Source organism: Streptomyces sp. NPDC041122, assembly GCF_055592445.1.
Genome location: NZ_JBVIYQ010000001.1, coordinates 1,153,798 through 1,264,715, shown reverse-complemented (window position 1 = coordinate 1,264,715; position 110,918 = coordinate 1,153,798). Strand labels below are relative to the sequence as shown.

Below are 110,918 nucleotides of genomic sequence, written 5' to 3'. Positions count from 1 at the left end.
GCTGCGCGCCTCGGCGCGCCGCGAGCCGGGGGCGCCGTCCGCCGACCGGTCCCGCCACGGCAGCTCCGCCGTGATCCGGGTGGGCCCGCCCTCCGGGGAGTCGATCACGAAGAGCCCGTCGACCGCGCCGAGCCGGTCGGCCAGCCCCGCCATGCCGGTACCGCCGTCGAGCCGCGCGCCGCCGCGCCCGTCGTCCCACACCTCGATGAGCAGCCGCTCGTCCGACCGCCAGACGTCGACGCTCGCGGTCCTCGCGCCGCTGTGCTTGCTGATGTTCTGCAGGAGTTCGGAGACGGTGAAGTACGCGATGCCCTCGATGGCCGCCGCCGGGCGCGCGGGCAGATCGGCGGTGACCTTCACCGGGACCGTGCAGCGCGCGGCGACCGAGGAGAGCGCGGCGTTCAGGCCGCGGTCGGTGAGCACGGCCGGGTGGATGCCGCGGGCCAGGTCGCGCAGCTCCTGAAGGGCCAGCTTCACCTCGCCGTGCGCCTCGTCGACCATCGAGGCCGCGGCGTCGGGGTCCTCCAGGAGCTTCTCCTTGGCGAGGCCGAGCCCCATGGCGAGGGCGACGAGCCGGGCCTGCGCGCCGTCGTGCAGATCGCGCTCGATGCGGCGCAGGTCGGCGGCGGCGGTGTCCACGACCACCCCGCGGTCGGACTCCAGTTCGGTGATGCGCCGCTCCAACTCGTCGGAGGGCGAAAGGAGTCCCCGCACCATCGCCCGGTCGACATGGGTGAGACCGCGGGCGACGAACGGCAGCACCGGCCAGAGCACGAAGAGCCCGACGGCCATCACGGCGAACGACAACACCCCCCAGGGCAGCCGGATGAACGCGTACAGCATGGTGCGCCAGCCCACCGGATCCTTCAGGCTCCACCACACCCGGCCGAGGAACCCCTGCCCGCCGCCCGGCATCGGGCTCGGCTCGTCGACGTGCACGCCCAGCAGCCTGCGGGCCCGCGCCCGCTCGGACCGGGCGAGGAAACGCGCGCCGAGCAGCCCCACCGCGAGCACCGGCAGACCGATCACCGTGACCGTCAGAGCGGTGCCCACAGACAGCACGAACACGGCGTAGACGAACCCGACGATCCCCACCGGCAGGTTCACCAGAAGGTGGGCGATCTCCTTCCAGGTGTGCCGGTCGTACGCGAAGCGCGCGGGCGGCAGCCGGTCGTCGTGGGGCCGCGCGGGCGGCAGCCGGTCGTCGTGCGGGGGCGAGGTGCGTGCGGTCATACGCGCCAGGGTGCCCGGCCCGGCGCCGCGGCGCCATGAGGGCGACCTGCCTCGTGTCCGGGGGATAACCCCACCTCACCGGCGCGGGAGCGGCCGGCTCCGGCCCGGGTGGGACACGACGCCGTGCCCTGACCGATGCGTGACGCTCTGCTTACCGAACCTTTAGCAGGCCCTAGACTCCCGTGCGTACAGATCGTCGAACGGTCCGGTCCAGAACGGTCCGGCCGAGGCGGTCAGGTCGAGAACGGCCAGCTCAAGGACGGTCGGGGAGTGAGGGGCTGACGTGCACGTGACGAGCGTCGCGGCAAGCTACTACCAGTCGTACTCCGTCGTCGGACTGCTCGCCGTCGTGGGCGTGCTGTTCGTCGCCGTGGCCTTCGGCGCGGGGCGTCTGCTGCGCCCCGTGGTGCCGACCCCCGAGAAACTCCTGACGTACGAGTGCGGCGTCGACCCGGTCGGCGAGGGCTGGGCCCACACCCAGGTCCGCTACTACGTCTACGCGTTCCTGTACGTCATCTTCGCCGTCGACTCGATCTTCCTCTTCCCCTGGGCGACGGTCTTCGCCGCGCCCGGCTACGGCGCGACGACGCTCGTGGAGATGTTCATCTTCCTCGGCTTCCTCGCCGTGGGCCTGCTGTACGCATACAAGAAGGGCGTCCTGACGTGGACGTGACCCCGGACACCGCGCACTTTGAAGGACGGGCCGTGCCGCTCCCCGAGCCGAAGCGGCTCGGCGCGCTCGCCCGCCTCGCCCCCGAGCCGATGAAGGTGGTCCTCAACTGGGGCCGCCGGTACTCCCTCTGGGTCTTCAACTTCGGCCTGGCCTGCTGCGCCATCGAGTTCATCGCCGCGTCCATGGCGCGCCACGACTTCATCCGGCTCGGCGTCATCCCGTTCGCGCCCGGCCCGCGCCAGGCCGACCTGATGGTCGTCTCCGGCACGGTCACGGACAAGATGGCGCCCGCCGTGAAGCGGCTGTACGAGCAGATGCCCGAGCCGAAGTACGTCATCTCCTTCGGCGCCTGCTCCAACTGCGGCGGCCCGTACTGGGACTCGTACTCGGTGACCAAGGGCGTCGACCAGATCATCCCCGTCGACGTGTATGTCCCCGGCTGCCCGCCCCGTCCCGAGGCGCTGCTCCAGGGCATCCTCAAGCTCCAGGAGAAGATCGCCCGCGAGTCGCTGGGCGAGCGGTACGGGCACGGGGCGCGACCGTCGACGGCGGCGCTGCGGAGCGGGCTGGTGCAGCCGCCCGCCCCGGCGCCGGGGGCGACGGCCGAGAAGGAGGGGGACCGGTGACCGGCTGGCTGCCGAGCCCCGTCGAGGAGCTCTTCGGCGCGGAGGCGACGGCCGAGGAGGCGTACGACGTCCTCACCGTCGACGTCCCGCCCACCGCGTGGATCACAGCCCTGGAAACGGCCCGCACCACCCTCACCTGCACCTACTTCGACTGGTTGAGCGCGGTCGACGAGCCGGGCACGGGCTTTCGGATCTGCGCCCACGTCGTGGCGCTCTCTCCGGTACGCCGTCTCCTGCTCCGCACGACGGTCGCGCACGAGGCCCCTGTACTGGCCTCCGCCGTCGACGTCTACGCGGGCGCCGCCTGGCACGAGCGCGAGACGCACGAGATGTTCGGCGTGACGTTCGAGGGCCACCCCGGACTGACTCCGCTGCTCCTGCCCGAGAGCTTCGAGGGCCACCCGCTGCGCAAGGACTTCGTGCTGGCGGCCCGCGTCGCGAAGGCGTGGCCCGGCGCGAAGGAGCCGGGGGAGTCGGAGCACGGCGGCCCCAAGCGCCGCCAGATGCTGCCGCCGGGCGTGCCCGACCCCAACGAGTGGGGCCCGCTCAAGGGACAGCTCCCCGCGGCCCCGGCCCGCCCGGCCCGCGGCGCGGGCCGCGCGGCGGCGTCCGCGTCCACGTCCGCATCTGCTTCGGCGCCCGGCGAACGCCCGCCCCGCCGCACCCGTACGGCCGGCCAGGGCTCGGCGAGCCAGGCCGCGCCGAGTCCCGCCGCGGCCGGCTCGGCGGAGGCGGGGCGGGCGGAGGCGGGGCCGGCGACGGGACCGACGGAGGCCCCGGCGCGTCCTCCGAGGCGCTCGCGCAGCGTGAGCCAGGGCTCGGCGTCGCAACGGTCGACGCCGCCGGCGTCCCCTGAGGCGGGATCGGGATCGGGGACGGGGTCGGGATCGGGGACGGGACCGGGACCGGGATCGGGGACGGGGGCTGGATCGGGGCCGGTGCCCGTGCCGGAACCGAAGGGTCCGGCTGCCCCGGTGCCGACGCCGGAGGCCGAGCCGAAGTCGGCGGCCGAATCGGAGGCAGTGGAGGCGCCGAAGCCCGCGGACGAGCCGAAGGCCACGCCTCCGCCGGCGGCCCCGCGCAGTTCCGACGCCCCGTGGCACCACGCCCGCCCGGCGTTCGACGACGCCCCGGCGGCCACGGAGAAGCCGACGGACCCGCGACCGGCCACGGCCCCTCAGCCGGCGGCCACAGACCCCCAGCCGAAGCCCGCCCAACCCGGCAAGCCGACGGCCGCCCCCACCGCGACCCCCGAGAACGCCGAGGGCCCCCGGAACCCCGACACCCCCCAGGACCAGGACCCCGACACCCCCCAGAACCCCGAAACCCACACCCCCGAAACCCAGAACCCCGAAACCCAGAACCCCGAAACCCAGAACCCCGAAGACGGCGAACGCCCAGGAGGCACCGAGTGAACGACGCCCTCGACGTCGCCCTGCGCCTCGTCATCGTCTTCGCGGTGTTCCTGGTCCTGCCCCTGGTGATCGGCCAGACCGAGCACAAGGTGATGGCCCACATGCAGGGCCGCCTCGGCCCCATGCACGCGGGCGGCTTCCACGGCTGGGCCCAGCTCGTCGCCGACGGCGTCAAGTTCGCCCAGAAGGAAGACATCGTCCCGGCCGACGCCGACCGCCGCGTCTTCCAACTGGCCCCCGCCATCGCCCTCCTGCCCTACCTCCTCGTCCTGATCGCCATCCCGATCGGCCCCGGCGAGGGCGCGGTCGGCGAGGTCGTCGACGCGGGTGTCTTCTTCGCCCTCGCGGTCATGGGCATCGGCGTGCTCGGCTCGCTCATGGCGGGCTGGGCCAGCGCCAACAAGTTCTCCCTCCTCGGCGGCCTCCGCACCGCCGCCCAGCTCCTCGCGTACGAACTCCCGATGCTGCTCGCCGCCGCCTCCGTCGCGATGGCGGCCGGCACGGTCTCACTGCCCGGCATCCTCGACGCCTTCGAGTGGTGGTGGCTGCCCTGGCAGATCGTCGGCGCCGTGGTCTTCTTCGTCGCCGGGCTCGCCGAACTCCAGCGCCCGCCCTTCGACATGCCGGTCGCCGACTCCGAGATCATCTTCGGCGCGTACACCGAGTACACGGGCCTGCGCTTCGCCCTCTTCCTCCTCGCCGAGTACGCCGGAATCGTCGTCCTGTGCGGTCTGACCACCGTCCTCTTCCTGGGCGGCTGGCACGGACCGTGGGGCGCCGACGGTCTCGGCTGGGTCTGGACCCTGCTCAAGACCGCCGTCCTGGCCTTCGTCGTCATCTGGCTGCGCGTGTCCTACCCCCGTCTCCGCGAGGACCAGCTCCAGAAACTCGCCTGGACCCTCCTCGTCCCGCTCGCTCTCGCGCAGATCGCGCTCACCGGCATCGTGAAGGTGGCGATCAACTGATGCCCCCGATCCCTGGCAGCGGCCTGGCCAAGGGCCTCGCCGTCACCCTCCGCACGATGACGAAGAAGACCGTCACCGAGCAGTACCCGGAGCACCAGCCCGAACTCCCGCCCCGCACCCGCGGCGTCATCGGCCTCTTCGAGGAGAACTGCACGGTCTGCATGCTGTGCGCCCGCGAGTGCCCCGACTGGTGCATCTACATCGACTCCCACAAGGAGACGGTCCCGCCCGCCGCGCCCGGCGGCCGCGAGCGCAGCCGCAACGTCCTCGACCGCTTCGCCATCGACTTCGCCCTCTGCATGTACTGCGGCATCTGCATCGAGGTCTGCCCCTTCGACGCGCTGTTCTGGTCCCCGGAGTTCGAGTACGCCGAGACCGACATCCACGAACTCACCCACGAGCGCGACAAGCTCCGCGAGTGGATGTGGACCGTCCCCGCCCCGCCCGCCCTGGACCCCGGCGCGGAGGACCCCAAGGAACTCGCCGCCGCCCGCAAGTCGGCGGAGAAGCTGGCCGCGGCCGCCACCGAGGCGCCCGCCCCCGAGCCGCCGGCCACCCCGCCGCCTGCCACCGAGCCGCCGGCCGCCGGCCCCGGGAAGGAGGGCGGGGCGTCGTGACCATCGCTGCCGGAACGACCGGCTTTCTGTCCCCGACCGGCGTCGAGATCGCCTTCCTCCTCGTCGGACTCGTCACGCTCGGCGCGGCGGTCATCACGGTCACGACCAAGCAGCTCGTGCATGCCGCGCTGTGGCTGGTCGTGGCGCTCGGCGGACTCGCCGTCGAGTACCTGCTGCTGACCGCCGAGTTCATCGCCTGGGTCCAGGTCCTCATCTACGTCGGCTCCGTCGTCGTCCTCCTCCTCTTCGGACTGATGCTCACCAGGGCTCCCATCGGCCGCTCCCCGGACGCCGACTCGGGCAACCGGCCGGTCGCGTTCGCGGTGGCCCTCGTCGCCGCCGTCGCCCTGGTCTGGGTCGTCGTGGACGCGTTCCGCACCACGGTGATCGACCTGGACGGCGCCGCCCAGGGCTCCACCGACGTGACCGGATCGATTCTCTTCCGGCACTGGGTGCTCCCCTTCGAGGCACTCTCCGTCCTCCTCCTCGCCGCCCTCGTCGGCGCGATCGCCCTGTCCCGCAAGAACGCCGCCGCGCAGGACCCGGGCCAGAGCACCGCCGCCCACAACCGGGGCAAGAACGCCGCCGCCCAGGACCGGGAGGGGAACCGCTGATGCACCTCCATCTCGCCTATCCCGCCGTCCTCGCCGTCCTCCTCTTCTGCGTCGGCCTGTACGGCGTGCTCGCCCGGCGCAACGCGATCCTGGTCCTGATGTCCGTCGAGCTGATGCTCAACGCCGTCAACCTCAACCTCGTCGCCTTCGACGTCTGGCTCCGCGACTCCCTCCACGCCGGCCAGGCCCTGACCCTCTTCACCATCGCCATCGCCGCCGCCGAGATCGGCATCGGCCTCGCCATCGTCCTGGCCGTCTACCGCAACCGCGGCAGCTCCGGCGTCGACGACCTCCGCGACACCGCCGAGGGCCCGGACGACGACCCCGGCGACACCGAAGGCGCTCGCGACACCGACGACACCCGCGACACCGGCGGCACCGGTGACGAGGCCACTCCGGCGCAGAAGGCTGAGGCCACCCCGTGACCACGACCACCCTCGCCGTCCTCGTCCCCCTCCTGCCGTTCCTCGGCGCGGCCGCGGGCCTGCTCCTCGGCCGCCGCGTGCCCGGACTCGTCCGCCCCCTCGCGGTGCTGCCCACGCTCACGGCCCTGGTGCTCGTCGTGCTCGTGGCCGTCCGGCAGGGCGGCGGCACCGGTGGCGGACAGGCCTCCCTCGACGCCGCCACCGAACTCACCCCGACCGGCTCGGTCCCCATCGAACTCGCCCTGCACATCGACGGCTTCGCCGCCCTCGTCGCCGTCCTGGTCGGCCTCGTCGCCTCCTGCGTGCAGATCTACTCGACGGGCTACCTCCGCGAGGACCCGCGCTACCCCTCGTACGCCGCGCTCGTCTCCCTTTTCACCTCCGCGATGCTGCTCGTCGTCTACTCCGGCGACCTGATGGTGCTCCTGGTCGGCTGGGAGATCATGGGCATCTGCTCGTACTTCCTCGTCGGCCACTACTGGGAGACGCCCGAGGCACGCGCCGCCTCCCTGAAGGCCTTCCTGGTCACCAAGCTCGGCGACGTCCCCTTCCTGATCGGTCTGTTCGCGCTCGCCGGCGACACCGGCTCCTTCCGGATCACCACGATCCTCGCGAAGGTCGCGGACGGCGGCCTCGACCACCCGACGCTGATCGCCCTGCTGCTGCTCGCGGGGGTGGCGGGCAAGTCCGCGCAGTTCCCGCTGCACACCTGGCTGCCCGACGCGATGGCCGGCCCCACGCCCGTCTCCGCGCTGATCCACGCCGCGACGATGGTCGCCGCCGGTGTCTACTTCGTGGCCCGGCTCCTTCCCGTCTTCGCCGCCTCCGCCGCGGCCCTGGTCGTCCTCGCCGTCATGGCCGCCGTCACGATGACCGGCTCGGCCCTCGCCGCGCTCGCCCAGGACGACATCAAGCGCGTTCTCGCGTACTCGACGATCGGCCAGCTCGGCTATCTGACCGGCGCCCTCGCCGTCGGCGACCGCGGCGCCGCCATCTTCCACCTCCTCTCCCACGGCGCCTTCAAGGCGCTGCTGTTCCTCGCGGCGGGCGTGATCATCCACGCCGCCGGCACCAACTCACTCGCCGCCATGTCCCGTATGAAGGGCCTGCGCGACCGCGTCCCCGACGCCTACTGGACAATGACCGTGGCGCTCCTCGCGCTCGCCGCGATCCCGCCGTTCAGCGGGTTCTTCTCCAAGGAGGCGGTGCTCGGCGCCGCCGAGCACACGGCCACGGGGCATGCCGCGTCCGCGCCCACCGCCGCGGGCTGGATCGTCCTCGTCGCCGGTCTGCTCACCGCCCTCCTCACCGCCGCCTACGCGACGCGGCTGTGGCTGCTCGCCTTCAACGGCAGGGGCGCCGACGCCCCCGACCACGGCAGGCAGCCCGTCGCGATGACCGCCGTGCTGTGGGTGCTCGCCGTCCCCTCCCTCGCCTTCGGTCTCGCCGTCGGTGTCCTGCCGGACTGGTTCGACGGCCACGCCCTCACCCCGACCCTGACCACCTCCGTCCTGGGCACCGGCCTCGCGCTCGTCGGCGGCCTGGTCACCTACGGCGCCTGGCGGCACACCACCGCGCTCGCCGACCGGGTCCCGATGGGCGCGGTCGCCGCGGACACCGGAGCCGACGGAGGCCTGGTCGAGGCGGAGGCCATCGCCACCCACGCCCCCGCCTACGGAGACATCGCGTCGGCCCCCGACCCTGCGGACCCAGGCCGGCTGCTGCTCGGCCCGCTGCACCGGCACGCCGCCGTCGGCTTCCACCTCGACGCCGTCTACGCCGCCCTGTTCGTACGCCCCGTCCGAGCCGCCGCCACGCTCGTCCGCTTCCTCGACCGCGAGGTCGTCGACACGTACGTACGCGGCGCGGGCGCGGTTCCCCGCTGGCTCGGCGCGGCCGTCCGCCGCGCGCAGACCGGCAATGTCCAGACCTATCTGAGCGCGCTGCTCGCCGGCACGGTCGTCCTGGCCGTCGCCGCGGTCCTCGTCGCCACCGCCGGAGCGTGAGCAGCCGTGATCGGTATCAGTGAGTCCGTGATGCAGTTTCTTCTGGCGTTGATCGTCGTCGGGCCGCTCATCGGCGCCGTGGCCGCCCTGCTGCCGGCCCCGCCCGGACTGAAGGGGAAGTCACCCGACCAGGCCGTGCTGCGCCACGGCGTGGTCGTGACCGGCGCGATCCTGCTCGCCACACTCGTCCTCGCGCTCGGCTTCGACCACGACCATCCGTCGAAGATGCAGGCCACGACCGATATCAGCTGGATCCCCGCACTCGACGTGCGCATCCACCTCGGCATCGACGGCATCTCGCTCCCCCTTCTGGTCCTGACCGCGCTGCTGACCTTCCTCTGCGCGCTCCACAGCTACTTCAGAATGCCGTCGGGCCCGTCCCCCAAGGCATTCGTGGCACTGATCCTCGTGCTCGAGTCCGGCACCCTCGCGACCTTCGCCGTCCTCGATCTGCTGCTGTTCTTCCTGGCGTTCGAGATGGTGCTCATCCCGATGTACTTCCTCATCGCCCGCTGGGGCGGTGAGCAACGCACGCGGGCCGCCTGGAAGTTCATCCTCTACACGCTGCTCGGCTCCGTCGTCATGCTGCTGGGCCTCCTCGTCATCGGGCTCGATTCAGGCACATTCGACATGGTGGCACTCGCCACTGACAACGGCCGGGGCCTGACCACATCCGTGCAGGTCATCGCGGTTCTGGCGATCGGGATCGGGCTCGCGGTCAAGGCGCCGATGTGGCCGCTGCACAGCTGGCTGCCGGATGCCCACACCGCCGCGCCGACCGTCGGCTCGGTCCTGCTGGCCGGCGTGCTGCTGAAAATGGGTACGTACGGATTCGTCCGGATCGTCCTGCCCATCGCGCCCGACGGGATGCGGGAGTTCGCGCCCTACCTCGCCGCCTTCGCGGTCGTCGGCATCATCTACGGTTCCCTCGCCTGCCTCGCGCTCGCCAGGCGGGGCGCGAAGGGCGACCTCAAGCGCCTCATCGCGTACTCGTCCGTCGGCCACATGGGCTTCGTGCTCCTCGGCATCTCGACGATGAGCCCGACCGGCGTGAACGGCGCGCTGTTCGCCAACGTCGCCCACGGCCTCATCACCGGCCTGCTGTTCTTCCTGGTCGGCGCACTCAAGGACCGCACCGGCACGACCGACCTCGACACCCTCGCCCGGGAATCGGGCGCCGCGCTCTACGGCAGGGCCCCGCGCCTCGGCGGCCTCCTCGCCTTCGCCGCCGTCGCCTCGCTCGGGCTGCCGGGCCTCGCCGGGTTCTGGGGCGAAATGCTCGCGCTGTTCGGCGCGTTCGAGCCCGCCGACGACCTGAGCCGCCCCGCCTTCCTCACCTTCATGGCGATCGCCGCCTTCGGCACCCTGCTCACCGCCGCGTACATGCTCATCGTCGTACGCCGGATCTGCATGGGCCCGACGGCGCGTCCGGCGGCCGCCCCCGACGAACCGTCGCCCGCGGCGCCCGCCGACGAGCCGGCACCCGTGACGCTCTCCGACGCCCCAGCGCCCAGGGACGGCGCTCCGGCGCTCGCCGACGTCCACGGATACGAGTTCGCCGCCTGGACCCCGCTCGTCGCCCTCACCGTCCTCGCCGGACTCTGGCCCGCGGCTCTCCTCGGCCTGACCGACCCGGCCGTGCAGAAGCTCCTCACTGGAGGCAAGTCGTGACCGTGGCCGCCGAAAGCGCCGAAAGCGCGGCAAACCTGGTCCAGTCCGTCGACTGGCTCGCGATCGCGCCGCCGACCATCGCGGCGGTCGTCGCCCTCGTCGTGCTCGTCGCCGACCTCTTCGTGGGAGCAGGCAAGAAGGCGCTGCTCGGCTGGGTCTCCGTGGCGGGCCTGGCCGCGGCCGCGCTCAGCCTGCTGCCCCTCCTGGACGACGACCGCTCCACCTTCTGCCTGACCGGCGGCGGCACGCACGCGTGCAGCTACACCGCCGACCGCTTCACCCTCGTCATCCAGCTCCTCGTCCTCGGCGGCGCGCTCCTCGCCGCCCTGCTCTCGATGAGCACCCTCAAGGACTCCGGAGACGAACTGCCTGCGGGGGAGTACTGGTTCCTGCTGCTCTCCTCGGCGGCCGGCGCCGCCCTGCTGCCCGCGTCGCGCGACCTCGCGACGCTCATCGTCGCCCTGGAGGTCGCCTCCCTGCCGGCCTTCGCACTGGTCGGCCTCAAGCGGGGCGACAAGCGCTCCTCCGAAGCGGCCCTGAAGTTCTTCCTGTCCTCGGTCACCGCGACCGCCGTCAGCCTCATGGGCGTCAGCTTCGTGTACGCGGCGACCGGCACCCTGCACCTCACGGAGATCGCCACCAAGCTGCAGAGCTCCGAGGTCCTCGACGGACAGCTGCACACCCTCGCCCAGACCGGCGTCGCCCTCACCCTGGTCGGCTTCGCCTTCAAGGTGGCGGCCGTCCCCTTCCACTTCTGGGTGCCCGACACCTACGTGGGCGCACCGCTGCCCGTCGCCGCGTACCTCTCCGTCGTCGGCAAGGCCGTCGGCTTCTCCGGCCTCATCCTCGTCACCGTCGTCGCCTTCCCCTCGTACGCGGACGTCTGGGGCCCGGCGCTCGCCGTCCTCGCCGCGCTCACCATGACCGCGGGCAACGTCGCCGCGCTGCGCCAGGGCACCACGCGCGCGTACAGCGCGGTCCGCCTCCTCGCCTGGTCCTCCGTCGGACAGGCCGGCTACCTCCTGGTGCCGATCGCCGCCGCCGGATACGCCGACAACGAGGCCGCCGCTGAGGAGGCCGTCGGCTCCACCGTCGCGTACGCCCTGATGTACGCCGCCGTGAACCTGGGAGCGTTCGCCGTGGCAGCCCTCGTCGGCCGCACCCGGCGCCTGAACCGCGTCAGCGACTACCGCGGCCTCTACGCCCGCAGCCCGCTGGCCGCGCTGGTCCTCGGCTTCTTCCTGCTCTGCCTCGCGGGCCTGCCGCCCGGCATCGTCGGCCTTTTCGCGAAGGTCACGGTCTTCTCGGCGGCGGTCGACGCGGGCCTCGGCTGGCTCGCCGTGGTGATGGCCGCGAACGTCGTGATCGCGCTCTACTACTACCTCCAGTGGACCGCGCTCCTGTTCCGCGCCCCCGAGGGCGAGCCGGCCGAGCACCACGCGCCGGCGCCCCTGACCGCGGCCATCGCCCTGACGGCGGTCCTCGGCGTCGCGCTCTCCGGAGCACCCCAGCTGATCCTGCGCTTCTCGGACACCAGCCTGTTCTGACGCGCGGCAGGCGGCGCCCCCTCAGATCGCCGCTGGACCGCCGCCGCCCGCCATCACCCGCGCGGCCTACATCGCTCGTACGTGCACAAGGGAACTAGTGCTCCCCGCCTGGCGTTGACCAGTACGGGAGGGTCCACTGAACAGTGGAAGCACCAGTCAGCAGAGGGTTCCCCCACGCACCACCAGGAGGGCGTACCGTGCACCGCCGGCACAACGGGTTGAAGACCGCCGTACTCCTCGGGGGACTGTCCGCGCTCATCCTTGTCATCGGCAGTTTCTTCGGGCGTACGGGCCTGATCGTCGCGCTCTTCGTGGCGCTCGGCACCAATGCGTACGCGTACTGGAACAGCGACAAGCTCGCCCTGCGCGCCATGCGGGCCCGCCCGGTGAGCGAATTCGAGGCCCCCGAGTTGTACCGCATGGTCCGTGAGCTCTCCACCCAGGCCCGCCAGCCCATGCCGCGCCTGTACATCTCGCCCACCGAGGCGCCGAACGCCTTCGCGACCGGCCGCAACCCGCGCAACGCCGCGGTGTGCTGCACCGACGGCATCCTGCGCCTCCTCGACGAGCGCGAGCTGCGCGGCGTCATCGGCCACGAGCTGAGCCACGTCTACAACCGCGACATCCTGATCTCCTCGGTCGCGGGCGCCCTGGCCTCCGTGATCATGTTCCTGGTCAACTTCGCCTGGCTGATCCCGGTCGGCCGGTCGAACGACAACGACGGCCCCGGCATCTTCGGGATGCTCCTCATCATGCTGCTCGGCCCGCTCGCGGCCTCCATCATCCAGCTCGCCATCAGCCGCTCCAGGGAGTACGAGGCGGACGCGTCCGGCGCCCAACTCACCGGCGACCCCTTGGCCCTGGCGAGCGCGTTGCGCAAACTCGAAGCGGGTACGAAGCAGTTGCCGCTGCCCCCCGAGCCCCGGCTCGAGACGGCGAGCCACATGATGATCGCTAATCCGTTCCGTCCGGGGCAGGGGATATCCAAGATGTTCTCCACGCACCCGCCGATGGCGGAGCGCATTGCCCGACTCGAGCAGATGGCAGGTCGCCACCAGTGAAGACAATCCTCAACGTCATATGGCTCGTCCTCTGCGGCTTCTGGATGTTCCTGGCCTACCTCCTGGCGGGCGCGCTGCTGTGCATCACCATCATCGGCATCCCGTTCGGCCTGGCCAGCTTCCGCATCGGCCGCTATGCCCTGTGGCCCTTCGGCTACACGACGGTCGAGCGCCGCGACTCCGGCGCCCCCTCCTGCCTCGGCAACGTGCTGTGGCTGGTCCTCGCCGGCTGGTGGCTGGCGATCGGCCACATCGTCACGGGCTTCCTGCTCTGCGTCACGATCATCGGTATCCCCCTGGGCATCGCCAACTTCAAGCTGATCCCGGTCTCCTTGCTGCCGCTCGGCCGCGAGATCGTCCGCACGGACCAGCCGTTCGCCGCGCGCTACTAGGCGTTCGCCGCGCGCTGCCGAAGCAGGCGTGAGCGGGCCCTGACGCCCGCTCACCTCGCTCTCGCCCGGGCTCCCGGCCCGGGACTGTCACTGCCGTGGTCCACCATGAACTCATGACCGAGACCGAGCAGTTGCTGGACCGCGTCGCCGCGGCGGCGCGCGCCACCCGCCCCTGGGGCTGGGACTCCCTGCCCGCCCCTGTGGACGCGGGCACCCTGGCCCGGGCCGAGGTCTCCCTGGGCTTCCGTCTGCCACCCCTGCTCGCCGCGCTCTACACCCGCATAGGGGACGGCGGGTTTGGCCCGGAGTACGGCCTGTTGTCGCTCCTCGAAGGGAAGTCGTCCGGCGGCGAACCGGCCGTCGTCGAGGAGTACCACGCGATGCGCGGCTCGGCTCGGGGCTGGCCTGAGGGCGTGCTGCCGATATCCCACTGGGGCTGCGCGATGTACGCGTGCGTGGACTGCCGCACCGAGGAGGCCCAGGTCCTCCTCTTCGAGCCGAACGGCGGCGACCCGAGCCACGCCTGGTTCGTCGACTCCCCGGACCTCACGACGTGGCTCACGGCCTGGCTCGACGGCACGGGGTGGTACGCGGAGGACAACGACGACCTGGACCTGCCGGAGTGGCAGGACGCCCGCACGCGCGCGTAGCCCGTCCCTGCCGCCCCCGGGCCACCCTGGCGGCCCAGCGTCTCGTGTGGGATGCGCCGCACCTCGTGGATCACCGCAACCGCGCCCCCGCGAGGCGACGTCCTTCAGGGCGACAGCGCACCAGCTCACCGCGCGAGAAAGGCAGGTCACCGCATGGGCATCATCAGCTGGATCGTTCTGGGGCTCCTCGCCGGAGCCGCCGCCAAACTGCTGCTGCCCGGCCGCGACCCGGGCGGCTTCATCGGCACGACCGTCATCGGTATCGCGGGCGCCTTCCTCGGCGGCTGGATCTCCGCCCGCTACCTGGACCGCCCGATCCCGAACCACTTCTACGACGGCGCCACCTGGGCGGCGGCCATCGGCGGCTCACTCGTCCTCCTGGTGGCCTACCGCATCCTGTTCGGCCACTCGCGGCGCTGAGAGGCCGCGGCTCCGGCCCGCGGCCGACACCAAGGGCGGGCACCCTCTGTGGGGTGCCCGCCCTCCGTAGTCGTACGACGGTGAGGAACCGGCCGCCGGCGAACTACCGGACCACCGGACTACCGGTAGTTCACGAACTGCAGCGCGAAGTCGAAGTCCTGCCCCTTGAGCAGTGCCTGCACGGCCTGCAGGTCGTCACGGCTCTTCGAGCTGACCCGCAGCTCGTCACCCTGGACCTGCGCCTTGACGCCCTTGGGGCCCTCGTCGCGGATGATCTTGGCGACCTTCTTCGCGTTCTCCTGGGAGATGCCCTCCTCGATCGAGGCGAAGATCTTGTACTCCTTGCCGGACAGCTGCGGCTCGCCCGCGTCCAGCGACTTCAGCGAGATGCCGCGCTTGACCAGCTTGGACTGGAAGACGTCGAGGATCGCCTTGACCCGCTCCTCGCCGCTCGCCTCCATCAGGATCTTCTCGCCGGACCACGAGATCGAGGCACCCGTGCCCTTGAAGTCGTAGCGCTGGGAGATCTCCTTGGCGGCCTGGTTGAGGGCGTTGTCGACCTCCTGCCGCTCGACCTTCGAGACGATGTCGAAACTGGAGTCGGCCATGTCCTGTGGCTCCTTGTATCGGGGTATGCGTACTCAGCGGTTACACGGCCGACTGACGCTGGCCGCATCCGCAAAGCCTAGCCACCGCCCCCGCGCGGGGTGCCGATCAATCGGGTGGCGAAGCACCCCCTGGCATCAGGTATCGTTTACGTCGTTGCCACGGAGCGCCGCGCAAGCGGGGCCAGGCAGCAAACCCGGCGGTGTGCCCGAGCGGCCAAAGGGAGCAGACTGTAAATCTGCCGGCTCAGCCTTCCCAGGTTCGAATCCTGGCGCCGCCACATGAAGGTAAACCCCCTCCGATCTGCGGAAACGCGGATCGGAGGGGGTTTCTTCGTCTGGGCGGCCCCGGCACCCTCGGGTGCGGACGCGCTCGCGGACGGCGGGGAGGCGGGGGCGTGAGTGAGGGCGGCAAGGGGTGCTTCGGCCTCCAGCCGCTGGAGTGCCGGACGGGAACCGTGTGCCCGCGCCCTGTCGTTATTACTCTCGGTAATGGACCTGTGATCGATGCTGCCGATTTCGACGGCTCCGATTCCCGATTAAGGAATCCGATCTTCCGCTGTTCCTCGCCATGGATTCATGGGTTCACGGGATTCGTGAGGATCCGGCGGATTCGACGGGATGCAGTCGGCGGAGGGCGCTCTCCGGGGGTTCCGTCTCGCTGACAGGCCCTCAAGTGCGCGCCACCCGCCCCGCCGTCACCGTTTCCGATCAACCGCCGACGTACCAGCTGAACCCGCCGGACGCGACGAGGGCCAGCATCACGATGAACAGCACCACGTCGATGATGCCCAGGATCAGGCCCGCCTTCGCCATGCCCAGGCTGCCGGCCCTCTGGCGCAGGGCGACCGCGCCGAAGATGATCGCGAGCGGCCCGAGGACGAAGGACAGGAAGAACAGACCGAGGATGCCGCAGACGAGTCCGGCCACCGCGAGGCCGTTTGTCCGGGCGCCGGGAGAAGCTGCTGAACGGCCGCCGTAAACCGACATGGCCACACTCCTTGGAGATCGAATTCCAGTATTGCGTGACGCACGTTCAGGTGCCCCGGAATTCAGGCCGTAGTCCGCCTGATGTCTGCGTAGTTGAGTATTCACACGGCGGCGAGATCAGGTCGGCTCCGGAGGATCCGGCTCCGTTCTATGAGGTCGTGCGGCGAGGTCGTGCGGCGGTGGCGTGCAGCGGGGGCCACGCTGCGGGGCCGCGCCTCGCGGGAGTCGTCGAGCGCCGTCCGGGATCCCCTGCGCGCAAAATGGATGCATGACGTCCCGTCGCAGAAACTGCCCGGTGTGCCGCCGCGAGATCGCTGTCGTCGGCGGCCGCTTCGCCCGCCACGACCCACCGGGCCCGCGCGGCACCGGCGACCTCATCTCCTGCCCGGGCTCCCGCAGCCAGGCCCAACTGGGCGCGGCACAGCCCGCCCTGGACGGCTACGTCGTCCCGGACCTCCCCGGCCAGCTGCCGCTGTTCTGAGCCCAGCCACGTGCTCTGAGCGCGACCAAGTGTTCCGGGCGGAACCAAGGCTCCAACGCCCCTGAGCGCCCTGGCGCCCCTGACGGTGTCCGAGAGCGTGACGGCCCCTCAGGCCGCCCTGAGCGCCCCCACACACCCCTCAGACGCCCCTCAGGCGCCCCGCGTCGTCCTCAGTTGCCCGCGACCGACTTGACCGCCACCGACACCGGCACGGAGCCGCTGACCAGTTCCAGCGTCAGCCCGGCCGTCGCCGAGGTCTCCACGAGCTCCGCGAGCACCGCGGCGACGTCGTCCCGCGGGATCGGTCCGCGCCCGGTCGACGCCTCCAGGCGCACGAGGCCGGTGCCCGCGTCGTCCGTCAGCATCCCGGGGCGCAGGATCGTCCAGTCCAGGGCGGCACGCGCGCGTACGGACGCGTCGGCCTTACCCTTGGCCCGCAGATAGGCATCGAAGATCTCGTCGCCCTGGTGCCGCGGATCGGCGCCCATCGACGACACGACGATGTGGCGACGCACCCCGGCCCGCTCCGCCGCGTCCGCGAACAGCACGGCCGCGTCCCGGTCCACGGTGCTCTTGCGGTCGACGCCGCTGCCCGGCCCCGCACCCGCCGCGAAGACGGCCGCGTCGGCGCCGCGCAGGTGCCCGGCGACCTCGTCGACGGACGCCGACTCCAGGTCGCACAGCAGCGGTTCGGCACCCGCCTCGCGCAGATCGGCCTCCTGCCCGGAGTTGCGGATCAGTCCCGCGACCTCGTCACCACGCGCGGCGAGCAGACGCTCCAGCCGCAGCGCGATCTGACCATGACCACCAGCGATGACAATGCGCATACTCCCGACCGTACGACAGGCCGGACGGGAGCGCTCAACACGCGCGTGGGCACCAGGAAAACCACCGCGACGCACGCGCGCGTGAAGGGCCATCCGGACCCACCGGCCCCGCCGAAGCGAGCCCCCGGCCGAAACAAGCCCCGGGCCGTGCCCTCACCGGCACGCGGGGACGGCCGCCGGCGTCACGCCGACGGTTCCTCGCCCCTGCCCCGCCCGGGCGGGGTACCCGACGACCGCCCCTGCCGCGGCAGGTCCAGCGCCACCGCGGCGGCGGAGTCGCAGTACTCGCGCACCGCGCTGGTCCGCGCCACGACGCGCCCCCGATGCACCACGATCCGGCTGTACGCCAGCGACAGCGCGCCCGCGAGCCGGTCGCCGCGCACGGCGAGCAACTCGGCGGGGAAGCCCGCCTCCACCCGCACCTCCGGCAGCCCCATGGCCGCCCGCGCCGCCCCGCTCACCGAGCGGTACGCCTCCTCGGGCCGCAGTCTGCACCGCGAGGCCAGCAGATACGCGGCCTCCAGCGGATCCCCGCGCCCCACCGGATTCGACACGTCCCGCATCGCCCCGCTGCCGGCGGCGACCCGCACCCCCGCCGCCCGCAGCAGCCGCACCGGAGCCACCCCGTGCCGCTCCGCGCTCCCGCAGCCGCCCTGGGGCAGACAGACCACCGTCACCGCTGCCGCGGCCAACTGCTCCGCGGTGCGCGCCGCCACGTCCGAAGGGAGCCGCCCGAGGCCGGCGCACGGGCCGATCGTCACGCCCGCCCGCAGGCCGCCGGCCATCGCCGCGAGGCGCCCGAGGCGCGCCGGATCGTCACCGTCCGTGTGCAGATCCACGGGACACCCGTGCTCCGCCGCGATCTCCAGGACCGCCTCCGCGTACCCCGTCGGATCGGGGTCGAGATCGGGACAGCCGCCCACGACGGAGGCGCCCATCTTCACCGCGTCGCGCAGCATCGCGAGCCCGTCGGCCCCGGCGACGCCGGTCAGCAGCCGCGGCACCGCGACGGCCGTGAGGTCCACCAGGCCCCGCAGCGAGCGCCGCGCCTGAAGGACCGCCTCCATCGGGCCGAGCCCGTGCACGTCACCGATCCGCACGTGCGACCGCACCGCGGTGGCGCCGTGCCCGAGCTGCAGCAGTGCGGCCTCCGTGGCCCTGCGCTGCACGTCAGGGACGTCGTAGGAAACCGGACCCGGCGAGTCCGCCGACAGCGCCGTGTCGCCGTGTCCGTGCGGTTCCGCCGCCGCGGGCAGCAGCAGATAGCCGCCCAGGTCCACGCGCGCGGCGTGCGTGCTCAGGCTGCCGGCCGTGCCGACCGCCTCGATGCGCCCGCCGCCCAGGCGGACGTCCACGGTCCGTCCGTCGGTGAGCCGGGCGCCGCAGAGCAGCAGGGCCCCGGAGTCGTCCGCGGGGCCGGAATCCGAGGAGCCGGAGGCGCCTGAGGAGTGGGGCTGCTGCGGCTGGCTGTCGGGCATCGCGCTCCTGGGGTTCGGGGGCGGCTGCATCGGGGGGAGGCGTCAAGATCACGCAGCGTGTGCCGAGCCTAGGACGGCGAAAGGCCTGCTTCGAGGAGGAGCGGAATAGTCGTACCGGTGTGGTGCGGGTGTGGTGCGCGTGCACGGATGAGGCGCTGACAGACCCCTGGGACGAGCCCGCCGATGCCCTCGGAGGGCCCCGGCGAAACGGATTTGGGCGATCGGCGGGCAACCGTGTAATGTCTTCATCGCTCGCCCCAATAGCTCAGTCGGTAGAGCGTCTCCATGGTAAGGAGAAGGTCTGCGGTTCGATTCCGCATTGGGGCTCTGATGTTGAGTGATCCTCGCCTTCGGGCGGGGTGATCCGGCATCGCAGCGGTGTAGCTCAGTCGGTAGAGCAAGCGGCTCATAATCGCTGTGTCACCGGTTCAAGTCCGGTCACCGCTACTAACGGTAGCCGATTGTGGGGTCGGTCCTTCGATCGGCTACTCTTTTATGCGTTCATCCGTCCATCCGTCCGTCAAGGAGCACTCACGTGGCTGCCACCGACGTCCGCCCGAAGATCACGCTGGCCTGCGTGGAGTGCAAGGAGCGGAACTACATCACCAAGAAGAACCGGCGTAACGACCCGGACCGTCTTGAGATGAAGAAGCACTGCCCGCGCTGCAACGCGCACACTGCGCACCGCGAAACGCGCTAAACACAGGCTCGTACACGAGGCCGTCCCCGTTTTCTGGGGGCGGCCTCGTGTCGTTATGTCGTTACGAAACCAACCGCAGGAGGTTCCGGGCCCATGGCGCTCGACCAGTCCTTCGTGGGGCGGTCCTATCCCCCCACTGATCCTTATGAGGTCGGCCGGGAGAAGATCCGCGAGTTCGCCGAGGCGGTGGGGGACGCCCATCCCGCGTACACCGACCCGGCGGCCGCCAAGGCGCTCGGTCACCAGGACGTGATCGCGCCGCCGACTTTTGTGTTTGCCATCACGTTCAAGGCGGCCGGTCAGGTCATCGAGGACCCGCAGCTCGGCCTCGACTACAGCCGGGTGGTGCACGGCGACCAGAAGTTCGTCTACGTCCGCCCGGTGCGCGCCGGTGACCGGCTCACCGTCAGCTCGACGATCGAGTCCATCAAGTCGCTCGCGGGCAACGACGTCCTGGACATCCGCGGCGAGGTCCACGACGAGGCCGGCGAGCACGTCGTGACCGCCTGGACCAAGCTCGTCGCGCGTGCGGCGGAGCCCGCGGCGAAGGAGGCCTGAGGCGATGACGGCGAAGATTTCCTACGACGAGGTCGAGGTCGGCACCGAGCTGCCGGCCCAGTCCTTCCCTGTGACGCGCGACACGCTCGTGCGGTACGCGGGCGCTTCCGGTGACTTCAACCCGATCCACTGGAACGAGAAGTTCGCGGTCGAGGTCGGCCTGCCCGACGTCATCGCGCACGGCATGTTCACCATGGCCGAGGCGATCCGCGTCGTGACGGACTGGCTGGGCGACCCCGGAGCGGTCGTCGAGTACGGCGTGCGCTTCACCAGGCCCGTCGTCGTACCCAACGACGACAAGGGCGCCACGCTCGAGGTCAGCGCCAAGGTCGCGGCCAAGCTGGACGACGGCCGCGTCCGGGTCGACCTCCTCGCGAAGAGCGCGGAACAGAAGGTCCTCGGCATGTCGCGCGCGGTCGTGCAGCTCGCCTGAGTGCGTCCGGTCGCGCCTTAAGCGGTGCGCGTGGTCACGGCCGGGGCCTTGACTCATGGGTAAGGGGCGTCCGGCATTGCGGGCGCCCCTTACTGCGCGCGTACCGCACCCCTAGGCACACCTGTAGGGCACCCACGAGGAGCCGCGGATCCATCTCTTGACGACTTAGTGATTGACCACTAACTTACTTCCATGGTCAGGATGAGCGCAGAGGAGCGGCGCGAAAGCGTCATCCGCGCGGCGATGGTCGAGTTCGCCCGCGGCGGCTACAACGGCACGTCCACCGCGTCGATCGCCCAGCGCGTGGGGGTCTCGCAGCCGTACCTCTTCCGGCTCTTCCCGGACAAGCGGGCCATCTTCCTCGCCGCCGCCGAGCGGTGCTGCCAGGAGACCACGGAGGTCTTCCGCGCCGCGTCCGACGGGCTGGCGGGGGAGGAGGCCGAGCGTGCGATGGGGCGGGCCTACCAGGCGCTCATCGCCGAGGACCCGGACAAGCTGCTCATGCAGATGCAGATGTACGTCGCCGCGGCCGCCGCGGAGGCGTCCGGCGACGAGGAGCTCGGCGCGGCGCTGCGGGCCGCCTGGATGGAGATGTACGACACGGTGCATCTGGCGCTGGGGGTGGAGGTCGACGCGACGACCACGTTCCTGGCGTACGGGATGCTGATCAACGTCATGGTCTCGTTGGGCTTCCAGCCCGACCACCGGGTGTGGGCCGGCTTCTACGAGCCGCCCCAGCCCCGGCGGTGAGGCGGTGCGGCGCGGGCGCGCGCGGGCGGTGGGGTACGCGCGCGTGAGGCGGTGGGTCATGTGTGTCACGGGGTGCGTGTTTCTTTGCGCCCACGAAAGTTAGTCATCAATAACTAACCTCAGGGGAAGCGATGTCACAGCAGATGCCACAGCGGACAGCACCACGCGGGGGAATGGTCTGGGCCCTCGTCATCACCAGCGTCGCCGGATTCATGGCGGCGCTCGACAACCTCGTCGTCACCACGGCCCTGCCCTCCATCCGCGAGGACTTCGGCGGTGCGCTGCACGACCTCGAGTGGACGGTGAGCGCCTACACCCTCACCTTCGCCGTGCTGCTGATGTTCGGCGCGGCCCTGGGGGACCGGTTCGGCAGGCGACGGCTCTTCCTCGTCGGCCTCACGGTCTTCACCGGCGCCTCCGCCGCCGCGGCCCTCGCGTCGAACCTCGGGGTGCTCGTCGCCGCCCGCGCGGTGCAGGGTGTCGGCGCCGCCATCATGATGCCGCTCACGCTGACCCTGCTCACGGCGGCCGTCCCCGCGGCCAAGCGCGGCATGGCGTACGGGATATGGGGCGCCGTCAACGGCCTCGCGGTCGCCAGCGGTCCGCTGATCGGCGGCAGCCTCACCGAGCACGTCTCCTGGCAGTGGATCTTCTGGCTGAACGTCCCGCTCGGCCTGGCCCTGCTGCCGCTGGCCCGCCTCCGCCTCACCGAGTCGTACGGCTCCGGGGCGCGCCTGGACGTCGTGGGCACGCTGCTCGCCAGCGGGGGACTCTTCGGCATCGTGTACGGCCTGATCCGCGGACCGATCGACGGCTGGACGAGCGCGACGGTGCTGACCAGCCTGATCACCGGCGCCGCGCTGCTCGCCGGATTCGTCCGCCACGGGATCCGCAGCAAGGCGCCCATGCTGCCGATGCGCCTCTTCCGCAGCCGCGCCTTCTCCGGCATCAACGCCGCGAGCCTGCTGATGTTCCTCGGCATGTTCGGCTCGATCTTCCTGCTCAGCCAGTACATGCAGGGCGTCCTCGGCTACTCGCCCACCGAGGCCGGGCTGCGCATGCTCCCCTGGACCGGCATGCCCATGCTCGTCTCGCCCCTCGCGGGCTATCTGTCCGACCGGATCGGCGGCCGCCCGGTCGTCGCCGCCGGACTCTTCCTGCAGGCCGTGGGCCTGGCCTGGTACGCCGTCGTGGTGGCGCCCGGCGCGACGTACACCGCGCAGCTGCCCGCCCTGATCGTCAGTGGCGTCGGCATGGCCCTGTACTTCGCCCCCGCCTCCAACCTGGTCATGTCCAGCGTCCGGCCGCACGAGCAGGGCATCGCCTCCGGCGCCAACAACGCGCTGCGCGAGGTGGGCGGCGCCCTCGGCATCGCCGTGATGTCGTCGATCTTCTCCGCGCAGGGCGGCTACGCGTCCGGCCAGAACTTCGTGGACGGCCTGCGGCCCGCACTGTGGGTGGGCGCCGCGACGGTCGCCCTCGCCGCGGTCGCGGCGCTGTGCATCCCGTCCCGCCGGGCGTCGGCCGCGGGACCCGCCGAGTCCGCCGCGAAGTCCGAGGAGGAGCTGGCCGCCGTCTGAGCGGGGAGCCCGGCGCTTCCCTCGCCCGAGAACGGCCCCGCCCTGACCGGCGGGGCCGTTCTCGTACTCTTGAGCACGTGCTGGAACTCCACGATGCCCCGCTCGCCCCGCTGACCACCTTCCGGCTCGGCGGCCCCGCGACCCGTCTGATCACCGCGACGACCGACGCCGAGGTGATCGCCGCCGTCCGTGAGGCCGACGACTCCGGTACGCCGCTGCTGCTCATCGGCGGCGGCTCCAACCTGGTCATCGGCGACAAGGGCTTCGACGGCACCGCCCTGCGCATCGCCACCCAGGGCTTCGACCTGGACGGCACGCGGCTGGAGCTGGCCGCCGGCGAGACCTGGACCGACGCCGTGGCGCGGACCGTCGAGGCCGGTCTCGCGGGCATCGAGTGCCTCGCCGGAATCCCGGGCTCCGCGGGCGCGACGCCGATCCAGAACGTGGGGGCGTACGGCCAGGAGGTCTCCTCGACGATCACCGAGGTGATCGCGTACGACCGGACGACGCGCGAGACGGTCACGATGGCGAACGCCGAGTGCGCCTTCTCGTACCGGCACAGCCGCTTCAAGGCCGACCCCGACCGGTTCGTGGTGCTGCGCGTCCGCTTCGAGCTGGAGGACGCGCAGGGGATGAGCGCCCCCCTCAAGTACCCGGAGACGGCCCGCGCGCTCGGCGTCGAGGCAGGGGACCGGGTCCCCGCAGCGGTCGCCCGCGAGACCGTCCTGAAGCTGCGCGCCGGCAAGGGCATGGTGCTCGACCCCGAGGACCACGACAGCTGGTCGGCCGGGTCCTTCTTCACCAACCCGATCCTCACCGAGGAGGAGTTCACCGCCTTCCACGCGCGCGTGACGGACCGCCTCGGCCCCGACGTCGCGCCGCCGGCCTTCCCCACGGGCGACGGCCGGGTGAAGACCTCCGCCGCCTGGCTCATCGACAGGGCGGGCTTCACCAAGGGGTACGGACAGGGGCGGGCCCGCATCTCCACCAAGCACACGCTCGCGCTCACCAACCGCGGCGGCGCGACCACCGAGGACCTTCTGGAGCTGGCCCGCGAGGTCGTCGCCGGAGTGCGGGACGCCTTCGGGGTCACCCTCGTCAACGAGCCGGTGACGGTGGGCGTCAGCCTGTAGCGCCCGGCGCCGGACCACGGTCCTGAAGGGCGTCGGCCGACCGGCCCGTCAACCGGCCAGCCAGTCGTCCACCCCGGCCAGCAGCTTGTCCCGCTCGTCCGCGGGCGCGGCCGAGCCGCGGATCGACTGGCGGGCCAGCTCGGCCAGTTCGGCGTCGGTGAAGGCGTGGTCCCTGCGCGCGATCTCGTACTGGGCGGCGAGCCGCGAACCGAAGAGCAGCGGGTCGTCCGCGCCGAGCGCTATCGGCACCCCGGCCTCGAAGAGCGTCCGCAGCGGCACGTCCTGAGGCTTCTCGTAGACCCCCAGGGCCACGTTGGACGCCGGGCACACCTCACACGTCACGCCCCGGTCCGCGAGCCGTTTCAGCAGGCGCGGGTCCTCGGCGGCCCGCACGCCGTGCCCGATGCGCACCGCGTCCAGGTCGTCCAGGCAGTCCCGCACCGACGCCGGGCCGGTGAGCTCGCCGCCGTGCGGCGCCGCGAGCAGGCCGCCCTCGCGGGCGATGGCGAAGGCCCGGTCGAAGTCCCGCGCCATGCCGCGCCGTTCGTCGTTGGAGAGCCCGAAGCCGACGATCCCCCGGTCCGCGTACCGCACCGCGAGGCGGGCCAGCGTGCGGGCGTCCAGCGGGTGCTTCATGCGGTTGGCGGCGACCAGGACGCGCATCCCGAGGCCCGTCTCGCGCGAGGCGCTCTCGACGGCGTCCAGGATGACCTCCAGGGCGGGGATGAGACCGCCGAGCCGCGGCGCGTACGAGGTCGGGTCCACCTGGATCTCCAGCCACCCCGAGCCGTCCCGCAGATCCTCCTCGGCGGCCTCGCGCACCAGGCGCCGGATGTCGTCGGGCTCCCGCAGACAGGATCGGGCGGCGTCGTAGAGCCGCTGGAAGCGGAACCATCCGCGTTCGTCCGTGGCCCGCAGCTTCGGGGGCTCGGCGCCGGTCAGTGCCTCCGGGAGCCGCACTCCGTACTTGTCGGCGAGTTCGAGGAGGGTGGCGGGCCGCATCGACCCGGTGAAGTGCAGGTGCAGATGGGCCTTGGGCAGCTCTCTTACGTCTCGTACGCGCTCCATTGGAGGATCTTGCCGCACGCACCTGTCGTCCCGGTAGCGGCTTTCCACCTTCGGGCCCTTCCCCGAACGAAGAAACGGGCCGCCCCTCCCGAAGGAGAGACGGCCCGCACGCGCGCGTGGAGCGCTGTTTCCGCGCCTCCGGTGCCGTGGCCCTGGTCTCAGTCGCGGGCCTCGGCGAGCAGCTTCTGGATCCGCGAGACGCCCTCGACGAGGTCCTCGTCCCCGAGCGCGTACGAAAGGCGCAGGTAACCCGGCGTCCCGAAGGCCTCGCCCGGAACCACCGCGACCTCCGCCTCCTCCAGGATCAGCGCGGCCAGCTCGACGGAGTCCTGCGGGCGCTTGCCGCGGATCTCCTTGCCGATGAGGCCCTTCACCGAGGGGTACGCGTAGAAGGCGCCCTCGGGCTCGGGGCAGACGACGCCCTGGATGTCGTTGAGCATCCGCACGACGGTCCTGCGGCGCCGGTCGAAGGCCTCGCGCATCTTCTCCACGGCCTCCAGGTCGCCGGAGACGGCCGCGAGCGCTGCGGCCTGGGCGACGTTGGAGACGTTGGACGTGGCGTGCGACTGGAGGTTCGTCGCGGCCTTCACGACGTCCTTCGGGCCGATGATCCAGCCCACCCGCCAGCCGGTCATCGCGTACGTCTTGGCGACGCCGTTGACCACGACGCACTTGTCGCGCAGCTCGGGCAGGATCGCCGGCAGCGAGGTGAAGGTGGCGTCTCCGTAGACGAGGTGCTCGTAGATCTCGTCGGTCATGACCCACAGGCCGTTCTCGACGGCCCAGTGACCGATCGCCTCGGCGTCGGCCTCGCTGTAGACGGCGCCGGTGGGGTTCGACGGCGACACGAAGAGCACGAGCTTCGTCCGCTCCGTGCGCGCGGCCTCCAGCTGCTCGACGGAGACGCGGTAGCCCGTGGTCTCGTCGGCGACGACCGGGACCGGGACACCGCCCGCGAGACGGATCGACTCCGGGTACGTCGTCCAGTAGGGGGCCGGGACGATGACCTCGTCGCCCGGGTCCAGGATCGCCGCGAACGCCTGGTAGATGGCCTGCTTGCCGCCGTTGGTCACCAGGATCTGCGAGGCGTCGACCTCGTACCCGGAGTCGCGCAGGGTCTTCGCCGCGATCGCGGCCTTGAGCTCGGGCAGGCCCCCGGCCGGCGTGTAGCGGTGGAACTTCGGGTTCTTGCAGGCCTCGACGGCCGCCTCGACGATGTAGTCCGGAGTGGGGAAGTCGGGCTCGCCCGCGCCGAAGCCGATCACGGGACGGCCCGCAGCCTTGAGGGCCTTGGCCTTGGCGTCGACAGCGAGGGTCGCGGACTCGGAGATCGCGCCGATGCGCGCGGACACCCGGCGCTCGGTCGGAGAAGTTTCAGCGCTCATGGCCCCATCGTTCCAGACCCCGAAGGGCCCCCGTGCAGGGGTTTCCCGGACCATTGGAGGACCGCCGGATCCCTTTCTGTTCGACGGAGGGCCGCGGAGCACGTACACTCACTGCTCGTTGGCCCTCACCGGCCGCACCCTCTCCAGGCACTCCGTGCACATGGGCGGATGCGGTAGGTTGGGGGAAATCAAAGGGTCGTAGCTCAATTGGTAGAGCACTGGTCTCCAAAACCAGCGGTTGGGGGTTCAAGTCCCTCCGGCCCTGCTACACACTCCTTCGCCAGGATGTGTGCGCATGTACGTACTGCAATGCACCGCCGTGCGGCTCAACCGGGCGCGGCACGGCCACGACCCGGAATCAGGTGAGGACGAGTGACGGACGCCGTGGGCTCCATCGACAAGCCTGATGCCGAGGCGCCGGAGTCCAAGAAGGCCCGCAAGGGCGGCAAGCGCGGCAAGAAGGGCCCCTTCGGCCGTCTCGCGCTCTTCTACCGCCAGATCATCGCGGAGCTCCGCAAGGTCGTCTGGCCGACTCGCAGTCAGCTCACGACCTACACCACCGTGGTGATCGTCTTCGTCGTCATCATGATCGGTCTCGTGACCGTGATTGACTATGGCTTCAGCCACGCTGTCAAGTACATCTTCGGCTGAGCCGAGAGCGAAGGGCGCCGTACCCGGCGCCCCTATTCGCGTGTTCCACCCCATGTATCCAGGAAGAAGCAGCCACCGTGTCTGACCCGAACCTGAACGACGCCATGGAGCCTCGCGGCGGGCAGGATGCCGAGTCCGTAGAGGCCGAGCTCGACATCGTCGAGGCGGCGGACGCCGAGGCGCCGGATCAGGCCGAGGCTGCCGACGCCGCCGCGGGCGAGCCCGCCGAAGAGGCCGCCATCCACCTGGAGGGCGACGCCGAGGCCGTCGTGGAGTCCGCCGAGGACGAGGCCGCCGTCGCCGAGGTCGCCGACGAGGAGACCCCCGAGGCCGCCGACGCCGCGGAGGAGCCCGAGGAGGAGGCCGAGCCGGTCGACCCGATCGCGGCCCTGCGCGAGGAGCTCCGCACCCTTCCCGGCGAGTGGTACGTCATCCACACCTACGCCGGTTACGAGAACCGCGTGAAGACCAACCTCGAGCAGCGCGCCGTCTCGCTGAACGTCGAGGACTTCATCTTCCAGGCCGAGGTGCCGCAGGAAGAGGTCGCCCAGATCAAGAACGGCGAGCGCAAGACGATCCGTCAGAACAAGCTCCCCGGCTACGTGCTGGTGCGCATGGACCTGACGAACGAGTCCTGGGGCGTCGTCCGCAACACCCCCGGCGTCACCGGCTTCGTGGGCAACGCCTACGACCCGTACCCGCTGACCCTGGACGAGATCGTCAAGATGCTCGCGCCGGAGGCCGAGGAGAAGGCCGCCCGTGAGGCCGCCGAGGCCGAGGGCAAGCCCGCCCCGCAGCGCAAGGTCGAGGTCCAGGTCCTGGACTTCGAGGTCGGCGACTCGGTCACCGTCACCGACGGCCCGTTCGCGACGCTGCAGGCGACCATCAACGAGATCAACGCCGACTCGAAGAAGGTCAAGGGCCTCGTCGAGATCTTCGGCCGCGAGACCCCGGTCGAGCTCAGCTTCGACCAGATCCAGAAGAACTGACCCTCGCGGTCACCCTCTGGAACACACGCCTCCGACCAGGTCAGACAGGCTGCCAAAGCCGGTCTGACCTGCTCGGTTTTTAGCCGCACGTCTATACCCGTTATCGTTGTGCGGTATGCCTCCATCCGGATGACCGGATGGCCGGCTGAAAACTCTCACTAGGACCCGGAGAGAGCAATGCCTCCCAAGAAGAAGAAGGTCACGGGGCTGATCAAGCTCCAGATCCAGGCTGGTGCCGCCAACCCGGCCCCGCCGGTCGGCCCCGCGCTGGGCCAGCACGGCGTCAACATCATGGAGTTCTGCAAGGCCTACAACGCCGCGACCGAGTCGCAGCGTGGCTGGGTGATCCCGGTGGAGATCACGGTCTACGAGGACCGCTCCTTCACCTTCATCACCAAGACGCCGCCGGCCGCCAAGATGATCCTCAAGGCCGCTGGTGTCGAGAAGGGCTCCGGCGAGCCCCACAAGACCAAGGTCGCCAAGGTCACCGAGGCGCAGATCCGTGAGATCGCGCAGACCAAGATGGAAGACCTCAACGCCAACGACCTGGACGCCGCGTCGAAGATCATCGCCGGCACCGCCCGTTCCATGGGCATCACGGTCGAGGGCTGAGCTTCCTCCCCGTCTGACCTTTCTCCGTGGTAGGGCCAAGCGCTGGTCCGAACCACAACTCCATACCTGAACCAACAGGAGCAGAAGTGAAGCGCAGCAAGACTCTCCGCGCTGCGGACGCCAAGATCGACCGGGAGAAGCTGTACGCCCCGCTCGAGGCCGTCCGTCTCGCCAAGGAGACCTCCTCGACCAAGTTCGACGGCACCGTCGAGGTCGCCATGCGTCTGGGTGTCGACCCGCGCAAGGCCGACCAGATGGTCCGCGGCACCGTGAACCTCCCGCACGGCACCGGCAAGACCGCCCGGGTCCTGGTCTTCGCGACCGGTGACCGTGCTGCGGCCGCGGAAGCCGCTGGAGCCGACATCGTCGGCGCCGACGAGCTCATCGACGAGGTCGCGAAGGGCCGCCTGGACTTCGACGCCGTCGTCGCCACCCCGGACCTCATGGGCAAGGTCGGCCGCCTCGGCCGCGTGCTCGGTCCGCGTGGTCTGATGCCGAACCCGAAGACCGGCACCGTGACCCCCGACGTCGTGAAGGCTGTCAACGACATCAAGGGCGGCAAGATCGAGTTCCGCGTCGACAAGCACTCGAACCTGCACTTCATCATCGGCAAGGTGTCCTTCGACGACACCAAGCTGGTGGAGAACTACGCCGCGGCCCTGGAGGAGATCCTCCGTCTGAAGCCGTCGGCCGCCAAGGGTCGCTACATCAAGAAGGCCGCCCTCACCACCACGATGGGCCCCGGCATTCCGCTGGACTCGAACCGCACCCGCAACCTCCTCACCGAGGAGGACCCGGCCGCCGTCTGAAACTGACGGCAGCCGCGTCGCGTACGCGTCTCGTGGACGGGCCCCGCAACCTTTCGAGGTGCGGGGCCCGTCCTGTTTGTGTACGGACCTTTCGGATACGCATGTCAGAGGTCTGCGTTAGCGTGCAGGCTCCATGAAGGCCAAGGGGTGGGACACATGAACAGCACTACGACGCGCCGTGCCGGTCTCTCGATCGCGGTGGTGGCCGCGCTGACGGGCCTCGCGGCCTGTGGTTCGGGCGGCTCGGACGGTTCTTCGGACTCGGCGGGCAAGGACAAGGGCGGCATCAACATGAGCCCCATAGCCGCCCTGCGCACCGTCGAGAAGTCCACCGACCAGGCGGACACCGCCAAGATCGACGGCTCGACCACCATGGGCTCGCTCTCCTCCATGGACATGAAGGGCGTGATGGGCTGGTCGGACGGCATCACCGGCAACGTCACGGTGACCTTCACCGGTGGTACGCAGGCCCAGCAGATGAAGCAGCTCGGCCAGACCCAGCTCGACTACCGCTACCTGAAGAACGGCTTCTACGCGAACATGGGCGACCGGTTCGCGGCCGAGGCGGGCGGCGGCAAGCACTGGCTCGAGTACGACTACGACGCCCTGGCCGAGATGAGCGGCGCCGCGGGCGAGGCCTTCCAGGACCAGATGCAGAACACCACGCCGAACCAGTCGGTGAAGATGCTGCTCGCCTCCGGTGACGTGAAGCGCGTCGGCGAGGAGAAGGTCCGGGGGACGAAGGCGACCCACTACTCGGGCAGGGTCGACATGGCGGACTTCACCGCCAAGAGCTCGAACCTGGACGCGGACCAGAAGTCCGAGCTGAAGAAGCAGTTCGAGCAGCTCGGCATGGACACCGAGAAGATCGACATCTGGGTCAACAGCGACGACCTGCTGGTCAAGAAGGTCGAGAAGGCCGACACCAAGAACGGCCCCTTCTCGCAGACCGCCTACTACAGCGACTACGGCACGCCGCTCTCCGTCGAGAAGCCCCCGGCCTCGGACACCATGAGCTTCAAGGACCTGCTGAACCGCCGGCAGCCGGCCGCCTAGGCACGGCCCCGGACCCCACCGCCGAGAACCCGGAGGGAGGCGCGGCTTTCCTTCGGGTAATCTCAGCGCACCGCAATAAGTGGATCAAGTGTTCCTAGGGGTGGGGTCATGAGCATTTCCGTACGTATGGGGCGCAAGAGAACCGCGGCCGCCGCGATGGCGGCCCTGCTGCTCGCGGGTGGCGCCGTCGGCTGCGGGTCGGAGAAGTCCGACCAGGCGGGGGACGACATGACGCCCGTGGCGGCCGTGAAGAAGGCCGCGAAGAAGACCGAGGACCTGAAGTCGTTCACGTTCCGGATGCGGGGCAGCGTCCCGGAGGACGGGCGGGTCAAGGCCGACGCGGCGATGAGCACCGAGCCGCTCGCCATGCGGATGAAGATGTCCGCGCCCGACCAGGGTCCGGAGAAGGTCGAGCTCCGCTACGTCGACGGCGCGGTCTACATCGGCGGCGGCGCGGCGGCGGCCAAGGAGATGGACGGCAAGAGCTGGATCAAGTTCGGCGCCAAGGCCATGGAGCAGCAGGGCGGCAAGGTCGGCGGCGGCTCCGTCTCCACGCAGGCCGACAACAACCCGGCCGACCAGTCCTCGCTCCTGACCGGCTCCAAGGACCTCAAGAAGGTCGGCGAGGAGACCGTCGGCGGCGTCAAGACCACCCGCTACACCGGCACCGTCTCGCTCGACCGGCTGCGCAAGCTCACCGAGGACGAGGGCGGGGACGCGGCAACGAAGAAGCGCCGCGAGAAGAGCATCAAGCAGTACGAGGACATGGGGCTGAAGAAGCTCACCATGGACATGTGGATCGACGGCGAGGACCACGCCAAGCAGTTCCGCGCCCGCGGCAAGGGCGCCAAGGGCGCTCTCGACATGACGATCACCTTCCTCGACTACAACAAGCCGGTGCACGTCGAGGCGCCGCCGAAGGGCGAGGTCATGGACCTCGCCAAGGAGATGAAGGGCTGACGTCCGCCCGGATTTGCCCCGCGCGGACCCGTTCGCGTACTCTTCCACAGAAGCCAAAGACCGCTGGTCGTTGCTGTGCTCTCGCAAGGGGTGCAGTGGCCGAAGGATCCGCTGAAACTGCGGACGACCCGCGCAGGTGACTGTGGAAGTGCTCCCGGACGGGATTCCGTTCGGTCGAGCTCATGCCCCGTGCGCCTGCGCCGGGGCGTTTTGTTTTGCCGGCCCCTTCTGAGCGGTCCTCATCACCCGGAAGGAGGCCGACGCCCTATGCCGACGCCCGACAAGGCTGCCGCGGTAGCCGAGCTCACGGACAAGTTCCGCAGCTCGAACGCCGCCGTGCTGACCGAGTACCGGGGTCTCACCGTGGCCCAGCTCAAGCAGCTGCGCCGTTCCCTCGGTGAAAACTCCGAGTACGCCGTGGTGAAGAACACGCTGACCAAGATCGCGGCCAATGAGGCCGGGATCAACACGCTGGACGACCTGTTCACGGGTCCGACGGCGGTTGCCTTCGTCACCGGTGACCCGGTGGAGTCGGCGAAGGGTCTTCGTGACTTCGCCAAGGACAACCCGAACCTCGTCATCAAGGGCGGTGTCCTTGACGGCAAGGCGCTGTCCGCCGACGAGTTCAAGAAGCTCGCGGACCTCGAGTCCCGCGAGGTTCTGCTCGCCAAGCTGGCGGGCGCCATGAAGGGCAAGCAGTCCCAGGCTGCCGCGCTCTTCCAGGCGCTTCCCTCGAAGTTCGTCCGCACCGCGGAGGCGCTTCGTGCCAAGAAGGCCGAGCAGGGCGGTGCCGAGTAATTCGGCTCGCACACTGATCACCGTCTGACGCGGTGGTCACAGCGGGCCAAACGTACGCCCGCCTCCATGTACACACGGCACCAGCCGAATTAGTGGAAGGACGCCATCATGGCGAAGCTGTCCCAGGACGACCTGCTCGCGCAGTTCGAAGAGATGACCCTCATCGAGCTCTCCGAGTTCGTGAAGGCCTTCGAGGAGAAGTTCGACGTCACCGCCGCCGCCCCGGCCGCCGTTGCCGTCGCGGGCCCGGGCGCCCCGGCCGCCGAGGCCGAGGCCGAGCAGGACGAGTTCGACGTCATCCTCACGGGTGCCGGCGAGAAGAAGATCCAGGTCATCAAGGTCGTGCGTGAGCTGACCTCGCTGGGCCTGAAGGAGGCCAAGGACCTCGTCGACGGCACCCCGAAGCCGGTCCTCGAGAAGGTCGCCAAGGACGCCGCGGAGAAGGCCGCCGAGGCCCTCAAGGGCGCCGGCGCCTCCGTCGAGGTCAAGTGACCTCACGAGTCGTCTGACTCTCTTTCCCGTACGTAGGGCGGAAACGCTGTAACGCGCGGGCCGCCAAGGGCGATCACCCATGTGGGTGGTCGCCTTTCGGCGTTCCTGGGCCACCCGTGAAGGCTGCCTTGCGATGTCGTTCGCGGCGAGTATGGTGATCTTCGTTGTGCCTGGGAACGGCCCGTGACGATGAATGCCCAGGGCCGAGTCGGGGCAAGGGGGGCCTTGACGAACCGCACGCAGCGCGCAATTCTCAGGACGCGTCGTCACAACGATCCGGATCCGAGGCATGGATCGGCGGCGAAGAGGGCAGTATCGATGTGCGTTGAGGACGTGGCTTGCAGCAGGGGTTGAGAACAACGAGGGTCTCCCAGAACCCGCACTGGACATCAGTGGGCCGTTTGGCTACACTGACCCTTTGCGCTGCCTGTTAGCTGCCTCCTGCCCGTCACCAGGGGCATGCCCATGCTTGAGCACTGTGGACCGGAACTTCCCTGACCTGGCCAAACGGCCAAATCAGGAGGGACCGTCCCCGTGGCCATCTTGGGACCGGTACGCGCGTAGTGAGTCCGAGCCCTCGGAAGGACCCCCTCTTGGCCGCCTCGCGCACTGCCTCGACCGCGAATACGAACAACGGCGCAAGCACCGCCCCGCTGCGCATCTCCTTTGCAAAGATCAAGGAGCCCCTCGAGGTTCCGAACCTTCTTGCGCTGCAGACCGAAAGCTTTGACTGGCTGCTCGGCAATGACGCGTGGAAGGCTCGTGTCGAGGCGGCTCTGGACAGCGGACAGGACGTCCCCACCAAGTCCGGTCTGGAGGAGATCTTCGAGGAGATCTCCCCGATCGAGGACTTCTCCGGGTCGATGTCCCTGACGTTCCGCGACCACCGTTTCGAGCCTCCGAAGAACTCGATCGACGAGTGCAAGGAGCGCGACTTCACGTTCGCCGCCCCGCTCTTCGTCACCGCCGAGTTCACCAACAACGAGACCGGTGAGATCAAGTCTCAGACGGTCTTCATGGGCGACTTCCCGCTCATGACGAACAAGGGCACCTTCGTCATCAACGGCACCGAGCGTGTCGTCGTGTCGCAGCTGGTCCGTTCGCCCGGCGTCTACTTCGATTCCTCGATCGACAAGACGTCCGACAAGGACATCTTCTCCGCCAAGATCATCCCGTCCCGGGGTGCCTGGCTGGAGATGGAGATCGACAAGCGCGACATGGTCGGTGTCCGCATCGACCGCAAGCGCAAGCAGTCGGTCACCGTTCTGCTCAAGGCTCTCGGTTGGACGACCGAGCAGATCCTCGAGGAGTTCGGCGAGTACGAGTCCATGCGCGCCACCCTGGAGAAGGACCACACCCAGGGCCAGGACGACGCGCTGCTCGACATCTACCGCAAGCTCCGTCCGGGCGAGCCGCCGACCCGTGAGGCCGCTCAGACGCTGCTCGAGAACCTCTACTTCAACCCCAAGCGCTACGACCTCGCGAAGGTCGGCCGCTACAAGGTCAACAAGAAGCTGGGTGCGGACGCTCCGCTCGACGCGGGCATCCTCACGGTCGAGGACATCATCGCCTCGATCAAGTACCTGGTGAAGCTGCACGCCGGTGAGACCGAGACCGTCGGTGACAGCGGCACGTCGATCGTCGTCGAGACCGACGACATCGACCACTTCGGCAACCGTCGTCTGCGCAACGTCGGCGAGCTCATCCAGAACCAGGTCCGCACGGGTCTGGCTCGTATGGAGCGCGTCGTCCGCGAGCGCATGACGACCCAGGACGTCGAGGCGATCACGCCGCAGACCCTGATCAACATCCGCCCCGTGGTGGCGTCGATCAAGGAATTCTTCGGCACCTCGCAGCTGTCGCAGTTCATGGACCAGAACAACCCGCTGTCGGGTCTCACCCACAAGCGCCGTCTGTCGGCGCTCGGCCCGGGTGGTCTCTCCCGTGAGCGGGCCGGCTTCGAGGTCCGTGACGTGCACCCGTCCCACTACGGCCGCATGTGCCCGATTGAGACGCCCGAAGGCCCGAACATCGGTCTGATCGGTTCGCTCGCCTCGTACGGCCGCGTCAACGCGTTCGGCTTCGTCGAGACGCCGTACCGCAAGGTCGTCGAGGGCCAGGTCACCGACGACGTCGACTACCTGACGGCCGACGAGGAGGACCGCTTCGTCATCGCGCAGGCCAACGCGCCGCTGACGGAGGACCTCCACTTCGCCGAGGCCCGCGTCCTGATCCGCCGCCGTGGCGGAGAGATCGACTACGTGCCCGGCACGGACGTCGACTACATGGACGTCTCGCCGCGCCAGATGGTGTCGGTCGCGACCGCCATGATCCCGTTCCTTGAGCACGACGACGCCAACCGTGCCCTCATGGGCGCGAACATGATGCGTCAGGCCGTGCCGCTGATCACCGCCGAGGCTCCCCTCGTCGGCACCGGCATGGAGTACCGCTGCGCGGTCGACGCCGGTGACGTGATCAAGGCCGAGAAGGCGGGTGTGGTCCAGGAGGTCTCCGCGGACTACGTCACCGTCACCAACGACGACGGCACGTACACCACGTACCGCATCGCCAAGTTCTCCCGGTCGAACCAGGGCACCTCCGTCAACCAGAAGGTTGTCGTCGACGAGGGCGCCCGCGTGATCGAGGGCCAGGTCCTGGCCGACGGTCCCGCGACCGAAGAGGGCGAGATGGCCCTCGGCAAGAACCTGCTCGTGGCGTTCATGCCGTGGGAGGGTCACAACTACGAGGACGCGATCATCCTGTCGCAGCGCCTCGTGCAGGACGACGTCCTCTCCTCGATCCACATCGAGGAGCACGAGGTCGACGCCCGTGACACCAAGCTCGGCCCGGAGGAGATCACCCGGGACATCCCGAACGTCTCCGAGGAGGTCCTCGCCGACCTCGACGAGCGCGGCATCATCCGTATCGGTGCCGAGGTCGTCGCCGGCGACATCCTCGTCGGCAAGGTCACGCCCAAGGGTGAGACCGAGCTGACGCCGGAGGAGCGCCTGCTCCGCGCGATCTTCGGTGAGAAGGCGCGCGAGGTCCGCGACACCTCCCTGAAGGTGCCGCACGGCGAGATCGGCAAGGTCATCGGCGTCCGCGTCTTCGACCGTGAAGAGGGCGACGAGCTGCCGCCGGGCGTGAACCAGCTGGTTCGTGTCTACGTGGCGCAGAAGCGCAAGATCACGGACGGCGACAAGCTGGCCGGCCGTCACGGCAACAAGGGCGTCATCTCGAAGATCCTGCCCATCGAGGACATGCCGTTCCTCGAGGACGGAACTCCGGTCGACATCATCCTCAACCCGCTGGGTGTGCCGTCCCGAATGAACCCGGGACAGGTCCTGGAGATCCACCTCGGCTGGCTCGCCAGCCGCGGCTGGGACGTCTCCGGCCTCGGTGACGAGTGGGCCCAGCGCCTGCAGGCCATCGGCGCCGACCAGGTCGACCCCGGCACGAACGTCGCCACCCCCGTCTTCGACGGTGCGCGTGAGGACGAGCTCGCCGGTCTGCTCCAGCACACCATCCCGAACCGCGACGGCGAGCGCATGGTGCTTCCGTCCGGCAAGGCGCAGCTGTTCGACGGCCGCTCCGGTGAGCCGTTCCCGGACCCGATCTCGGTCGGGTACATGTACATCCTCAAGCTGCACCACCTGGTCGACGACAAGCTGCACGCGCGTTCGACCGGTCCGTACTCCATGATCACCCAGCAGCCGCTGGGTGGTAAGGCCCAGTTCGGTGGTCAGCGCTTCGGTGAGATGGAGGTGTGGGCGCTCGAGGCGTACGGCGCCGCGTACGCACTCCAGGAGCTCCTGACGATCAAGTCCGACGACGTGACCGGCCGCGTGAAGGTCTACGAGGCCATCGTCAAGGGCGAGAACATCCCCGAGCCCGGCATTCCCGAGTCCTTCAAGGTCCTCATCAAGGAAATGCAGTCGCTCTGCCTCAACGTGGAGGTGCTGTCCTCGGACGGCATGTCCATCGAGATGCGCGACACCGACGAGGACGTCTTCCGTGCGGCGGAGGAGCTCGGTATCGACCTGTCCCGGCGCGAGCCGAGCAGCGTCGAAGAGGTCTGACGGGTCTGGCCGGGACCTCCTCGTGAGGTCCCGGCCCTGCCCCGGACCCGTACAGACCATGATGAAGCGCCTTATTACTCGCTAACGCGAGGGGCACAACCCCGAAAGAGGGATTGACGACAAAGTGCTCGACGTCAACTTCTTCGACGAGCTGCGGATCGGCCTTGCCACCGCGGACGACATCCGACAGTGGTCGCACGGCGAGGTCAAGAAGCCGGAGACCATCAACTACCGCACCCTGAAGCCCGAAAAGGACGGACTCTTCTGCGAGAAGATCTTCGGTCCGACCCGGGACTGGGAGTGCTACTGCGGCAAGTACAAGCGTGTCCGCTTCAAGGGCATCATCTGTGAGCGCTGTGGCGTCGAGGTCACCCGCGCCAAGGTGCGCCGTGAGCGGATGGGCCACATCGAACTGGCCGCCCCCGTCACCCACATCTGGTACTTCAAGGGCGTCCCGTCGCGCCTGGGCTACCTCCTCGACCTCGCCCCGAAGGACCTCGAGAAGGTCATCTACTTCGCGGCGTACATGATCACGTTCGTGGACGAGGAGCGCCGCACCCGCGACCTGCCCTCCCTGGAGGCGCACGTCTCCGTGGAGCGCCAGCAGATCGAGAACCGTCGCGACTCCGACCTGGAGGCCCGCGCCAAGAAGCTCGAGACCGACCTGGCCGAGCTCGAGGCCGAGGGCGCCAAGGCCGACGTGCGCCGCAAGGTGCGCGAAGGCGCCGAGCGCGAGATGAAGCAGCTGCGCGACCGTGCCCAGCGCGAGATCGACCGTCTCGACGAGGTGTGGAACCGCTTCAAGAACCTCAAGGTCCAGGACCTCGAGGGCGACGAGCTGCTCTACCGCGAGCTGCGTGACCGCTTCGGCACGTACTTCGACGGCTCCATGGGTGCCGCTGCCCTGCAGAAGCGCCTGGAGTCCTTCGACCTCGACGAGGAGGCCGAGCGCCTCCGCGAGATCATCCGTACCGGCAAGGGCCAGAAGAAGACCCGTGCGCTCAAGCGCCTCAAGGTCGTCTCCGCGTTCCTGCAGACCAGCAACAGCCCCAAGGGCATGGTGCTCGACTGCGTGCCGGTCATCCCGCCGGACCTGCGTCCGATGGTGCAGCTGGACGGTGGCCGCTTCGCGACCTCCGACCTGAACGACCTGTACCGCCGCGTGATCAACCGCAACAACCGCCTGAAGCGCCTTCTCGACCTCGGTGCGCCCGAGATCATCGTGAACAACGAGAAGCGCATGCTCCAGGAGGCGGTCGACGCCCTCTTCGACAACGGTCGTCGTGGTCGCCCGGTCACCGGCCCCGGCAACCGCCCGCTGAAGTCCCTGAGCGACATGCTCAAGGGCAAGCAGGGTCGTTTCCGTCAGAACCTTCTCGGCAAGCGTGTGGACTACTCCGCGCGTTCCGTGATCGTCGTCGGTCCGCAGCTGAAGCTGCACCAGTGCGGTCTGCCGAAGGCCATGGCCCTGGAGCTCTTCAAGCCGTTCGTGATGAAGCGCCTGGTCGACCTGAACCACGCGCAGAACATCAAGAGCGCCAAGCGGATGGTCGAGCGCGGCCGCACGGTCGTGTACGACGTCCTCGAAGAGGTCATCGCCGAGCACCCGGTGCTGCTGAACCGTGCGCCCACGCTGCACCGTCTCGGCATCCAGGCCTTCGAGCCGCAGCTGGTCGAGGGCAAGGCCATCCAGATCCACCCGCTCGTCTGCACCGCGTTCAACGCGGACTTCGACGGTGACCAGATGGCCGTGCACCTGCCGCTCTCCGCGGAGGCGCAGGCCGAGGCCCGCATCCTGATGCTGTCCTCGAACAACATCCTCAAGCCGGCCGACGGCCGTCCGGTCACGATGCCGACCCAGGACATGGTCCTCGGTCTGTTCTTCCTGACCACCGACGGTGAGCTCCGTGACACCAAGGGCGAGGGCCGCGCGTTCGGCTCCACGGCCGAGGCGATCATGGCGTTCGACGCCGGCGAGCTCGCGCTCCAGTCGACCGTCGACATCCGCTTCCCGGTGGGCACCATCCCGCCGCGCGGCTGGACCCCGCCGGTCTCCGAGGCGGGCGACGAGGGTGTCGAGGAGCGGCCGTACCAGCCGGGCGACAGCTTCCGGCTGCGGACGTCCCTGGGCCGTGCGCTCTTCAACGAGCTGCTGCCCGAGGACTACCCCTTCGTCGACTACTCGGTCGGCAAGAAGCAGCTCTCCGAGATCGTCAACGACCTCGCCGAGCGCTACCCCAAGGTCATCGTGGCGGCGACGCTCGACAACCTGAAGGCGGCGGGCTTCTACTGGGCGACCCGTTCCGGCGTCACCGTGGCCATCTCCGACGTCGTGGTCCCCGCGGCCAAGAAGGAGATCGTCGCGGGCTACGAGGCCCAGGACGAGAAGGTCCAGAAGCAGTACGAGCGCGGTCTGATCACCAAGGACGAGCGCACGCAGGAGCTCATCGCGATCTGGACCAAGGCGACCAACGAGGTCGCCGAGGCGATGAACGCGAACTTCCCGAAGACGAACCCCATCTTCATGATGGTCGACTCGGGTGCCCGAGGAAACATGATGCAGATGCGTCAGATCGCGGGTATGCGTGGTCTGGTGTCGAACGCGAAGAACGAGACCATCCCGCGTCCGATCAAGGCCTCGTTCCGTGAGGGCCTGACCGTTCTCGAGTACTTCATCTCCACCCACGGTGCCCGTAAGGGTCTGGCGGACACGGCTCTGCGTACCGCCGACTCCGGTTACCTCACCCGTCGTCTGGTCGACGTCTCCCAGGACGTCATCATTCGCGAGGAGGACTGTGGCACCGAGCGCGGTCTGAAGCTGAAGATCGCGGTCAAGAGCGAGGACGGTGTCCTCCGCAAGACGGAGAACGTCGAGACCTCGGTGTACGCCCGCATGCTGGCCGAGGACGTCGTCATCGACGGCAAGGTCATCGCGCCGGCCAACGTCGACCTCGGTGACGTCCTGATCGACGCCCTGGTCGCCAACGGCGTCGAGGAGGTCAAGACCCGCTCGGTCCTGACCTGTGAGTCCGCGGTCGGCACCTGTGCCTTCTGCTACGGCCGCTCGCTCGCCACCGGCAAGCTGGTCGACATCGGTGAGGCGGTCGGCATCATCGCCGCCCAGTCCATCGGTGAGCCCGGTACCCAGCTGACGATGCGTACCTTCCACACCGGTGGTGTGGCCGGTGACGACATCACCCAGGGTCTGCCCCGTGTCGTCGAGCTCTTCGAGGCTCGTACGCCCAAGGGTGTCGCCCCGATCTCGGAGGCGGCAGGCCGCGTCCGTATCGAGGAGACCGAGAAGACCAAGAAGATCGTCGTCACCCCGGACGACGGCAGCGACGAGACTCCCTTCCCGATCTCGAAGCGCGCCAAGGTCCTCGTGCGTGAGGGTGACCACGTCGAGGTGGGCCAGAAGCTCACCTTCGGTGCCACCAACCCGCACGACGTGCTGCGGATCCTCGGTCAGCGCGCGGTCCAGGTCCACCTGGTCGGCGAGGTCCAGAAGGTCTACAACAGCCAGGGCGTGTCGATCCACGACAAGCACATCGAGATCATCATCCGGCAGATGCTGCGCCGTGTGACGATCATCGAGTCCGGCGACGCGGAGCTGCTGCCGGGCGAGCTCGTCGAGCGCTCGAAGTTCGAGACCGAGAACCGTCGGGTCGTGACGGAAGGCGGCCACCCGGCCTCCGGCCGTCCGCAGCTGATGGGTATCACCAAGGCCTCGCTGGCGACGGAGTCCTGGCTGTCGGCCGCCTCCTTCCAGGAGACGACCCGAGTCCTGACGGATGCGGCGATCAACGCCAAGTCCGACAGCCTCATCGGCCTCAAGGAGAACGTCATCATCGGTAAGCTCATCCCGGCCGGTACGGGTCTCTCCCGTTACCGCAACATCCGGGTCGAGCCCACCGAAGAGGCCAAGGCCGCGATGTACTCGGCCGTCGGCTACGACGACATCGACTACTCGCCCTTCGGGACGGGGTCGGGTCAGGCCGTGCCGCTGGAGGACTACGACTACGGGCCGTACAACCAGTAAGGCCTACGTCTGTTGAAGGGCGGTCACCCCGGTTCTCCGGGGTGACCGCCCTTTCGCGTGGTCGGCCGCGTCGTCCAGAGGGCGTGCACGGCGCCGGAGACGGCTTCACCACCTCCCCGGGCCCCCTGCGCCCGCTCCGTGGCCGTGAGGGACCGTGCCGGGCCGCCGCGGGGCAGGCCGGGGCGCCGGTGCACCTCCGGACCTGGGCTTTCGGGCGAGAATGCGGGCCGATACCGAATTGATCAAGGCATTCCGGGGTGTCCCCGATGCATTCAGATGCCCGGCGTGTCGGGGCCCATCGCATTTGTTTTGACCAGACTCGATGAGGTAGGTACGCTCAGACCTTGTGCCTGGGGTGTGCCTGGGCTCGTGCGCGTGTCTTCAACCGCATCACGAGTCCGTCAACGGCCACCGTAATCTGCGCCCCTTTCCGCCTTGCGGCGGGAGTCTGCAGCATTCGACACACCCGACCGCGTGGGTCGGCGACGTTCCGGGTTAGCTTTACTATTCGGCACACAGAAACCGGAGAAGTAGTGCCTACGATCCAGCAGCTGGTCCGCAAGGGCCGGCAGGACAAGGTCGAGAAGAACAAGACGCCCGCACTCGAGGGTTCGCCCCAGCGCCGTGGCGTCTGCACGCGTGTGTTCACGACCACCCCGAAGAAGCCGAACTCGGCCCTCCGTAAGGTCGCGCGTGTGCGTCTGACCTCTGGGATCGAGGTCACGGCCTACATTCCGGGTGAGGGACACAACCTGCAGGAGCACTCCATCGTGCTCGTGCGTGGTGGCCGTGTGAAGGACCTGCCTGGTGTTCGCTACAAGATCATCCGCGGTTCCCTCGACACCCAGGGTGTCAAGAACCGCAAGCAGGCCCGCAGCCGCTACGGCGCCAAGAAGGAGAAGTAAGAATGCCTCGTAAGGGCCCCGCCCCGAAGCGCCCGGTCATCATCGACCCGGTCTACGGTTCTCCTCTGGTGACCTCCCTCATCAACAAGGTGCTGCTGAACGGCAAGCGCTCCACCGCCGAGCGCATCGTGTACGGCGCCATGGAGGGCCTGCGCGAGAAGACCGGCAACGACCCGGTCATCACGCTGAAGCGCGCGCTTGAGAACATCAAGCCGACCCTCGAGGTCAAGTCCCGCCGTGTCGGTGGCGCGACCTACCAGGTCCCGATCGAGGTCAAGCCGGGCCGTGCGAACACGCTCGCCCTGCGCTGGCTGGTCGGTTACTCCCGCGCCCGTCGCGAGAAGACCATGACCGAGCGTCTGCTCAACGAGCTCCTCGACGCCTCCAACGGCCTCGGTGCCGCTGTGAAGAAGCGCGAGGACACCCACAAGATGGCCGAGTCCAACAAGGCCTTCGCGCACTACCGCTGGTAGTCGCTACCCACATCGAGACCGAGAGAAGACTGAGCCGACATGGCTACCACTTCACTTGACCTGGCCAAGGTGCGCAACATCGGCATCATGGCCCACATCGACGCGGGCAAGACGACGACCACCGAGCGGATCCTGTTCTACACCGGTGTCTCGTACAAGATCGGTGAGGTCCACGACGGCGCCGCCACGATGGACTGGATGGAGCAGGAGCAGGAGCGTGGCATCACGATCACCTCTGCTGCCACCACCTGTCACTGGCCGCTGAACGACGTCGACCACACCATCAACATCATCGACACCCCGGGCCACGTCGACTTCACCGTCGAGGTGGAGCGTTCGCTCCGCGTGCTCGACGGTGCCGTGACGGTGTTCGACGGCGTCGCCGGCGTTGAGCCCCAGTCCGAGACCGTGTGGCGTCAGGCGGACCGCTACGGCGTCCCGCGTATCTGCTTCGTCAACAAGCTCGACCGCACCGGTGCCGAGTTCCACCGTTGTGTCGACATGATCGTCGACCGCCTCGGTGCGACCCCGATCGTCATGCAGCTGCCCATCGGCGCAGAGGCTGACTTCAAGGGCGTCGTCGACCTCGTCACGATGAAGGCCTTCGTCTGGTCCGCAGAGACCAAGATGGGCGAGGCCTACGACATCGTCGACATCCCGGACACGCACACCGAGGCTGCCGAGGAGTACCGCGGCAAGCTGCTCGAGGCCGTGGCCGAGAACGACGAGCAGATGATGGAGCTGTACCTCGAGGGCCAGGAGCCCACCGAGGAGCAGCTGTACGCGGCGATCCGTCGTGTCACCATCGCGTCGGGCAAGGGCGGCGACACCACCGTCACCCCCGTCTTCTGCGGCACCGCGTTCAAGAACAAGGGCGTTCAGCCCCTGCTCGACGCCGTCGTGCGCTACCTGCCGTCCCCCCTGGACGTCGAGGCCATCGAGGGCCACGACGTCAAGGACCCGGAGACGGTCGTCAAGCGCAAGCCGTCCGACGACGAGCCGCTGTCGGCCCTCGCGTTCAAGATCGCGAGCGACCCGCACCTCGGCAAGCTCACCTTCGTCCGGATCTACTCCGGTCGCCTGGACTCCGGCACCGCGGTGCTGAACTCCGTCAAGGGCAAGAAGGAGCGCATCGGCAAGATCTACCGCATGCACGCGAACAAGCGTGAGGAGATCGAGTCGGTGGGCGCCGGTGACATCGTCGCCGTCATGGGTCTGAAGCAGACCACCACGGGTGAGACGCTCTGTGACGACAAGCAGCCGGTGATCCTGGAGTCCATGGACTTCCCGGCGCCGGTCATCCAGGTCGCCATCGAGCCGAAGTCCAAGGGTGACCAGGAGAAGCTGGGTGTAGCCATCCAGCGTCTCTCGGAGGAGGACCCCTCCTTCCAGGTCCACTCGGACGAGGAGACCGGCCAGACCATCATCGGTGGTATGGGCGAGCTTCACCTCGAGGTGCTCGTCGACCGCATGAAGCGCGAATTCCGCGTCGAGGCGAACGTCGGCAAGCCGCAGGTCGCGTACCGCGAGACGATCCGCAAGACCGTCGAGCGCGTGGACTACACCCACAAGAAGCAGACCGGTGGTACCGGTCAGTTCGCCAAGGTGCAGATCGCGATCGAGCCCATCACGGACGGCGACGCGTCGTACGAGTTCGTGAACAAGGTCACCGGTGGCCGCATCCCGCGGGAGTACATCCCGTCGGTGGACGCCGGTGCGCAGGAGGCCATGCAGTTCGGCATCCTGGCCGGCTACGAGATGACTGGCGTCCGCGTCACCCTTCTCGACGGTGCCTACCACGAGGTCGACTCCTCGGAGCTCGCCTTCAAGATCGCCGGCTCGCAGGCCTTCAAGGAGGCCGCGCGCAAGGCCAGCCCTGTGCTGCTCGAGCCGATGATGGCCGTCGAGGTCACCACGCCCGAGGACTACATGGGCGATGTCATCGGCGACATCAACTCCCGCCGTGGCCAGATCCAGGCCATGGAGGAGCGCAGCGGCGCTCGCGTCGTGAAGGGCCTCGTGCCCCTCTCGGAGATGTTCGGCTACGTCGGAGACCTCCGCAGCAAGACGTCGGGTCGCGCAAGCTACTCAATGCAGTTCGACTCCTACGCCGAGGTTCCGCGGAACGTCGCCGAGGAGATCATCGCGAAGGCCAAGGGCGAGTAACTCACCCCAGTTAACGCTTTAGGCTTGACACCATCCGTCGGGGTTCGACCCCGCAGGGCAAGAACCCCGGCGGCTGGCTTCCCAGCAAAGATCACCTGGCGCCGATGAAGCAAGGCGTACAGAACCACTCCGCAGGAGGATTCAGTGGCGAAGGCAAAGTTCGAGCGGACTAAGCCGCACGTCAACATCGGCACCATCGGTCACATTGACCACGGTAAGACGACCCTCACGGCCGCCATTACCAAGGTGCTGCACGACGCGTACCCCGACCTGAACGAGGCCTCGGCCTTCGACCAGATCGACAAGGCTCCCGAGGAGCGCCAGCGCGGTATCACGATCTCGATCGCGCACGTCGAGTACCAGACCGAGGCGCGTCACTACGCCCACGTCGACTGCCCCGGTCACGCGGACTACATCAAGAACATGATCACGGGTGCCGCGCAGATGGACGGCGCCATCCTCGTGGTCGCCGCCACCGACGGCCCGATGCCGCAGACCAAGGAGCACGTGCTCCTGGCCCGCCAGGTCGGCGTTCCGTACATCGTGGTCGCCCTGAACAAGGCCGACATGGTGGACGACGAGGAGATCCTGGAGCTCGTCGAGCTCGAGGTCCGTGAGCTCCTCTCCGAGTACGAGTTCCCGGGCGACGACCTTCCGGTCGTCAAGGTCTCCGCTCTGAAGGCCCTCGAGGGCGACAAGGAGTGGGGCAACACCGTCCTCGAGCTCATGAAGGCCGTGGACGAGTCCATCCCGGAGCCCGAGCGCGACGTCGACAAGCCGTTCCTGATGCCGATCGAGGACGTCTTCACGATCACCGGTCGTGGCACCGTCGTCACCGGTCGTATCGAGCGTGGTGTCCTCAAGGTCAACGAGACCGTCGACATCATCGGCATCAAGACCGAGAAGACCACCACCACGGTCACCGGCATCGAGATGTTCCGCAAGCTGCTCGACGAGGGCCAGGCCGGTGAGAACGTCGGTCTGCTCCTCCGTGGCATCAAGCGCGAGGACGTCGAGCGCGGCCAGGTCATCATCAAGCCCGGTTCGGTCACGCCGCACACCGAGTTCGAGGCCCAGGCCTACATCCTGTCGAAGGACGAGGGTGGCCGTCACACCCCGTTCTTCAACAACTACCGCCCGCAGTTCTACTTCCGCACGACGGACGTGACCGGCGTCGTGACCCTCCCCGAGGGCACCGAGATGGTCATGCCGGGTGACAACACGGAGATGTCCGTGGAGCTCATCCAGCCCGTCGCGATGGAAGAGGGCCTGAAGTTCGCCATCCGTGAGGGTGGCCGGACCGTCGGCGCCGGCCAGGTCACCAAGATCAACAAGTAAGTCCGCTTACTTGCTGGGCTTGATGCCTGGTAGCTCCTGCGAGCTCTGAGAGAGCCCGTACGACTTCGGTCGTACGGGCTCTTTCGCGTGCGCGGCGGGTGTCCGGTGCCTTCTCAGTCCCGGTCCCACGCCCCACCCAGCGCCTCCAGGCGCTGCCCGTACTCCACCGTCTCCATCCACTCCGGCGGCCACCCCGACGAGCCTCGGTGCGCCCCTGCCAGGGCTCCCGCCAGGGCCGCCGTCGCCGCTGAGTCGCCCGACGTGTGGGACGCGCGGCGCAGCGTGTAGCGGGGGTGGGCCTGCGTCGTCAGGAAGGCGTACAGGGCGCCGGCGAGCACCGCGTCGGAGGCCCGGGCCGCGCCGACCGCGCCGCCGGGGTCGCGGGAGGGGTCGCCCGAGCCCAGGGCGGCCTCCACCGCGTCCAGCGCCGCCACGCACTCCTCCCAGCCCATCGCGATGAACGACGCCGCGTCGGCCCGGGGCGCCAGATCCCCCAGCCAGTCCGAGCGGTACGTGCAGCGGGACGTCTCCGCGTGGACGCGCAGCTCCGCGAGCAGGTCGGCGGGCGCGCAGCGATGCCGCAGCAGGTGGACCGCCTGCGCCGCCAGGTCGCTCGCCGCCAGCGCGGTGGGGTGGCCGTGCGTGAGGGCAGCCTGCAACTGGGCGATGCCCGAGCGCTGGTCGGCGCTCAGATACGGCGCGAGGCCCACCACGGCCGCGCGTACCACCGCCGCGCACCCCTTCGACCCGGCGGCCGTCGCCTCCTGCCACGGGACCGGCGCCGCCAGCGCCTCGCACGCGGCCAGCGTCGTACGGCCCGGCGCGCGGTCGTTGTCGGGGGAGTACCGCCAGCGGATCAGATGCGTGCGCAGCGCCGTCGCGACCGCCCCCGGCGTCAGCCACGGGGGAGCCGGCAGGGCGCCCCGCGCCGTGAGGGCGGCGCGCGCATCCGCCTCCGGCAGGGGAGCCGGAACCGCCACCGCCGCCAGTGCCTCTCCGACGGTGAGCGCCAGCTGTGTCTGGTCGGAGACGCGGACCGTGCCGTCGCCGGAGAGCGGCAGCTCCATCGACTCCCACGCCCCGTACGCCGACGCGATGCCGTCCAGGGGGAGGAGCGAGAGCGGGCGGCCCATCGCGTCGCCGATCGCCAGGCCGAAGAGGGCTCCGCGGGCCGAGCGCCACCGGGGGGCCCGCACCGGCAGGTCCGCCAGGTCGTACAGGGATCCGAGGCTCGGCGCCGTCGTGAGCGCCCCCGCCACCACCGCCGGCGACCCCGCCAGCTCGCCCAGGACCACCGTCGGGGCCACCCCGCGCGCCTTGCCCTCGCGCAGCCGGTGCATCCAGCGGCTGTCGTTGCGGGCCCGCGACCCCGCGTCCCTGCGCACGATCCAGCCCGCCGCGTCGTCCTCGTCGCACGCCCACACATAGGTGGTGACCGCGCCCCGCTCGTCCGCCACGGCCACGTACCGCACCGGGCGAGCCGTCCCTGACGCGTACTCGGCGGGGCCGCTGACCTGCGAGAACGCTACGTCGTCCTCGAAGTGGGGGTTGATGTATCGGCGGGGGACGAAGCGCGGTCCCGGCGCGGCTGCTTGCGTCACTTCAAGGTTTCCGTCTCGTCCGGCGGGAGATCGTCACCGCCAGCCTGCCCCAACGGAGTTGCGGCGCGCCCACCGCACCCCGGGTTTGATCTCCGTCACGTACCGGGTACGATCTCCGGCTCGATTGGCACCCGGCGTGCCCCGTATGGCAGACTGTCGGGGTTGCTCGGTTGAGTGCCGATGCTGCGCGCCTCCCGCCGGGAGGACCGGAAGCGAGTCCCACAGTACTCGTCGCCCCATCTGCCGAAGGATCCGCAAGGACCCGCAGGCAGCGCTGAGGCGGACGTACGGGAATCTTTCGGGAAGTGCGGTGCGGTCGCTCGGCCAGGCGCCCGGTGGGTTTCTTCCCCCGGACCCGCGGTCATCTGGGCCGCAGCCCCTAGCAGGGATTCTCCTTCGGGAGAATTGTGTGAGCGGGACTGCGACACGCCCGACCGCGTGGGTCGGAGGAAGTAGAAAAAAGGGCCCCCGAGGTGCCAGAGCGTTCGAGACGAAGGACTACTAAGTAGCCATGGCGGGACAGAAGATCCGCATCCGGCTCAAGGCCTACGACCACGAGGTCATCGACTCCTCGGCGAAGAAGATCGTCGAGACGGTGACGCGTACTGGTGCGTCGGTCGCGGGCCCGGTGCCGCTGCCCACTGAGAAGAACGTGTACTGCGTCATCAAGTCGCCGCACAAGTACAAGGACTCTCGCGAGCACTTCGAGATGCGCACGCACAAGCGCCTGATCGACATCCTCGACCCGACCCCCAAGACCGTTGACTCGCTGATGCGCCTGGACCTTCCGGCCGGCGTTGACATCGAGATCAAGCTCTGAAGGGCGCGAAGAAGATGACCAAGCAGATCAAGGGCATCCTGGGCGAGAAGCTCGGCATGACCCAGGTCTGGGACGAGAACAACCGCATCGTCCCGGTGACCGTGGTCAAGGCCGGGCCCTGCGTCGTTACCCAGGTCCGTACGAATGACAGCGACGGCTACGAGTCGGTCCAGATCGCCTTCGGCGAGATCGACCCGCGCAAGGTGAACAAGCCCCTCAAGGGCCACTTCGCCAAGGCCGACGTGACCCCCCGTCGCCACCTCGTCGAGATCCGTACCGCTGGTGCCAGCGAGTACACCCTCGGCCAGGAGCTGACCGCCGAGACGTTCGAGGCCGGTATCAAGGTCGACGTCACCGGCAAGAGCAAGGGCAAGGGCTTCGCCGGTGTGATGAAGCGTCACAACTTCGCCGGTGGCAAGGCCTCCCACGGTGCCCACCGCGTGCACCGCAAGCCCGGCTCCATCGGTGGCTGCGCCACGCCTGGCCGTGTCTTCAAGGGCCAGCGCATGGCCGGTCGCATGGGCAACGAGCGGGTCACCACCCAGAACCTGACCGTCCACGCCGTTGACGCGGAGAAGGGCCTGCTCCTGATCAAGGGCGCGGTTCCTGGTCCGAACGGCGGCCTCGTCCTGGTCCGTACCGCGGCCAAGGGGGCCTGAGGTAACCCATGAGCACCATTGACATCCTTTCGCCGGCAGGCGACAAGACCGGGACGGTCGAGCTCCCCGCGGAGATCTTCGACGTCGAGAAGATCAGCATCCCGCTGATCCACCAGGTCGTCGTCGCCCAGCTGGCCGCGGCCCGTCAGGGCACGCACAAGACCAAGCGTCGTGGCGAAGTCCGCGGTGGCGGCAAGAAGCCGTACCGCCAGAAGGGCACCGGCCGCGCGCGCCAGGGTTCGACCCGTGCGCCGCAGTTCGCCGGCGGTGGCGTCGTCCACGGCCCGCAGCCGCGTGACTACTCGCAGCGGACCCCGAAGAAGATGAAGGCCGCGGCCCTGCGCCACGCCCTCACCGACCGGGCCCGCAACGCTCGTATCCACGTTGTCACCAACGTGGTCGAGGGCGACATCTCCACCAAGGCCGCGAAGACGCTGCTCGGCAAGGTCAGCGAGCGCAAGAACGTGCTCCTGGTCATCGACCGCGCGGACGAGACTTCGCTGCTCTCCGCCCGCAACCTGCCCCAGGTGCACATCCTGGAGCCGGGCCAGCTGAACACGTACGACGTGCTCGTGTCGGACGACGTGGTCTTCACCAAGGCCGCGTTCGAGTCCTTCGTGTCCGGCCCGCAGGCCACTGACACCGAAGGGAGCGAAGCCTGATGGCCATCCGTCACCAGAGCATCGCGTCCAAGGCTGCGAAGGCCGCCAAGGCCGCGCGCGTCGCCAAGGCGAAGCGCATCGCGACCGAGGGCAAGATCGCCGTTGAGCCCACCCCGCTGAGCAAGTCCTTCTCGGACCCGCGCGACGTCCTCGTCAAGCCGGTCGTCTCCGAGAAGTCCTACGCGCTCCTCGACGAGGGCAAGTACACGTTCATCGTGGCCCCCGGCTCCAACAAGACCCAGATCAAGCAGGCCGTCGAGTCGGTCTTCTCGGTCAAGGTCACCGGAGTCAACACGATCAACCGTCAGGGCAAGCGCAAGCGCACCAAGTCTGGTTTCGGCAAGCGTGCCGACACCAAGCGCGCGATTGTGACCCTTGCTGAGGGCGACCGTATCGACATCTTCGGCCAGGCCTCCTAACGGAGCGCCCTGGTCCGAATATCGGACGAGGACTGAGAAATGGGAATCCGCAAGTACAAGCCGACTACGCCGGGCCGCCGTGGCTCCTCCGTAGCCGACTTCGTCGAGGTAACGCGGTCCACGCCGGAGAAGTCGCTGGTTCGCCCGCTGCACAGCAAGGGCGGCCGTAACAATTCCGGTCGTGTGACCGTTCGCCACCAGGGTGGCGGACACAAGCGCGCCTTCCGCGTGATCGACTTCCGTCGTCACGACAAGGACGGTGTGCCGGCCAAGGTCGCGCACATCGAGTACGACCCCAACCGCACCGCGCGCATCGCGCTGCTGCACTACGCGGACGGCGAGAAGCGCTACATCCTCGCCCCGCGCGGCACGCAGCAGGGTGACCGGATTGAGAGCGGCCCCGGTGCCGACATCAAGCCCGGCAACAACATGGCGCTGCGCAACATCCCGGTGGGTACGACGCTCCACGCCATCGAGCTGCGGCCCGGCGGCGGCGCGAAGTTCGCCCGCTCCGCTGGTGCCTCCGTGCAGCTGCTCGCGAAGGAAGGCGCCATGGCGCACCTTCGTATGCCGTCCGGCGAGATCCGTCTCGTCGACGTGCGCTGCCGCGCCACCATCGGCGAGGTCGGCAACGCCGAGCAGTCGAACATCAACTGGGGCAAGGCCGGCCGCATGCGCTGGAAGGGCGTCCGCCCGACCGTGCGTGGTGTCGTGATGAACCCGGTCGACCACCCGCACGGTGGTGGCGAAGGCAAGACCTCCGGTGGTCGTCACCCGGTCTCGCCGTGGGGCAAGAAGGAGGGTCGTACTCGTGATCGCAACAAGGCGAGCAACAAGTACATCGTCCGTCGCCGCAAGTCGAACAAGAAGCGCTAGGAGCGGGTTTAGATGCCGCGCAGTCTCAAGAAGGGGCCCTTCGTCGACGACCACCTCGTAAAGAAGGTGGACGCTCAGAACGAAGCCGGTTCCAAGAACGTCATCAAGACCTGGTCCCGTCGCTCGATGATCATTCCCAGCATGCTGGGTCACACGATCGCGGTGCACAACGGCAAGACCCACATCCCGGTGTTCGTCACCGAGTCGATGGTCGGCCACAAGCTCGGCGAGTTCTCGCCGACTCGCACCTTCCGCGGCCACGTCAAGGACGACCGGAAGTCGAAGCGCCGCTAGCGCGGGGTGGAACGACTATGACTAACACCGAAGGGACAACCATGGAAGCCAGGGCCCAGGCGCGGTACATCCGCGTCACGCCCATGAAGGCCCGCCGCGTGGTGGACCTCATCCGTGGCATGGATGCCACGGAGGCTCAGGCGGTCCTGCGTTTCGCCCCGCAGGCCGCGAGCGTGCCGGTCGGCAAGGTGCTGGACAGCGCCATTGCCAACGCCGCGCACAACTACGACCACACCGACGCCTCTTCGCTGGTCATCAGCGAGGCGTACGTGGATGAGGGCCCGACCCTGAAGCGGTTCCGTCCGCGTGCGCAGGGTCGTGCCTACCGGATCCGTAAGCGGACCAGCCACATCACCGTGGTCGTCAGCAGCAAGGAAGGAACCCGGTAATGGGCCAGAAGGTAAACCCGCACGGGTTCCGGCTCGGTGTCACGACCGACTTCAAGTCGCGTTGGTACGCCGACAAGCTGTACAAGGACTACGTCAAGGAAGACGTCGCCATCCGTCGGATGATGACGTCCGGCATGGAGCGCGCCGGCATCTCGAAGGTGGAGATCGAGCGCACCCGTGACCGCGTGCGTGTGGACATCCACACCGCTCGTCCCGGCATCGTCATCGGCCGCCGTGGCGCCGAGGCCGACCGCATCCGCGGTGACCTCGAGAAGCTCACGGGCAAGCAGGTCCAGCTGAACATCCTCGAGGTCAAGAACCCCGAGGTCGACGCTCAGCTCGTGGCCCAGGCCGTGGCGGAGCAGCTGTCCTCCCGCGTCTCCTTCCGTCGTGCCATGCGCAAGAGCATGCAGTCGGCGATGAAGGCGGGCGCCAAGGGCATCAAGATCCAGTGTGGTGGCCGTCTCGGCGGCGCCGAGATGTCGCGCTCGGAGTTCTACCGCGAGGGCCGCGTGCCCCTGCACACGCTCCGCGCCAACGTCGACTACGGCTTCTTCGAGGCCAAGACGACCTTCGGCCGCATCGGCGTGAAGGTCTGGATCTACAAGGGCGACGTCAAGAACATCGCCGAGGTCCGCGCCGAGAACGCCGCTGCCCGTGCGGGTAACCGCCCGGCCCGTGGCGGCGGCAACGACCGCCCGGCCCGTGGTGGCCGCGGTGGCGAGCGTGGCGGCCGCGGCCGCAAGCCGCAGCAGCAGTCCGCGCCGGCTGCCGAGGCCCCCAAGGCCGACGCTCCCGCCGCCGCTGCCGCTCCGGCTGAGAGCACCGGAACGGAGGCCTGACCGAAATGCTGATCCCCCGTAGGGTCAAGCACCGCAAGCAGCACCACCCCAAGCGCCGCGGTCAGGCCAAGGGTGGTACGACGGTCGCATTCGGCGAGTACGGCATTCAGGCCCTCACGCCGGCGTACGTGACCAACCGCCAGATCGAGGCGGCTCGTATCGCGATGACCCGCCACATCAAGCGTGGCGGCAAGGTCTGGATCAACATCTACCCGGACCGCCCCCTCACCAAGAAGCCTGCCGAGACCCGCATGGGTTCCGGTAAGGGTTCTCCGGAGTGGTGGGTCGCGAACGTTCACCCGGGACGGGTGATGTTCGAGCTGTCGTACCCGAACGAGAAGATTGCTCGTGAGGCGCTCACCCGCGCTGCTCACAAGCTTCCGATGAAGTGCCGCATCGTCCGGCGCGAGGCAGGTGAGTCGTGATGTCGGCCGGTACCAAGGCGTCCGAGCTGCGCGAACTGGGCGACGAGGAGCTTGTCAACAAGCTTCGCGAAGCCAAGGAAGAGCTGTTCAACCTCCGCTTCCAGGCGGCGACGGGTCAGCTCGAGAACCACGGTCGGCTCAAGGCCGTCCGTAAGGACATCGCGCGGATCTACACCCTGATGCGTGAGCGCGAGCTGGGCATCGAGACGGTGGAGAGCGCCTGATGAGCGAGAGCAACGTGACTGAAGAGACGAAGGCCGCCCGCGGCTTCCGCAAGACCCGTCAGGGTCTTGTCGTCAGCGACAAGATGGACAAGACCGTCGTCGTCGCTGTCGAGGACCGCGTGACCCACGCGCTGTACGGCAAGGTCATCCGCCGTACGAACAAGCTCAAGGCGCACGACGAGCAGAACGCTGCCGGCGTCGGCGACCGCGTCCTCCTGATGGAGACGCGTCCGCTGTCCGCCACCAAGCGCTGGCGCATCGTCGAGATCCTCGAGAAGGCCAAGTAGGTAATTCCCGCAAGGGAATTCCAACAAGTACAGCTCCTAGGGGTATCCCTCGGAGTTCGTTCCGCCAGGCTCCCGGGGCAGTTCGCTGAACTGCCCCGGGGGAACCGGCAGACAAACAGGAGATAGACGTGATCCAGCAGGAGTCGCGACTGCGCGTCGCCGACAACACGGGTGCGAAGGAAATTCTCACCATCCGTGTTCTCGGTGGCTCGGGTCGCCGCTACGCGGGCATCGGTGACGTCATCGTCGCCACCGTGAAGGACGCGATCCCCGGTGGCAACGTGAAGAAGGGTGACGTCGTCAAGGCGGTCATCGTTCGCACCGTCAAGGAGCGCCGCCGTCCGGACGGCTCGTACATCCGCTTCGACGAGAACGCCGCCGTCATTCTGAAGAACGACGGCGACCCTCGCGGCACCCGTATCTTCGGCCCCGTCGGCCGTGAGCTGCGCGAGAAGAAGTTCATGAAGATCATCTCGCTCGCGCCGGAGGTGCTGTAAGCATGAAGATCAAGAAGGGCGACCTGGTCCAGGTCATCACCGGTAAGGACAAGGGCAAGCAGGGCAAGGTCATTGCCGCTTACCCGCGCGACGAGCGCGTCCTGGTCGAGGGTGTCAACCGGGTCAAGAAGCACACGAAGGCCGGCCCGACCGCCAGCGGCTCGCAGGCCGGCGGCATCGTGACCACCGAGGCCCCCGTCCACGTCTCCAACGTCCAGCTGGTCGTGGAGAAGGACGGCAACAAGGTCGTCACGCGCGTCGGTTACCGCTTCGACGACGAGGGCAACAAGATCCGCGTTGCCAAGCGGACGGGTGAGGACATCTGATGACGACCACCACCACTCCGCGTCTCAAGACGAAGTACCGCGAGGAGATCGCGGGCAAGCTGCAGGAAGAGTTCTCCTACGAGAACGTCATGCAGATCCCCGGCCTCGTCAAGATCGTGGTCAACATGGGTGTCGGCGACGCCGCCCGTGACTCGAAGCTCATGGACGGTGCCGTCCGTGACCTGACCACCATCACCGGTCAGAAGCCGGCCATCACCAAGGCCCGGAAGTCCATCGCGCAGTTCAAGCTGCGCGAGGGTCAGCCGATCGGCTGCCACGTCACGCTCCGTGGCGACCGCATGTGGGAGTTCCTGGACCGCACCCTGTCGCTCGCGCTGCCGCGCATCCGCGACTTCCGTGGTCTGTCCCCCAAGCAGTTCGACGGCCGTGGCAACTACACCTTCGGTCTCACGGAGCAGGTCATGTTCCACGAGATCGACCAGGACAAGATCGACCGCGTCCGGGGTATGGACATCACCGTGGTCACCACGGCGACCAACGACGCTGAGGGCCGTGCGCTCCTTCGTCACCTCGGCTTCCCCTTCAAGGAGGCGTAAGCGAGATGGCGAAGAAGGCTCTGATTGCCAAGGCTGCTCGTAAGCCCAAGTTCGGTGTGCGTGCGTACACCCGCTGCCAGCGCTGCGGCCGTCCGCACTCCGTCTACCGCAAGTTCGGCCTCTGCCGCGTGTGCCTTCGTGAGATGGCTCACCGTGGCGAGCTGCCGGGCGTGACCAAGAGCTCCTGGTAGTCCCCACCTTTTCGAAGGTTTTTGGGACTGTCTGGATCTCTCGGTAAGTAAAGGGTTGGCAGCCGCCCTCCTCCGCATGGCTTAGGCTAGGAGGGTTGGGCGTCTGTCGCCCTGACCGACTTACTACGCCGTAGGTCCCCGCGCCGCACCCGTCCCGCCTCTGAGTGGGGAGAGGGATGGCGCAGATAGGAAACCCCGGCGAGAGAGGCCGAAGGCCAATTCATGACCATGACTGATCCGATCGCGGACATGCTGACTCGTCTGCGTAACGCGAACTCGGCGTACCACGACACCGTGGCGATGCCGCACAGCAAGATCAAGTCTCACATCGCGGAGATCCTCCAGCAGGAGGGCTTCATCACGGGCTGGAAGGTCGAGGACGCCGAGGTCGGCAAGAACCTCGTTCTCGAGCTGAAGTTCGGCCCGAACCGTGAGCGCTCCATCGCGGGCATCAAGCGGATCTCCAAGCCCGGTCTCCGGGTTTACGCGAAGTCCACCAACCTGCCGAAGGTCCTCGGCGGCCTCGGCGTGGCGATCATCTCCACGTCGCACGGTCTCCTGACCGGCCAGCAGGCAGGCAAGAAGGGCGTAGGTGGGGAAGTCCTCGCCTACGTCTGGTAGTCGGGAACGGAGGAATAGCTAATGTCGCGTATTGGCAAGCTCCCCATCACGGTTCCCGCCGGCGTGGACGTCACCATCGACGGCCGTACGGTCGCGGTGAAGGGCCCCAAGGGTTCCCTCTCGCACACCGTTGTCGCGCCGATCGAGATCGCTAAGGACGAGGACGGCGTTCTGAACGTCACCCGTCCGAACGACGAGCGTCAGAACAAGGCCCTGCACGGCCTGTCCCGCACGCTGGTGGCGAACATGATCACCGGCGTGACCCAGGGTTACGTGAAGAAGCTCGAAATCAGCGGTGTCGGTTACCGCGTCCTCGCGAAGGGCTCCAACCTGGAGTTCTCGCTGGGCTACAGCCACCCGATCCTGGTCGAGGCCCCCGAGGGCATCACCTTCAAGGTGGAGTCCGCGACCCGTTTCTCGGTCGAGGGCATCGACAAGCAGAAGGTCGGCGAGGTTGCGGCCAACATCCGCAAGCTGCGCAAGCCCGACCCGTACAAGGCCAAGGGCGTCAAGTACGAAGGCGAAGTCATCCGCCGCAAGGTCGGAAAGGCGGGTAAGTAAGCCATGGCATACGGTGTCAAGATTGCTAAGGGCGACGCTTACAAGCGTGCTGCCATCAAGCGTCGTCACATCCGCATCCGTAAGCACATCTCGGGTACGGCTGAGCGTCCGCGCCTGGTCGTGACGCGCTCCAACCGCCACATCGTGGCCCAGGTCATCGACGACATCAAGGGTCACACCCTGGCGTCGGCGTCGACCCTGGACAGCACGATCCGCGGTGCCGAGGGCGACAAGTCCGCGGCCGCCAAGTCGGTCGGCGCCCTGGTCGCCGAGCGCGCCAAGGCCGCCGGTGTCGAGACTGTCGTGTTCGACCGTGGTGGTAACCAGTACGCCGGGCGCATCGCCGCCCTGGCGGACGCCGCCCGCGAAGCCGGACTCAAGTTCTGAGTCGGTTCCGTAGCTAGCGGAAACAGAGAGAGGTAATTCCAATGGCTGGACCCCAGCGCCGCGGTGGCGGTGCCGGTGGCGGCGAGCGGCGGGACCGGAAGGGTCGCGACGGTGGCGCTGCCGCCGAGAAGACCGCATACGTTGAGCGCGTTGTCGCGATCAACCGTGTCGCCAAGGTTGTGAAGGGTGGTCGTCGCTTCAGCTTCACTGCGCTCGTCGTAGTGGGCGACGGTGACGGCACCGTGGGTGTCGGTTACGGCAAGGCCAAGGAGGTGCCGGCCGCCATCGCCAAGGGTGTTGAGGAGGCCAAGAAGCACTTCTTCAAGGTCCCCCGTATCCAGGGCACCATCCCGCACCCGATCACGGGCGAGAAGGCCGCGGGCGTCGTCCTGCTCAAGCCTGCTTCCCCCGGTACCGGTGTTATCGCCGGTGGTCCGGTGCGTGCCGTGCTCGAGTGCGCCGGCGTGCACGACATCCTGTCGAAGTCGCTCGGTTCGTCGAACGCGATCAACATCGTGCACGCGACCGTCGCGGCCCTCAAGGGCCTGCAGCGTCCCGAGGAGATCGCGGCTCGCCGTGGTCTGCCCCTCGAGGACGTCGCTCCCGCGGCTCTGCTGCGGGCGCGTGCCGGGGCTGGTGCTGCGTAATGGCACAGCTCAAGATCACGCAGACGAAGTCGTACATCGGCAGCAAGCAGAACCACCGCGACACCCTGCGCTCCCTTGGTCTCAAGGGCATCAACACGCAGGTCGTCAAGGAGGACCGCCCCGAGTTCCGCGGCATGGTGCACACCGTCCGCCACCTCGTGACGGTTGAGGAGGTCGACTGACATGGCGGAGCAGAACCCGCTGAAGGTCCACAACCTCCGGCCCGCCCCGGGTGCCAAGACCGCCAAGACCCGTGTGGGTCGTGGTGAGGCGTCCAAGGGTAAGACCGCTGGTCGTGGTACCAAGGGCACCAAGGCCCGTTACCAGGTTCCGGAGCGCTTCGAGGGTGGCCAGATGCCCCTCCACATGCGTCTCCCGAAGCTCAAGGGCTTCAAGAACCCGTTCAAGACCGAGTTCCAGGTCGTGAACCTCGACAAGCTGAGCGCGCTGTTCCCCGAGGGTGGCGAGGTCACCGTCGAGGCCCTCGTGGCCAAGGGTGCGGTTCGCAAGAACAGCCTCGTCAAGGTCCTCGGCCAGGGTGAGGTCACCGTGGCGCTGCAGGTGACGGTCGACGCCGTCTCCGGTTCCGCCAAGGAGAAGATCACCGCCGCCGGCGGTACCGTCACCGAGCTCGTCTGATATTCCCTCAGACGTGTCGATGACATGAGCGATTCCCAGCCGGGGATGCCCCACAAAAGGGGCATCCCCGGTTGGTCGTTCCAAGGGGGGCACGGTCGCCGGTAAGGTGGCGTGCACTGTCCAAGCTCCGTGCGGCCCGGCCGCACGGTTTTCTTGACTGATACGTATTCGTCGAACCTCAGACCACCACCTCTGACGCACGCGCGCGGGGGTCGCAGGAGGCACCGTGCTCACCGCGTTCGCCCGGGCGTTCAAGACGCCCGACCTGCGCAAGAAGCTGCTCTTCACGCTCGGCATCATCGTGATCTACCGGGTGGGCACGCACGTGCCGATCCCCGGTATCGACTACAAGAACGTGCAGACCTGCATTGACAACGCCAATGCGAACCAGGGCCTGTTCGGTCTCGTCAACATGTTCAGCGGTGGCGCGCTGCTGCAGATCACGATCTTCGCGCTCGGCATCATGCCGTACATCACGGCGAGCATCATTCTGCAGCTGCTGACCGTGGTGATCCCGCGACTCGAGGCCCTCAAGAAGGAGGGCCAGGCCGGCACAGCGAAGATCACGCAGTACACGCGCTATCTGACCATCGCGCTCGCGATCCTGCAGGGCACCGGCCTGGTGGCCACCGCCCGCACCGGCACCCTCTTCCAGAGCTGCCCCGTCGCCAGCGAGATCGTCCCCGACCAGTCGATCTTCGTGACCATCACGATGGTCATCACGATGACCGCCGGCACCGCCTGCGTCATGTGGCTCGGCGAGCTCATCACCGACCGCGGCATCGGCAACGGCATGTCGATCCTGATGTTCATCTCGATCGCCGCGACCTTCCCGAGCGCCCTGTGGGCCATCAAGCAGCAGGGTGACCTGGCGGGCGGCTGGATCGAGTTCGGCACCGTCATCGCGGTCGGTCTGGTGATGGTCGGCCTGGTGGTCTTCGTCGAGCAGGCGCAGCGCCGCATTCCGGTCCAGTACGCGAAGCGCATGATCGGCCGCCGGTCCTACGGCGGTACGTCGACCTACATTCCGCTGAAGGTCAATCAGGCGGGCATCATCCCTGTGATCTTCGCCTCCTCGCTGCTCTACATTCCGGCGCTGGTCGCCCAGTTCGCGGGCGGCAACTCGGGATGGAAGACGTGGATCGAGGCGAACCTGACCAAGGGTGACCACCCGATTTACATCGCCACGTACTTCATTCTGATCGTCTTCTTCGCCTTCTTCTACGTCGCGATCTCGTTCAACCCCGAGGAAGTCGCCGACAACATGAAGAAGTATGGTGGCTTCATCCCGGGCATCCGGGCTGGCCGTCCGACCGCTGAGTATCTGAGTTACGTACTCAACCGGATCACGTGGCCGGGTTCGCTGTATCTGGGTCTGATCGCTCTTGTGCCGACGATGGCGTTGGTGGGCTTCGGGGCAAACCAGAACTTCCCGTTCGGCGGGACGAGCATCCTCATCATCGTGGGTGTGGGTCTGGAAACCGTGAAGCAGATCGAGAGCCAGCTCCAGCAGCGCAATTACGAAGGGTTCCTCCGCTGATGCGAATCGTCCTCGTCGGGCCGCCCGGTGCGGGCAAGGGAACGCAGGCCGCGTTCCTCGCCAAGAACCTGTCGATCCCGCACATCTCCACGGGCGACCTCTTCCGTGCCAACATCAGCCAGGGCACGGAGCTGGGCAAGCAGGCGAAGGCGTACATGGACGCCGGCAACCTCGTCCCCGACGAGGTGACCATCGGCATGGCGAAGGACCGCATGGCCCAGCCGGACGCCGAGAACGGCTTCCTGCTCGACGGATTCCCGCGCAACGTGTCGCAGGCGGAGGCGCTGGACGTCGCGCTCAAGGCCGATGACGTGAAGCTCGACGCCGTCCTGGACCTGGAGGTCCCCGAGGACGAGGTCGTCAAGCGGATCGCCGGCCGGCGCATCTGCCGCAAGGACTCCAGCCACGTCTTCCACGTGACGTACAGCAAGCCGAAGCAGGACGGCGTCTGCGACGTCTGCGGCGGCGAGCTCTACCAGCGCGAGGACGACAGCGAGGACACGGTCCGCAAGCGCCTCGAGGTCTACCACACGCAGACCGAGCCGATCATCGACTACTACCGGACCCAGGGTCTGGTCGTGACGATCTCGGCGCTCGGCAAGGTCGAAGAGGTCACCGCGCGCGCGATGGACGCCCTGAAGGGCGACAAGTAGTCAGTACGGTGTTCCGGCCGCGGTGCCCCCAGGGGGACCGCGGCCGTACTGTTGTTTACGTACCGGTTCGGGTACGGGACCGGTTTGTCGACGGATGACGGAGAGCGGAAGCCTCATGGTGCAGATCAAGACCCCCGAGCAGATCGCGAAGATGCGTGAGGCGGGCCTTGTCGTCGCCGCGATCCACGCCGCGACCCGCGAGGCCGCGGTGCCGGGCGCCACCACCAAGGACCTGGACGAGGTCGCCCGCAAGGTGATCGCCGAGCACGGCGCGAAGTCGAACTTCCTCGGGTACGGCGGCTTCCCCGCCACGATCTGCACCTCGGTCAACGAGGTCGTCGTGCACGGCATCCCCGACGACAAGACCGTCCTGAAGGACGGCGACATCATCTCCATCGACGCCGGCGCGATCATCGACGGCTGGCACGGCGACGCGGCGTACACCGCGTTCGTGGGCACCGGTCACGCTCCGGAGCTCGTCGAGCTCTCCCGGGTGACCGAGGAGTCGATGTGGGCCGGCATCGCGGCCATGAAGCAGGGCAACCGGCTCGTCGACATCTCCCGCGCCATCGAGACCTACATCCGCCGTCAGCCGAAGCCGGGCGGCGGCAAGTACGGGATCGTCGAGGACTACGGCGGCCACGGCATCGGCACCGAGATGCACATGGACCCGCACCTCCTGAACTACGTCGAGCGCCGTCGCGGCAAGGGCCCGAAGCTGGTCCCCGGCTTCTGCCTGGCGATCGAGCCGATGGTCTCCCTCGGCACCCCGCGCACGGAGGTCCTGGAGGACGACTGGACCGTCATCACGACGGACGGCACCTGGTCCTCGCACTGGGAGCACTCGATCGCCCTCACCGAGGACGGCCCCCTCGTCCTGACGGCCCCGGACTGCGGCAAGGAGCGCCTCGCGGCGTACGGCGTGACGCCCGCGCCGGACCCGCTCGGCTAGACCCCGCGTCGGTGCCGGGCAGGGTCTTGCTTAAGGATCTTGCTCAAGGGGCAGACTTTCCCGATTCGTCTTTCCGAGTGCACTGACGTAGACTGACGCGTCGGCTCTCGTGCATCCGTGTGTCTGCATGCGGTGAACGGCAGTCGATCAAGGTAGTCGATTCGAAGGGCGAAGCGTGGCCAAGAAGCAAGGTGCCATCGAGATCGAAGGCACTGTCGTCGAGTCTCTTCCGAACGCCATGTTCAAGGTGGAGCTCCAGAACGGCCACCAGGTCCTGGCACACATCAGTGGCAAGATGCGCATGCACTACATCCGCATCCTCCCTGACGACCGGGTCGTGGTGGAGCTGTCTCCGTACGACCTGACCCGTGGCCGGATCGTCTACCGGTACAAGTAGATCTTGCCCGCATCCCGCTCGCGCGGGGTGGTGGCACTGACCCGGAGAACCTCACCCAATGAAGGTCAAGCCGAGCGTCAAGAAGATCTGCGACAAGTGCAGGGTGATCCGCCGTCACGGCCGGGTCATGATCATTTGCGACAACCCGCGCCACAAGCAGCGCCAGGGCTGACGCACCACTGCAGTTCGCAGATTTTCGCGCGACGCACGTAAGTAGATACGCAGGACCCGTCCCTCTTCAGATCCATCGGTATGGAGGGCGACACCCCCGGTCGGAGGCCGGGGACCCAGGAGGTACCTCATACGGCCCCTGGGAGTGGTTCTGCTGAAGACCTCCGAAGAATCAACAGGAGCCATGAATGGCACGCGTTGAAGGCGTTGACCTCCCGCGCGAAAAGCGTATTGAGGTCGCCCTCACCTACGTGTTCGGCATCGGTCGCACCCTGGCCCAGCAGACGCTGGACGCCACCGAGGTGGACCGCAACACCCGCGTCCGCGACCTGACCGAGGAAGACCTCGTCAAGATCCGCGAGTACGTGGACGCCAACATCAAGACCGAGGGTGACCTCCGTCGCGAGATCCAGGCCGACATCCGCCGCAAGGTCGAGATCGGCTGCTACCAGGGTCTGCGTCACCGTCGCGGCCTGCCCGTCCGCGGTCAGCGCACCAGCACGAACGCCCGCACCCGCAAGGGCCCGCGTCGCGCCATCGCCGGTAAGAAGAAGCCGGGCAAGAAGTAGTCCTCGCTCAGCGGTCTATCGACAGCTGACGCTGCAGGACCGACCACCTCCCGTAGGAGTTATAGATGCCCCCCAAGGGTCGTCAGGGCGCTGCCAAGAAGGTGCGCCGCAAGGAAAAGAAGAACGTCGCTCACGGCCACGCGCACATCAAGAGCACGTTCAACAACACGATCGTGTCCATCACGGACCCGACCGGCAACGTGATCTCCTGGGCCTCCGCCGGCCACGTCGGCTTCAAGGGCTCGCGCAAGTCCACGCCGTTCGCCGCGCAGATGGCCGCCGAGTCGGCTGCCCGTCGCGCGCAGGAGCACGGCATGCGCAAGGTCGACGTCTTCGTGAAGGGCCCGGGTTCCGGTCGCGAGACCGCCATCCGCTCCCTGCAGGCGACCGGCCTCGAGGTCGGCTCGATCCAGGACGTGACGCCCACGCCGCACAACGGCTGCCGTCCGCCCAAGCGCCGCCGCGTCTGACGCACGTCGCTTGACTTGAGGTTTTCGGGCGGTACGGCTCTCCGGAGCCGTATCGCCCGTACCCTTGTACTACTCAGGGCATCAAATAGTGGGTGCCCCTGACTGAAGGATTCCTTCATGCTTATTGCTCAGCGCCCGTCGCTGACCGAAGAGGTCGTCGACGAATTCCGCTCCCGGTTCGTGATCGAGCCGCTGGAGCCGGGCTTCGGTTACACCCTCGGCAACTCCCTGCGCCGCACGCTCCTCTCGTCGATCCCCGGCGCTGCTGTCACCAGCATCCGCATCGACGGTGTCCTGCACGAGTTCACCACCGTGCCGGGCGTCAAGGAGGACGTGACCGACCTCATCCTCAACATCAAGCAGCTGGTCGTCTCCTCGGAGCACGACGAGCCGGTCGTGATGTACCTGCGCAAGCAGGGCCCGGGTCTGGTCACCGCCGCCGACATCGCGCCCCCGGCCGGTGTCGAGGTGCACAACCCCGACCTCGTCCTCGCCACGCTCAACGGCAAGGGCAAGCTGGAGATGGAGCTGACCGTCGAGCGCGGTCGCGGCTACGTCTCCGCCGTGCAGAACAAGCAGGTCGGCCAGGAGATCGGCCGTATCCCGGTCGACTCCATCTACTCGCCGGTCCTCAAGGTCACGTACAAGGTCGAGGCGACCCGAGTCGAGCAGCGCACCGACTTCGACAAGCTGATCGTCGACGTCGAGACCAAGCAGGCCATGCGCCCGCGTGACGCCATGGCGTCCGCCGGCAAGACCCTGGTCGAGCTGTTCGGTCTGGCCCGCGAGCTCAACATCGACGCCGAGGGCATCGACATGGGCCCGTCCCCGACGGACGCCGCGCTCGCCGCCGATCTCGCCCTGCCGATCGAGGAGCTCGAGCTCACCGTTCGGTCGTACAACTGCCTCAAGCGCGAGGGCATCCACTCCGTGGGTGAGCTCGTGGCCCGCTCCGAGGCGGACCTGCTCGACATCCGCAACTTCGGTGCGAAGTCGATCGACGAGGTCAAGATGAAGCTCAACGGCATGGGTCTCGCGCTGAAGGACTCGCCTCCCGGCTTCGACCCGACCGCCGCCGCCGACGCCTTCGGCGCCGATGACGACGCGGACGCCGGTTTCGTCGAGACCGAGCAGTACTAAGGGCTCGGCGCTTTTCGCCGGATCTCGGGTGCGGGTGCGCTGTGGCTTGTCGCGCAGTTCCCCGCGCCCCTTCCGGACCCGCCCCTTCGGGGGTGTCCGGATCTCCGACGGGCGACCGCCCGCTCGGACACTGACCTCGGTACCTAGTACGGCCGGGGCAGATCACTAGGAGAAACACCATGCCGAAGCCCACCAAGGGTGCCCGTCTGGGCGGCAGCGCCGCGCACGAGAAGCTTCTGCTGGCGAACCTCGCCAAGCAGCTCTTCGAGCACGGCCGCATCACCACCACCGAGGCCAAGGCCCGCCGCCTGCGTCCCTACGCGGAGCGTCTGGTCACCAAGGCGAAGAAGGGCGACCTTCACAACCGCCGCCAGGTGCTGTCCGTCATCACCGACAAGAGCATCGTGCACACGCTCTTCACGGAGATCGGCCCGCGCTACGAGAACCGCCCCGGTGGTTACACCCGCATCACCAAGATCGGTAACCGTCGTGGCGACAACGCGCCCATGGCGATCATCGAGCTGGTGGAGGCCCTGACCGTGGCCCAGCAGGCCACCGGTGAGGCCGAGGCCGCCACGAAGCGCTCCGCCAAGGACGCCGAGGCCGCCGACGCCAAGGCCGACACGGCCAAGGCGGACGAGGCTCCCGAGGAGTCGAAGGACGCGTAAGCGTCTCGCCCCTACCGGGCGTCGCGGGCCCGCCCCTTGCCGGGGGTGGGCCCGCTTTTCGTTGTCGGAGAGGAATCACGAGTGAGTGACGAAGTAGAGCCCGGGTTCGTGCGGGTGCGGCTGGATCTGTCGTACGACGGCAGGGACTTCTCCGGCTGGGCCAAGCAGCGCCAGGGGCAGCGGACCGTGCAGGGCGAGATCGAGGCCGCGCTGCGGACCGTGACGCGGTCGCAGGAGACGTACGAGCTGACCGTCGCGGGCCGCACCGACAGCGGGGTGCACGCCCGCGGCCAGGTCGCCCACGTCGATCTGCCCGAGAGCGTGTGGGAGGAGCACCGCGAGAAGCTGCTGCGGCGGCTCGCCGGGCGGCTGCCGCACGACGTGCGGGTGTGGAAGGTCGCCGAGGCGCCCGCCGGGTTCAACGCGCGGTTCTCGGCCGTGTGGCGGCGCTACGCCTACCGCGTGACCGACCACCCCGGCGGCGTCGACCCGCTGTTGCGCGGCCATGTGCTGTGGCACGACTGGGAGTTGGACCTCGACGCGATGAACGCCGCCGCGCGGGGGCTCGTCGGGGAGCACGACTTCGCCGCCTACTGCAAGCGGCGCGAGGGCGCCACGACCATCCGCACGCTGCAGGAGCTGCGCTGGGAGCGGCGGCCCGACGGGATCTACGAGGCCACCGTGCGGGCGGACGCCTTCTGCCACAACATGGTGCGCTCGCTGGTCGGCGCGATGCTGTTCGTGGGGGACGGGCACCGGCCCGTGGAGTGGCCGGCGAAGGTGCTCGCGGCGGGCGTACGGGACTCCGCGGTGCACGTCGTGCGGCCGCACGGGCTCACCCTCGAAGAGGTCGGCTACCCCGCCGACGACCGGCTCGCCGCGCGCAGCAAGGAGGCCCGCAACAAGCGGACGCTGCCCGGAGCCGGGTGCTGCTGAGGCCCCGGGAGGGCTTCCCGTACGGGGCGCTTCCCGTACGGGCGGTCCCCGTCGGGACACGGTTACTGCGGGGCCTGCGCCGCGGCGGAGGCCTGCGCCTCGCCCCGCTGGTTGATCCGCTGGAAGGCGAAGCGGGCGAGGTCGTCGCCGACGCCGTAGGCCTTGCGGTCGCCGGTCGTCACGTTCTTGCCGTTGGTGTAGCCCGTGGTGGTGAAGTAGGCGTAGCGGCCGTAGGAGTTGTAGGTGCCGCGGCACACGCCCGTACGGCAGAAGGACGGCACGCCCTTGCCGGCCAGGGAGTCGACGAGGCCCTTCTTCACCTGGTCCTTGACCTTGGTGGCGTCGGCCGTGGTGTCGAAGACGGCGACGCCGACCGTGACCGCGACGCCGTCCCTGAGGTAGCTGGCGCGGATCAGCCGGGTGCAGTCGTTCTTCGCGAGGATCGAGCCGAGGGCGCTCTGGGTGACCGAGGCGCACTTCGTGGTGGAGTCCGTCGCGCCCTTCTTGTAGACGTGCTCGCCCGAGCGCAGGGACCTGCCGGGGAAGAGGCCCTCGGGGGTGAGCGGCGCCTTGTCCTTCTTGGCGCTGGAGATGAAGTCCTTGGGGTCCGGCGGGGGCGGCGGCGTCGTCGCCTCGAACGACGGCTCGGAGTCCTTGCTCGCGCCGGGGATGTCCGCGGCGGTCGGCAGCTCGCTCGCGGGCTTGTTCGACGAGGTGTTCTCGTCGCTGTTGGCGGAGACGACCGTGATGGCCACGGTCGCGGCGATCCCGACGGTGGCGAGCGCCCCGCCGCCGATCAGCAGCCACCTGCGCCGGCGGGCGCGCGCCTCGGAGGCCTCGGCGAGCGCCGCCCAGTCGGGCGTGGGGCCGCCGCCGGGCCCGCCCGTTCCCCCCGGACCCCACTGAGGTCCCCCTTGCCCAAAGCTCATGGGGCGCATCTTAGACGGGCACTCCGGGATGTTGAGCGGGGGTTGCGTGCGGATCCCGGCCTAGCCTGAACCCCATGAACACGGGCAAAACGGCTGTTACGGGGTGGTTGTCGCGGCCCGCCGAGTGGCAGGTCCGGTGGATCGTCGGCCTGGTGCTGGTCGCCGCGGTGGTCCGGGTGGGGCTGCGGGCCCCCGGCGGCGGGATGGACAACGCGATCGTGGTGCGGGCCGCGGAGGCCTGGCTCGACGGACGCTCCCCCTACGCCGACCGCCACTTCCTCTATCTGCCGGGCGCCGTGCTCGCCGCGGTGCCGCAGGCGCTGCTCCCCGCGGACCTGGTCCGCTTTCTGGTGCCCGCGGGGGTGAGCGCGGCGCTCGTCACCGGGTGGGCGTGCGCCCTGCGGATCCACGGGGTGGCATGGGGCAGCCGGTTCGCCGTCTACGGCCTGCTCGGGCTGGCGCTCGGCTTCGCGCCGTTCGGGCACCTCGTCGAGCTCGGCAACTGGACGGCGGGCTCCGCCGCGGCGCTGCCGCTCGCCCTGCTGTGCGCGTGCCGGGGCCGGTGGGCCGCCGCGGGGCTCGTCATCGGGGCCGCCGTCGCGGTGAAGCCGCTGCTCGCGCCGGTGGTGCTGCTCTTCGTCCTGGCCCGCAGATGGCGGGCGCTGGGTCTCGCGGTGGGGGTGCCCGCGGTGATCTCCGCGGCCGCCGCGCTCGCCATGCCGCACCCCGCCGGGTTCTTCACCCGGACCCTGCCCTTCCTGCTCCGGGGCGACGACGCCTTCGTGCGTCTCTACGAGGCCTCGCCCGCCGCGGTGCTGGCGCGGCTCGGGGTGCCGCACGCGGGCGCCGCGCTGCTCGCCGGGTGCGGGGCGCTCGCGGGGCTGTGGTGTGCCCGGCGGCGGTGGCGCGGCGGGGACGAGGGGCCGGCGCGGGTGGTGGAATGCGCCGTCATGCTGATGCTTTCGGCCTTTCTCGTCTCCCGTCCCTCGTACGACCACTACCTCCTCGTCGTGCTGCCGCTGCTGCTCGCGGGGGCGCTGACGCCCGGGTCCGCGGCGCGCACCCCGTGGTTCTGGGTGGCCCTGGTCCCGCAGGTGCCGGGGTTCACCTGGCCGTGGCTGGAGCCGGCCACGCGGCGGGCCTTCAAGGACGCGGTGACGCTGTGCGTGCTCGCGGGCACGGTGGGGTGGGCGTGTGTGGCGGGCGGGGCTGGTGAGCGGGAAGAACGGAGCGGCCTCACGGTGCCGGGCGGGCGGCGGACCGGGGCGGGGGAGGCGGCTCGGAGCGGGTGAGGCCGGGCCTCGGGACCGCGTTTTGACCCGTACAGGGCGGCACGGGTACTCTCGGAGATTGTTATGCGTATTGGTGTCATCGTTCTCACGCGAAGGGCCCATACGTAGGTTCCCTGGAGCAGTTACCAGTGGCTCGCATACGGGCAGCGTCCCCGGCATTGTGGGCCCCAGCTGCATGATCGCTTCCTGGGTGCCGTGTGTCTGGACCCCATCCACTGAAGAAGCGAAGGCTACGAAGTGCGTACGTACAGCCCCAAGCCCGGCGATGTGACCCGTCAGTGGCACGTCATCGACGCTCAGGACATCGTCCTGGGGCGTCTGGCGACCACCGCCGCTTCCCTCCTGCGAGGCAAGCACAAGGCGATCTACGCCCCCCACGTCGACACCGGTGACTTCGTCGTCATCATCAACGCCGACAAGGTGCACCTGTCGGGCAACAAGAAGACCCAGAAGATGGCTTACCGCCACTCCGGTTACCCGGGTGGTCTGCGCTCCGTCCGTTACGACGAGCTGCTCGAGAAGAACCCCGAGAAGGCCATCGAGAAGGCCGTCAAGGGCATGCTCCCCAAGAACACCCTGGGCCGTCAGATGCTCTCGAAGCTGAAGGTCTACGCGGGCGACCAGCACCCGCACGGCGCTCAGCAGCCGGTCCCGTTCGAGATCACCCAGGTCGCGCAGTAGTTCCGGCCACCCCCTAAGACGAAAAGAAATCTGAGGAGAATCGTGGCCGAGACCACCGTTGAGCAGCCGGTCGAAGAGACCGAGGTTGTTGACGTCGAGCAGTACACCACCGAGTCCGACGCGCCCGTCGAGGGCGAGTACACCTCGGAGTCGAACGCCGCGCGCTTCGGCGACCCGCAGCCGGCCGCCGGCCTGGGCCGTCGCAAGAACGCCATCGCCCGCGTCCGGATCGTCCCGGGCACCGGCAAGTGGAAGGTCAACGGGCGCACGCTCGAGGACTACTTCCCGAACAAGGTCCACCAGCAGGAAGTCAACGAGCCCTTCAAGGTGCTCGAGCTCGACAACCGCTACGACGTCATCGCCCGCATCTCGGGTGGCGGCGTCTCCGGTCAGGCCGGTGCGCTCCGTCTCGGTGTCGCCCGTGCGCTGAACGAGGCCGACGTCGAGAACAACCGCGGCGCCCTGAAGAAGGCCGGTTACCTCAAGCGTGACGACCGTGCGGTCGAGCGCAAGAAGGCCGGTCTCAAGAAGGCCCGTAAGGCCCCGCAGTACAGCAAGCGCTAAATCGCTGCCCGCAGTACTTCTCGTTCGCCCCGGCGGCACTCACCGTGCTGCCGGGGCGTTCGGCTATCAGGAACCCCCGTGGCCCCGGAACTGTCTTGACTCTGGGACTCTCTTCCCGGGGGTCCATTGGTTTTTTTGCAACGTTCGGAGGACAGCAGTGGGACGACTCTTCGGCACGGACGGCGTGCGTGGTGTCGCCAACGCGGATCTGACGGCCGAGCTCGCGCTCGGACTCTCCGTGGCGGCGGCGCACGTACTGGCCGAGGCGGGCACCTTTGAAGGCCATCGCCCGGTGGCGGTGGTCGGGCGTGACCCGCGCGCGTCCGGGGAGTTCCTGGAGGCAGCGGTGGTCGCGGGCCTCGCGAGCGCGGGCGTGGACGTCCTGCGCGTCGGTGTGCTGCCCACCCCCGCGGTGGCCCATCTCACCGGTGCGCTGGGCGCCGACCTCGGCGTGATGCTCTCCGCGAGCCACAACGCCATGCCGGACAACGGCATCAAGTTCTTCGCCCGCGGCGGCCACAAGCTCGCCGACGAGCTGGAGGACCGCATCGAGTCCGTCTACGACGAGCACCGCACCGGCGCCCCGTGGCAGCGGCCCACCGGCTCCGGCGTCGGCCGCGTCACCTCCTACGACCAGGGCCTCGACCAGTACGTCGCGCACCTCATCGGGGTCCTGCCGAACCGTCTCGACGGGCTGAAGATCGTCCTCGACGAGGCGCACGGCGCGGCCGCCCGTGTCTCGCCGGAGGCGTTCGCGCGCGCCGGCGCCGAGGTCATCACGATCGGCGCCCAGCCGGACGGCCTGAACATCAACGACGGCTGCGGCTCCACCCACCTCGACCTGCTCAAGGCCGCCGTCGTCGAGCACAGGGCCGACTTCGGCGTCGCGCACGACGGGGACGCCGACCGCTGCCTCGCCGTGGACCACACCGGCGCCGAGGTCGACGGCGACCAGATCCTCGCCGTGCTCGCCCTCGCCATGCGGGAGCACGGCACGCTGCGCCACGACACCGTTGTCGCCACGGTCATGTCCAACCTCGGCTTCAAGCTCGCCATGGAGGGCCAGGGGCTGTCCCTGGTGCAGACCGCCGTCGGCGACCGGTACGTGCTGGAGTCGATGAAGGAGCACGGTTACGCGCTGGGCGGCGAGCAGTCCGGGCACGTGATCGTCCTCGACCACGCGACGACGGGTGACGGCACGCTGACCGGCCTGCTCCTCGCGGCGCGGGTCGCCGAGACCGGACGGTCGCTCGCGGAGCTGGCGAGCGTCATGGAGCGGCTTCCGCAGGTCCTCATCAACGTCCCCGACGTCGACAAGTCGCGCGTGAAGACCTCGCCGGAGCTGTCGGCCGCCGTCACCGAGGCCGAGCGCGAGCTGGGCTCCACGGGGCGGGTGCTGCTGCGCCCCTCCGGCACGGAGCCGCTGGTGCGGGTCATGGTCGAGGCCGCCGACATCGAGCAGGCGCGGTCCGTGGCCGGGCGGCTCGCCGACGTGGTGAAGTCGGCGCTGGGCTAGGCCTTGGCGTTCGGCCGAGCCCCGTGTGACGTCCTGGCGGTCCGGCGGCGCTGTCCGGCCCAGAAGAGCTTCTGGGCCAGCAGCGTCGCCGTACCGGCGAGGACGATGCCGAGGAGGTTCAGCAGAAGCTGTTCCGTCGAGCCCCAGGCCTGCTTGTACTCGCTGTAGCTGAAGGCGACCGCGGCGTTCGCCGCCGCCGGGACCGTCGTCACGGAGATCGCCACGCCGACCAGGGCGCCCGACTTCGCCGACGTGAGCGAGAGCATGCCCGCGGCGCCCGCGAGGACCGCCACCACGAACGAGAACCAGTCCGGGCGGTAGATGAAGTTCGTGTTCGGGCGCTCCGCCTTCAGGGCGGAGTCGCTGAAGAGGCCCATCGCGTCCATCGCGTAGCTGAATCCGACGGTCACGACCATCGCGGCGGCGAAGCCCACGAGCAGCGCGGTCAGCGAGCGCGCCGCGAGCCGGGGCGCGCGCCGCACCAGGGCCGTGCAGAACCCCGCGAGCGGGCCGAACTCCGGGCCCACCGCCATCGCGCCGACGATCAGGATCGCGTTGTCGAGCACGACGCCGCAGGCGGCGATCATCGTGGCGATGGTGAGGAACGCGACGTAGGTGACCGAGAGCGTCGACTCCTCGTGCGTCGCGTCGGTGAGGTGCTCCCACAGGACCGCGTCCGCGCCCTCTCCCGGGGCGTCGTCCTCCGCCCGGTCCGCGCGGTGGGACAGCGACAGGTCGATGCTCTCCACCGCGATCGAGCCGGACTCGTCGATGCCGAGGGCGCGCAGGCCGCCGATCAGCTCGTCGGCCGCCTCGCGGGCCACGTCGCACATGACCACGTCGCCCGCCGGGGTGCGGGCGGCGCCCGGCAGCACCGCGAGGTGGGTGGCGCCGACCGTGGTCTCGATCAGGGTCACCACGTCGTCGGTCCGGTCCGGGAGTGTGATCAGGCGCAGGTGCAGCATGGACGCAGGGTAGTCGGGCCGCGGCGCCCGCCGTCCGCGCGGACGCTCCTACAGTTTGCGCAGGCTCAGGCGCTGCACCTTGTGGTCGGGGCCCTTGCGGACGACGAGGGTGGCGCGGCTGCGGGTGGGGGCGACGTTCTCGACGAGGTTGAGCTTGTTGATCGTGCGCCAGGTGGTGCGGGCGTAGTCGAGGGCCTCCTCCTCCGACACCTGGGTGTACTTGCGGAAGTACGAGGACGGGTCCTGGAACGCCGTCTGGCGCAGCTTCTTGAAGCGGTTCAGGTACCAGCGCTCGATGTCGTCGGCGCGGGCGTCCACGTACACGCTGAAGTCGAAGTAGTCGGCGAGGCCCACGCGGGTGCGGCCGTCCTTGCCGGGGAGGGCGGGCTGCAGGACGTTCAGCCCCTCCACGATGAGGATGTCGGGGCGGCGGACCGTGAGGCGCCGGTCCGGCACGATGTCGTAGATCAGGTGGGAGTAGACGGGTGCGGTGACCTCGTCCTTGCCCGCCTTGATGTCGGCGACGAAACGGGTGAGGGCGCGGCGGTCGTACGACTCCGGGAAGCCCTTGCGGGACATCAGGCCGCGGGCCTGGAGCTCCTTGGTGGGCAGCAGGAAGCCGTCGGTCGTGACGCGCTCCACGCGGGGGTGTTCCGGCCAGCGGGAGAGCAGGGCCTGGAGGAGTCGGGCGACGGTGGACTTGCCGACCGCCACGGAGCCGGCGACCCCTATGACGAAGGGCGTCCCCGACTGGGAGCCCTTCTCGCCGAGGAAGGTGTTGAGGGCGCCGCGCAGGCCGTCCGTCGCGCCGACGTAGAGGTTCAGGAGACGGGAGAGCGGGAGATAGATGTCGCGGACCTCGTCCAGGTCGATGACGTCGCCGAGGCCGCGGAGTTGTTCCACCTCCTCCGCGGTGAGGGGGAGGGGCGTCTTCTCGCGAAGCGCGCTCCACTCCGTGCGGGTGAGGTCGACGTAGGGAGTCGCCTCCGGCTTGGGCCGGTGGGCGCTCCGCGGTGCCGTCGCTGGCACAGAGACCGAAGAGATCACAGTCCATTGTTACGGCTGGTTGAACGGGATGGGGGGTGGGGTGGGGGGTGGGGTACGTCACCTGGGGGGGCAGGGCAGGGGTGGGCAGGGCAGGGCGTGACGGGGTGGGGTGGGGCGAGGTCGCGTGGGGTGGGGCTGTGTCACGCTGAGCCGGTGATTATCGGGGTTGGCATCGATGTTGCCGAGATCGAGCGGTTCGGGGCGGCGCTGGAGCGGACGCCCGGGATGGCGGAGCGGCTGTTCCTGGAGAGCGAGTTGCTGCTGCCGGGCGGGGAGCGGCGCGGGGTCGCCTCGCTGGCCGCGCGGTTCGCGGCGAAGGAGGCGTTGGCGAAGGCGTTGGGGGCGCCGTCGGGGCTTCGGTGGACGGATGCGGAGGTGTACGTGGAGGAGAGTGGGCAGCCGCGGGTGCGGGTGCGGGGGACGGTGGCGGAGCGGGCGTCCGTGCTGGGGGTGCGGTCGTGGCATGTGTCGCTGAGCCACGATGCGGGGGTTGCTTCTGCGGTGGTGGTGGCGGAGGGCTGAGGGGTCTGGCGGGGGCGCCTTGGGCGGGGCTCTGCGTGTGCCGCTCGTCTGGGTGCGGGTGTGCTTTGGGCTGGGGTTTGCGCCTGGGGTTCGTCCGTGGGTGCGGGGCCGTGGGGGTATGTGCGTACTCGCTATCCCTGCGGCGCTGCCTCGCGGACAATGTTGCTAGAGCGTGCTCGGTGCTCCGTTCGCACATACCCCCACGTCCCCTCGCGAGCGTGGGCGGGTGCGGGCTGGCGCGGGCCCCGGCCACCAATACGCCTGACCACCCGTCGCGGAGTGCGTCCGCCCGCCGCCCCCATGTCCACCGCCCGTCGCGGATGACGGTCACCCACCCGCCCCTACCCCCGCCCTGCGGCGCGGGGTGAACGGGTGGGTGGGTGAGATACATCCGCCGCGGAGCGGCGGGGCTGTTTGGGCCCGCGGGTGGAGGTGGGAGAGCAACCCCCACCTCCGCCGCGCCTGGCGGACGCGGGGGATTCCGAGCCCCGGGGGGCGGTGGCGGGCAGACTGGGGGCATGCGACATGCGTACAGCGTGGAGAACGTGCGGGCCGCCGAGCAACGGCTCATGGCCCGGGGCCCAGAAGGCATGTTGATGCAGCGCGCGGCCGCCGGCCTCGCCGTCGAGTGCGCGCAGCTGCTCGGCAAGGTGTACGGATCCCGCGTCACCCTGCTGGTCGGCAGCGGGGACAACGGCGGCGACGCCGTGTACGCGGGCGCGCGGCTGGCCCGCAGAGGTGCCGGCGTCAGCGCCGTGCTGCTCGACCCCGACCGCGCGCACCCCGGCGGGCTCGCCGCGCTCCGGGCCGCCGGCGGCACGATCGTGCGGGCCGGCGAGGAGCGGGCGCGGGACGTGGTCGCCGGGGCCCGGCTCGTGATCGACGGGATCGTGGGGATCGGGGGGCGCGGCGGGCTGCGGGAGCCCGCCGCGCGACTCGTCGCCGCCGTGCGCGACGACGCGCTCGTCGTCGCCGTCGACCTGCCCAGCGGCGTCGACGCCGACACGGGCGAGGTGCGGGGCGAGGCCGTCCGCGCCGATGTGACGGTGACGTTCGGCGCGTACAAGCCGGGGCTGCTGATCGATCCCGCCCGGGGGTACGCCGGAGTCGTACGGCTCGTCGACATCGGGCTCGAACTCGCGGCCGACGAGCGCGAGGTGGAGGCGCCGCAGTACGCGGACGTGGCGCGGCTGCTGCCCGTGCCGCGCGGCGAGAGCGACAAGTACCGGCGGGGTGTCGTCGGCGTCGTCGCCGGGTCCGCGCGCTACCCGGGTGCCGCCGTGCTCTGCGTGGCGGGCGCGCTGCGCGGCGGCGCGGGCGCCGTGCGGTACGTGGGGCCCGCCGCCGACGCCGTCCTCGCCCGCTATCCCGAGACGCTGGTGTCCACCGGGCCGCCGTCGAAGGCCGGGCGCGTCCAGGCCTGGGTCGCGGGACCCGGGCTCGGCGACGACGAGGAGCGGCTGCGGGACGTGATCGCCGCCGACGTGCCCGTGCTGATCGACGCGGACGGGCTGCGGCTCGCGGGGGAGCGGGAGGTACGCGCGCGGCGCGCGCCCACGCTGCTCACCCCGCACGCCGGTGAGGCCGCCGCGCTGCTCGGTGTGGCCCGGTCGGAGGTCGAGGCGGGGCGGCTCGCGGCCGTGCGGGAGCTCGCGCGGCGGTACGGGGCGACGGTGCTCCTGAAGGGCTCCACCACGCTGGTCGCGTCGGCCGGGGGAGCCGTGCGCGTCAATCCGACCGGGACGCCCTGGCTCGCCACGGCGGGCAGCGGCGACGTCCTGTCGGGGCTCGCCGGCTCCCTGCTGGCGGCGGGCCTGGGCGCCCGGGACGCCGGGTCCGCCGCCGCGTACCTGCACGGCCTCGCCGGCCGCCACGCGGCGGACGGCGCCCCCACGGCGGCCCAGGACGTGGCCGACGCGATCCCCGCCGCGTGGCGGGACGTCCGCCGGCCGTAGGCCCTCCCGCCCGGCTCAGGCCGGACGGGCCAAGTCCACGGGCGCGGAGGCCTTCACGGGGCCGTGTCCCGACGTCGACGTGTCGCCCTCGCGTCGGCCCGTCACCCGCCCGTCCCCGCCCCCACGCCCCGTGCGCGCAGGGCCCGGTGGTGGGCTCTGAGACACTTGTCCGCGATGAACGAGACAGCACCTTTCCGTGTCCGCGCCGAGATCGACCTCGCCGCCCTCCGCGCCAACGTGCGCTCGCTGCGCGCCCACGCGCCGGACGCCGCGTTCATGGCCGTGGTGAAGGCGGACGCGTACGGACACGGAATGGTGCCCTGCGCCAAGGCGGCCCGGCAGGCGGGTGCCACCTGGATCGGCACCGCCACCCCGGAGGAGGCCCTCGCCGTGCGCGCGGCCGGCGTGCCCGGGCGGATCATGTGCTGGCTGTGGACCCCGGGCGGGCCCTGGCGCGAGGGCGTCGAGGCCGACCTCGACATGTCGGTGAGCGCGCTCTGGGCGCTGCGCGAGGTGTGCGAGGCCGCCCGTGCGGCGGGGCGGACCGCCCGTATCCAGCTCAAGGCCGACACCGGCCTCGGGCGCAACGGCTGCATGCCGGCCGACTGGCCCGAGCTCGTCGGGCAGGCGCTGCGCGCCGAGGCGGACGGGCTGGTCACGGTCACCGGGCTCTGGTCGCACTTCGCCTGTGCCGACGAGCCGGGCCACCCCTCGATCGCCGCCCAGCTCACGGTCTTCCGCGAGATGGTGGCGCACGCCGAGGACCGCGGCATCCGGCCCGAGGTGCGGCACATCGCCAACTCCCCGGGGACGCTCACGCTTCCCGAGACCCACTTCGACCTGGTCCGTCCCGGCATCGCGATGTACGGCGTCTCGCCGAGCCCCGAGGTGGGCACCCCCGAGGACTTCGGGCTGCGGCCCGTCATGACGCTCACCGCCTCGCTGGCCCATGTGAAGCACGCCCCGGCGGGCCACGGCGTGAGCTACGGCCACCACTACGTCACCCCCGGCGAGACGACCCTCGGGCTCGTCCCCGCCGGATACGGCGACGGCATCCCGCGGCACGCCTCCGGCACCGCCCCGGTCCTCGTCGCCGGCAAGTGGCGGACGGTCGCGGGACGGGTCGCGATGGACCAGTTCGTGGTGGACCTCGGCGGGGACGAGCCCGAAGTGGGCGCGGAAGCGGTGCTGTTCGGCCCCGGCGACCGCGGCGAGCCGACCGCCGAGGACTGGGCGCAGGCGGCGGGGACCATCGCGTACGAGATCGTCACCCGCATCGGATCGCGCGTCCCGCGCGTCTACGTGAACGAGCGGCCCGACGACTGAGCCGAGCGGCCCGACGACTGACCAGGAACGGACGAGGAGCGGCACGTGAGCGAGAGCAGCACGGGGGCGGCCGCGGCGGAAGCGGTGACGGACGTCGCCGCCGCGGCGGGGAGCTGGCGCCGGGCCGGGGTGGCGGGCGCCGCGATAGGCGTGATCGCCGCGGGCGCGGCGGCCGGCGTCGCCATAGAGCGGCTCACGGTGGGCCGCGGCATGCGCAAGAAGGCCCGGCTCGCGCTGGACGCCTCGGGGCCGTACGGCTCGCTGCGCGGCATGCCCGGCACGGCGTACGCGGACGACGGCACGGAGCTCTCCTACGAGGTCGAGGAGGTCGAGGCCGACAGCGACCAGGCCGCGCGGCGGCGCCGTCTCTTCGGCCGCCGGGCGCCCGCGCCGGTCACCGTCGTCTTCAGCCACGGCTACTGCCTGAGCCAGGACTCCTGGCACTTCCAGCGGGCGGCCCTGCGCGGTGTCGTGCGCGCGGTCTACTGGGACCAGCGCAGCCACGCCCGCTCGGGGCGCGGCGTCGAACAGCTGGAGAGCGGGGCGCCGGTCTCCATCGACCAGCTCGGCCGCGACCTGAAGGCCGTCATCGACGCGGCCGCGCCCGAGGGGCCGCTGGTCCTCGTCGGGCACTCGATGGGCGGCATGACGACCATGGCGCTGGCCGACCAGTTCCCGGAGCTGATCCGCGAGCGGGTGGTGGGTGTGGCGCTCGTGGGGACCTCGTCGGGGCAGCTCGGTGAGGTGAACTTCGGGCTCCCGGTGGCGGGCATGAACGCGGTGCGGCGGGTGCTGCCCGGCGTGCTGCGGGCGCTCGGCTCGCAGGCGGAGCTGGTGGAGAAGGGGCGGCGGGCCACCGCTGACCTCTTCGCCGGTGTCATCAAGCGGTACTCGTTCTCGCGCAAGGACGTGGACCCGGCCATCGCCCGGTTCGCGGAGCGGATGATCGAGTCGACGCCGATCGACGTGGTCGCGGAGTTCTACCCGGCGTTCGCCGAGCACGACAAGGCGGAGGCGCTCAAGCACTTCGCCGACCTGCCGGTGCTCGTACTGGCCGGGGACAAGGACCTGGTCACGCCGAGCGAGCACAGCGAGGCGATCGCCCAGCGGCTGCCCGACGCGGAGCTGGTCCTGGTCCCGGACGCCGGGCACATGGTCATGCTGGAGCACCCGGAGGTGGTCATGGACCGTCTCGCGGACCTGCTGGTGCGGGCGGGCGCGGTCCCGGCGGCCGGCCGCGCGGGCGGCGCCGGCGGCCGACGGTAAGGGACCGGGCGGCGGCGCGCAGCCGCTACCGTGGTCGTCATGGAAGCACCGCACCACCAGGCACCCGCCGCCGCACTGAAGATCACGGTCAACTCACCCGCACAGATGGGCGAGTTGGGCCGTCGGCTGGCCAAGATCCTGCGCCCCGGCGACCTCGTCATGCTCACCGGCGAGCTCGGCGCCGGCAAGACGACGCTCACCCGCGGCCTGGGCGAGGGCCTCGGCGTGCGCGGCGCCGTCACCTCCCCGACCTTCGTCATCGCCCGCGTGCACCCGCCGCTCGGCGCCGGACCCGCGCTGGTGCACGTCGACGCCTACCGCCTGGGCGGCGGGCTCGACGAGATGGAGGACCTCGACCTCGACGTCTCCCTGCCGGAGTCGGTGATCGTCGTGGAGTGGGGCGACGGCAAGGTCGAGGAGCTCTCCGAGGACCGGCTGCACGTCGTCATCGACCGGGCGACCGGCGACACCACGGACGAGGTGCGCGAGGTGACCGTCACCGGGCTCGGGCATCGGTGGGCGGACGCGGACCTGGCGTCGCTGGCGGCCTGAGGCGGGCGTACGGGCGCATGCGGGCGGTGCGGCGGCCCGCCCTCGTACGTTCGCCCGAACGTTCCGACAACTCGTCGGCAAAATGTTGCGTCGCGCGCGTCGCGCGTGGTCACATGGATGCCAGCACTGGTTAGGTCTACCTAACCACGTCTGCCCCCGGAGCGCCCAGGAGGCATCCATGCCGGCTTCAGAACGTGACGTACAGCCGCGGTCGCCCCGGCTGCCGGGGCCCTCGGGCGCACCGGAGCCGTCGCAGCTGTCGATGAGCGATCTGCTGGCGTCCTGCGCGGCGGCCACGGCGGTCTCGACGCCGCCCTGCGCCCCGTCCGCCGGGGACAGCACGGCCGGGGAGCGGCGGTCGTCCCGCTGAGACCCGGAGCGGCGGAGCGGGCCCCGGCGGGGGCCTGCGCGCTCAGGGGATGACGACGACCTTCCGGTCGCGCGTCGCGAACTCCCACATCGCGTCGCCGTTCTCCCGCGACTCGCGGATGCCGCCGGTCTTCTTCGCCGGGTCCGGCTTCGGTGTCGAGCCGTTGACCTGCGCGCTGAAGCCGATCGAGGTCCCGTCGACCATCGTGAACCGCACGACGTGCTCGATCGCGGCGCCGTCCGTGCCGGTGACGGAGCCGGTGCGCGAGGTGACGGTGTAGGTCCCCGGCGCCGGGTCGACCGTGCCCGGCGTGACCTCGTACGTCGTCAGCAGCTTCCCGTTCGCCTCGACCAGCCAGACGCGGTCCTCACCGACCGAGTACACGACCCGCTGCCCCTCCCCGGAGCGCGCGGGCACCTTCTTCGGGTCGGCCTTCTCCTTGGGGGAGCGCGGCGCGGCGGCCGACGGGGAGGGCTTGCCGGGGTGCTTGCCCAGGTCGTCCGGCGCGCTGGCCGACGCCTGGTAGGCGAGGAAGCCGACCGCGGCGAGCGCAGCCGCGGTGAGCCCGGCCACGAATCCCGAGCTGCTCCTTGACACCTTCGCCACCCACCTTTTCGTACTGCGTACGGCTACGGAGTGACGTTAGCAGCAGCCGCACCCCGTGCCGCGGCAGCCGCGACCGGCCGTGCGGCGCGCGCCGGAGCCGTAGGCTGTTCGCGTGCTCTTGCTCGCTCTGGATACCGCAACGCCCGCCGTCACCGTCGCCCTCCACGACGGCTCCTCCGTCATCGCGGAGTCGAGTCAGGTCGACGCCCGGCGGCACGGAGAACTGCTGCTGCCTGCCGTCGACCGGGTGCTCGCCGACGCGGGCCTCCGGCTCGACGCCGTGACCGGCATCGTCGCCGGGGTGGGCCCCGGCCCCTACACCGGACTGCGCGTCGGCCTGATGACCGCGGACACCTTCGGCCTCGCCCTCGGCGTCCCGGTGCACGGCGTGTGCACGCTGGACGGCCTCGCGTACGCCTCGGGCATCGAGGAGGGCCCCTTCGTGGTGGCCACCGACGCCCGCCGCAAGGAGGTGTACTGGGCGCGCTACGACGACGTGCGCACCCGTACGGGTGAAGCCGCGGTCGACCGGCCCGCCGACATCGCCGCCGAGGTCGCGGGTCTGCCCGCGGTCGGCGCGGGCGCGCTGCTCTACCCCGACACCTTCCCCGACGCCCGCGCGCCCGAGCACGTCTCGGCCGGCGCGCTCGCGTCCCTGGCCGCCGAGCGGCTGGCGGCGGGCGAGGCGCTCCTGGAGCCCCGGCCGCTCTATCTGCGCAGGCCTGACGCGCAGGTGCCGAAGAACTACAAGGTGGTCACCCCCAAGTGACCCGGCTGACCGAGGCGACCGGGGCCGCCGTGCTCCGCGAGATGCGCTGGTGGGACATCGAGGCGGTGTTCGCCCTGGAGAAGGAGCTCTTCCCGGACGACGCCTGGTCGCGCGGGATGTTCTGGTCGGAGCTGGCCCACGCGCGCGGACCGCTCGCCACCCGGCGCTATGTGGTGGCCGTGGACGGCGACCGGCTCGTCGGGTACGCGGGGCTCGCCGCGTCCGGGGACCTGGCCGACGTCCAGACCATCGCCGTCGCCCGCGACCACTGGGGCACCGGGCTCGGCGCCCGGCTCCTCACCGACCTGCTGCAGGCCGCGACCGCCTTCGAGTGCGCCGAGGTCATGCTGGAAGTGCGGGTCGACAACACCCGGGCGCAGAAGCTGTACGAGCGCTTCGGCTTCGAGCCCATCGGCTTCCGGCGCGGCTACTACCAGCCCGGCAACGTGGACGCCCTGGTCATGCGCCGCACCGATCCCTCCACCTCCGTATCCGGCGTACAAGGAACCGAGATTCATGGCTGACCTGCGCGACGAACCCCTCGTCCTCGGCATCGAGACCTCCTGCGACGAGACCGGCGTCGGCATCGTCCGCGGCACCACCCTGCTCGCCGACGCCGTCGCCTCCAGCGTCGACGAACACGCGCGCTTCGGCGGTGTCGTGCCCGAGGTCGCCTCCCGCGCGCACCTCGAGGCGATGGTGCCGACCATCGAACGCGCCCTGAAGGACGCGGGCGTGAGCGCGAAGGACCTCGACGGCATCGCGGTGACCGCGGGGCCCGGCCTCGCGGGCGCCCTGCTCGTCGGTGTGTCGGCGGCCAAGGCGTACGCGTACGCGCTCGGCAAGCCGCTCTACGGCGTCAACCACCTCGCCTCGCACATCTGCGTCGACCAGTTGGAGCACGGGCCGCTGCCCGAGCCGACGATGGCGCTGCTCGTCTCCGGCGGCCACTCCTCGCTGCTGCTCTCCTCCGACATCACCTCGGACGTGCGGCCGCTCGGCTCGACCATCGACGACGCCGCGGGCGAGGCCTTCGACAAGATCGCGCGGGTGCTGAACCTCGGCTTCCCCGGCGGCCCCGTCATCGACCGCTACGCGCGCGAGGGCGACCCGGAGGCCATCGCCTTCCCGCGCGGGCTCACCGGACCGCGCGACGCGGCGTACGACTTCTCCTTCTCGGGTCTGAAGACGTCCGTCGCCCGCTGGATCGAGGCGAAGCGGGCCGCGGGCGAGGAGGTGCCGGTACGGGACGTGTCGGCGTCCTTCCAGGAGGCGGTCGTCGACGTGCTGACCCGCAAGGCCGTGCGGGCCTGCAAGGACGAGGGCGTCGACCACCTCATGATCGGCGGTGGCGTGGCCGCCAACTCGCGGCTGCGGGCGCTGGCGCAGGAGCGGTGCGAGAAGGCCGGCATCCGGCTGCGCGTGCCGCGTCCCAAGCTCTGCACGGACAACGGCGCGATGGTCGCGGCCCTCGGCGCCGAGATGGTGGCCCGCAACCGGGCGGCCTCGGCCTGGGACCTGTCGGCGGACTCCTCGCTGCCGGTGACGGAGCCGCACGTGCCGGGGCACGCGCACGGTCACGGCCATGACCACGACCACGTGCACGAGGTCAGCAAGGAGAACCTGTACTCATGACGGTCGCGCTGATGTGGGAGGCGCGGGCGGCACAGGGGCGCGGCGGCGAACTGCTCGCGTGGGCCCGGTCCCAGCGGCTCGACGGCACCCCCGTCCGCCGCGAGACCTTCCGGGCACCGCAGGACCGGGTGCTCGTCATCACCTGGTGGGACGCGGAACTCACCGACGAGCTCCCCGAACTCCCGGAGCCCGCGGCGGAGTTGGTGACGCGCGCCGTGCACCGCTGGCGCTTCGAGTCGGTCGAGCGGTCCTAGGGCCTCGCCGCCGGCTTGCGGTACGTCAGCAGGTAGCGCCAGAACAGCAGTCGGCGCACCCGGCTGCCCGGCAGCAGGCGCGCCGCCGCAGCACGGATCTGCGGCAGCGTCATGTCCGGCTCCCGCACGGGCGCCCTGAGCGGGGGCGGGGGCGCGCCGCGCAGGCGCTCGCCCGCGTACACCGCCGCCCGGGCCACCGCGTTGGCGGGCGAGGCCACCACGTCCCACGCCGTGATCCCGGCGTGGCAGCCGAGGACGAGCAGCGTGCCGCCGGGGGCGAGGGCGTCGCGCAGCCGGGTGACGGTGCCGAACGGCATGTGGTGCAGGCTCGCCAGACAGGTGACGGCGTCGTAGTGGCCCGCGGGCAGCTCCTCGGCGGTCACGTCCGCCCGCCGGAACCGGGGCCCGCCGCCGGCCGCCTCGGCCGCGGCGATGACCTCCGCCGACGGGTCGAGCGCGTCGACCCGATAACCGCGCCCCGCGAGCCGGCGGGCGAAACGGCCGGTACCGCAGCCGATGTCGAGGGCGGTGCGGCCCCCCGGCGGCAGGCTCCGCAGCAGGAGCCGGTGGTAGTGGTCGTTGTGGTCGAAGGGCATGCGGGCGAGCCTGGCACGGGCGGCGGGCCCGAAGGCCCCGGTCCGGAAGAAATTTCGAGGAATCCCGGCGACGATGTCGAAACGGGCGTCTCCCGTTCGACGCAGGGGTGAGAGGCGGGCAGAAGCCCCGCCACCACCCGATGGGAGACCACCATGCCGCGCTATCTGACGATGATCCGCATCGACGAGAACAACGCCCCCGAGGGCGGCCCGAGCCCCGAGCTGCAGGAGCGCATGGGCGCGCTGCTCGACGAGATCACCAGGGCCGGGGTGATGCTCGACACCGCGGGCCTGCGGCCGACCTCCGAAGGCGCCCGGGTGACCTGGGACAAGGGCGAGATGTCCGTGACCGACGGCCCGTTCACCGAGACCAAGGAGGTCATCGGTGGCTACTCGATCTGCCAGGCCAAGGACATGGCCGAGGCGGTCGAGTGGACCAAGCGGTTCCTGAGGACCCACGAGGACTACTGGACGATCACCGCGGAGGTCCGGGAGATCGAGGAGGGCTAGCCCCTCCGGGACGGCCCGCGGCGGTCGCCGGAACCGGTCGGGGGACGGCTCCCAGCCTTTGCGGCCGGTGCGCGGGGGTGTTCTGATGGGTGGCCGTGAGCCATCCGCCGGAGCACCCCCGTCGCACGTCCCCGGAGCGCCAGCCCCGCCACATCTGCGAGACCGTTTTCCGCATGGAGTCGCCCCGCATCATCGCCGGGGTGACCCGGATCGTACGAGACGTCGGCATCGCCGAGGAGCTCGCGCAGGACGCCCTGGTGGCGGCCCTCGAACGCTGGCCCGAGCAGGGCGTCCCGGAGAACCCGGGCGCCTGGCTCATGGCCACCGCCAAGCACCGGGCCGTCGACCTGGTGCGCCGCCGCGAGCGCTACGCGCAGAAGCTGGCGGAGGTCGGCCGCGACCTGGAGACCCTGCAGACCCAGGTGGACGAGCCGGCCGACCCCGACGCCATCGACGACGACCTGCTCCGCCTCGTCTTCACCGCCTGCCACCCGCTGCTCTCCGCCGCGGCCCGGGTGGCGCTGACCCTGCGCCTGCTCGGCGGGCTGACCACCGCGGAGATCGCCCGTGCCGTGCTCGCCGCCGAGCCGGCCGTGGCGCAGCGCATCGTGCGCGCCAAACGCATCCTCGCCGCCAAGGACATCCCCTTCGAGGTCCCCAGCGGCCCGGAGCGCGCCGCCCGCCTCGGCTCGGTCCTCGAAGTCATCTACCTGATCTTCAACGAGGGGTACGCCGCCTCGGCGGGCGACGACTGGCTGCGCCCGGCGTTGTGCGAGGAGGGCCTGCGCCTCGCCCGGGTGCTCACCGGCCTGATGCCCGAGGAGTCCGAGACGCACGGTCTGGCCGCGCTCCTCGAACTGCAGGCCTCGCGCGCGGCGGCGCGCACCGGCCCGTCCGGCGAGGCGGTGCTGCTGAAGGAGCAGAGCCGGGCCCGCTGGAACCGGATGCTGATCGGCCGCGGGTACGCGGCCCTCGCGCGGGCCCGGAGCACGGCCGACTCCTCCAGGTCCCTCGGCCCGTACGCGCTGCAGGCCGCCATCGCCGCCTGCCACGCGCAGGCCCCCACGTACGAGGAGACCGACTGGCAGCAGATCGCCGTCCTGTACGGCCTGCTCGCCGCCCGCAGCCCGTCCCCGGTCGTCGAGCTGAACCGCGCGGTCGCCGTCTCGATGGCCCAGGGCCCGGAGCCGGGCCTCTCGCTGGTCGACGCGCTCACCGCGGAAGGAGCCCTGCGCGACTACCACCTGCTGCCCAGCGTCCGCGGTGACCTGCTCGAACGGCTCGGCAGGGCGGCCGAGGCCTGCGCGGAGTTCGAGCGGGCGGCGGCGCTGGCGGGCAACGAACGGGAGCGGGAGCTGCTGCTCGCGCGGGCGGCGTCCTGCCGGCTGTGACCGGCCCGGTCAGCCCCGGACGTCGGGGGCCGGGTGCCCGATCAGCATGGTGGGGGCGCCCGCCACCCGGGTCAGGAAGACCGTCGCGGCGTTCTTGCCCTGCGGCTTCACCTTGCGCCGCAGCTCCTCCGGCTCGACGGCGGAGCCGCGCTTCTTCACGGTGAGGATCCCGACGCCGCGCTCGCGCAGCAGCGCCTTCAGCTTCTTCACGTTGAACGGCAGCTGGTCGGTGATCTCGTAGGCGGTGGCGTACGGGGTGTCGTGCCGGGCGTCGGAGGTGACGTACGCGATGGTCTCGTCGATCAGCCCGCCGTCGACCCGGGCCGTGACCTCGGCGACCAGGTGGGCACGGATGACGGCGCCGTCCGGCTCGTACAGATAGCGCCCGACCGGACGCACCTCGGGGTCGGGCAGCATCGTGTCGAGCGCCGACCACAGGGTGGCGCCGCCGGGCAGGAGCGTCGCGCGGTGCGAGGCCGGGGTGCCGGTGCCGAACCACAGCACGGCCTCCTTCACGTCGCCGCCGTCCGAGATCCACTCGGCGCCGGCCGCGGCGGGGATCGCCTCGTGGGGGATGCCCGGGGCGATCTTCAGGGCGGCGTGCGGGGCCTTGAGCGCCGTCTCCACCGCCCAGGACAGGGGCGGTGAGTACGCCTCCGGGTCGAAGATGCGGCCGCGCCCCGACGAGCGCCGCGCCGGGTCCACGAACACCGCGTCGTACGCGGAGGTGTCCACCTCGGTGACGTCGGCCTCGCGGACCTCGATCAGCTCGTCGAGCCCCAGCGCCTGGGCGTTGGCGCGGGCGACGGCGCAGGTCAGCGGGGAGTGGTCGACGGCGAGCACGGAGATCCCGGCCCGTGCGAGGGCGATCGCGTCGCCGCCGATGCCGCAGCACAGGTCGGCGAGCGAGCGGACGCCGAGGGCCTGGAAGCGCGCGGCGCGGTGCGTGGCGACGGAGGAGCGGGTGGACTGCTCGACGCCGTTCGGCGTGAAGAACATCCGGGCGGCGTCGGCGGCGCCGAACTTCGCCGCGGCCCGCCGCCGCAGCCGCGCCTGGGCGAGGGCGGCCGAGACCAGGGGCGCGGGGTGCGTACGGCGCAGCCGGGTGGCGGCGGCGAGCTCCTGCGCGGGTTCGACGTCCCGCACCTCCGCCAGGAGGGCCAGCCCCTCGGCGGTGCGCAGGGCGGCGAAGGCGGCGAGGGGATCGCCGAGGTCGGTCGGGTCGCCGCTCGGCGTGTTCGGGTCGTTCACCCGCCCCATTGTGGGCCAGTCGGTGGATGGTGCGCGGCCGGCGGCGGTGTCGGCCCCCGAGAACGACCATGAGCTGCGAGGATCCGGCGCCATGCAACTAGTACGACAAAAAGGAAAATACGCCAGAAGACGGAAGAATCAGATGCGGGTCGCGGTGGCCGTCCTGGCCGCCTCGGCGATCGCGTCGGGCTGCGCCGGAGGTGACTCCGACGGTGCGCACGGCGCCCACGGCCAGCAGCCGCTCAAGGCCCCGCCCGCCCGCGCCCTCGACTCCTACGCCCAGAAGCTCGGCGCGATCCAGGCCGCCCGCGTCGCGGCGACCAAGCGCTGGGGCCTGGCGAAGGTCCCGCTCCCCGCGCCCCCGCCGCCCCGCACCAAGCCGCGGCTCACCACCCGCAAGGGCTTCGAGGTGAAGGGCCAGGCGAGCCTGCCGCCGGTCTTCACCACGATCCCCACCAAGGACAAGGTCGTCTTCCTGACCATCGACGACGGCGCGGAGAAGGACCCGCAGCTGCTGAAGATGATGGGCGAGCTGCACCTGCCGTACACCGCGTTCCTCAGCGACTACCTGGTCAAGGAGGACTACGGCTACTTCAAGAAGATGCAGGACCGCGGCGTCACCCTGAACAACCACACCCTGCACCACCGCTACCTGCCCGGACTCTCGTACGAGGACCAGCGCCACGAGATCTGCGGCATGCAGGACGTCATCCAGAAGCACTACGGCAAGCGGCCCGAGCTCTTCCGGCCGCCGTACGGCAACTACAACCGGGACACCCTGCGCGCCGCCAAGTCCTGCGGCGCCAAGGCGGTGCCACTGTGGGCGTCGGAGGCCTTCAGCGACCACATGGAGTGGCGCGAGTGGGACAAGGACCTGCACCCCGGCGACATCATCCTCACGCACTTCCGGGGGCGTGAGGACTGGAAGGGCACCATGCCCGACATGGTCCGCCGGGTCATGAAGACGGTCACGGACCGGGGCTACGCGGTGGCCAGGCTGGAGGACTACCTGTGAACCCCCGGGCGCGGGCGCGCCGCCGCCGTCTCCTCGCCGGAGCCCTCCTGTGCGGCCTGCTCGCGCCCGCACTCCTCTCGGGCTGCGCGGAATCGGTGGACCCGATCGAACGCCTGGGCAGAAAGGCGGCCCAGAAGGTCCCGCCGCACAGGCCCGGCCCCACCCTCACCCCGAAGCCGGGCCCGGCCGGAGACCCCGGTACCCCTCGCTCCACGGCGCCCGCAGGTGCTCCCCGCTGTGGGCAGGCGTTCCCATGGGGGTCCCCCCAGGCCCTTGAGGCACTGGGGGAGGAACGGGTGGGCACAGCCCCCGGTGCGGGCCCACAGGAAACACGGCCCCCGGAAATCGCCGACAGGGAACCGAGGCCTCCCGAGAACCGTTGCCCCGACAGGGGAAAAGACCGGCCCGCCCCGCCCAGGGGCACCGGCAACCGCTGAAGCCGACGCAGTCGACTGGCACTCCGCTTGACCGAGTGCTAATCCCCGTCCTAGTCTCACTTCTGGCACTCCCCACTGGAGAGTGCCAACAGCGACGGGCAGGTCCGGCACCCGCGACGACGGATCCACCTGGTCGCCACACCTCAGACTCTTGACCCCGTGAGATCTCCGAAGGGGGAGACCGGATCGTGACGACCGCCAGCTCCAAGGTTGCCATCAAGCCGCTCGAGGACCGCATTGTGGTCCAGCCGCTCGATGCCGAGCAGACCACGGCCTCCGGCCTGGTCATTCCGGACACCGCGAAGGAGAAGCCCCAGGAGGGCGCCGTCCTCGCCGTGGGCCCGGGCCGCTTCGAGAACGGCGAGCGCCTGCCGCTCGACGTGAAGGTCGGCGATGTCGTGCTGTACAGCAAGTACGGCGGCACCGAGGTGAAGTACAACGGCGACGAGTACCTCGTCCTCTCGGCTCGCGACGTGCTCGCGATCGTCGAGAAGTAATTCACCCGGCATTTGCTTTTCCGAGCTGCGCCCCTGGTCACCCCGCTCTCTGCCGGGCGGCGAGGGGCGCAGTTCGTTGCTGAACATTCCGGGGGTTCCCCCCGGATCCCCCTGAGTTTTCGAGAGGGCTGAATCGCTCCCATGGCGAAGATTTTGAAGTTCGACGAGGACGCCCGTCGCGCCCTTGAGCGCGGCGTCAACAAGCTTGCCGACACCGTCAAGGTGACGATCGGCCCCCGTGGCCGCAACGTCGTCATCGACAAGAAGTTCGGCGCCCCGACCATCACCAACGACGGCGTCACCATCGCCCGTGAGGTCGAGGTCGACGACCCGTACGAGAACCTCGGCGCCCAGCTGGTGAAGGAGGTGGCGACCAAGACCAACGACATCGCGGGTGACGGCACCACCACCGCCACCGTGCTCGCCCAGGCCCTGGTCAAGGAAGGCCTGCGCAACGTCGCCGCCGGCGCCTCCCCGGCCGCCCTGAAGAAGGGCATCGACGCCGCCGTCGCGGCCGTCTCCCAGGAGCTGCTCGCCACCGCCCGCCCGATCGACGACAAGGCCGACATCGCGGCCGTCGCCGGTCTGTCGGCCCAGGACCCGCAGGTCGGCGAGCTCATCGCCGAGGCGATGGACAAGGTCGGCAAGGACGGTGTCATCACCGTCGAGGAGTCCAACACCTTCGGCCTGGAGCTCGACTTCACCGAGGGAATGGCCTTCGACAAGGGTTACCTGTCGCCGTACATGGTCTCCGACCAGGAGCGTATGGAGGCCGTCCTCGACGACCCGTACATCCTGATCCACCAGGGCAAGATCTCCTCCATCCAGGACCTCCTGCCGCTGCTCGAGAAGGTCATCCAGGCCAACGCCTCGAAGCCGCTCCTGATCATCGCCGAGGACGTCGAGGGCGAGGCCCTGTCGACCCTGGTCGTGAACAAGATCCGCGGCACCTTCAACGCCGTCGCGGTGAAGGCCCCCGGCTTCGGCGACCGCCGCAAGGCCATGCTCGGTGACATCGCCACCCTCACCGGCGGCACCGTCATCGCCGAAGAGGTCGGCCTCAAGATCGACCAGGTCGGTCTCGACGTGCTCGGCACCGCCCGCCGCGTCACCATCACCAAGGACGACACCACGATCGTCGACGGTGGCGGCAACAAGGCCGAGGTCGAGGGCCGCGTCGCCCAGATCAAGGCCGAGATCGAGGCCACGGACTCCGACTGGGACCGCGAGAAGCTCCAGGAGCGCCTCGCGAAGCTGGCCGGCGGCGTGTGCGTCATCAAGGTCGGCGCCGCCACCGAGGTGGAGCTGAAGGAGAAGAAGCACCGTCTGGAGGACGCCATCTCCGCGACCCGCGCCGCGGTCGAGGAGGGCATCGTCTCCGGTGGTGGCTCCGCCCTGGTGCACGCCGCCAAGGTGCTCGGCGACTCGCTCGGCAAGGAGGGCGACGAGGCCACCGGTGTCGCCGTCGTCCGCCGCGCCGCCGTCGAGCCGCTGCGCTGGATCGCCGAGAACGCCGGCCTCGAGGGCTACGTCATCACCTCGAAGGTCGCCGAGCTCGACAAGGGCTTCGGCTTCAACGCCGCGACCGGCGAGTACGGCGACCTGGTCAAGGCCGGCGTCATCGACCCGGTCAAGGTGACCCGCTCCGCGCTGGAGAACGCCGCGTCCATCGCGTCGCTGCTCCTCACGACCGAGACCCTGGTCGTCGAGAAGCCGGCCGAGGAAGAGGCGGAGGCCGGTCACGGCCACGGCCACGGTCACTCGCACTGACCTGAGTTGCCTGAGGCCCGGTTCCCTGCACAGGGAGCCGGGCCTCAGGCCTTTTCGGGGCTGCGTCTGCCGGGTCGCGCTCCCGTTGCCCGGCTGCGGGTCGCGGTCCGTCCTCGCGCAGTTCCCCGCGCCCCTCAAGGGGCGCTCACCGAAGTCGTCTCAGGGGCGCGGGGAACTGCGCGACCAGCCGAAGGCGACCCGCACCCGGCCGCGGGGGCGTACCCGGCAGACGCAACCCCGCCCCCCCCCAAGGCCCCCGCCTACTGGGGCCCGTACTTGCGGCCCGTACGGGACGTCACCCCACCCAGCAGCGCACGCGGAGTCAGCTTCACCACGCCCATCAGGGCCTTGTAGCGCGGGTCGGGAATGGACACGCTCCGGCCCCGCGCCAAGTCGGCCAGCGCCGCCGCGACCAGCTTGTCCGCGTCGAGCCACATCCAGTCCGGGATGTTCGACGTGCCCATGCCGGCGCGCTCGTGGAACTCGGTCCGCACGAAACCGGGGCACAGCGCCATCATCCGCACCCCGGAACCCGCCAGGTCCTTCGCCGCGCCCTGGGTGAACTGCACGACCCACGCCTTCGAGGCGCCGTACGTCCCGCGCGGCACGAACGCCGCCACCGACGCGACGTTCACCACCCCGCCCCGGCCCCGCTCCCGCATCGAATCCGCCGCCGCCGACGTCAGCCGTAGCACCGCCTCGCAGTGCACCTTGAGCATGGTCAGCTCGTCGGCCATCGGGACCTCGAGGTAGCGGCCCTTGTTGCCGAACCCCGCGTTGTTGATCAGCAGGTCCACCGGGTCCCTGCGGTTCGACAGGCGCTTCTCGACCGCCTCGATGCCCGCGTCCGTCGCGAGGTCGGCGGTCAGCACCTCCGCCTCGATGCCGTGCCGGTCGTGCAGTTCGGTCGCCTGCTCCCGCAGCCGCTTGGTGTCGCGCGCCACCAGGACGAGGTTGTGGCCGTCACCGGCGAGGCGCCGCGCGAAGGCGGCGCCGATGCCGGCGGTTGATCCCGTAATCAGAGCCGTAGTCATGGACCAAGGCTAGTGACGGCGGCCGGGCTCACCGACCAGGGCCGCCGGGCGCCGGACGGCGGCGGCCTCACCCCACGAGATCCTGCGCGGCCTGCCGCGCCACGTATGCGCGGGCGCGCTCGGCCGTCTCGGGGTGCAGGGCGTCGCCCGCCGCCAGCAGCCGCGGCAGCAGCGACGTCTCGGTCGTGACGGCGCGGAACTGGAGGGCGACGGTCACCTCGTGCTCCGGCCGGTGCACGACCGTGATCGCGTCCCCGGCCCGGATCTCACCCGCCTCGATCACTCGCAGATACGCGCCGGGGGCCCGCTCCGCGGTGAACCGCTTCACCCACCCCGTCTCGCCGAGGTGACCCTGGAACGTACGGCAGGGAATGCGCCCGCTCGTCACCTCGAGCACCAGGTCGGAGCCGATCCGCCAGCGCTCGCCGATCCGCGCGCCGTTCACGTCGACCCCGGACGTCGTGAGGTTCTCGCCGAACGTGCCGCTGGGCAGCGGCCGTCCAAGGGTCCGCTCCCAGGCGTCGAGGTCCTCCCGGGCATAGGCGTACACCGCCTGGTCGGTGCCGCCGTGGTGGCGCAGGTCCCCGATCTCGTCCCCGGCCAGGCCGCTGCCGCCGATGCCCCGCGCGCCCGGCGCGGTCACCAGGACGGGCCCGCGCACCAGCTGCTTGCCGATGGCGGTGCGGCCGGTGGGGGACGAGGTGTAGTCGACGGCCGTGCGGCGGCCCGCGTTTACCGAAAGAAGCTCCATGACGAGCAGGCTAGGCGAGCCCCCCTCAAAGCTGCCCGGCAATATTTCACACCGCGCCCAAGCATCGCTTATGCTCGAACCATGATCGAGGCCCGACATCTCCGTGTGCTGCGCGCCGTGGCCGCCACCGGCTCCTTCTCCGCCGCCGCCCGCGAGCTCGGTTGCACCCAGCCCGCCGTCAGCCAGCAGATGAAGGCCCTGGAATCCTCGACCGGTACGCCCCTCCTGATCCGCACCGGCCGCGAGATGCGGCTCACCCAGGCCGGCGAGGCCCTGGTCCGGCACGCCTCGGGCATCCTCGCCGGGCTCACCGCCGCGGAGGAGGAGGTGGCCGCCATCGCCGGCCTGCGCGCCGGCCGGGTCCGGCTCGTCTCCTTCCCCAGCGGCAGCTCCACCCTCGTCCCCTGCGCCCTCGCCGCCCTGCGCGCCGCCCACCCCGGCACCCGCGTCTCCCTCGTGGAGGCCGAGCCGCCGCGCTCGGTGGAGATGCTGCGCGAGGGCGACTGCGACGTCGCGCTGGCCTTCCGGTACGAGGGGGCGGCCGGCCCGGAGGAGTGGGGCGACCTGGTCGTACGGCCGCTGCTCGCGGACCGGCTCGTCGGACTCGTACCCGAGGGGCACCGGCTCGCCGACGCGGAGTCGGTCACCATCGGGGAGTTCGCCGACGAGTCGTGGATCGCGGGCTGCCCCCGCTGCCGCAGGCAACTGGTGGAGGTCTGCGAGAGCGCGGGCTTCGTGCCCCGGATCGATTTCGCGACCGACGACTATCCGGCGGTGGTCGGTCTGGTCGGCGCCGGCCTGGGGGTTGCGGTGCTGCCCGAGCTCGCGATCGAGTCGGTGCGCCCCATGGGCGCCCGCACCGTGACGGTGGAGCCCGCCGTGCGGCGGGAGATCGTCGCGCTCACGCTGCCGGACCTGGCGCAGGTGCCGGCCGTCGCCGCCACGCTGGACCATCTCGCGCGGGCCGCCGCCCGCTGATCGTCGCCCTGCGCGGGCGCTTGTTCGAAGAAACGTTCCTTCAGCTGTGGGACACGGCGCTGTGCGAAACGGCGTGGTGCGACACGGTGTCGTGCGCCACGGCGTCGTGCGAGACGCCCCGGCCCGCCGCGGCCGGCGAGGTCGTGACCAGGCGGTTGCGCGCCCGCCCCATGAGCTCTTCGCGCTCGTCCTCGGTCAGTCCGCCCCACACGCCGTACGGCTCGCGCACCGCGAGCGCGTGAGCGGCGCACTCCGCGCGCACCGGGCACCGCATGCAGACCTCCTTGGCGGAGTTCTCACGAGCACTGCGCGCCGCTCCCCGCTCGCCCTCCGGGTGGAAGAAGAGCGAGCTGTCGACCCCGCGGCAGGCCGCGAGGAGCTGCCAGTCCCACAGATCTGCGTTCGGTCCGGGAAGGCGGGAGAAATCTGCCATTGCTGGTCCCCTTGGTGCCGTTCTACGCGGATACGGTGCCCATGACCGTACATCTACTGTCTAAGGAGATGAAAATATGACTCATTGCGAATCTAGCCACAGACACTAGGAAAAGGGAAGAAAAGCCGCTAAATGGGGCATAGCTTGTGATGAAAGGTTGAGGGTCTCCCGCGCGCTCTGCTCTGTGTCCGGGCCCTCACGTAGAGTGCCGAAGGTGGCTGACTGCCCCGTAACTCTTTCGGGTGACCGTCGTTGAGAGTGCGAGGCGGTTGAAAGAACAAGCGCTCGGGCAGGTGTCCGAGAGCGTCAACCGCACAGGTGACGAATATGTACCAGCCTGGAGGCTCAAGGTGACGCGCAGCAGCTGTGAGAGCCGCGGAGGACAGTCATGACATCGGTCCTCGTCTGCGACGACTCCCCGCTTGCCCGAGAGGCGCTCCGCCGCGCGGTCGCGACCGTGCCCGGTGTCGAGCGCGTGACGACAGCGGCCAACGGCGAGGAAGTCCTCCGCCGCTGGGGCGCCGACCGCTCCGACCTGATTCTGATGGACGTACGCATGCCCGGCCTGGGCGGCGTCGAGACCGTCCGGCGGCTGCTGTCCGCCGACCCCGGTGCGCGCATCATCATGCTCACCGTCGCCGAGGACCTGGACGGTGTCGCGCTCGCGGTCGCCGCCGGCGCCCGCGGCTATCTGCACAAGGACGCCTCGCGCGCCGAGCTGCGCGCGACCGTCACGCAGGCGCTCGCCGACCCGACGTGGCGGCTCGCCCCGCGCAGGCTGCGCTCGGCCGAGATGGGCGCCGCGCCCACCCTCACCGCGCGTGAGATCCAGGTGCTCGAGGGTATGAGCCACGGCCGTTCGAACGCGGAGATCGGGCGCGAGCTCTTCCTCTCCGAGGACACCGTGAAGACGCACGCCAGGCGGCTGTTCAAGAAGCTCGGCGCCTCGGACCGCGCCCACGCGGTGGCGCTCGGTTTCCGCTGGGGTCTGGTCCGCTGAATGTGCCGCCGCGGGGGGCCCGCGATCCCCGCCCGCCGTGTGGTGGGCGGGGCGACCGACGCCCGCCGCTGCTTGTTTCGCCGCCGATGCCGCATCCTTGAGATGTGGAGTTCCTCGGGGACGAGTCGATCGAGCGGGAGGGGAGGGCGCAGGAGATGAGTTCCGGCGCACCTGCTCATAACGCTTCAGTGCACAACTACGGACGCGGTGCCGCGGACCAGTCGCCTCCAAGGCACCATGGACCGATGCGCGATGACAAGACGACGGTGATCGGTGCCCTCGTCCTTCGCGCCGTCGAAGGCGACGAGCAGGCCACGCACGACCTTCTCGCACATGTGCACCCCCTGGCCCTGCGCTACTGCCGCACCCGGCTGTCCCGACTGCCGGGTGACGCACGGCACTTCGTGGAGGACCTGGCGCAGGAGGTCTGCGTCGCCGTACTCCTCGCGCTGCCGCGCTACAAGGACACCGGGCGCCCCTTCGAGGCCTTCGTCTTCGCGATCGCGGCGCACAAGGTGGCCGACCTCCAGCGAGCGGCGATGCGCCATCCCGGCTCCACCGCCGTGCCGTCCGACGAGATGCCCGAGCGACCCGACGACTCGCTCGGCCCGGAGGAGCGCGCGCTGCTCAGCAGTGACGCGGAGTGGGCCAAGAAGCTCCTCGCCAACCTCCCGGACAACCAGCGCGAGCTGCTGCTCCTGCGCATCGCGGTCGGGCTCACGGCCGAGGAGACGGGACAGATGTTGGGCATGTCACCCGGCGCGGTGCGGGTCGCCCAGCACCGGGCGCTGAGCCGCCTGCGGGCGCTCGCCGAGCAGTAGCGCTCCGGGAGCGAGCGCGCGGGGCGCGTACGTGTGAACGTACAAAGCTTTCCGATGATCTTGCTCGTGGAATGAGACACCTCCGCCTGCCGTTAGCATGGACATCCGCACCGATCAAGGCCATTTGGGGAAGGTGTCATGACTGCAAACGTCGACGGAGTGCCCGAGAAGTTCGCGACACTCGGGCTGACCTACGACGACGTGCTGCTGCTGCCGGGCGCGTCGGACATGGCGCCCGACCAGATCGACACATCCTCGCTCGTCTCCAAGAACGTCCGGGTGAACGTCCCGCTGCTCTCCGCCGCGATGGACAAGGTCACCGAGGCCCGTATGGCGATCGCCATGGCGCGGCAGGGCGGCGTCGGTGTGCTGCACCGCAACCTCTCCATCGCCGACCAGGCCAACCAGGTCGACCTGGTGAAGCGCTCCGAGTCCGGCATGGTCACCGACCCGATCACGGTGCACCCGGACGCGACGCTCGCCGAGGCCGACGCGATCTGCGCCAAGTTCCGCATCAGCGGCGTCCCGGTGACCGACGCGGCCGGCAAGCTGCTCGGCATCGTCACCAACCGCGACATGGCCTTCGAGTCGGACCGCACGCGCCAGGTGCGCGAGGTCATGACGCCGATGCCGCTGGTCACCGGCAAGGTCGGCATCTCCGGCGTGGACGCCATGGAGCTGCTGCGCCGCCACAAGATCGAGAAGCTTCCGCTGGTCGACGACGCGGGCGTGCTCAAGGGCCTCATCACGGTCAAGGACTTCGTGAAGGCCGAGAAGTACCCGAACGCCGCGAAGGACGGGGAGGGCCGCCTCCTGGTCGGTGCCGCCGTGGGGGTCGCGGGCGACGCGTTCGAGCGCGCCCAGGCCCTCGTCGCCGCGGGCGTCGACTTCATCGTCGTCGACACCGCGCACGGCCACTCCCGGCTGGTCGGCGACATGGTCGCCAAGATCAAGTCCGACGCCCCGCGGGTGGACGTCATCGGCGGCAACATCGCCACCCGTGACGGCGCCAAGGCCCTCATCGACGCCGGTGTCGACGGCATCAAGGTCGGCGTGGGTCCCGGCTCCATCTGCACCACGCGTGTCGTCGCCGGCATCGGCGTGCCGCAGGTGACGGCCATCTACGAGGCCTCGCTCGCCGCCAAGGAGGCCGGTGTCCCGGTCATCGGCGACGGCGGCCTGCAGTACTCCGGAGACATCGCCAAGGCGCTCGTCGCCGGTGCGGACACGGTCATGCTGGGCTCGCTGCTCGCCGGCTGCGAGGAGTCCCCGGGTGAGCTGATGTTCATCAACGGCAAGCAGTTCAAGTCCTACCGGGGCATGGGCTCGCTCGGCGCGATGCAGACCCGCGGCGAGCGGAAGTCCTTCTCCAAGGACCGCTACTTCCAGGAGGGCGTCGCCTCCGACGAGAAGCTGGTGCCCGAGGGCATCGAGGGCCAGGTGCCCTACCGCGGCCCGCTCTCCGCGGTCGTCCACCAGCTCGTCGGCGGCCTGCGCCAGTCGATGTTCTACGTCGGCGGGCGCACCGTCCCCGACCTGCAGGCCAACGGCCGTTTCGTCCGGATCACGTCCGCGGGCCTCAAGGAGAGCCACCCGCACGACATCCAGATGACGGTCGAGGCGCCGAACTACAGCCGTACCAAGTAGTCCGTACCGAGCAGTCTCCGGCTCACGCGTGAGCGTGGAGGGGCGGCCCCGGATCACCGGGACCGCCCCTTCCGTGTGCGTCGGGGATACTGGACGGGCAGACCAAGAGGGAAAGGCCCCACAACGTGACTGAGATCGAGATCGGGCGCGGCAAGCGCGGCCGCCGCGCGTACGCCTTCGACGACATCGCCGTCGTACCGAGCCGGCGCACCCGCGACCCGAAGGAGGTCTCGATCGCGTGGCAGATCGACGCCTACCGCTTCGAGCTGCCCTTCCTGGCGGCCCCCATGGACTCGGTGGTCTCCCCGCAGACCGCCATCCGCATCGGTGAGCTGGGCGGCCTCGGCGTCCTGAACCTGGAGGGCCTCTGGACGCGGTACGAGGACCCGCAGCCGCTGCTCGACGAGATCGCCGAGCTGGACGCGGAGACCGCGACCCGGCGCCTCCAGGAGATCTACGCGGCCCCCATCAAGGCCGACCTGATCGGGCAGCGCATCAAGGAGGTGCGTGACGCGGGCGTCGTCACCGCCGCCGCGCTCTCGCCGCAGCGCACCGCCGAGTTCTCCAAGGCCGTCGTGGACGCCGGCGTCGACATCTTCGTGATCCGCGGCACCACGGTCTCCGCCGAGCACGTCTCCGGTGCCGCCGAGCCGCTGAACCTGAAGCAGTTCATCTACGAGCTGGACGTTCCGGTCATCGTCGGCGGCTGCGCCACGTACACCGCGGCCCTGCACCTGATGCGCACCGGCGCCGCGGGCGTCCTGGTCGGCTTCGGCGGCGGCGCCGCGCACACCACGCGCAACGTCCTGGGCATCCAGGTGCCGATGGCCACCGCCGTCGCCGACGTCGCGGCCGCCCGCCGTGACTACATGGACGAGTCCGGCGGCCGGTACGTGCACGTCATCGCCGACGGCGGCGTGGGCTGGTCCGGCGACCTGCCCAAGGCCATCGCGTGCGGCGCGGACTCCGTGATGGTGGGCTCCCCGCTGGCCCGCGCCACGGACGCGCCCGGCAAGGGCCACCACTGGGGCATGGAGGCCGTCCACGAGGACGTGCCGCGCGGCAAGAAGGTCGACCTCGGCACGGTCGGCACGACCGAGGAGATCCTCGCCGGTCCCTCGCACATCCCGGACGGCTCGATGAACTTCTTCGGGGCGCTGCGCCGCGCGATGGCGACGACGGGCTACAGCGAGCTCAAGGAGTTCCAGCGCGTCGAGGTGACGGTCGCGGACTCGCAGCACAAGCGGTGACGCGCGCGCTGCACGTATGACCTCGGAGAAGGGCCCGGACGCCGATGCGTCCGGGCCCTTCTCCGTCTCCAGGCACGCGCGCGTGCCTAGAGGCGGTGGGCGGCGCCTGCCGGAGTCGCGCCCCTGGTGTCCAGGAGCAGCTGGGCCTTGACCGCGAGACCTTGCAGGTCGTACGTGCGGTGGTGCTGGAGCAGGATCGTCAGGTCGGCGTCGGCCGCCGCTTCGTAGAGCGAGTCCGCGCGCGGGACGGGGCGGCCGAGGATGCTCCAGTTGGGCACGTAGGGGTCGTGGTAGCTGACGGCCGCGCCGAGCTCCATGAGACGGGTCGCCACTTCCTGTGCGGGGGCGCCCTGTTGGTCGGCGAGGTCGGGCTTGTAGGTCACGCCGAGGAGCAGGACGCGGGCGCCGCGGGCGGACTTGCCGTGCTCGTTGAGGAGGGTCGCCGAGCGCTGGATGACGTACTGCGGCATGCGGTCGTTGACCTGCTGGGCCAGCTCGACCATGCGCAGGGGGCGGGCGCCGCGGGCCGGTCCCGGGATGTCCAGGGGGACGCCGTGGCCGCCGACGCCGGGCCCCGGCCGGAAGGCCTGGAACCCGAACGGCTTGGTCTCGGCGCAGCGGATGACGTCCCACAGGTCGATGCCCATGTCGTGGCAGAGCACCGCCATCTCGTTGACCAGGGCCATGTTGACGTGCCGGTAGTTGGTCTCCAGGAGGTGCACGGTCTCGGCCTCGCGGGGGCCGCGGGCGCGGACGACCTTGTCGGTGAGGCGGCCGTAGAAGGCGGCGGCCGACTCGGTGCAGGCCGGGGTGAGGCCGCCGATGACCTTGGGGGTGCCCGCGTAGCCGTGGGCGCGGTTGCCCGGGTCGAGGCGCCCGGGGGAGTACGCGAGGTGGAAGTCGCGTCCCGCGCGCAGGCCGGAGCCCGATTCGAGGATGGGGCGCAGGAATTCCTCCGTGGTGCCCGGGTACGCGGGGGACTCCAGGATCACGGTGGTGTGCGGGCGCAGGCGCGCGGCCAGGGCCCGGGCGGCCTCGGCCACCTGGCCGAGGTCGAGTGAGCGGTCCGCGGCCGGTGGAGTGGGGGCGCAGATGACGGCGGTGCGGACCCGGCCGAGCTCGGCCGGGTTGACGGTCGGCCGGAAGCCCCCCGAGAGCATCCGGCGGACGTCGGCGGCGGTGAGGGTGGACTCGGCGCCGTCGCAGGGCAGCCGGCCGACGGCCAGGTCGGCGGCGCGGGCGGGGTCGTAGCCGATGGTGGCGATGCCGCGTGCGACGGCGGCCTGGGCGAGGGGCAGGCCGAGGTGGCCGAGACCGATGACGGCGAGATCTGCGGGCATGGCGGTGGGCCGTCCTCCCAATAGCCGGAGTGAGACGAGTGCGCAAGTCCTGTGGACAAGGCGGACCAGCGCAATGTCAGACTAGGAGTAAATATGACCGATTTGCGGTATTGCGCGGCGTGGGGTTCCGGAGTGTTGTCCACAGGTGGGGGCCGCGCTCAGCGGACCGCGGGGAAATCTGGGCATGATGTGAGTCCGACCACACCCGATCCATGCGGGAGGCAGCGGTGAGGACAGCGACACTGGGGCCGGCGGAGCGCGCCGGGTCACTTGCGGGAATGGCCGAGCGGGAGCTGGACGTCCTGGTGGTGGGCGCGGGCGTGGTCGGCGCGGGCACCGCCCTGGACGCGGTGACCCGTGGCCTGTCCACCGGCCTGGTCGAGGCGCGGGACTGGGCCTCGGGCACGTCGAGCCGGTCCAGCAAGCTGATCCACGGCGGGCTGCGCTATCTGGAGATGCTCGACTTCGCGCTCGTCCGGGAGGCGCTGAAGGAGCGCGGCCTGCTCCTGGAGCGGCTCGCCCCGCATCTCGTGAAGCCGGTGCCGTTCCTCTACCCCTTGCAGCACAAGGGCTGGGAGAGGTTGTACGCGGGCTCAGGCGTCGCGCTCTACGACGCGATGTCGATGTCCCGCGGACACGGCCGCGGCCTGCCCATGCACCGCCATCTGACGCGCCGCCACGCCCTGCGGGTGGCCCCGTGCCTGAAGAAGGACGCCCTGGTCGGCGCCATGCAGTACTACGACGCCCAGATGGACGACGCCCGCTATGTCGCCACCTTGGTGCGCACCGCTTCGGCGTACGGGGCGAAGGTCGCCAACCGCGCGAAGGTCACCGGCTTCCTGCGCGAGGGCGAGCGCGTCGTCGGCGCCCGGGTGCAGGACGTGGAGGGCGGCGGGGAGTACGAGATCCGCGCCAAGCAGATCGTCAACGCCACCGGCGTGTGGACGGACGACACCCAGGCGATGGTCGGCGAGCGCGGCCAGTTCCACGTCAGGGCGTCCAAGGGCATCCATCTGGTCGTACCGAAGGACCGGATCAACGCGTCCACCGGCCTGATCCTGCGGACCGAGAAGAGCGTCCTCTTCGTCATCCCCTGGGGGCGGCACTGGATCGTCGGCACGACCGACACGGACTGGGACCTGGACAAGGCCCACCCGGCCGCCTCCAGCGCCGACATCGACTACCTCCTGGAGCACGTGAACTCGGTCCTCGCCGTCCCGCTCTCCCGCGACGACGTCCAGGGGGTGTACGCGGGCCTGCGCCCGCTGCTCGCCGGTGAGTCGGACGCCACCAGCAAGCTGTCGCGGGAGCACACGGTCGCCCACCCGGCGCCCGGCCTGGTGGTCGTCGCCGGCGGCAAGTACACGACGTACCGCGTGATGGCCAAGGACGCCGTCGACGAGGCGGTGCACGGCCTCGACCAGCGGGTCGCCGAGTGCGTCACGGAGGACATCCCGCTCGTCGGCGCCGAGGGGTACAGGGCGCTGTGGAACGCCCGCGCGCGGATCGCCGCCCGGACGGGCCTTCATGTGGTGCGCGTCGAGCACCTGTTGAACCGGTTCGGATCGCTCGCCGAGGAGGTGCTCGAACTCATCACCGCGGACCCGAAGCTGGGCGAGCCGCTGCCGGGCGCCGACGACTACCTCAAGGCAGAGATCGTCTACGCCGCGTCGCACGAGGGCGCCCGCCACCTCGACGACGTGCTGACCCGGCGCACCCGCATCTCCATCGAGACGTTCGACCGGGGCACCCGCAGCGCCCGGGAGTGCGCCGAGCTGATGGCGCCCGTCCTCGGCTGGGACAAGGACCAGATCGAGCGCGAGGTGCAGCACTACGAGAAGCGGGTGGAGGCCGAGCGGGAGTCGCAGCGCCAGCCGGACGACCTGACGGCGGACGCGGCGCGCCTCGGGGCGCCGGACATCGTGCCGCTCAACTGACCCGACGGCTCCGGGCACCCGGCTCCGGTTCCTGTCCTCCTTCGGCCGACTTGTCCGTGGCGGCACGGTAAATGACGATCCGTCGGCCCCGCCGGGGGGTGTCCGATGGGGCGTACCGGGACGATCGGTGTTCCTGGGGTGCGGCGCCGCTCAGGGGTACCGGAGCCGGGGCTTGCCTCGGCCGGTGAGCAGCGGAAGAGTGGCGTCCGTGGCCGGTGCCACGGGTTGTGGCCGGCCCATCGCCAGGCTGACGGCGGTCGCCCCGAGGGCGATCTCCGCCAGGGGACGCGGTGTTGGCGCGGTGGCCCCTCCCGTCGCGCGGTCCAACATGAGGGACGGGAAGAGGGACCCTGGACCCTGGGCATCGGCCGGTCCCCGAGTAAGGGACAATGAAGGCTCTGTCAGGGCGGGTTGCTCGGGTAGCAGCGGTAGCAGCAGAGGGGACGCATGTCGGACGCGGAGCAGACGGGTGAGGCCCGTCGGGACAAGAGCGAACGTCTCCTCGCCGGCCGGTACCGGCTGGGAGAGGTGCTCGGCCGCGGTGGCATGGGCACGGTCTGGCGCGCCAAGGACGAGACGCTTGGCCGTACGGTCGCGGTGAAGGAGCTGCGGTTCCCCTCGAGCATCGACGAGGAGGAGAAGCGGCGGCTCATCACGCGGACGCTGCGCGAGGCCAAGGCGATCGCGCGGATCCGCAACACCAGCGCCGTGACCGTCTACGACGTGGTCGACGAGGACGACCGCCCGTGGATCGTGATGGAGCTGGTCGAGGGCAAGTCGCTCGCGGAGGTGATCCGCGAGGACGGCGTGCTCACGCCGCGGCGCGCGGCAGAGGTGGGCCTCGCCGTGCTCGACGTGCTGCGCTCCGCGCACCGCGAGGGGATCCTGCACCGCGACGTGAAGCCGTCGAACGTGCTGATCGCCGAGGACGGCCGGGTCGTGCTCACGGACTTCGGCATCGCGCAGGTCGAGGGCGACCCGTCGATCACCTCCACCGGCATGCTCGTCGGCGCGCCCTCGTACATCTCCCCGGAGCGCGCCCGCGGCCACAAGCCCGGGCCCGCCGCCGACCTGTGGTCGCTGGGCGGTCTGCTGTACGCGTCCGTCGAGGGCGTGCCCCCGTACGACAAGGGGTCGGCCATCGCGACCCTGACCGCGGTGATGACCGAGGACGTCGAACAGCCCGAGAACGCCGGGCCGTTGGAGAAGGTCATCTACGGCCTGCTCGCCAAGGACCCCGAGCAGCGGCTCGACGACGCCGGGGCGCGGGCGCTCCTCATGGACGTCATCCACTCCCCGGAGATCAAGGCGGAGCCGGAGCCGGTGGAGGCGACCAAGGTCGTCCCGCTGCCGCCGGTCCCGCCCGCCCCCTCGAAGGCACCGAAGACTCCGAAGACGCCGAAGGCCCAGAAGCCGCCGCGGCCCGCGAAGACGACCAGGCTGACGAAGCCCGCCAAGGCCACGGGCGTGGCCGGCGGGGCTGCCGGGGCCGCCGGTGCGGCGCAGGGCTCCGGAGGCGCGGGCGGCGCCGCCGCCGGGTCGTCCGCCGGGGCCGCCGCCGGACGTACGGCGGAGGCGGCAGCCGACCGCTTCAAGGGCGCGGTGCAGTCCGTGCGCAAGGCGGCCGCCGCGCGCGGTGCCGGGGCGTCCGCGTCGGCGCCCGCCGGTTCACCGTCCGGCGCGGGCGGCGGCCGGCCGCGGCCGCCGGTCAAGGCGTCGCTCACCGACGTGGTGCCGCGCCGGACGCTGGTCATCCTCTCCGTGGTGGTCGTCCTCGCGGTGCTCGGCACGGTGCTCGCCCTCGCGCTCGGGGGCGACGGATCCGGCGCCGAGGACAACAAGGGCGGCGACAAGGCCGCGTCCAGCGGGGCGAGTGCCGGTGACTCCGGCAAGGACAGCGGCAAGGACGCAGACAAGGGCAGCGGAACCGGGGACGACCAGTCCAAGGATCCGTCCGGGGAGGCGAGTTCCGGCTCGGGCGAGGGCAAGGGCGAGGACGACAAGGGCCAGGACGACAAGGGCCAGGGCAAGGACGAGGGCGGCAAGAAGCCCGAGGACGGCGCGGAGTCGACGTACAAGCACGGCCAGGGCTTCAAGATCGGGCTGCCGAAGGGCTGGAAGTACGGGTCGACGAGCCGGGCGGGTGCGCGGTTCTCCGGCCCCGACGGGCAGAAGCTGCTGGTCGGCTGGACGACCTCGCCCAAGGACGACCCGGTGCGCGACTGGAAGAACCAGGAGCGCTACATGGTCCGGTCGCAGTATCACAAGATCCGCATAGAGAAGGTCGGCTTCCGCGGCTGGAACACGGCCGACTGGGAGTTCACCTATGTCGACGGCGGGACCAAGTACCGCTCCATCGACCGGGGCTTCGTCGTCAACGGCGGCTTGGGCTACGGGATGATGTACACGGCCAAGGCCGACGACTGGGACGGCGAGCAGCGGCGCGCCACATGGCGGACGCTCACCAAGACGTTCGAGCCGAAGTCCTGAGCCCGAAGTCCTGAGCCCGAGATCTCGTATCCCCTCATTGTGGTTCACCTCCGGCACGTATCGTGAGTTGTCGCGGACCGTAAGCAGCCGCAACGGACCGCAAAACGTACGGATTTGACCACCCGGCGGACGGGGGAGGCGACGTGGACGACTACGCGGGACGGGTGCTCGCCGACCGCTACCGCCTGCCGCTGCCCCCCTCGGACGAGTACGAGCTGGCCGAGTCCCGCGCCTTCGACACGTACAGCGGGCAGGAAGTCCTGGTCCGGCAGGTGCCGTTGCCGGAGATCGTCGACGCCGAGGTGGTCGGCGAGAGCGAGCCGCAGGGCGCCGGGCCGTATGACGCCGAGCTCGACATGGCCGACCTGCCCGCGGGCTTCGTGCCGCGGGCCAGGAACGGCGGCGCCGGGATCCGGCGCGCCGCCTCCCGCACGACGCGCAGGCCCACGGACCCGGCGGTGCGGCGCGCGATCGAGGCGGCCCAGACCGCCGCGCAGATACCGGACCACCCGCGCCTGGACCAGGTCTTCGACGTGTTCGCGGAGGGCGGCTCGCTGTGGATAGTCAGCGAGTTGGTGGCGGCCCGGCCGCTGGCGGCGCTCCTCGCGGACCGGCCGCTGAGCCCGTACCGCGCGGCGGAGGTCGCGGCGGACGTCCTCGCGGCGCTGCGGGTCCTGCACGGCCACGGCTGGGTGCACCGGAACATCACCGCGCGGACGGTACTGATCTGCGACGACGGCCGTGTGATGCTGACGGGCCTCGCGGCCGGGGCGGCCGAGGAGGCGCTCTGCGGGTACGACCCCCGGCCGGCGGAGGCCGGGGAGGCGGCCGGCTCGGCGGGTTCGGTCGGGAATGTGGCGGGGTACGGGCAATCCGCCGGGGCGGACGAGACGGGTGAGCCCGGTGAGGCGCGCGGGACGCGGGAGGCGGGCGGAGCCGGCGGGGCGGCCCGTGCGGTGGCCGCGGCCCCGGGGGACGCCCGCTACGACGCGGGGAGCATGGCGCTGGAACCCGCGCCGGAGTCCGCGGGGCGGGACGCGAAGGGTGGGCGAGCGGGTGGCGCCATCGCGGCGTACCACGCGGGAGCGCGGGCCGCGGCGCGGGTGAGTGAGGCCTCGCGGGTGAGTGAAGCCTCGCGGGGGTACGGGGCCGGTGGCCGTGAGGGCGGTGATCGCGGATTCGGCGGCGGGGAGCCGGGCGGTCCTGGGTTCGGCGGCCGGGAGATGGATGGCCGTGAGTCCGGCGGTCGGGAGTCCGGTGGTCGTGAGTCCGGCGGTCGGGGGTCTGGCATCGGCGGACCCGGAGGCCGCGATTCCGGCACGCGGGGATGGTCCGGTGACGGTGGATCCGGTGACGGTGGATCCGGTGAGGATACGGCCGCCACGACCGGGACGGCCGGGCGGATTCCGGACCCCTACGGCGTGGCGGTCACCAAGCCGTGGCACGGTGCGGTGCCGCGGAGCGGCGTCCCGGCCGCACGGCGTGCGGCCGGACCGCAGGGCGCCGACGCGGGCGCGGGCGAGCGCGCACACAGTGGGGGGCACACGGGCAGCCGCCGCCCCCACCTTGAGGGCGGCCCGGAAACCGCCCCTGAGAGCAGCCCTGAGAGCCGCCACACGCCCCCTGACGCCCGTGGCGGATGGGACGACGGACCCGGCGACGGCACCGCGTCCCGCGGCCCCACCACCGCCCTCGCCGCCGAGCGCGCCCGGCTCGCGCGCATGGTCGTCGTCGGCGCCGTCACCGAGCGGTGGTCGCCCGAGCAGGCCGGCCCCGTGCACGAGAACTGGCGGCTCGCCGCGCCGATCGGCCCCGCCACCGACCTGTGGGCCCTCGGCGCGCTGCTCTTCCGCGCCGTGCAGGGACACGCGCCGTACCCCGAGGACAGCACGGCCGAGCTCGTCCAGCTCGTGTGCGCCGAGCCGCCCGCCTTCGCCGAGGAGTGCGGGGCGCTGCGGCCCGTCGTCGAGTCGTTGCTGCGTCAGGACCCCACGGAGCGGATCGACTTCGAGGAACTGAGCGGCTGGCTGCGCTCGTTGGTGCGGTCCGCGCCGGAGCCGGAGGCCGGGGCGCACGTCGTGCCGGTGCCCGCGTACGACGCCGGGCGGCTGCCCATCGTCCGCAGGCGTGGCGAGGTCGTGCGCAGACGGCGCGGCGGCGCGGCGGCCGGTGCCGCGGGCGGCGGTCCGGGCTTCGGGCGCGGGCGCCACAAGCGCGGCAAAGGCAAAGGCATAGGCATAGGCATAGGTGGAAGTGGAGGCGGAGGCGGCAAGGGGAAGGGCACGGCGCGGGCCGTCGGACACGGCCGCGAGGCCAGGGAGATGCCGCCCGCGGCGTCGGCACGGCCCCCGCACGAGCCACGGCCGTTACGCGAGCCCCGCCTCTCCCACGAGTCGGAACTGCCTCGCGAGCCCCGCCACCCTCGCGAGTCCCGTCAGTCCCGCGAGCCTCGTGAGTCCCGTACGCCCAAGGCCGCCCGCGGCCCGGCCCGCCCTCGTTCGCTCGGGCGGCTGCTGCTGATCGCCATCCTGATCGGGCTCGTCGCGGCCATCGTGTACGCGATGGTGTTCATGCCCAAGAACGATGACGGCGCGTCGGGTGATCGCGCGGGCGCCGCCGGTGAGGTCAGCTCGGCACCGAGCGGAGAGCCCGGCCGCTCCAACTCCCCGAGCGGCAGTGACGACAGCGACAAGGACAGCAACAAGGGCAAGGACAGCAACAAGGACAGCAACAAGGACAAGGACAAGCCCGGCAAGAGCCCCAGCTCCCAGGAACCGCAGACCGCAGGGCCCGAGGTGCCGCGCGGTTTCACCGTCCGCAAGGATCCCGCCGGCTTCCGTGTCGCCGTCGCGAGCGGCTGGGACCGGCAGCCCAAGAACGGGCGGGGCCAGGTCCGGTACACGCACGGGGACTTCGAGCTGCTGCTCGTCCCGGGGCGCGACACCACGGGCGGCTACGGCAGCGACCCGATGAAGTACCAGCGCGAGCACGAGCGCGAACTCCAGCCGTTCCGCGACTCCTCCTGGGCGACCTCCAGCGGCATGCGCCGCATCGACGTGGGCGGACGGGCCATGGCGGAGGGCCAGTTCACCTGGCAGGACGACGCGGGCCGCGAGGTCTTCGTACGCAATCTCGCGATGGTCGTCGCGGGCAGGTACCACGTGGTCCAGGTCCGCGGGCCCGAGGCGGAGAGGGATGAGGTCACACGCCTGTACGAACAGGCTTCGGCCACGTATCAGGCCACCGATTGAGCCGATTCCGGCACTCGGGACATGCACGGCATGCGTCACAGTGCGGTCTCCGAAGCCCCCCTGTGGTTCCCTGTCCGCTCCCCGCTCCTTAACCTGGGCCTGCCAAGACCATTGTGGGGAAACGTGAATCAGATGCAGGGCCTGGTCCTCGCGGGCCGCTACCGACTCGCCGAGACCATCGGCCGCGGTGGCATGGGCCGGGTGTGGCGCGCACGGGACGAGGTGCTGCACCGGACCGTCGCCGTGAAGGAACTGACGGCTGCCCAGTTCGTGCAGGAGGCCGACCGCGCCGTCCTGTTCGCGCGGACCCAGACGGAGGCGCGCGCCGCCGCCCGCATCAACCACCCCGCCGTCGTCACCGTCCACGACGTCATCGAGTACGACGAGCGGCCCTGGATCGTGATGGAGCTGGTCGAGGGCCGTTCGCTGGCGGACGCCGTCAAGGACGACCACCGCGTCGAGCCGGTGGAGGCCGCCCGCATCGGCCTGTGGACCCTGCGGGCCCTGCGCGCCGCGCACGCCGCGGGCGTCCTGCACCGCGACGTGAAGCCCGGCAACGTCCTCCTCTCCGAGGACCGGCGCATCCTCCTCACCGACTTCGGCATCGCCGCGATCGAGGGCGACTCCACGATCACGCGGACCGGCGAGGTCGTCGGCTCCGTCGACTATCTGGCCCCGGAGCGGGTCAGCGGCGGCAACCCCGGGCCCGCCTCCGACCTGTGGGCGCTCGGCGCCACGCTGTACACGGCGGTGGAGGGGTTCTCGCCGTTCCGGCGCACCTCGCCGCTCGGCACGATGCAGGCGGTGGTCACGGAGGAGCCCGCACCGCTGGAACACGCGGGCGTTCTCGGCCCGGTGATCAGCGCGCTGCTGCGCAAGGACCCTGAGGCCCGGCCGACGGCCGACGAGGCCGAGCAGATGCTGGCCGAGGCCGCCGAGGGCAGGCGCTCGCAGCGGGCGCAGGCGTACGTGCCGACGCAGGTGCACCCGGCCGCCGGGACGCCCCAGGGCACCCGGGGCCCGGCCCACCCGCACGCGGCCCAGCCCTCCGTGCCCTCCACGCACCCCGACACCCCCGCACCGGACACCAGGCCCGCCCACGGCGCCCACGCCGGCCACTCCACCGACGCCACCCGCACCGCCCACTCGCCGGCCGTGCCACCCGCGTCGCCCGCGCCCGTCGGCGGCGCCGACACCCCCGTACCGGGAGGCCATACGGACCGTGACTCGGTCACGGTCATCACCCCCGATGGGGCCGCGCACCGGCGCCGCCGCTGGCCCGCGGCCGTCGCCGTCGTCGTGGCCGCGCTGCTCGGCGGGGGCGGCGTCTTCGGCTATCTGCAGTTCGCGGACGGCGATACGAGCGCGGCGGACGACGGCGGGCCCGGCAGGACGGTCGGCGGCATCCCCGACGACTGGGAGCGGGTGAAGGACCCCGAGGGCTTCAGCCTCATGCTGCCCAAGTCGTGGAAGCGCGAGGTCGACGGCAATCAGGTCGACTACACGCCGGACGGCGGCCGCCGCTTCCTGCGCATCGCCGTCGACAAGAACCCGCAGTTCGAGAGCTCCTACACCCATCAGCTGTCCCTGGAGAAGGGCCTCAGGCCCAAGCTCACCGGCTACCGGCGGTTGCAGATGAACTCCAACACCTTCCGCGACCAGCAGGGCTCCCTGTGGGAGTTCAGCTGGAAGGCGGGCGCGAACGACACGACCGCGGGCCCGCGCCGCGCCATCGAGCAGACGTACCGCGCCCGCGACGGCGTCGAGTACGCGATCTACCTGTCGGCGCCGGCCGGCAACTGGTCGGCCACCCGCGAGCAGTTCGACGCGATGCTCCAGGGGTGGCGGGAGCACTGAGCCGCCGGGCCGCCCGCCATGGAGCGCGGCGGCAACGGCCGGAACCCGCCCGCGGCGTGCCGGGACCCATTTCGTTCGCGCACGTCTGGGGAATGATGGCCGCATGGGGAGCCTGGGAGACCACGCCGGCGGGGCGGGTGCCGGCGGGGTCGGCGGTGCCGGTACCGGCGGGGGCAACACCCGTGTGATCGCTGGCCGTTACCGCCTGGAGGCGCGGCTCGGGCGGGGCGGCATGGGGCTCGTGTGGCGCGCCAGCGACCTGCTCCTCGAACGCCAGGTGGCGGTCAAGGAACTGGCCCGCGACGAAACCCTCTCCGACGCCGAGGCCGAACAGCGGCGCGAGCGCACGCTGCGCGAGGCGCGGGCGGTGGCGCAGCTGCGGCACCCGCACGTCATCGTCGTCCACGACGTGGTCGTGCAGGACGAACAGCCGTACATCGTCATGGAGTTGATCGAGGGCGGTTCGCTGGCGGGGCGGATCGCGCGCGGCGGCCCGCTGGACGCGTACGCCGTCGCGCGGATGGGCATCGACCTGCTCGGCGCCCTGAGCACCGCGCACGAGGCGGGCATCCTGCACCGCGACCTCAAGCCCGCCAACGTACTCCTGGAGCGCGCCTCCGGCCGTGTCGTGCTCACCGACTTCGGGATCGCGCAGCTCAGCGGGGCGACCACGCTCACCGAGGTCGGGTCGTTCGTGGGCTCGCCCGAGTACACCGCGCCGGAGCGGATGGCGGGGGAGCGGACCGGGCCCGAGTCCGACCTGTGGTCGCTCGGTGCGCTCCTGGTCACGGCGCTGGCCGGGGAGTCGCCGTTCCGGCGCGACTCGATCAGCGGGGTCCTGCACGCCGTCGTCTACGACGAGATACGCCCGCCGTCGGCCGCCGCGCCGCTCCTGCCGGTCGTGCTCGGCCTCCTCGACCGCGACCCGGCACGCCGGCTGGACGCGGCCGGGGCGAAGGTGATGCTCCAAGCGTACGTCGAGACGGGGCGGATGCCGGCGGTGACGCCGGAGAGACCCCGGGCCGGGCGGTCCGGCCTGCACCGGCTGCCGGGGACGCACGGACTGCCGGGCCTGGCCGGGCTCTCCCGGCGGACCGGGGCGGTGGGGCGGCCGGGGCTCGCGGGGCGGCCCGCCGCCCGCGACGGCGGTCGTCGGCGGGGAAGCGGGCGCCGGGGCGCTCGGCGGCCCGCCGCGTGGGAATTCCCCGCGGGCCCGTACGGGGCGGCCCCCGCGGGCCCGTACGGGGCGGCCCCCACGGGCCCGTACGGCAGGCACGGGCGGGTCGTCCTGGTCGCCGCCGCTCTCGCTGCCGCCATCACGGGCGCGGGCGTCTCCGCGGCGCTGCTGCTGAGCAGGGACGACGACGGGGGCGGCGCGCCACCCGCCGCGTCCTCGGCGCCGCAGGCCTCGCCGACGCCCACGGTCACCGTGACCACCCCCACCCCGCGGCCGTCCTCGCCGCAGGCGCCCCAGGGCTACCGCATCGCCCAGGACCCCGCCGGGTTCGCGCTCGCCGTCCCCGAGGGGTTCCGCCGCGAGGTGGACGGGTCCCGGGTCCTGTACGTGTCTCCCGGCGGCACGTACCGGCTCGGCATCAAGGAGGCGGCCGCCGGACGGGGCGGCCCGCTCGCGGCGCAGCGCCGCGCCGACGCCACCGGCCCGCGCGAGAACCCCGGCTACCGCGACGGCCGGGTCACGGCGACCACGCGGAACGGCCGGCCCGCCGCCCTGTGGGAGTTCACCCGGGACGGCCCCGCCGCGGGGGAGGGCGACCGGCGCACCTTCGACCTGTGCTGGCAGGAGGGCGGCGAGATGGTGGACGTGTGGGTCTCCGCGCCGGTCCGGGACGCGGCGCAGGCGCGGCAGTACTTCGACGCGGCGGTCGACACGTTCGTACGGCGGTGAGTGCTGCGAGGAGTACGGGCGGGCGCGAGCGGGCGGCGCGCGGACACCGGTGGGGCTCCCTCGGGCGCGCCCCGGCGCGTGCATCACCCCGGTCACAAGTGGGGGACGTGGCTGGAAACCGGGGTGCCCGGCGGGGTAGGGATGGGGCATGAGCAATGACGGGGGAGCCTCCTACGGGCCGTACGAGCCCACCAGTTTTGGCCTTCAGCCACCTCAGCGACCGGGCGTACCGGGTCAGTCGGGCGGCGCTCACGCCGACAACCCGTACGCACAGCCGCCGGAACCGGCGGAGCGGCCCACACCCGACCCCCGCCGGCCGGCGACCGAGCGCACGCCCCAGCCCACGCCCACGCCCCCGGGCGAGCCCGCCCCGCCGACCGTCCCGCACGCCCGGCCCACCGAGGCCGCGCCGGACCCGGCGGCCGGGCCCGAGGAGGGCGCGGGGCGGCTGATCGCGGGCCGCTACCGGCTGCTCGACAAGCTGGGCCACGGCGGCATGGGCACCGTATGGCGCGCCATGGACGAGACGGTGGACCGCGAGGTCGCGGTGAAGGAGCCGCGCGTCCCCGACCACCTGCCGGAGCGCGAGCGGGCCAACGTCTTCGAGCGGATGCGCCGCGAGGCGCGCGCCGCGGCCCGCCTCGACCACCCGGCCGTGGTCACCGTGCACGACGTGGCGGTGGAGGACGGCCGGCCGTGGATCGTGATGGAGCTCGTCCGGGGCCGGTCGCTGGGCGCCGCGCTCCAGGAGGGCACGCTGGGCGCCCAGGAGGCCGCGCGGATCGGCCTCGACGTCCTGGACGCCCTCGACGCGGCGCACCGCGCGGGCATCCTGCACCGCGACGTGAAGCCGGACAACGTCCTGCTCGGCCGGCACGGCCGGGTCGTCCTCACCGACTTCGGCATCGCGCAGATCGAGGGCGAGACCAACCTGACGGACACCGGCGGCTTCGTCGGGTCGCCCGAATTCATCGCCCCGGAGCGGGTGTTGGGGCAGCGCCCCGGCCCGGCCTGCGATCTCTGGTCGCTGGGCGTCGTCCTGTACGCGGCGACCGAGGGCGTCTCGCCGTTCCGCCGCAGCAACACCCCCGCCACGCTCCAGTCGGTCCTGAACGCGACACCGGCGGCGCCCGCCTCCGCGTCCGGGCCGCTCGCCGAGGCGATCACCCGGCTGCTGGTCAAGGACCCGGCGCGGCGCCCCGACGCGGCGCGGGTCCGGGCGCTCCTGGAGGAGGCGGCGCGGCCTCCGCAGCCGGAGCCGACCCAGGTCGTCACGGTCGCGGGCGGCGAGGGCACCGGCGACGTGCCGCGCGGCAAGGGCGTCTTCCTGAGCCGCGGGGCGCTGGCCGTCGTCGCGGGCGTGGTCGTCGCGGCGGTGGCGGCGGGCGTGCTGGTGGCCGTGAACCCGTTCGGCGGC

General features: G+C 70.5%; 114 protein-coding genes and 4 tRNA genes (2 of these 118 only partly in view). 100 read left to right on the top strand and 18 right to left on the bottom strand.

Annotation, left to right across the window (positions count from 1 at the left end; all coding sequences use genetic code 11):
- Positions 1-1,233, bottom strand: the 5' portion of a protein-coding gene (locus ACZ6B8_RS05595) for a sensor histidine kinase (protein WP_471606348.1). 21 nt of this gene lie to the left of the window's left edge; the window shows 1,233 of its 1,254 coding nt (coding positions 1-1,233); the start codon lies at positions 1,231-1,233; the stop codon falls past the left edge of the window.
- Positions 1,234-1,516: 283 nt separating this feature from the next.
- Here ACZ6B8_RS05595 and ACZ6B8_RS05590 point away from each other — a divergent pair, with 283 nt between their 5' ends.
- From ACZ6B8_RS05590 to ACZ6B8_RS05525, 14 genes are all read left to right on the top strand, one after another.
- On the top strand, positions 1,517-1,906 hold the full coding sequence (locus ACZ6B8_RS05590) for an NADH-quinone oxidoreductase subunit A (RefSeq protein WP_355803921.1): 390 nt from the start codon (positions 1,517-1,519) through the stop codon (positions 1,904-1,906).
- Between the two features lie 89 nt (positions 1,907-1,995).
- Positions 1,996-2,532 (top strand): NADH-quinone oxidoreductase subunit B, encoded by a 537-nt coding sequence (locus ACZ6B8_RS05585; RefSeq protein WP_471085046.1) that lies wholly within the window; start codon positions 1,996-1,998, stop codon positions 2,530-2,532.
- Positions 2,529-3,947, top strand: coding sequence for an NADH-quinone oxidoreductase subunit C (locus ACZ6B8_RS05580; protein WP_471606347.1), 1,419 nt, complete (start codon positions 2,529-2,531; stop codon positions 3,945-3,947). The genes ACZ6B8_RS05585 and ACZ6B8_RS05580 overlap by 4 nt, the downstream gene beginning before the upstream one ends.
- Positions 3,944-4,912 carry a complex I subunit 1/NuoH family protein gene (locus ACZ6B8_RS05575; protein ID WP_471084456.1) on the top strand — a complete coding sequence of 323 codons (969 nt, stop codon included), beginning with the start codon at positions 3,944-3,946 and terminating at the stop codon, positions 4,910-4,912. Before ACZ6B8_RS05580 ends, ACZ6B8_RS05575 begins: the two co-directional genes overlap by 4 nt.
- The gene (locus ACZ6B8_RS05570; RefSeq protein ID WP_471606346.1) at positions 4,912-5,529 is read left to right on the top strand and encodes a NuoI/complex I 23 kDa subunit family protein; all 618 of its coding nucleotides are present in this window, start codon (positions 4,912-4,914) and stop codon (positions 5,527-5,529) included. The genes ACZ6B8_RS05575 and ACZ6B8_RS05570 overlap by 1 nt, the downstream gene beginning before the upstream one ends.
- Complete coding sequence (locus tag ACZ6B8_RS05565; protein ID WP_471084462.1) at positions 5,526-6,143, top strand: NADH-quinone oxidoreductase subunit J family protein; 618 nt, start codon at positions 5,526-5,528, stop codon at positions 6,141-6,143. Before ACZ6B8_RS05570 ends, ACZ6B8_RS05565 begins: the two co-directional genes overlap by 4 nt.
- Complete coding sequence (gene nuoK, locus ACZ6B8_RS05560; RefSeq protein ID WP_471606345.1) at positions 6,143-6,568, top strand: NADH-quinone oxidoreductase subunit NuoK; 426 nt, start codon at positions 6,143-6,145, stop codon at positions 6,566-6,568. Before ACZ6B8_RS05565 ends, nuoK begins: the two co-directional genes overlap by 1 nt.
- Entirely contained in the window at positions 6,565-8,574 is a 2,010-nt protein-coding gene (locus ACZ6B8_RS05555; protein ID WP_471606344.1) for an NADH-quinone oxidoreductase subunit 5 family protein, read from the top strand. Before nuoK ends, ACZ6B8_RS05555 begins: the two co-directional genes overlap by 4 nt.
- A gap of 6 nt (positions 8,575-8,580) precedes the next feature.
- Positions 8,581-10,245, top strand: coding sequence for an NADH-quinone oxidoreductase subunit M (locus ACZ6B8_RS05550; RefSeq protein ID WP_471606343.1), 1,665 nt, complete (start codon positions 8,581-8,583; stop codon positions 10,243-10,245).
- The gene (locus ACZ6B8_RS05545; protein ID WP_471084475.1) at positions 10,242-11,792 is read left to right on the top strand and encodes an NADH-quinone oxidoreductase subunit N; all 1,551 of its coding nucleotides are present in this window, start codon (positions 10,242-10,244) and stop codon (positions 11,790-11,792) included. The genes ACZ6B8_RS05550 and ACZ6B8_RS05545 overlap by 4 nt, the downstream gene beginning before the upstream one ends.
- Positions 11,793-11,989: 197 nt before the next feature.
- Positions 11,990-12,853, top strand: a complete 864-nt coding sequence (gene htpX / locus ACZ6B8_RS05540; RefSeq protein WP_471606342.1) for a zinc metalloprotease HtpX — start codon at positions 11,990-11,992, stop codon at positions 12,851-12,853.
- Entirely contained in the window at positions 12,850-13,245 is a 396-nt protein-coding gene (locus ACZ6B8_RS05535) for a YccF domain-containing protein (RefSeq protein WP_471606341.1), read from the top strand. Before htpX ends, ACZ6B8_RS05535 begins: the two co-directional genes overlap by 4 nt.
- Before the next feature lie 113 nt (positions 13,246-13,358).
- On the top strand, positions 13,359-13,895 hold the full coding sequence (locus tag ACZ6B8_RS05530; protein ID WP_471084480.1) for an SMI1/KNR4 family protein: 537 nt from the start codon (positions 13,359-13,361) through the stop codon (positions 13,893-13,895).
- Positions 13,896-14,048: 153 nt separating this feature from the next.
- Positions 14,049-14,315, top strand: coding sequence for a GlsB/YeaQ/YmgE family stress response membrane protein (locus ACZ6B8_RS05525; protein ID WP_471084483.1), 267 nt, complete (start codon positions 14,049-14,051; stop codon positions 14,313-14,315).
- Positions 14,316-14,434: 119 nt separating this feature from the next.
- Here the strand turns inward: ACZ6B8_RS05525 and ACZ6B8_RS05520 are convergent, their stop codons facing one another.
- On the bottom strand, positions 14,435-14,923 hold the full coding sequence (locus ACZ6B8_RS05520) for a YajQ family cyclic di-GMP-binding protein (protein ID WP_358577341.1): 489 nt from the start codon (positions 14,921-14,923) through the stop codon (positions 14,435-14,437).
- A gap of 196 nt (positions 14,924-15,119) precedes the next feature.
- On the opposite strand from ACZ6B8_RS05520, the gene ACZ6B8_RS05515 reads away from it, so the two are divergent.
- A tRNA-Tyr gene (locus ACZ6B8_RS05515) sits at positions 15,120-15,201 on the top strand.
- 430 nt (positions 15,202-15,631) lie between these two features.
- On the opposite strand, the gene ACZ6B8_RS05510 is transcribed toward ACZ6B8_RS05515, so the two are convergent.
- Positions 15,632-15,910, bottom strand: coding sequence for a DUF4190 domain-containing protein (locus ACZ6B8_RS05510; RefSeq protein ID WP_471606340.1), 279 nt, complete (start codon positions 15,908-15,910; stop codon positions 15,632-15,634).
- A 268-nt stretch (positions 15,911-16,178) separates the two neighbouring features.
- Between ACZ6B8_RS05510 and ACZ6B8_RS05505 the strand changes: the two genes are divergently transcribed.
- The gene (locus ACZ6B8_RS05505) at positions 16,179-16,391 is read left to right on the top strand and encodes a hypothetical protein (RefSeq protein WP_471606339.1); all 213 of its coding nucleotides are present in this window, start codon (positions 16,179-16,181) and stop codon (positions 16,389-16,391) included.
- Between the two features lie 170 nt (positions 16,392-16,561).
- Here ACZ6B8_RS05505 and ACZ6B8_RS05500 read toward each other — a convergent pair whose 3' ends face one another.
- Both ACZ6B8_RS05500 and ACZ6B8_RS05495 read right to left on the bottom strand, forming a co-directional pair.
- Entirely contained in the window at positions 16,562-17,218 is a 657-nt protein-coding gene (locus ACZ6B8_RS05500; RefSeq protein WP_471606338.1) for an SDR family oxidoreductase, read from the bottom strand.
- Between the two features lie 182 nt (positions 17,219-17,400).
- Positions 17,401-18,696: an amidohydrolase family protein gene (locus ACZ6B8_RS05495; protein WP_471606337.1), complete on the bottom strand. Its 1,296-nt coding sequence runs from the start codon at positions 18,694-18,696 to the stop codon at positions 17,401-17,403.
- Positions 18,697-18,950: 254 nt separating this feature from the next.
- Between ACZ6B8_RS05495 and ACZ6B8_RS05490 the strand changes: the two genes are divergently transcribed.
- From ACZ6B8_RS05490 to ACZ6B8_RS05455, 8 genes are all read left to right on the top strand, one after another.
- Positions 18,951-19,023 (top strand) — tRNA-Thr (locus ACZ6B8_RS05490).
- 47 nt (positions 19,024-19,070) lie between these two features.
- Positions 19,071-19,143, top strand: a tRNA-Met gene (locus tag ACZ6B8_RS05485).
- 88 nt (positions 19,144-19,231) lie between these two features.
- Positions 19,232-19,396, top strand: a complete 165-nt coding sequence (gene rpmG / locus ACZ6B8_RS05480; protein WP_004571794.1) for a 50S ribosomal protein L33 — start codon at positions 19,232-19,234, stop codon at positions 19,394-19,396.
- Positions 19,397-19,489: 93 nt separating this feature from the next.
- On the top strand, positions 19,490-19,954 hold the full coding sequence (locus tag ACZ6B8_RS05475) for an FAS1-like dehydratase domain-containing protein (protein WP_471084497.1): 465 nt from the start codon (positions 19,490-19,492) through the stop codon (positions 19,952-19,954).
- Between the two features lie 4 nt (positions 19,955-19,958).
- Positions 19,959-20,387, top strand: a complete 429-nt coding sequence (locus ACZ6B8_RS05470; RefSeq protein WP_471606336.1) for a MaoC family dehydratase — start codon at positions 19,959-19,961, stop codon at positions 20,385-20,387.
- Positions 20,388-20,588: 201 nt separating this feature from the next.
- Positions 20,589-21,137: a TetR/AcrR family transcriptional regulator gene (locus ACZ6B8_RS05465; RefSeq protein ID WP_471606335.1), complete on the top strand. Its 549-nt coding sequence runs from the start codon at positions 20,589-20,591 to the stop codon at positions 21,135-21,137.
- A gap of 143 nt (positions 21,138-21,280) precedes the next feature.
- Positions 21,281-22,717 (top strand): DHA2 family efflux MFS transporter permease subunit, encoded by a 1,437-nt coding sequence (locus ACZ6B8_RS05460; RefSeq protein WP_471606474.1) that lies wholly within the window; start codon positions 21,281-21,283, stop codon positions 22,715-22,717.
- 77 nt (positions 22,718-22,794) lie between these two features.
- Positions 22,795-23,850 carry a UDP-N-acetylmuramate dehydrogenase gene (locus ACZ6B8_RS05455; protein WP_471606334.1) on the top strand — a complete coding sequence of 352 codons (1,056 nt, stop codon included), beginning with the start codon at positions 22,795-22,797 and terminating at the stop codon, positions 23,848-23,850.
- A 48-nt stretch (positions 23,851-23,898) separates the two neighbouring features.
- Here ACZ6B8_RS05455 and ACZ6B8_RS05450 read toward each other — a convergent pair whose 3' ends face one another.
- Both ACZ6B8_RS05450 and ACZ6B8_RS05445 read right to left on the bottom strand, forming a co-directional pair.
- Positions 23,899-24,918 (bottom strand): adenosine deaminase, encoded by a 1,020-nt coding sequence (locus tag ACZ6B8_RS05450; RefSeq protein WP_471606333.1) that lies wholly within the window; start codon positions 24,916-24,918, stop codon positions 23,899-23,901.
- A gap of 158 nt (positions 24,919-25,076) precedes the next feature.
- Positions 25,077-26,303 carry a pyridoxal phosphate-dependent aminotransferase gene (locus tag ACZ6B8_RS05445; protein WP_471084512.1) on the bottom strand — a complete coding sequence of 409 codons (1,227 nt, stop codon included), beginning with the start codon at positions 26,301-26,303 and terminating at the stop codon, positions 25,077-25,079.
- 192 nt (positions 26,304-26,495) lie between these two features.
- Here ACZ6B8_RS05445 and ACZ6B8_RS05440 point away from each other — a divergent pair.
- The 15 genes from ACZ6B8_RS05440 (at position 26,496) to tuf (ending at position 45,670) form a co-directional block, all read left to right on the top strand.
- A tRNA-Trp gene (locus ACZ6B8_RS05440) sits at positions 26,496-26,568 on the top strand.
- A gap of 107 nt (positions 26,569-26,675) precedes the next feature.
- Positions 26,676-26,954: a preprotein translocase subunit SecE gene (secE, locus tag ACZ6B8_RS05435; protein ID WP_355803875.1), complete on the top strand. Its 279-nt coding sequence runs from the start codon at positions 26,676-26,678 to the stop codon at positions 26,952-26,954.
- Between the two features lie 77 nt (positions 26,955-27,031).
- Positions 27,032-27,943, top strand: coding sequence for a transcription termination/antitermination protein NusG (nusG, locus tag ACZ6B8_RS05430; RefSeq protein WP_471606332.1), 912 nt, complete (start codon positions 27,032-27,034; stop codon positions 27,941-27,943).
- 177 nt (positions 27,944-28,120) lie between these two features.
- Positions 28,121-28,555 (top strand): 50S ribosomal protein L11, encoded by a 435-nt coding sequence (gene rplK / locus ACZ6B8_RS05425; RefSeq protein WP_030782612.1) that lies wholly within the window; start codon positions 28,121-28,123, stop codon positions 28,553-28,555.
- An 86-nt stretch (positions 28,556-28,641) separates the two neighbouring features.
- Positions 28,642-29,364, top strand: coding sequence for a 50S ribosomal protein L1 (rplA, locus tag ACZ6B8_RS05420; RefSeq protein ID WP_150216780.1), 723 nt, complete (start codon positions 28,642-28,644; stop codon positions 29,362-29,364).
- Positions 29,365-29,520: 156 nt separating this feature from the next.
- On the top strand, positions 29,521-30,420 hold the full coding sequence (locus tag ACZ6B8_RS05415; RefSeq protein ID WP_471084518.1) for an SCO4651 family lipoprotein: 900 nt from the start codon (positions 29,521-29,523) through the stop codon (positions 30,418-30,420).
- Positions 30,421-30,528: 108 nt separating this feature from the next.
- The gene (locus ACZ6B8_RS05410; protein WP_471084521.1) at positions 30,529-31,380 is read left to right on the top strand and encodes an SCO4651 family lipoprotein; all 852 of its coding nucleotides are present in this window, start codon (positions 30,529-30,531) and stop codon (positions 31,378-31,380) included.
- A 267-nt stretch (positions 31,381-31,647) separates the two neighbouring features.
- On the top strand, positions 31,648-32,178 hold the full coding sequence (gene rplJ / locus ACZ6B8_RS05405) for a 50S ribosomal protein L10 (protein WP_150216777.1): 531 nt from the start codon (positions 31,648-31,650) through the stop codon (positions 32,176-32,178).
- A gap of 108 nt (positions 32,179-32,286) precedes the next feature.
- Positions 32,287-32,670, top strand: coding sequence for a 50S ribosomal protein L7/L12 (rplL, locus tag ACZ6B8_RS05400; RefSeq protein ID WP_398300179.1), 384 nt, complete (start codon positions 32,287-32,289; stop codon positions 32,668-32,670).
- A gap of 593 nt (positions 32,671-33,263) precedes the next feature.
- Complete coding sequence (gene rpoB / locus ACZ6B8_RS05395) at positions 33,264-36,749, top strand: DNA-directed RNA polymerase subunit beta (protein ID WP_471084524.1); 3,486 nt, start codon at positions 33,264-33,266, stop codon at positions 36,747-36,749.
- A gap of 124 nt (positions 36,750-36,873) precedes the next feature.
- The gene (locus tag ACZ6B8_RS05390; RefSeq protein WP_471606331.1) at positions 36,874-40,788 is read left to right on the top strand and encodes a DNA-directed RNA polymerase subunit beta'; all 3,915 of its coding nucleotides are present in this window, start codon (positions 36,874-36,876) and stop codon (positions 40,786-40,788) included.
- Between the two features lie 533 nt (positions 40,789-41,321).
- Positions 41,322-41,693 carry a 30S ribosomal protein S12 gene (rpsL, locus tag ACZ6B8_RS05385; protein ID WP_003948652.1) on the top strand — a complete coding sequence of 124 codons (372 nt, stop codon included), beginning with the start codon at positions 41,322-41,324 and terminating at the stop codon, positions 41,691-41,693.
- A 2-nt stretch (positions 41,694-41,695) separates the two neighbouring features.
- On the top strand, positions 41,696-42,166 hold the full coding sequence (gene rpsG, locus ACZ6B8_RS05380) for a 30S ribosomal protein S7 (RefSeq protein ID WP_003974303.1): 471 nt from the start codon (positions 41,696-41,698) through the stop codon (positions 42,164-42,166).
- A gap of 39 nt (positions 42,167-42,205) precedes the next feature.
- Positions 42,206-44,332, top strand: a complete 2,127-nt coding sequence (fusA, locus tag ACZ6B8_RS05375; protein ID WP_471084530.1) for an elongation factor G — start codon at positions 42,206-42,208, stop codon at positions 44,330-44,332.
- Between the two features lie 144 nt (positions 44,333-44,476).
- On the top strand, positions 44,477-45,670 hold the full coding sequence (gene tuf / locus ACZ6B8_RS05370) for an elongation factor Tu (protein ID WP_150171078.1): 1,194 nt from the start codon (positions 44,477-44,479) through the stop codon (positions 45,668-45,670).
- Positions 45,671-45,783: 113 nt separating this feature from the next.
- Here the strand turns inward: tuf and ACZ6B8_RS05365 are convergent, their stop codons facing one another.
- The gene (locus ACZ6B8_RS05365) at positions 45,784-47,271 is read right to left on the bottom strand and encodes an ADP-ribosylglycohydrolase family protein (RefSeq protein WP_471606330.1); all 1,488 of its coding nucleotides are present in this window, start codon (positions 47,269-47,271) and stop codon (positions 45,784-45,786) included.
- Between the two features lie 511 nt (positions 47,272-47,782).
- On the opposite strand from ACZ6B8_RS05365, the gene rpsJ reads away from it, so the two are divergent.
- The 31 genes from rpsJ to truA all read left to right on the top strand — a co-directional run bounded on the left by rpsJ (position 47,783) and on the right by truA (position 65,090).
- The gene (rpsJ, locus tag ACZ6B8_RS05360; RefSeq protein WP_003948644.1) at positions 47,783-48,091 is read left to right on the top strand and encodes a 30S ribosomal protein S10; all 309 of its coding nucleotides are present in this window, start codon (positions 47,783-47,785) and stop codon (positions 48,089-48,091) included.
- Positions 48,092-48,105: 14 nt separating this feature from the next.
- The gene (rplC, locus tag ACZ6B8_RS05355) at positions 48,106-48,750 is read left to right on the top strand and encodes a 50S ribosomal protein L3 (RefSeq protein ID WP_055553489.1); all 645 of its coding nucleotides are present in this window, start codon (positions 48,106-48,108) and stop codon (positions 48,748-48,750) included.
- A gap of 8 nt (positions 48,751-48,758) precedes the next feature.
- Positions 48,759-49,412 (top strand): 50S ribosomal protein L4, encoded by a 654-nt coding sequence (gene rplD / locus ACZ6B8_RS05350; RefSeq protein ID WP_355803850.1) that lies wholly within the window; start codon positions 48,759-48,761, stop codon positions 49,410-49,412.
- On the top strand, positions 49,412-49,831 hold the full coding sequence (gene rplW, locus ACZ6B8_RS05345; protein ID WP_223776220.1) for a 50S ribosomal protein L23: 420 nt from the start codon (positions 49,412-49,414) through the stop codon (positions 49,829-49,831). Before rplD ends, rplW begins: the two co-directional genes overlap by 1 nt.
- Positions 49,832-49,870: 39 nt before the next feature.
- On the top strand, positions 49,871-50,707 hold the full coding sequence (rplB, locus tag ACZ6B8_RS05340) for a 50S ribosomal protein L2 (RefSeq protein ID WP_355803847.1): 837 nt from the start codon (positions 49,871-49,873) through the stop codon (positions 50,705-50,707).
- Positions 50,708-50,719: 12 nt separating this feature from the next.
- On the top strand, positions 50,720-51,001 hold the full coding sequence (gene rpsS / locus ACZ6B8_RS05335; RefSeq protein ID WP_069770399.1) for a 30S ribosomal protein S19: 282 nt from the start codon (positions 50,720-50,722) through the stop codon (positions 50,999-51,001).
- 41 nt (positions 51,002-51,042) lie between these two features.
- Positions 51,043-51,390 carry a 50S ribosomal protein L22 gene (gene rplV / locus ACZ6B8_RS05330; protein ID WP_004571827.1) on the top strand — a complete coding sequence of 116 codons (348 nt, stop codon included), beginning with the start codon at positions 51,043-51,045 and terminating at the stop codon, positions 51,388-51,390.
- Positions 51,390-52,232: a 30S ribosomal protein S3 gene (gene rpsC / locus ACZ6B8_RS05325; RefSeq protein ID WP_125514476.1), complete on the top strand. Its 843-nt coding sequence runs from the start codon at positions 51,390-51,392 to the stop codon at positions 52,230-52,232. Before rplV ends, rpsC begins: the two co-directional genes overlap by 1 nt.
- 5 nt (positions 52,233-52,237) lie before the next feature.
- A complete protein-coding gene (gene rplP / locus ACZ6B8_RS05320; RefSeq protein WP_030782563.1) occupies positions 52,238-52,657 on the top strand; it encodes a 50S ribosomal protein L16 in 420 nt (139 codons plus the stop codon).
- Positions 52,657-52,881 carry a 50S ribosomal protein L29 gene (gene rpmC / locus ACZ6B8_RS05315; RefSeq protein ID WP_127912615.1) on the top strand — a complete coding sequence of 75 codons (225 nt, stop codon included), beginning with the start codon at positions 52,657-52,659 and terminating at the stop codon, positions 52,879-52,881. Before rplP ends, rpmC begins: the two co-directional genes overlap by 1 nt.
- On the top strand, positions 52,881-53,168 hold the full coding sequence (gene rpsQ / locus ACZ6B8_RS05310; protein ID WP_150171090.1) for a 30S ribosomal protein S17: 288 nt from the start codon (positions 52,881-52,883) through the stop codon (positions 53,166-53,168). The genes rpmC and rpsQ overlap by 1 nt, the downstream gene beginning before the upstream one ends.
- A 128-nt stretch (positions 53,169-53,296) precedes the next feature.
- Positions 53,297-53,665 (top strand): 50S ribosomal protein L14, encoded by a 369-nt coding sequence (rplN, locus tag ACZ6B8_RS05305; protein WP_003974257.1) that lies wholly within the window; start codon positions 53,297-53,299, stop codon positions 53,663-53,665.
- A gap of 2 nt (positions 53,666-53,667) precedes the next feature.
- Entirely contained in the window at positions 53,668-53,991 is a 324-nt protein-coding gene (gene rplX, locus ACZ6B8_RS05300; RefSeq protein ID WP_016645174.1) for a 50S ribosomal protein L24, read from the top strand.
- On the top strand, positions 53,991-54,548 hold the full coding sequence (gene rplE / locus ACZ6B8_RS05295) for a 50S ribosomal protein L5 (protein WP_355803841.1): 558 nt from the start codon (positions 53,991-53,993) through the stop codon (positions 54,546-54,548). The genes rplX and rplE overlap by 1 nt, the downstream gene beginning before the upstream one ends.
- Before the next feature lie 5 nt (positions 54,549-54,553).
- Positions 54,554-54,739 carry a type Z 30S ribosomal protein S14 gene (locus ACZ6B8_RS05290; RefSeq protein WP_003956452.1) on the top strand — a complete coding sequence of 62 codons (186 nt, stop codon included), beginning with the start codon at positions 54,554-54,556 and terminating at the stop codon, positions 54,737-54,739.
- A gap of 222 nt (positions 54,740-54,961) precedes the next feature.
- Positions 54,962-55,360, top strand: a complete 399-nt coding sequence (rpsH, locus tag ACZ6B8_RS05285; protein WP_018528360.1) for a 30S ribosomal protein S8 — start codon at positions 54,962-54,964, stop codon at positions 55,358-55,360.
- Positions 55,361-55,381: 21 nt separating this feature from the next.
- Positions 55,382-55,921 carry a 50S ribosomal protein L6 gene (gene rplF / locus ACZ6B8_RS05280; protein ID WP_362363444.1) on the top strand — a complete coding sequence of 180 codons (540 nt, stop codon included), beginning with the start codon at positions 55,382-55,384 and terminating at the stop codon, positions 55,919-55,921.
- A 3-nt stretch (positions 55,922-55,924) separates the two neighbouring features.
- The gene (rplR, locus tag ACZ6B8_RS05275; protein ID WP_127912613.1) at positions 55,925-56,308 is read left to right on the top strand and encodes a 50S ribosomal protein L18; all 384 of its coding nucleotides are present in this window, start codon (positions 55,925-55,927) and stop codon (positions 56,306-56,308) included.
- 41 nt (positions 56,309-56,349) lie between these two features.
- The gene (gene rpsE, locus ACZ6B8_RS05270) at positions 56,350-56,955 is read left to right on the top strand and encodes a 30S ribosomal protein S5 (protein ID WP_389714785.1); all 606 of its coding nucleotides are present in this window, start codon (positions 56,350-56,352) and stop codon (positions 56,953-56,955) included.
- A complete protein-coding gene (gene rpmD / locus ACZ6B8_RS05265; RefSeq protein WP_005481207.1) occupies positions 56,955-57,137 on the top strand; it encodes a 50S ribosomal protein L30 in 183 nt (60 codons plus the stop codon). Before rpsE ends, rpmD begins: the two co-directional genes overlap by 1 nt.
- 1 nt (position 57,138) lies before the next feature.
- Positions 57,139-57,594 (top strand): 50S ribosomal protein L15, encoded by a 456-nt coding sequence (gene rplO, locus ACZ6B8_RS05260; protein WP_098244248.1) that lies wholly within the window; start codon positions 57,139-57,141, stop codon positions 57,592-57,594.
- A gap of 226 nt (positions 57,595-57,820) precedes the next feature.
- Positions 57,821-59,134, top strand: coding sequence for a preprotein translocase subunit SecY (gene secY, locus ACZ6B8_RS05255; RefSeq protein WP_362363447.1), 1,314 nt, complete (start codon positions 57,821-57,823; stop codon positions 59,132-59,134).
- Positions 59,134-59,787 (top strand): adenylate kinase, encoded by a 654-nt coding sequence (locus ACZ6B8_RS05250; protein WP_471084553.1) that lies wholly within the window; start codon positions 59,134-59,136, stop codon positions 59,785-59,787. Before secY ends, ACZ6B8_RS05250 begins: the two co-directional genes overlap by 1 nt.
- Positions 59,788-59,902: 115 nt before the next feature.
- Positions 59,903-60,739: a type I methionyl aminopeptidase gene (gene map / locus ACZ6B8_RS05245; protein WP_471084557.1), complete on the top strand. Its 837-nt coding sequence runs from the start codon at positions 59,903-59,905 to the stop codon at positions 60,737-60,739.
- A 175-nt stretch (positions 60,740-60,914) separates the two neighbouring features.
- A complete protein-coding gene (gene infA, locus ACZ6B8_RS05240; RefSeq protein WP_003948620.1) occupies positions 60,915-61,136 on the top strand; it encodes a translation initiation factor IF-1 in 222 nt (73 codons plus the stop codon).
- Between the two features lie 58 nt (positions 61,137-61,194).
- Entirely contained in the window at positions 61,195-61,308 is a 114-nt protein-coding gene (gene rpmJ, locus ACZ6B8_RS05235; RefSeq protein ID WP_003948619.1) for a 50S ribosomal protein L36, read from the top strand.
- Positions 61,309-61,495: 187 nt separating this feature from the next.
- Positions 61,496-61,876, top strand: a complete 381-nt coding sequence (gene rpsM, locus ACZ6B8_RS05230; protein WP_030782528.1) for a 30S ribosomal protein S13 — start codon at positions 61,496-61,498, stop codon at positions 61,874-61,876.
- 65 nt (positions 61,877-61,941) lie between these two features.
- Positions 61,942-62,346: a 30S ribosomal protein S11 gene (gene rpsK, locus ACZ6B8_RS05225; RefSeq protein ID WP_003948617.1), complete on the top strand. Its 405-nt coding sequence runs from the start codon at positions 61,942-61,944 to the stop codon at positions 62,344-62,346.
- Between the two features lie 117 nt (positions 62,347-62,463).
- Positions 62,464-63,486: a DNA-directed RNA polymerase subunit alpha gene (locus ACZ6B8_RS05220; protein ID WP_016645160.1), complete on the top strand. Its 1,023-nt coding sequence runs from the start codon at positions 62,464-62,466 to the stop codon at positions 63,484-63,486.
- 179 nt (positions 63,487-63,665) lie between these two features.
- Positions 63,666-64,154: a 50S ribosomal protein L17 gene (gene rplQ, locus ACZ6B8_RS05215; protein ID WP_471084560.1), complete on the top strand. Its 489-nt coding sequence runs from the start codon at positions 63,666-63,668 to the stop codon at positions 64,152-64,154.
- An 81-nt stretch (positions 64,155-64,235) separates the two neighbouring features.
- The gene (gene truA / locus ACZ6B8_RS05210) at positions 64,236-65,090 is read left to right on the top strand and encodes a tRNA pseudouridine(38-40) synthase TruA (protein ID WP_471606329.1); all 855 of its coding nucleotides are present in this window, start codon (positions 64,236-64,238) and stop codon (positions 65,088-65,090) included.
- A gap of 62 nt (positions 65,091-65,152) precedes the next feature.
- Here the strand turns inward: truA and ACZ6B8_RS05205 are convergent, their stop codons facing one another.
- The gene (locus ACZ6B8_RS05205; RefSeq protein ID WP_471606328.1) at positions 65,153-66,019 is read right to left on the bottom strand and encodes a hypothetical protein; all 867 of its coding nucleotides are present in this window, start codon (positions 66,017-66,019) and stop codon (positions 65,153-65,155) included.
- 74 nt (positions 66,020-66,093) lie between these two features.
- Between ACZ6B8_RS05205 and ACZ6B8_RS05200 the strand changes: the two genes are divergently transcribed.
- From ACZ6B8_RS05200 to glmM, 4 genes are all read left to right on the top strand, one after another.
- Positions 66,094-67,311 carry a glycosyltransferase family 87 protein gene (locus ACZ6B8_RS05200; RefSeq protein WP_471606327.1) on the top strand — a complete coding sequence of 406 codons (1,218 nt, stop codon included), beginning with the start codon at positions 66,094-66,096 and terminating at the stop codon, positions 67,309-67,311.
- Positions 67,312-67,548: 237 nt separating this feature from the next.
- Positions 67,549-67,992 (top strand): 50S ribosomal protein L13, encoded by a 444-nt coding sequence (gene rplM / locus ACZ6B8_RS05195; RefSeq protein WP_471084572.1) that lies wholly within the window; start codon positions 67,549-67,551, stop codon positions 67,990-67,992.
- Positions 67,993-68,034: 42 nt separating this feature from the next.
- Positions 68,035-68,556, top strand: a complete 522-nt coding sequence (rpsI, locus tag ACZ6B8_RS05190; RefSeq protein ID WP_355803815.1) for a 30S ribosomal protein S9 — start codon at positions 68,035-68,037, stop codon at positions 68,554-68,556.
- Between the two features lie 157 nt (positions 68,557-68,713).
- The gene (gene glmM / locus ACZ6B8_RS05185) at positions 68,714-70,072 is read left to right on the top strand and encodes a phosphoglucosamine mutase (protein WP_471606326.1); all 1,359 of its coding nucleotides are present in this window, start codon (positions 68,714-68,716) and stop codon (positions 70,070-70,072) included.
- Here the strand turns inward: glmM and ACZ6B8_RS05180 are convergent.
- Together ACZ6B8_RS05180 and coaA are read right to left on the bottom strand one after the other, a co-directional pair.
- Entirely contained in the window at positions 70,069-71,037 is a 969-nt protein-coding gene (locus ACZ6B8_RS05180; protein WP_471606325.1) for a DUF389 domain-containing protein, read from the bottom strand. The two genes, glmM and ACZ6B8_RS05180, sit on opposite strands and share 4 nt — an antisense overlap.
- Before the next feature lie 48 nt (positions 71,038-71,085).
- Entirely contained in the window at positions 71,086-72,066 is a 981-nt protein-coding gene (coaA, locus tag ACZ6B8_RS05175) for a type I pantothenate kinase (protein WP_362363477.1), read from the bottom strand.
- A 171-nt stretch (positions 72,067-72,237) separates the two neighbouring features.
- On the opposite strand from coaA, the gene ACZ6B8_RS05170 reads away from it, so the two are divergent.
- From ACZ6B8_RS05170 to ACZ6B8_RS05145, 6 genes are all read left to right on the top strand, one after another.
- The gene (locus ACZ6B8_RS05170; protein WP_471084583.1) at positions 72,238-72,606 is read left to right on the top strand and encodes a holo-ACP synthase; all 369 of its coding nucleotides are present in this window, start codon (positions 72,238-72,240) and stop codon (positions 72,604-72,606) included.
- Positions 72,607-73,124: 518 nt separating this feature from the next.
- The gene (locus ACZ6B8_RS05165) at positions 73,125-74,561 is read left to right on the top strand and encodes an NAD(P)H-hydrate dehydratase (protein ID WP_471606324.1); all 1,437 of its coding nucleotides are present in this window, start codon (positions 73,125-73,127) and stop codon (positions 74,559-74,561) included.
- 174 nt (positions 74,562-74,735) lie between these two features.
- Positions 74,736-75,887: an alanine racemase gene (alr, locus tag ACZ6B8_RS05160; protein ID WP_471084589.1), complete on the top strand. Its 1,152-nt coding sequence runs from the start codon at positions 74,736-74,738 to the stop codon at positions 75,885-75,887.
- Positions 75,888-75,932: 45 nt separating this feature from the next.
- The gene (locus ACZ6B8_RS05155) at positions 75,933-77,153 is read left to right on the top strand and encodes an alpha/beta fold hydrolase (protein ID WP_471606323.1); all 1,221 of its coding nucleotides are present in this window, start codon (positions 75,933-75,935) and stop codon (positions 77,151-77,153) included.
- A 39-nt stretch (positions 77,154-77,192) separates the two neighbouring features.
- On the top strand, positions 77,193-77,705 hold the full coding sequence (gene tsaE / locus ACZ6B8_RS05150; RefSeq protein WP_471084595.1) for a tRNA (adenosine(37)-N6)-threonylcarbamoyltransferase complex ATPase subunit type 1 TsaE: 513 nt from the start codon (positions 77,193-77,195) through the stop codon (positions 77,703-77,705).
- 178 nt (positions 77,706-77,883) lie between these two features.
- On the top strand, positions 77,884-78,075 hold the full coding sequence (locus tag ACZ6B8_RS05145; protein ID WP_471084598.1) for a hypothetical protein: 192 nt from the start codon (positions 77,884-77,886) through the stop codon (positions 78,073-78,075).
- 42 nt (positions 78,076-78,117) lie between these two features.
- Here the strand turns inward: ACZ6B8_RS05145 and ACZ6B8_RS05140 are convergent, their stop codons facing one another.
- Entirely contained in the window at positions 78,118-78,672 is a 555-nt protein-coding gene (locus ACZ6B8_RS05140) for a hypothetical protein (protein ID WP_471606322.1), read from the bottom strand.
- Between the two features lie 121 nt (positions 78,673-78,793).
- On the opposite strand from ACZ6B8_RS05140, the gene tsaB reads away from it, so the two are divergent.
- The 4 genes from tsaB to ACZ6B8_RS05120 are packed head-to-tail and all read left to right on the top strand — an operon-like array spanning position 78,794 to position 81,339.
- Positions 78,794-79,450, top strand: coding sequence for a tRNA (adenosine(37)-N6)-threonylcarbamoyltransferase complex dimerization subunit type 1 TsaB (gene tsaB / locus ACZ6B8_RS05135; protein ID WP_471084604.1), 657 nt, complete (start codon positions 78,794-78,796; stop codon positions 79,448-79,450).
- A gap of 41 nt (positions 79,451-79,491) precedes the next feature.
- Positions 79,492-79,974: a ribosomal protein S18-alanine N-acetyltransferase gene (rimI, locus tag ACZ6B8_RS05130; protein ID WP_355804231.1), complete on the top strand. Its 483-nt coding sequence runs from the start codon at positions 79,492-79,494 to the stop codon at positions 79,972-79,974.
- Positions 79,967-81,085 (top strand): tRNA (adenosine(37)-N6)-threonylcarbamoyltransferase complex transferase subunit TsaD, encoded by a 1,119-nt coding sequence (gene tsaD / locus ACZ6B8_RS05125; protein ID WP_471606321.1) that lies wholly within the window; start codon positions 79,967-79,969, stop codon positions 81,083-81,085. The genes rimI and tsaD overlap by 8 nt, the downstream gene beginning before the upstream one ends.
- Positions 81,082-81,339 carry a hypothetical protein gene (locus ACZ6B8_RS05120; protein WP_471084610.1) on the top strand — a complete coding sequence of 86 codons (258 nt, stop codon included), beginning with the start codon at positions 81,082-81,084 and terminating at the stop codon, positions 81,337-81,339. The genes tsaD and ACZ6B8_RS05120 overlap by 4 nt, the downstream gene beginning before the upstream one ends.
- On the opposite strand, the gene ACZ6B8_RS05115 is transcribed toward ACZ6B8_RS05120, so the two are convergent.
- Positions 81,336-81,935 (bottom strand): class I SAM-dependent methyltransferase, encoded by a 600-nt coding sequence (locus ACZ6B8_RS05115; protein ID WP_471084613.1) that lies wholly within the window; start codon positions 81,933-81,935, stop codon positions 81,336-81,338. The genes ACZ6B8_RS05120 and ACZ6B8_RS05115 overlap by 4 nt on opposite strands.
- Positions 81,936-82,088: 153 nt before the next feature.
- Here ACZ6B8_RS05115 and ACZ6B8_RS05110 point away from each other — a divergent pair, with 153 nt between their 5' ends.
- Both ACZ6B8_RS05110 and ACZ6B8_RS05105 read left to right on the top strand, forming a co-directional pair.
- Positions 82,089-82,445 (top strand): YciI family protein, encoded by a 357-nt coding sequence (locus ACZ6B8_RS05110; protein ID WP_471606320.1) that lies wholly within the window; start codon positions 82,089-82,091, stop codon positions 82,443-82,445.
- Between the two features lie 173 nt (positions 82,446-82,618).
- Positions 82,619-83,836 (top strand): RNA polymerase sigma factor, encoded by a 1,218-nt coding sequence (locus tag ACZ6B8_RS05105; protein ID WP_471084619.1) that lies wholly within the window; start codon positions 82,619-82,621, stop codon positions 83,834-83,836.
- Positions 83,837-83,845: 9 nt separating this feature from the next.
- On the opposite strand, the gene ACZ6B8_RS05100 is transcribed toward ACZ6B8_RS05105, so the two are convergent.
- A complete protein-coding gene (locus tag ACZ6B8_RS05100) occupies positions 83,846-85,096 on the bottom strand; it encodes a class I SAM-dependent methyltransferase (RefSeq protein ID WP_471606473.1) in 1,251 nt (416 codons plus the stop codon).
- A 133-nt stretch (positions 85,097-85,229) separates the two neighbouring features.
- Here ACZ6B8_RS05100 and ACZ6B8_RS05095 point away from each other — a divergent pair, with 133 nt between their 5' ends.
- The 3 genes from ACZ6B8_RS05095 (at position 85,230) to groL (ending at position 88,806) form a co-directional block, all read left to right on the top strand.
- Entirely contained in the window at positions 85,230-86,102 is an 873-nt protein-coding gene (locus ACZ6B8_RS05095) for a polysaccharide deacetylase family protein (RefSeq protein ID WP_471084622.1), read from the top strand.
- 625 nt (positions 86,103-86,727) lie between these two features.
- A complete protein-coding gene (gene groES / locus ACZ6B8_RS05090) occupies positions 86,728-87,036 on the top strand; it encodes a co-chaperone GroES (protein WP_006347174.1) in 309 nt (102 codons plus the stop codon).
- Positions 87,037-87,177: 141 nt separating this feature from the next.
- Positions 87,178-88,806: a chaperonin GroEL gene (gene groL / locus ACZ6B8_RS05085; RefSeq protein WP_471084625.1), complete on the top strand. Its 1,629-nt coding sequence runs from the start codon at positions 87,178-87,180 to the stop codon at positions 88,804-88,806.
- A gap of 260 nt (positions 88,807-89,066) precedes the next feature.
- On the opposite strand, the gene ACZ6B8_RS05080 is transcribed toward groL, so the two are convergent.
- Both ACZ6B8_RS05080 and ACZ6B8_RS05075 read right to left on the bottom strand, forming a co-directional pair.
- Positions 89,067-89,840, bottom strand: a complete 774-nt coding sequence (locus ACZ6B8_RS05080) for an SDR family NAD(P)-dependent oxidoreductase (protein ID WP_471084628.1) — start codon at positions 89,838-89,840, stop codon at positions 89,067-89,069.
- A gap of 67 nt (positions 89,841-89,907) precedes the next feature.
- Positions 89,908-90,591, bottom strand: a complete 684-nt coding sequence (locus tag ACZ6B8_RS05075) for an MOSC domain-containing protein (protein WP_471606319.1) — start codon at positions 90,589-90,591, stop codon at positions 89,908-89,910.
- Between the two features lie 81 nt (positions 90,592-90,672).
- Here ACZ6B8_RS05075 and ACZ6B8_RS05070 point away from each other — a divergent pair, with 81 nt between their 5' ends.
- The gene (locus tag ACZ6B8_RS05070; RefSeq protein ID WP_471084634.1) at positions 90,673-91,569 is read left to right on the top strand and encodes a LysR family transcriptional regulator; all 897 of its coding nucleotides are present in this window, start codon (positions 90,673-90,675) and stop codon (positions 91,567-91,569) included.
- Positions 91,570-91,609: 40 nt separating this feature from the next.
- Here the strand turns inward: ACZ6B8_RS05070 and ACZ6B8_RS05065 are convergent, their stop codons facing one another.
- A complete protein-coding gene (locus ACZ6B8_RS05065; RefSeq protein ID WP_471084637.1) occupies positions 91,610-92,002 on the bottom strand; it encodes a WhiB family transcriptional regulator in 393 nt (130 codons plus the stop codon).
- Positions 92,003-92,390: 388 nt separating this feature from the next.
- On the opposite strand from ACZ6B8_RS05065, the gene ACZ6B8_RS05060 reads away from it, so the two are divergent.
- The 4 genes from ACZ6B8_RS05060 to ACZ6B8_RS05045 all read left to right on the top strand — a co-directional run bounded on the left by ACZ6B8_RS05060 (position 92,391) and on the right by ACZ6B8_RS05045 (position 96,720).
- Positions 92,391-93,002 carry a response regulator transcription factor gene (locus ACZ6B8_RS05060; RefSeq protein WP_003948568.1) on the top strand — a complete coding sequence of 204 codons (612 nt, stop codon included), beginning with the start codon at positions 92,391-92,393 and terminating at the stop codon, positions 93,000-93,002.
- A 245-nt stretch (positions 93,003-93,247) separates the two neighbouring features.
- On the top strand, positions 93,248-93,823 hold the full coding sequence (locus ACZ6B8_RS05055; protein WP_055563244.1) for a sigma-70 family RNA polymerase sigma factor: 576 nt from the start codon (positions 93,248-93,250) through the stop codon (positions 93,821-93,823).
- A gap of 138 nt (positions 93,824-93,961) precedes the next feature.
- Entirely contained in the window at positions 93,962-95,470 is a 1,509-nt protein-coding gene (guaB, locus tag ACZ6B8_RS05050; protein ID WP_471084640.1) for an IMP dehydrogenase, read from the top strand.
- Positions 95,471-95,595: 125 nt separating this feature from the next.
- Positions 95,596-96,720 (top strand): GuaB3 family IMP dehydrogenase-related protein, encoded by a 1,125-nt coding sequence (locus ACZ6B8_RS05045; protein WP_471084643.1) that lies wholly within the window; start codon positions 95,596-95,598, stop codon positions 96,718-96,720.
- Positions 96,721-96,806: 86 nt separating this feature from the next.
- Here the strand turns inward: ACZ6B8_RS05045 and ACZ6B8_RS05040 are convergent, their stop codons facing one another.
- A complete protein-coding gene (locus ACZ6B8_RS05040; protein ID WP_471084646.1) occupies positions 96,807-98,060 on the bottom strand; it encodes a nucleotide sugar dehydrogenase in 1,254 nt (417 codons plus the stop codon).
- 227 nt (positions 98,061-98,287) lie between these two features.
- On the opposite strand from ACZ6B8_RS05040, the gene ACZ6B8_RS05035 reads away from it, so the two are divergent.
- From ACZ6B8_RS05035 to ACZ6B8_RS05010, 6 genes are all read left to right on the top strand, one after another.
- The gene (locus ACZ6B8_RS05035) at positions 98,288-99,997 is read left to right on the top strand and encodes a glycerol-3-phosphate dehydrogenase/oxidase (protein ID WP_471606318.1); all 1,710 of its coding nucleotides are present in this window, start codon (positions 98,288-98,290) and stop codon (positions 99,995-99,997) included.
- A gap of 447 nt (positions 99,998-100,444) precedes the next feature.
- Positions 100,445-102,487, top strand: coding sequence for a protein kinase domain-containing protein (locus tag ACZ6B8_RS05030; protein WP_471606317.1), 2,043 nt, complete (start codon positions 100,445-100,447; stop codon positions 102,485-102,487).
- 143 nt (positions 102,488-102,630) lie between these two features.
- Positions 102,631-105,738: a protein kinase gene (locus tag ACZ6B8_RS05025; RefSeq protein WP_471606316.1), complete on the top strand. Its 3,108-nt coding sequence runs from the start codon at positions 102,631-102,633 to the stop codon at positions 105,736-105,738.
- Positions 105,739-105,870: 132 nt separating this feature from the next.
- Complete coding sequence (locus ACZ6B8_RS05020) at positions 105,871-107,595, top strand: serine/threonine-protein kinase (RefSeq protein ID WP_471606472.1); 1,725 nt, start codon at positions 105,871-105,873, stop codon at positions 107,593-107,595.
- 103 nt (positions 107,596-107,698) lie between these two features.
- A complete protein-coding gene (locus tag ACZ6B8_RS05015) occupies positions 107,699-109,501 on the top strand; it encodes a protein kinase domain-containing protein (RefSeq protein ID WP_471606315.1) in 1,803 nt (600 codons plus the stop codon).
- 148 nt (positions 109,502-109,649) lie between these two features.
- Positions 109,650-110,918, top strand: the 5' portion of a protein-coding gene (locus ACZ6B8_RS05010; RefSeq protein WP_471606314.1) for a serine/threonine-protein kinase. The gene runs 525 nt beyond the window's last position; the window shows 1,269 of its 1,794 coding nt (coding positions 1-1,269); it begins with the start codon at positions 109,650-109,652; the stop codon falls past the right edge of the window.

Excerpts from the sequence above, each read along its gene's own strand:
- ACZ6B8_RS05205 (WP_471606328.1), bottom strand. The coding sequence starts at position 66,019 with ATGAGCTTTGGGCAAGGGGGACCTCAGTGGGGTCCGGGGGGAACGGGC.
- rplW (WP_223776220.1), top strand. The coding sequence starts at position 49,412 with ATGGCCATCCGTCACCAGAGCATCGCGTCCAAGGCTGCGAAGGCCGCC.
- ACZ6B8_RS05520 (WP_358577341.1), bottom strand. The coding sequence starts at position 14,923 with ATGGCCGACTCCAGTTTCGACATCGTCTCGAAGGTCGAGCGGCAGGAG.
- rplP (WP_030782563.1), top strand. The coding sequence starts at position 52,238 with ATGCTGATCCCCCGTAGGGTCAAGCACCGCAAGCAGCACCACCCCAAG.
- ACZ6B8_RS05065 (WP_471084637.1), bottom strand. The coding sequence starts at position 92,002 with ATGGCAGATTTCTCCCGCCTTCCCGGACCGAACGCAGATCTGTGGGAC.
- ACZ6B8_RS05450 (WP_471606333.1), bottom strand. The coding sequence starts at position 24,918 with ATGGAGCGCGTACGAGACGTAAGAGAGCTGCCCAAGGCCCATCTGCAC.
- fusA (WP_471084530.1), top strand. The coding sequence starts at position 42,206 with ATGGCTACCACTTCACTTGACCTGGCCAAGGTGCGCAACATCGGCATC.
- tsaD (WP_471606321.1), top strand. The coding sequence starts at position 79,967 with ATGGCTGACCTGCGCGACGAACCCCTCGTCCTCGGCATCGAGACCTCC.
- rplK (WP_030782612.1), top strand. The coding sequence starts at position 28,121 with ATGCCTCCCAAGAAGAAGAAGGTCACGGGGCTGATCAAGCTCCAGATC.
- rpsH (WP_018528360.1), top strand. The coding sequence starts at position 54,962 with ATGACCATGACTGATCCGATCGCGGACATGCTGACTCGTCTGCGTAAC.
- ACZ6B8_RS05105 (WP_471084619.1), top strand. The coding sequence starts at position 82,619 with ATGGAGTCGCCCCGCATCATCGCCGGGGTGACCCGGATCGTACGAGAC.
- ACZ6B8_RS05585 (WP_471085046.1), top strand. The coding sequence starts at position 1,996 with ATGAAGGTGGTCCTCAACTGGGGCCGCCGGTACTCCCTCTGGGTCTTC.
- map (WP_471084557.1), top strand. The coding sequence starts at position 59,903 with ATGGTGCAGATCAAGACCCCCGAGCAGATCGCGAAGATGCGTGAGGCG.
- rpsE (WP_389714785.1), top strand. The coding sequence starts at position 56,350 with ATGGCTGGACCCCAGCGCCGCGGTGGCGGTGCCGGTGGCGGCGAGCGG.
- rpsS (WP_069770399.1), top strand. The coding sequence starts at position 50,720 with ATGCCGCGCAGTCTCAAGAAGGGGCCCTTCGTCGACGACCACCTCGTA.
- ACZ6B8_RS05080 (WP_471084628.1), bottom strand. The coding sequence starts at position 89,840 with ATGACTACGGCTCTGATTACGGGATCAACCGCCGGCATCGGCGCCGCC.
- rplE (WP_355803841.1), top strand. The coding sequence starts at position 53,991 with ATGACGACCACCACCACTCCGCGTCTCAAGACGAAGTACCGCGAGGAG.
- ACZ6B8_RS05505 (WP_471606339.1), top strand. The coding sequence starts at position 16,179 with ATGACGTCCCGTCGCAGAAACTGCCCGGTGTGCCGCCGCGAGATCGCT.
- rpsQ (WP_150171090.1), top strand. The coding sequence starts at position 52,881 with ATGAGCGAGAGCAACGTGACTGAAGAGACGAAGGCCGCCCGCGGCTTC.
- ACZ6B8_RS05570 (WP_471606346.1), top strand. The coding sequence starts at position 4,912 with ATGCCCCCGATCCCTGGCAGCGGCCTGGCCAAGGGCCTCGCCGTCACC.
- rpsG (WP_003974303.1), top strand. The coding sequence starts at position 41,696 with ATGCCTCGTAAGGGCCCCGCCCCGAAGCGCCCGGTCATCATCGACCCG.
- ACZ6B8_RS05110 (WP_471606320.1), top strand. The coding sequence starts at position 82,089 with ATGCCGCGCTATCTGACGATGATCCGCATCGACGAGAACAACGCCCCC.
- ACZ6B8_RS05165 (WP_471606324.1), top strand. The coding sequence starts at position 73,125 with ATGCGACATGCGTACAGCGTGGAGAACGTGCGGGCCGCCGAGCAACGG.
- ACZ6B8_RS05075 (WP_471606319.1), bottom strand. The coding sequence starts at position 90,591 with ATGGAGCTTCTTTCGGTAAACGCGGGCCGCCGCACGGCCGTCGACTAC.
- rplR (WP_127912613.1), top strand. The coding sequence starts at position 55,925 with ATGGCATACGGTGTCAAGATTGCTAAGGGCGACGCTTACAAGCGTGCT.
- rimI (WP_355804231.1), top strand. The coding sequence starts at position 79,492 with ATGCGCTGGTGGGACATCGAGGCGGTGTTCGCCCTGGAGAAGGAGCTC.
- ACZ6B8_RS05030 (WP_471606317.1), top strand. The coding sequence starts at position 100,445 with ATGTCGGACGCGGAGCAGACGGGTGAGGCCCGTCGGGACAAGAGCGAA.
- ACZ6B8_RS05470 (WP_471606336.1), top strand. The coding sequence starts at position 19,959 with ATGACGGCGAAGATTTCCTACGACGAGGTCGAGGTCGGCACCGAGCTG.
- ACZ6B8_RS05290 (WP_003956452.1), top strand. The coding sequence starts at position 54,554 with ATGGCGAAGAAGGCTCTGATTGCCAAGGCTGCTCGTAAGCCCAAGTTC.
- ACZ6B8_RS05200 (WP_471606327.1), top strand. The coding sequence starts at position 66,094 with ATGAACACGGGCAAAACGGCTGTTACGGGGTGGTTGTCGCGGCCCGCC.
- tsaE (WP_471084595.1), top strand. The coding sequence starts at position 77,193 with ATGGAAGCACCGCACCACCAGGCACCCGCCGCCGCACTGAAGATCACG.
- ACZ6B8_RS05120 (WP_471084610.1), top strand. The coding sequence starts at position 81,082 with ATGACGGTCGCGCTGATGTGGGAGGCGCGGGCGGCACAGGGGCGCGGC.
- ACZ6B8_RS05020 (WP_471606472.1), top strand. The coding sequence starts at position 105,871 with ATGCAGGGCCTGGTCCTCGCGGGCCGCTACCGACTCGCCGAGACCATC.
- groL (WP_471084625.1), top strand. The coding sequence starts at position 87,178 with ATGGCGAAGATTTTGAAGTTCGACGAGGACGCCCGTCGCGCCCTTGAG.
- ACZ6B8_RS05475 (WP_471084497.1), top strand. The coding sequence starts at position 19,490 with ATGGCGCTCGACCAGTCCTTCGTGGGGCGGTCCTATCCCCCCACTGAT.
- ACZ6B8_RS05445 (WP_471084512.1), bottom strand. The coding sequence starts at position 26,303 with ATGAGCGCTGAAACTTCTCCGACCGAGCGCCGGGTGTCCGCGCGCATC.
- ACZ6B8_RS05015 (WP_471606315.1), top strand. The coding sequence starts at position 107,699 with ATGGGGAGCCTGGGAGACCACGCCGGCGGGGCGGGTGCCGGCGGGGTC.
- ACZ6B8_RS05145 (WP_471084598.1), top strand. The coding sequence starts at position 77,884 with ATGCCGGCTTCAGAACGTGACGTACAGCCGCGGTCGCCCCGGCTGCCG.
- ACZ6B8_RS05510 (WP_471606340.1), bottom strand. The coding sequence starts at position 15,910 with ATGTCGGTTTACGGCGGCCGTTCAGCAGCTTCTCCCGGCGCCCGGACA.
- rpsK (WP_003948617.1), top strand. The coding sequence starts at position 61,942 with ATGCCCCCCAAGGGTCGTCAGGGCGCTGCCAAGAAGGTGCGCCGCAAG.
- rplD (WP_355803850.1), top strand. The coding sequence starts at position 48,759 with ATGAGCACCATTGACATCCTTTCGCCGGCAGGCGACAAGACCGGGACG.
- nuoK (WP_471606345.1), top strand. The coding sequence starts at position 6,143 with ATGCACCTCCATCTCGCCTATCCCGCCGTCCTCGCCGTCCTCCTCTTC.
- rplB (WP_355803847.1), top strand. The coding sequence starts at position 49,871 with ATGGGAATCCGCAAGTACAAGCCGACTACGCCGGGCCGCCGTGGCTCC.
- ACZ6B8_RS05465 (WP_471606335.1), top strand. The coding sequence starts at position 20,589 with ATGAGCGCAGAGGAGCGGCGCGAAAGCGTCATCCGCGCGGCGATGGTC.
- rpsM (WP_030782528.1), top strand. The coding sequence starts at position 61,496 with ATGGCACGCGTTGAAGGCGTTGACCTCCCGCGCGAAAAGCGTATTGAG.
- rpsC (WP_125514476.1), top strand. The coding sequence starts at position 51,390 with ATGGGCCAGAAGGTAAACCCGCACGGGTTCCGGCTCGGTGTCACGACC.
- rplO (WP_098244248.1), top strand. The coding sequence starts at position 57,139 with ATGGCGGAGCAGAACCCGCTGAAGGTCCACAACCTCCGGCCCGCCCCG.
- rpmC (WP_127912615.1), top strand. The coding sequence starts at position 52,657 with ATGTCGGCCGGTACCAAGGCGTCCGAGCTGCGCGAACTGGGCGACGAG.
- ACZ6B8_RS05460 (WP_471606474.1), top strand. The coding sequence starts at position 21,281 with ATGCCACAGCGGACAGCACCACGCGGGGGAATGGTCTGGGCCCTCGTC.
- rpmJ (WP_003948619.1), top strand. The coding sequence starts at position 61,195 with ATGAAGGTCAAGCCGAGCGTCAAGAAGATCTGCGACAAGTGCAGGGTG.
- ACZ6B8_RS05530 (WP_471084480.1), top strand. The coding sequence starts at position 13,359 with ATGACCGAGACCGAGCAGTTGCTGGACCGCGTCGCCGCGGCGGCGCGC.
- ACZ6B8_RS05495 (WP_471606337.1), bottom strand. The coding sequence starts at position 18,696 with ATGCCCGACAGCCAGCCGCAGCAGCCCCACTCCTCAGGCGCCTCCGGC.
- ACZ6B8_RS05220 (WP_016645160.1), top strand. The coding sequence starts at position 62,464 with ATGCTTATTGCTCAGCGCCCGTCGCTGACCGAAGAGGTCGTCGACGAA.
- ACZ6B8_RS05095 (WP_471084622.1), top strand. The coding sequence starts at position 85,230 with ATGCGGGTCGCGGTGGCCGTCCTGGCCGCCTCGGCGATCGCGTCGGGC.
- alr (WP_471084589.1), top strand. The coding sequence starts at position 74,736 with ATGAACGAGACAGCACCTTTCCGTGTCCGCGCCGAGATCGACCTCGCC.
- ACZ6B8_RS05525 (WP_471084483.1), top strand. The coding sequence starts at position 14,049 with ATGGGCATCATCAGCTGGATCGTTCTGGGGCTCCTCGCCGGAGCCGCC.
- ACZ6B8_RS05055 (WP_055563244.1), top strand. The coding sequence starts at position 93,248 with ATGCGCGATGACAAGACGACGGTGATCGGTGCCCTCGTCCTTCGCGCC.
- rplX (WP_016645174.1), top strand. The coding sequence starts at position 53,668 with ATGAAGATCAAGAAGGGCGACCTGGTCCAGGTCATCACCGGTAAGGAC.
- ACZ6B8_RS05115 (WP_471084613.1), bottom strand. The coding sequence starts at position 81,935 with ATGCCCTTCGACCACAACGACCACTACCACCGGCTCCTGCTGCGGAGC.
- ACZ6B8_RS05100 (WP_471606473.1), bottom strand. The coding sequence starts at position 85,096 with ATGGGGCGGGTGAACGACCCGAACACGCCGAGCGGCGACCCGACCGAC.
- ACZ6B8_RS05060 (WP_003948568.1), top strand. The coding sequence starts at position 92,391 with ATGACATCGGTCCTCGTCTGCGACGACTCCCCGCTTGCCCGAGAGGCG.
- guaB (WP_471084640.1), top strand. The coding sequence starts at position 93,962 with ATGACTGCAAACGTCGACGGAGTGCCCGAGAAGTTCGCGACACTCGGG.
- ACZ6B8_RS05070 (WP_471084634.1), top strand. The coding sequence starts at position 90,673 with ATGATCGAGGCCCGACATCTCCGTGTGCTGCGCGCCGTGGCCGCCACC.
- rpsJ (WP_003948644.1), top strand. The coding sequence starts at position 47,783 with ATGGCGGGACAGAAGATCCGCATCCGGCTCAAGGCCTACGACCACGAG.
- ACZ6B8_RS05180 (WP_471606325.1), bottom strand. The coding sequence starts at position 71,037 with ATGCTGCACCTGCGCCTGATCACACTCCCGGACCGGACCGACGACGTG.
- rplC (WP_055553489.1), top strand. The coding sequence starts at position 48,106 with ATGACCAAGCAGATCAAGGGCATCCTGGGCGAGAAGCTCGGCATGACC.
- rplF (WP_362363444.1), top strand. The coding sequence starts at position 55,382 with ATGTCGCGTATTGGCAAGCTCCCCATCACGGTTCCCGCCGGCGTGGAC.
- ACZ6B8_RS05040 (WP_471084646.1), bottom strand. The coding sequence starts at position 98,060 with ATGCCCGCAGATCTCGCCGTCATCGGTCTCGGCCACCTCGGCCTGCCC.
- rpmD (WP_005481207.1), top strand. The coding sequence starts at position 56,955 with ATGGCACAGCTCAAGATCACGCAGACGAAGTCGTACATCGGCAGCAAG.
- ACZ6B8_RS05250 (WP_471084553.1), top strand. The coding sequence starts at position 59,134 with ATGCGAATCGTCCTCGTCGGGCCGCCCGGTGCGGGCAAGGGAACGCAG.
- rplV (WP_004571827.1), top strand. The coding sequence starts at position 51,043 with ATGGAAGCCAGGGCCCAGGCGCGGTACATCCGCGTCACGCCCATGAAG.
- ACZ6B8_RS05500 (WP_471606338.1), bottom strand. The coding sequence starts at position 17,218 with ATGCGCATTGTCATCGCTGGTGGTCATGGTCAGATCGCGCTGCGGCTG.
- rplQ (WP_471084560.1), top strand. The coding sequence starts at position 63,666 with ATGCCGAAGCCCACCAAGGGTGCCCGTCTGGGCGGCAGCGCCGCGCAC.
- ACZ6B8_RS05410 (WP_471084521.1), top strand. The coding sequence starts at position 30,529 with ATGAGCATTTCCGTACGTATGGGGCGCAAGAGAACCGCGGCCGCCGCG.
- ACZ6B8_RS05415 (WP_471084518.1), top strand. The coding sequence starts at position 29,521 with ATGAACAGCACTACGACGCGCCGTGCCGGTCTCTCGATCGCGGTGGTG.
- rplL (WP_398300179.1), top strand. The coding sequence starts at position 32,287 with ATGGCGAAGCTGTCCCAGGACGACCTGCTCGCGCAGTTCGAAGAGATG.
- rplJ (WP_150216777.1), top strand. The coding sequence starts at position 31,648 with ATGCCGACGCCCGACAAGGCTGCCGCGGTAGCCGAGCTCACGGACAAG.